Source organism: Caballeronia arvi (assembly GCF_001544695.2).
Lineage (GTDB): Bacteria > Pseudomonadota > Gammaproteobacteria > Burkholderiales > Burkholderiaceae > Caballeronia > Caballeronia arvi.
This window is the reverse complement of the sequence record NZ_FCOM02000019.1, coordinates 1-115,343: the sequence shown is the minus strand read 5'-3', so window position 1 is coordinate 115,343 and position 115,343 is coordinate 1. Positions and strand designations below refer to the sequence as shown.

The 115,343-nt window shown below is 61.3% G+C and carries 97 protein-coding genes, 1 tRNA gene and 5 pseudogenes (1 of these 103 running past the window's edge); 34 read left to right on the top strand and 69 right to left on the bottom strand.

What is annotated here, in order from left to right; translation table 11 throughout:
* The 5 genes from AWB74_RS21605 to AWB74_RS21585 all read right to left on the bottom strand — a co-directional run.
* A protein-coding gene (locus AWB74_RS21605) for an HAD family hydrolase (RefSeq protein WP_087039133.1) crosses the window boundary here: on the bottom strand, positions 1 to 159 show its 5' portion. It extends 555 nt beyond the left edge of the window; only the first 159 of its 714 coding nucleotides appear in the window; the start codon lies at positions 157 to 159; its stop codon lies beyond the left edge, outside the window.
* A 10-nt stretch (positions 160 to 169) separates the two neighbouring features.
* Positions 170 to 1,021, bottom strand: a complete 852-nt coding sequence (locus tag AWB74_RS21600) for a carbohydrate ABC transporter permease (protein WP_061148766.1) — start codon at positions 1,019 to 1,021, stop codon at positions 170 to 172.
* On the bottom strand, positions 1,018 to 1,956 hold the full coding sequence (locus AWB74_RS21595; protein ID WP_061148765.1) for a carbohydrate ABC transporter permease: 939 nt from the start codon (positions 1,954 to 1,956) through the stop codon (positions 1,018 to 1,020). The genes AWB74_RS21600 and AWB74_RS21595 overlap by 4 nt, the downstream gene beginning before the upstream one ends.
* A 75-nt stretch (positions 1,957 to 2,031) precedes the next feature.
* Positions 2,032 to 3,291 (bottom strand): ABC transporter substrate-binding protein, encoded by a 1,260-nt coding sequence (locus AWB74_RS21590; protein WP_235024649.1) that lies wholly within the window; start codon positions 3,289 to 3,291, stop codon positions 2,032 to 2,034.
* 335 nt (positions 3,292 to 3,626) lie between these two features.
* The gene (locus AWB74_RS21585; protein WP_061148764.1) at positions 3,627 to 4,400 is read right to left on the bottom strand and encodes an L-iditol 2-dehydrogenase; all 774 of its coding nucleotides are present in this window, start codon (positions 4,398 to 4,400) and stop codon (positions 3,627 to 3,629) included.
* Between the two features lie 311 nt (positions 4,401 to 4,711).
* Between AWB74_RS21585 and AWB74_RS21580 the strand changes: the two genes are divergently transcribed.
* From AWB74_RS21580 to AWB74_RS21565, 4 genes are read left to right on the top strand one after another with little or no spacing between them, the layout of a single operon-like run.
* Positions 4,712 to 5,170 carry a Fur family transcriptional regulator gene (locus AWB74_RS21580; RefSeq protein ID WP_061148763.1) on the top strand — a complete coding sequence of 153 codons (459 nt, stop codon included), beginning with the start codon at positions 4,712 to 4,714 and terminating at the stop codon, positions 5,168 to 5,170.
* 34 nt (positions 5,171 to 5,204) lie between these two features.
* Entirely contained in the window at positions 5,205 to 6,104 is a 900-nt protein-coding gene (locus AWB74_RS21575) for a metal ABC transporter solute-binding protein (RefSeq protein WP_096032027.1), read from the top strand.
* The gene (locus tag AWB74_RS21570) at positions 6,101 to 6,988 is read left to right on the top strand and encodes a metal ABC transporter ATP-binding protein (protein ID WP_061148783.1); all 888 of its coding nucleotides are present in this window, start codon (positions 6,101 to 6,103) and stop codon (positions 6,986 to 6,988) included. Before AWB74_RS21575 ends, AWB74_RS21570 begins: the two co-directional genes overlap by 4 nt.
* Before the next feature lie 8 nt (positions 6,989 to 6,996).
* A complete protein-coding gene (locus tag AWB74_RS21565) occupies positions 6,997 to 7,785 on the top strand; it encodes a metal ABC transporter permease (protein WP_061148762.1) in 789 nt (262 codons plus the stop codon).
* A gap of 727 nt (positions 7,786 to 8,512) precedes the next feature.
* On the opposite strand, the gene fghA is transcribed toward AWB74_RS21565, so the two are convergent.
* From fghA to AWB74_RS21545, 4 genes are all read right to left on the bottom strand, one after another.
* Entirely contained in the window at positions 8,513 to 9,361 is an 849-nt protein-coding gene (gene fghA / locus AWB74_RS21560; RefSeq protein ID WP_061148761.1) for an S-formylglutathione hydrolase, read from the bottom strand.
* A 14-nt stretch (positions 9,362 to 9,375) separates the two neighbouring features.
* Complete coding sequence (locus AWB74_RS21555; RefSeq protein WP_061148760.1) at positions 9,376 to 10,482, bottom strand: S-(hydroxymethyl)glutathione dehydrogenase/class III alcohol dehydrogenase; 1,107 nt, start codon at positions 10,480 to 10,482, stop codon at positions 9,376 to 9,378.
* A 36-nt stretch (positions 10,483 to 10,518) separates the two neighbouring features.
* The gene (locus tag AWB74_RS21550) at positions 10,519 to 11,748 is read right to left on the bottom strand and encodes an AGE family epimerase/isomerase (protein WP_061148759.1); all 1,230 of its coding nucleotides are present in this window, start codon (positions 11,746 to 11,748) and stop codon (positions 10,519 to 10,521) included.
* Positions 11,749 to 11,853: 105 nt separating this feature from the next.
* Positions 11,854 to 13,299 carry a xylulokinase gene (locus tag AWB74_RS21545; protein ID WP_061148758.1) on the bottom strand — a complete coding sequence of 482 codons (1,446 nt, stop codon included), beginning with the start codon at positions 13,297 to 13,299 and terminating at the stop codon, positions 11,854 to 11,856.
* Between the two features lie 335 nt (positions 13,300 to 13,634).
* On the opposite strand from AWB74_RS21545, the gene AWB74_RS21540 reads away from it, so the two are divergent.
* Positions 13,635 to 15,026 (top strand): nucleobase:cation symporter-2 family protein, encoded by a 1,392-nt coding sequence (locus AWB74_RS21540; protein WP_061148757.1) that lies wholly within the window; start codon positions 13,635 to 13,637, stop codon positions 15,024 to 15,026.
* 173 nt (positions 15,027 to 15,199) lie between these two features.
* Here AWB74_RS21540 and AWB74_RS21535 read toward each other — a convergent pair whose 3' ends face one another.
* The 7 genes from AWB74_RS21535 to AWB74_RS21505 all read right to left on the bottom strand — a co-directional run bounded on the left by AWB74_RS21535 (position 15,200) and on the right by AWB74_RS21505 (position 28,254).
* Positions 15,200 to 15,718: a MuF-C-terminal domain-containing protein gene (locus AWB74_RS21535; RefSeq protein WP_143749294.1), complete on the bottom strand. Its 519-nt coding sequence runs from the start codon at positions 15,716 to 15,718 to the stop codon at positions 15,200 to 15,202.
* Positions 15,719 to 15,776: 58 nt separating this feature from the next.
* The gene (locus AWB74_RS21530; protein WP_061148755.1) at positions 15,777 to 17,246 is read right to left on the bottom strand and encodes an efflux transporter outer membrane subunit; all 1,470 of its coding nucleotides are present in this window, start codon (positions 17,244 to 17,246) and stop codon (positions 15,777 to 15,779) included.
* Between the two features lies 1 nt (position 17,247).
* Positions 17,248 to 20,427, bottom strand: a complete 3,180-nt coding sequence (locus AWB74_RS21525) for an efflux RND transporter permease subunit (protein ID WP_061148754.1) — start codon at positions 20,425 to 20,427, stop codon at positions 17,248 to 17,250.
* Between the two features lie 17 nt (positions 20,428 to 20,444).
* Complete coding sequence (locus AWB74_RS21520; RefSeq protein ID WP_061148753.1) at positions 20,445 to 21,662, bottom strand: efflux RND transporter periplasmic adaptor subunit; 1,218 nt, start codon at positions 21,660 to 21,662, stop codon at positions 20,445 to 20,447.
* 594 nt (positions 21,663 to 22,256) lie between these two features.
* On the bottom strand, positions 22,257 to 23,783 hold the full coding sequence (locus tag AWB74_RS21515) for an efflux transporter outer membrane subunit (protein ID WP_061148752.1): 1,527 nt from the start codon (positions 23,781 to 23,783) through the stop codon (positions 22,257 to 22,259).
* A gap of 1 nt (position 23,784) precedes the next feature.
* Complete coding sequence (locus AWB74_RS21510) at positions 23,785 to 26,958, bottom strand: efflux RND transporter permease subunit (RefSeq protein ID WP_061148751.1); 3,174 nt, start codon at positions 26,956 to 26,958, stop codon at positions 23,785 to 23,787.
* A 15-nt stretch (positions 26,959 to 26,973) separates the two neighbouring features.
* The gene (locus tag AWB74_RS21505; RefSeq protein ID WP_061148750.1) at positions 26,974 to 28,254 is read right to left on the bottom strand and encodes an efflux RND transporter periplasmic adaptor subunit; all 1,281 of its coding nucleotides are present in this window, start codon (positions 28,252 to 28,254) and stop codon (positions 26,974 to 26,976) included.
* Between the two features lie 466 nt (positions 28,255 to 28,720).
* Between AWB74_RS21505 and AWB74_RS21500 the strand changes: the two genes are divergently transcribed.
* Positions 28,721 to 29,365, top strand: coding sequence for a TetR family transcriptional regulator (locus AWB74_RS21500; RefSeq protein ID WP_061148781.1), 645 nt, complete (start codon positions 28,721 to 28,723; stop codon positions 29,363 to 29,365).
* Here AWB74_RS21500 and AWB74_RS21495 read toward each other — a convergent pair.
* Positions 29,348 to 29,980, bottom strand: a complete 633-nt coding sequence (locus AWB74_RS21495) for a cysteine hydrolase family protein (RefSeq protein WP_061148749.1) — start codon at positions 29,978 to 29,980, stop codon at positions 29,348 to 29,350. The two genes, AWB74_RS21500 and AWB74_RS21495, sit on opposite strands and share 18 nt — an antisense overlap.
* Before the next feature lie 130 nt (positions 29,981 to 30,110).
* On the opposite strand from AWB74_RS21495, the gene AWB74_RS21490 reads away from it, so the two are divergent.
* Complete coding sequence (locus AWB74_RS21490) at positions 30,111 to 31,067, top strand: helix-turn-helix domain-containing protein (RefSeq protein WP_061148748.1); 957 nt, start codon at positions 30,111 to 30,113, stop codon at positions 31,065 to 31,067.
* On the opposite strand, the gene AWB74_RS21485 is transcribed toward AWB74_RS21490, so the two are convergent.
* The 8 genes and pseudogenes from AWB74_RS21485 to AWB74_RS21450 all read right to left on the bottom strand — a co-directional run bounded on the left by AWB74_RS21485 (position 31,064) and on the right by AWB74_RS21450 (position 38,711).
* On the bottom strand, positions 31,064 to 31,864 hold the full coding sequence (locus AWB74_RS21485) for a CoxG family protein (RefSeq protein ID WP_061148747.1): 801 nt from the start codon (positions 31,862 to 31,864) through the stop codon (positions 31,064 to 31,066). The two genes, AWB74_RS21490 and AWB74_RS21485, sit on opposite strands and share 4 nt — an antisense overlap.
* Positions 31,865 to 31,939: 75 nt before the next feature.
* On the bottom strand, positions 31,940 to 32,317 hold the full coding sequence (locus AWB74_RS21480) for a DUF427 domain-containing protein (protein ID WP_061148746.1): 378 nt from the start codon (positions 32,315 to 32,317) through the stop codon (positions 31,940 to 31,942).
* A 145-nt stretch (positions 32,318 to 32,462) separates the two neighbouring features.
* Positions 32,463 to 32,957 carry a peptidase associated/transthyretin-like domain-containing protein gene (locus AWB74_RS21475; RefSeq protein WP_061148780.1) on the bottom strand — a complete coding sequence of 165 codons (495 nt, stop codon included), beginning with the start codon at positions 32,955 to 32,957 and terminating at the stop codon, positions 32,463 to 32,465.
* A gap of 139 nt (positions 32,958 to 33,096) precedes the next feature.
* Positions 33,097 to 34,611 carry a DegQ family serine endoprotease gene (locus AWB74_RS21470; RefSeq protein ID WP_061148745.1) on the bottom strand — a complete coding sequence of 505 codons (1,515 nt, stop codon included), beginning with the start codon at positions 34,609 to 34,611 and terminating at the stop codon, positions 33,097 to 33,099.
* 657 nt (positions 34,612 to 35,268) lie between these two features.
* Positions 35,269 to 35,436 (bottom strand): annotated as a pseudogene (locus AWB74_RS49020) (YadA C-terminal domain-containing protein); the annotation flags it as partial.
* A 93-nt stretch (positions 35,437 to 35,529) separates the two neighbouring features.
* Positions 35,530 to 36,135, bottom strand: a pseudogene (locus tag AWB74_RS49015) (YadA family autotransporter adhesin); the annotation flags it as partial.
* A 612-nt stretch (positions 36,136 to 36,747) separates the two neighbouring features.
* The gene (locus AWB74_RS21455) at positions 36,748 to 38,049 is read right to left on the bottom strand and encodes an ATP-binding protein (RefSeq protein ID WP_061148743.1); all 1,302 of its coding nucleotides are present in this window, start codon (positions 38,047 to 38,049) and stop codon (positions 36,748 to 36,750) included.
* On the bottom strand, positions 38,049 to 38,711 hold the full coding sequence (locus AWB74_RS21450) for a response regulator (RefSeq protein WP_061148742.1): 663 nt from the start codon (positions 38,709 to 38,711) through the stop codon (positions 38,049 to 38,051). The genes AWB74_RS21455 and AWB74_RS21450 overlap by 1 nt, the downstream gene beginning before the upstream one ends.
* A 274-nt stretch (positions 38,712 to 38,985) precedes the next feature.
* On the opposite strand from AWB74_RS21450, the gene dacB reads away from it, so the two are divergent.
* A complete protein-coding gene (gene dacB, locus AWB74_RS21445; RefSeq protein ID WP_061148741.1) occupies positions 38,986 to 40,611 on the top strand; it encodes a D-alanyl-D-alanine carboxypeptidase/D-alanyl-D-alanine endopeptidase in 1,626 nt (541 codons plus the stop codon).
* A gap of 245 nt (positions 40,612 to 40,856) precedes the next feature.
* Positions 40,857 to 41,963 (top strand): SGNH/GDSL hydrolase family protein, encoded by a 1,107-nt coding sequence (locus tag AWB74_RS21440; RefSeq protein ID WP_061148740.1) that lies wholly within the window; start codon positions 40,857 to 40,859, stop codon positions 41,961 to 41,963.
* A 235-nt stretch (positions 41,964 to 42,198) separates the two neighbouring features.
* Here the strand turns inward: AWB74_RS21440 and AWB74_RS21435 are convergent, their stop codons facing one another.
* From AWB74_RS21435 to AWB74_RS21395, 9 genes are all read right to left on the bottom strand, one after another.
* A complete protein-coding gene (locus AWB74_RS21435; RefSeq protein ID WP_061148739.1) occupies positions 42,199 to 43,221 on the bottom strand; it encodes an L-threonylcarbamoyladenylate synthase in 1,023 nt (340 codons plus the stop codon).
* Positions 43,222 to 43,242: 21 nt separating this feature from the next.
* Positions 43,243 to 44,430, bottom strand: coding sequence for a 5-(carboxyamino)imidazole ribonucleotide synthase (locus tag AWB74_RS21430; RefSeq protein ID WP_061148738.1), 1,188 nt, complete (start codon positions 44,428 to 44,430; stop codon positions 43,243 to 43,245).
* 127 nt (positions 44,431 to 44,557) lie between these two features.
* On the bottom strand, positions 44,558 to 45,070 hold the full coding sequence (gene purE, locus AWB74_RS21425) for a 5-(carboxyamino)imidazole ribonucleotide mutase (RefSeq protein ID WP_061148737.1): 513 nt from the start codon (positions 45,068 to 45,070) through the stop codon (positions 44,558 to 44,560).
* Between the two features lie 11 nt (positions 45,071 to 45,081).
* Positions 45,082 to 45,972, bottom strand: coding sequence for a phosphoribosylaminoimidazolesuccinocarboxamide synthase (locus AWB74_RS21420; RefSeq protein WP_061148779.1), 891 nt, complete (start codon positions 45,970 to 45,972; stop codon positions 45,082 to 45,084).
* Between the two features lie 139 nt (positions 45,973 to 46,111).
* Positions 46,112 to 47,176: a class II fructose-bisphosphate aldolase gene (gene fba, locus AWB74_RS21415; RefSeq protein WP_035497826.1), complete on the bottom strand. Its 1,065-nt coding sequence runs from the start codon at positions 47,174 to 47,176 to the stop codon at positions 46,112 to 46,114.
* A 187-nt stretch (positions 47,177 to 47,363) separates the two neighbouring features.
* Positions 47,364 to 48,800: a pyruvate kinase gene (pyk, locus tag AWB74_RS21410; protein ID WP_061148778.1), complete on the bottom strand. Its 1,437-nt coding sequence runs from the start codon at positions 48,798 to 48,800 to the stop codon at positions 47,364 to 47,366.
* Positions 48,801 to 49,158: 358 nt separating this feature from the next.
* A complete protein-coding gene (locus AWB74_RS21405; RefSeq protein ID WP_061148736.1) occupies positions 49,159 to 50,355 on the bottom strand; it encodes a phosphoglycerate kinase in 1,197 nt (398 codons plus the stop codon).
* A 384-nt stretch (positions 50,356 to 50,739) separates the two neighbouring features.
* Positions 50,740 to 51,063 carry an AzlD domain-containing protein gene (locus tag AWB74_RS21400; RefSeq protein WP_061148735.1) on the bottom strand — a complete coding sequence of 108 codons (324 nt, stop codon included), beginning with the start codon at positions 51,061 to 51,063 and terminating at the stop codon, positions 50,740 to 50,742.
* Positions 51,060 to 51,803 (bottom strand): AzlC family ABC transporter permease, encoded by a 744-nt coding sequence (locus AWB74_RS21395; protein WP_061148777.1) that lies wholly within the window; start codon positions 51,801 to 51,803, stop codon positions 51,060 to 51,062. Before AWB74_RS21395 ends, AWB74_RS21400 begins: the two co-directional genes overlap by 4 nt.
* Positions 51,804 to 52,171: 368 nt before the next feature.
* Between AWB74_RS21395 and AWB74_RS21390 the strand changes: the two genes are divergently transcribed.
* The 6 genes from AWB74_RS21390 to AWB74_RS21365 all read left to right on the top strand — a co-directional run bounded on the left by AWB74_RS21390 (position 52,172) and on the right by AWB74_RS21365 (position 56,921).
* Positions 52,172 to 53,092, top strand: coding sequence for a branched-chain amino acid transaminase (locus tag AWB74_RS21390; RefSeq protein WP_061148734.1), 921 nt, complete (start codon positions 52,172 to 52,174; stop codon positions 53,090 to 53,092).
* 66 nt (positions 53,093 to 53,158) lie between these two features.
* A complete protein-coding gene (locus AWB74_RS21385) occupies positions 53,159 to 53,356 on the top strand; it encodes a zinc-finger domain-containing protein (protein WP_008351333.1) in 198 nt (65 codons plus the stop codon).
* A 129-nt stretch (positions 53,357 to 53,485) separates the two neighbouring features.
* Positions 53,486 to 54,559: a lipopolysaccharide heptosyltransferase II gene (gene waaF / locus AWB74_RS21380; protein ID WP_061148733.1), complete on the top strand. Its 1,074-nt coding sequence runs from the start codon at positions 53,486 to 53,488 to the stop codon at positions 54,557 to 54,559.
* 209 nt (positions 54,560 to 54,768) lie between these two features.
* Complete coding sequence (locus tag AWB74_RS21375) at positions 54,769 to 55,215, top strand: nuclear transport factor 2 family protein (protein WP_061148732.1); 447 nt, start codon at positions 54,769 to 54,771, stop codon at positions 55,213 to 55,215.
* Between the two features lie 41 nt (positions 55,216 to 55,256).
* Positions 55,257 to 56,330 (top strand): YheT family hydrolase, encoded by a 1,074-nt coding sequence (locus tag AWB74_RS21370; protein WP_061148731.1) that lies wholly within the window; start codon positions 55,257 to 55,259, stop codon positions 56,328 to 56,330.
* Positions 56,331 to 56,336: 6 nt separating this feature from the next.
* On the top strand, positions 56,337 to 56,921 hold the full coding sequence (locus tag AWB74_RS21365) for a DUF2946 family protein (RefSeq protein WP_061148730.1): 585 nt from the start codon (positions 56,337 to 56,339) through the stop codon (positions 56,919 to 56,921).
* Here the strand turns inward: AWB74_RS21365 and AWB74_RS21360 are convergent.
* Complete coding sequence (locus tag AWB74_RS21360; protein WP_061148729.1) at positions 56,918 to 58,903, bottom strand: M48 family metalloprotease; 1,986 nt, start codon at positions 58,901 to 58,903, stop codon at positions 56,918 to 56,920. The genes AWB74_RS21365 and AWB74_RS21360 overlap by 4 nt on opposite strands.
* Before the next feature lie 174 nt (positions 58,904 to 59,077).
* Here AWB74_RS21360 and moaC point away from each other — a divergent pair, with 174 nt between their 5' ends.
* Positions 59,078 to 59,566 (top strand): cyclic pyranopterin monophosphate synthase MoaC, encoded by a 489-nt coding sequence (gene moaC, locus AWB74_RS21355; RefSeq protein WP_061148728.1) that lies wholly within the window; start codon positions 59,078 to 59,080, stop codon positions 59,564 to 59,566.
* Between the two features lie 95 nt (positions 59,567 to 59,661).
* Here moaC and AWB74_RS21350 read toward each other — a convergent pair whose 3' ends face one another.
* The 11 genes from AWB74_RS21350 to AWB74_RS46470 all read right to left on the bottom strand — a co-directional run bounded on the left by AWB74_RS21350 (position 59,662) and on the right by AWB74_RS46470 (position 70,078).
* The gene (locus AWB74_RS21350) at positions 59,662 to 60,078 is read right to left on the bottom strand and encodes a hypothetical protein (RefSeq protein ID WP_143749293.1); all 417 of its coding nucleotides are present in this window, start codon (positions 60,076 to 60,078) and stop codon (positions 59,662 to 59,664) included.
* Between the two features lie 10 nt (positions 60,079 to 60,088).
* Complete coding sequence (locus AWB74_RS21345; RefSeq protein WP_061148726.1) at positions 60,089 to 61,027, bottom strand: ParA family protein; 939 nt, start codon at positions 61,025 to 61,027, stop codon at positions 60,089 to 60,091.
* Positions 61,028 to 61,250: 223 nt separating this feature from the next.
* Positions 61,251 to 63,056: a PglL family O-oligosaccharyltransferase gene (locus AWB74_RS21340; RefSeq protein ID WP_061148725.1), complete on the bottom strand. Its 1,806-nt coding sequence runs from the start codon at positions 63,054 to 63,056 to the stop codon at positions 61,251 to 61,253.
* A 168-nt stretch (positions 63,057 to 63,224) separates the two neighbouring features.
* Positions 63,225 to 63,815, bottom strand: a complete 591-nt coding sequence (locus AWB74_RS21335; protein ID WP_096032026.1) for a pilin — start codon at positions 63,813 to 63,815, stop codon at positions 63,225 to 63,227.
* Positions 63,816 to 63,923: 108 nt separating this feature from the next.
* Positions 63,924 to 64,634 carry a TerC family protein gene (locus tag AWB74_RS21330; protein ID WP_061148724.1) on the bottom strand — a complete coding sequence of 237 codons (711 nt, stop codon included), beginning with the start codon at positions 64,632 to 64,634 and terminating at the stop codon, positions 63,924 to 63,926.
* Positions 64,635 to 64,740: 106 nt separating this feature from the next.
* The gene (sucD, locus tag AWB74_RS21325; RefSeq protein WP_061148723.1) at positions 64,741 to 65,622 is read right to left on the bottom strand and encodes a succinate--CoA ligase subunit alpha; all 882 of its coding nucleotides are present in this window, start codon (positions 65,620 to 65,622) and stop codon (positions 64,741 to 64,743) included.
* 94 nt (positions 65,623 to 65,716) lie between these two features.
* Positions 65,717 to 66,898 carry an ADP-forming succinate--CoA ligase subunit beta gene (gene sucC / locus AWB74_RS21320; RefSeq protein WP_309243196.1) on the bottom strand — a complete coding sequence of 394 codons (1,182 nt, stop codon included), beginning with the start codon at positions 66,896 to 66,898 and terminating at the stop codon, positions 65,717 to 65,719.
* Positions 66,899 to 67,004: 106 nt separating this feature from the next.
* The gene (locus tag AWB74_RS21315; RefSeq protein WP_061148722.1) at positions 67,005 to 67,643 is read right to left on the bottom strand and encodes a DUF2889 domain-containing protein; all 639 of its coding nucleotides are present in this window, start codon (positions 67,641 to 67,643) and stop codon (positions 67,005 to 67,007) included.
* A 114-nt stretch (positions 67,644 to 67,757) separates the two neighbouring features.
* Complete coding sequence (gene recX, locus AWB74_RS21310; protein WP_407642455.1) at positions 67,758 to 68,450, bottom strand: recombination regulator RecX; 693 nt, start codon at positions 68,448 to 68,450, stop codon at positions 67,758 to 67,760.
* A gap of 307 nt (positions 68,451 to 68,757) precedes the next feature.
* Positions 68,758 to 69,828, bottom strand: coding sequence for a recombinase RecA (recA, locus tag AWB74_RS21305; RefSeq protein ID WP_061148720.1), 1,071 nt, complete (start codon positions 69,826 to 69,828; stop codon positions 68,758 to 68,760).
* A 91-nt stretch (positions 69,829 to 69,919) separates the two neighbouring features.
* Positions 69,920 to 70,078 (bottom strand): hypothetical protein, encoded by a 159-nt coding sequence (locus tag AWB74_RS46470; RefSeq protein WP_160110303.1) that lies wholly within the window; start codon positions 70,076 to 70,078, stop codon positions 69,920 to 69,922.
* 34 nt (positions 70,079 to 70,112) lie between these two features.
* Between AWB74_RS46470 and AWB74_RS21300 the strand changes: the two genes are divergently transcribed.
* The 5 genes from AWB74_RS21300 (at position 70,113) to AWB74_RS21280 (ending at position 76,348) form a co-directional block, all read left to right on the top strand.
* The gene (locus tag AWB74_RS21300) at positions 70,113 to 70,844 is read left to right on the top strand and encodes a response regulator transcription factor (protein WP_061148775.1); all 732 of its coding nucleotides are present in this window, start codon (positions 70,113 to 70,115) and stop codon (positions 70,842 to 70,844) included.
* Between the two features lie 10 nt (positions 70,845 to 70,854).
* Positions 70,855 to 72,426 (top strand): sensor histidine kinase, encoded by a 1,572-nt coding sequence (locus AWB74_RS21295; RefSeq protein WP_061148719.1) that lies wholly within the window; start codon positions 70,855 to 70,857, stop codon positions 72,424 to 72,426.
* Between the two features lie 231 nt (positions 72,427 to 72,657).
* Entirely contained in the window at positions 72,658 to 74,316 is a 1,659-nt protein-coding gene (locus AWB74_RS21290; protein WP_061148718.1) for an MFS transporter, read from the top strand.
* 88 nt (positions 74,317 to 74,404) lie between these two features.
* Positions 74,405 to 74,481, top strand: a tRNA-Met gene (locus tag AWB74_RS21285).
* 166 nt (positions 74,482 to 74,647) lie between these two features.
* Positions 74,648 to 76,348 carry a site-specific integrase gene (locus AWB74_RS21280; protein WP_061148717.1) on the top strand — a complete coding sequence of 567 codons (1,701 nt, stop codon included), beginning with the start codon at positions 74,648 to 74,650 and terminating at the stop codon, positions 76,346 to 76,348.
* A 1,127-nt stretch (positions 76,349 to 77,475) separates the two neighbouring features.
* On the opposite strand, the gene AWB74_RS21270 is transcribed toward AWB74_RS21280, so the two are convergent.
* The 8 genes from AWB74_RS21270 to AWB74_RS21235 form a co-directional block, all read right to left on the bottom strand.
* Complete coding sequence (locus AWB74_RS21270; protein ID WP_061148715.1) at positions 77,476 to 78,189, bottom strand: M15 family metallopeptidase; 714 nt, start codon at positions 78,187 to 78,189, stop codon at positions 77,476 to 77,478.
* A gap of 401 nt (positions 78,190 to 78,590) precedes the next feature.
* Complete coding sequence (locus AWB74_RS21265) at positions 78,591 to 80,183, bottom strand: gamma-glutamyltransferase family protein (RefSeq protein WP_061148714.1); 1,593 nt, start codon at positions 80,181 to 80,183, stop codon at positions 78,591 to 78,593.
* A 3-nt stretch (positions 80,184 to 80,186) separates the two neighbouring features.
* A complete protein-coding gene (locus AWB74_RS21260) occupies positions 80,187 to 81,506 on the bottom strand; it encodes an aspartate aminotransferase family protein (protein ID WP_087039135.1) in 1,320 nt (439 codons plus the stop codon).
* Between the two features lie 66 nt (positions 81,507 to 81,572).
* A complete protein-coding gene (locus tag AWB74_RS21255; protein WP_200822009.1) occupies positions 81,573 to 82,628 on the bottom strand; it encodes a phosphotransferase in 1,056 nt (351 codons plus the stop codon).
* Positions 82,629 to 82,717: 89 nt separating this feature from the next.
* The gene (locus AWB74_RS21250; RefSeq protein ID WP_061148712.1) at positions 82,718 to 83,221 is read right to left on the bottom strand and encodes a VOC family protein; all 504 of its coding nucleotides are present in this window, start codon (positions 83,219 to 83,221) and stop codon (positions 82,718 to 82,720) included.
* Between the two features lie 31 nt (positions 83,222 to 83,252).
* Positions 83,253 to 83,669 (bottom strand): GlcG/HbpS family heme-binding protein, encoded by a 417-nt coding sequence (locus AWB74_RS21245; RefSeq protein ID WP_061148711.1) that lies wholly within the window; start codon positions 83,667 to 83,669, stop codon positions 83,253 to 83,255.
* Between the two features lie 9 nt (positions 83,670 to 83,678).
* Positions 83,679 to 85,493 carry a TRAP transporter large permease gene (locus tag AWB74_RS21240; protein ID WP_235024646.1) on the bottom strand — a complete coding sequence of 605 codons (1,815 nt, stop codon included), beginning with the start codon at positions 85,491 to 85,493 and terminating at the stop codon, positions 83,679 to 83,681.
* A 103-nt stretch (positions 85,494 to 85,596) separates the two neighbouring features.
* Entirely contained in the window at positions 85,597 to 86,577 is a 981-nt protein-coding gene (locus AWB74_RS21235; protein WP_160110301.1) for a TRAP transporter substrate-binding protein, read from the bottom strand.
* A gap of 374 nt (positions 86,578 to 86,951) precedes the next feature.
* Between AWB74_RS21235 and AWB74_RS21230 the strand changes: the two genes are divergently transcribed.
* The 3 genes from AWB74_RS21230 to AWB74_RS21220 all read left to right on the top strand — a co-directional run bounded on the left by AWB74_RS21230 (position 86,952) and on the right by AWB74_RS21220 (position 89,986).
* Positions 86,952 to 87,950 carry a Gfo/Idh/MocA family protein gene (locus tag AWB74_RS21230; protein WP_061148709.1) on the top strand — a complete coding sequence of 333 codons (999 nt, stop codon included), beginning with the start codon at positions 86,952 to 86,954 and terminating at the stop codon, positions 87,948 to 87,950.
* A gap of 55 nt (positions 87,951 to 88,005) precedes the next feature.
* Positions 88,006 to 88,710 (top strand): GntR family transcriptional regulator, encoded by a 705-nt coding sequence (locus tag AWB74_RS21225; protein ID WP_061148708.1) that lies wholly within the window; start codon positions 88,006 to 88,008, stop codon positions 88,708 to 88,710.
* Positions 88,711 to 88,984: 274 nt separating this feature from the next.
* Complete coding sequence (locus tag AWB74_RS21220) at positions 88,985 to 89,986, top strand: bile acid:sodium symporter family protein (protein ID WP_061148707.1); 1,002 nt, start codon at positions 88,985 to 88,987, stop codon at positions 89,984 to 89,986.
* A 399-nt stretch (positions 89,987 to 90,385) separates the two neighbouring features.
* On the opposite strand, the gene AWB74_RS21215 is transcribed toward AWB74_RS21220, so the two are convergent.
* A complete protein-coding gene (locus AWB74_RS21215) occupies positions 90,386 to 91,426 on the bottom strand; it encodes a LysR family transcriptional regulator (protein WP_061148706.1) in 1,041 nt (346 codons plus the stop codon).
* Between the two features lie 1,055 nt (positions 91,427 to 92,481).
* Between AWB74_RS21215 and AWB74_RS48625 the strand changes: the two are divergent.
* A pseudogene (locus AWB74_RS48625) lies at positions 92,482 to 92,730 on the top strand (helix-turn-helix domain-containing protein); the annotation flags it as partial.
* Positions 92,731 to 92,960: 230 nt separating this feature from the next.
* Here the strand turns inward: AWB74_RS48625 and AWB74_RS21200 are convergent.
* The 3 genes from AWB74_RS21200 to AWB74_RS21190 all read right to left on the bottom strand — a co-directional run bounded on the left by AWB74_RS21200 (position 92,961) and on the right by AWB74_RS21190 (position 98,022).
* Entirely contained in the window at positions 92,961 to 95,261 is a 2,301-nt protein-coding gene (locus AWB74_RS21200) for an NADP-dependent malic enzyme (protein ID WP_061148704.1), read from the bottom strand.
* Positions 95,262 to 95,332: 71 nt separating this feature from the next.
* On the bottom strand, positions 95,333 to 96,691 hold the full coding sequence (dctA, locus tag AWB74_RS21195) for a C4-dicarboxylate transporter DctA (RefSeq protein ID WP_061148703.1): 1,359 nt from the start codon (positions 96,689 to 96,691) through the stop codon (positions 95,333 to 95,335).
* 164 nt (positions 96,692 to 96,855) lie between these two features.
* Positions 96,856 to 98,022, bottom strand: a complete 1,167-nt coding sequence (locus AWB74_RS21190; RefSeq protein WP_061148702.1) for a mandelate racemase/muconate lactonizing enzyme family protein — start codon at positions 98,020 to 98,022, stop codon at positions 96,856 to 96,858.
* Between the two features lie 119 nt (positions 98,023 to 98,141).
* Between AWB74_RS21190 and AWB74_RS21185 the strand changes: the two genes are divergently transcribed.
* Positions 98,142 to 99,119 (top strand): LysR family transcriptional regulator, encoded by a 978-nt coding sequence (locus AWB74_RS21185; RefSeq protein WP_061148701.1) that lies wholly within the window; start codon positions 98,142 to 98,144, stop codon positions 99,117 to 99,119.
* A 425-nt stretch (positions 99,120 to 99,544) separates the two neighbouring features.
* Here AWB74_RS21185 and AWB74_RS21180 read toward each other — a convergent pair whose 3' ends face one another.
* The 3 genes from AWB74_RS21180 to AWB74_RS21170 all read right to left on the bottom strand — a co-directional run bounded on the left by AWB74_RS21180 (position 99,545) and on the right by AWB74_RS21170 (position 101,325).
* A complete protein-coding gene (locus tag AWB74_RS21180; protein WP_061148700.1) occupies positions 99,545 to 100,108 on the bottom strand; it encodes a sugar O-acetyltransferase in 564 nt (187 codons plus the stop codon).
* 80 nt (positions 100,109 to 100,188) lie between these two features.
* Positions 100,189 to 100,779 carry a sugar O-acetyltransferase gene (locus tag AWB74_RS21175; RefSeq protein ID WP_235024645.1) on the bottom strand — a complete coding sequence of 197 codons (591 nt, stop codon included), beginning with the start codon at positions 100,777 to 100,779 and terminating at the stop codon, positions 100,189 to 100,191.
* Between the two features lie 351 nt (positions 100,780 to 101,130).
* Entirely contained in the window at positions 101,131 to 101,325 is a 195-nt protein-coding gene (locus tag AWB74_RS21170; RefSeq protein ID WP_061148698.1) for a hypothetical protein, read from the bottom strand.
* 239 nt (positions 101,326 to 101,564) lie between these two features.
* Between AWB74_RS21170 and AWB74_RS46465 the strand changes: the two genes are divergently transcribed.
* Positions 101,565 to 101,714 (top strand): hypothetical protein, encoded by a 150-nt coding sequence (locus AWB74_RS46465; protein WP_160110299.1) that lies wholly within the window; start codon positions 101,565 to 101,567, stop codon positions 101,712 to 101,714.
* Positions 101,715 to 101,893: 179 nt separating this feature from the next.
* A pseudogene (locus tag AWB74_RS21165) lies at positions 101,894 to 102,396 on the top strand (manganese transporter); the annotation flags it as partial.
* A gap of 220 nt (positions 102,397 to 102,616) precedes the next feature.
* Here AWB74_RS21165 and AWB74_RS21160 read toward each other — a convergent pair.
* From AWB74_RS21160 to AWB74_RS46460, 3 genes are all read right to left on the bottom strand, one after another.
* The gene (locus AWB74_RS21160) at positions 102,617 to 102,931 is read right to left on the bottom strand and encodes a hypothetical protein (protein ID WP_200822008.1); all 315 of its coding nucleotides are present in this window, start codon (positions 102,929 to 102,931) and stop codon (positions 102,617 to 102,619) included.
* A gap of 1,777 nt (positions 102,932 to 104,708) precedes the next feature.
* Positions 104,709 to 105,107, bottom strand: a complete 399-nt coding sequence (locus AWB74_RS45720) for a hypothetical protein (RefSeq protein WP_143749291.1) — start codon at positions 105,105 to 105,107, stop codon at positions 104,709 to 104,711.
* A gap of 2 nt (positions 105,108 to 105,109) precedes the next feature.
* A complete protein-coding gene (locus tag AWB74_RS46460; protein WP_160110297.1) occupies positions 105,110 to 105,262 on the bottom strand; it encodes a hypothetical protein in 153 nt (50 codons plus the stop codon).
* 85 nt (positions 105,263 to 105,347) lie between these two features.
* On the opposite strand from AWB74_RS46460, the gene AWB74_RS21150 reads away from it, so the two are divergent.
* Positions 105,348 to 105,749, top strand: coding sequence for a response regulator (locus tag AWB74_RS21150; RefSeq protein ID WP_061148695.1), 402 nt, complete (start codon positions 105,348 to 105,350; stop codon positions 105,747 to 105,749).
* 61 nt (positions 105,750 to 105,810) lie between these two features.
* Here AWB74_RS21150 and AWB74_RS21145 read toward each other — a convergent pair whose 3' ends face one another.
* A complete protein-coding gene (locus tag AWB74_RS21145; RefSeq protein WP_061148694.1) occupies positions 105,811 to 106,155 on the bottom strand; it encodes a hypothetical protein in 345 nt (114 codons plus the stop codon).
* 913 nt (positions 106,156 to 107,068) lie between these two features.
* On the opposite strand from AWB74_RS21145, the gene AWB74_RS21140 reads away from it, so the two are divergent.
* Together AWB74_RS21140 and AWB74_RS48405 are read left to right on the top strand one after the other, a co-directional pair.
* Positions 107,069 to 107,398 carry a hypothetical protein gene (locus AWB74_RS21140; protein ID WP_061148693.1) on the top strand — a complete coding sequence of 110 codons (330 nt, stop codon included), beginning with the start codon at positions 107,069 to 107,071 and terminating at the stop codon, positions 107,396 to 107,398.
* Between the two features lie 265 nt (positions 107,399 to 107,663).
* On the top strand, positions 107,664 to 108,464 hold the full coding sequence (locus tag AWB74_RS48405) for an H-NS family nucleoid-associated regulatory protein (RefSeq protein ID WP_061148772.1): 801 nt from the start codon (positions 107,664 to 107,666) through the stop codon (positions 108,462 to 108,464).
* Between the two features lie 898 nt (positions 108,465 to 109,362).
* Here the strand turns inward: AWB74_RS48405 and AWB74_RS21125 are convergent.
* Both AWB74_RS21125 and AWB74_RS21120 read right to left on the bottom strand, forming a co-directional pair.
* A complete protein-coding gene (locus AWB74_RS21125; protein ID WP_087039129.1) occupies positions 109,363 to 110,388 on the bottom strand; it encodes an H-NS family nucleoid-associated regulatory protein in 1,026 nt (341 codons plus the stop codon).
* A 195-nt stretch (positions 110,389 to 110,583) separates the two neighbouring features.
* Complete coding sequence (locus AWB74_RS21120; protein ID WP_061148692.1) at positions 110,584 to 112,359, bottom strand: SWIM zinc finger family protein; 1,776 nt, start codon at positions 112,357 to 112,359, stop codon at positions 110,584 to 110,586.
* Positions 112,360 to 112,673: 314 nt separating this feature from the next.
* Between AWB74_RS21120 and AWB74_RS21115 the strand changes: the two genes are divergently transcribed.
* A complete protein-coding gene (locus AWB74_RS21115) occupies positions 112,674 to 112,913 on the top strand; it encodes a hypothetical protein (RefSeq protein ID WP_143749290.1) in 240 nt (79 codons plus the stop codon).
* 240 nt (positions 112,914 to 113,153) lie between these two features.
* Here the strand turns inward: AWB74_RS21115 and AWB74_RS21110 are convergent, their stop codons facing one another.
* Positions 113,154 to 113,444 carry a hypothetical protein gene (locus AWB74_RS21110; protein ID WP_061148690.1) on the bottom strand — a complete coding sequence of 97 codons (291 nt, stop codon included), beginning with the start codon at positions 113,442 to 113,444 and terminating at the stop codon, positions 113,154 to 113,156.
* A gap of 340 nt (positions 113,445 to 113,784) precedes the next feature.
* Here AWB74_RS21110 and AWB74_RS21105 point away from each other — a divergent pair, with 340 nt between their 5' ends.
* Together AWB74_RS21105 and AWB74_RS45715 are read left to right on the top strand one after the other, a co-directional pair.
* A complete protein-coding gene (locus tag AWB74_RS21105; RefSeq protein WP_143749289.1) occupies positions 113,785 to 114,144 on the top strand; it encodes a hypothetical protein in 360 nt (119 codons plus the stop codon).
* Positions 114,145 to 114,261: 117 nt separating this feature from the next.
* Positions 114,262 to 114,708 carry a hypothetical protein gene (locus tag AWB74_RS45715; protein WP_143749288.1) on the top strand — a complete coding sequence of 149 codons (447 nt, stop codon included), beginning with the start codon at positions 114,262 to 114,264 and terminating at the stop codon, positions 114,706 to 114,708.
* Positions 114,709 to 114,803: 95 nt separating this feature from the next.
* On the opposite strand, the pseudogene AWB74_RS21100 reads toward AWB74_RS45715, so the two are convergent.
* Positions 114,804 to 115,262: pseudogene (locus AWB74_RS21100) on the bottom strand (SIR2 family NAD-dependent protein deacylase).
* Positions 115,263 to 115,343 lie beyond the last annotated feature (81 nt).

Here is a 115,343-nt window from a genome sequence, read left to right as displayed (position 1 = left end):
CATCACGACCGGCTCGACATCGACGCCCGGCCACACCGCCTGCAACTCGGCGACGAGCATGCGCGCCGCCACCGCTTCGCTGTCGATGAGCACGCCGTCGCAATCGCAGATCAGCAGACGATCTTCGAGATTGGCCCGTTCCAGTGGAGTGAGATTCACGCTCGCACCCTCACTTCACCGCGCCAAACGTAAGACCGCGCACGAGCTGCTTCTGCGAGACCCAGCCGACGATCAGAATCGGCGCGACCGCGAGCAGCGAAGCCGCCGAGAGCTTCGCCCAGAACAGGCCTTCCGGACTCGAATACGACGCGATGAACACAGTGAGCGGCGCCGCGTTCGAACTCGACAGGTTGATGCTCCAGAACGCCTCGTTCCACGACAGGATGATGAGCAGCAGGCCCGTCGATGCAAGGCCGGGGAGTGCCATCGGCATCAGCAGATAGACGATCTCCTGCCACGTCGTCGCGCCGTCGATGCGCCCTGCTTCGAGAATGTCCTTCGGCACTTCGTTGAAGTACGTGTAGGCCATCCACACGGCGATCGGCAAATTGATCAACGTGTACACGATGATGAGACCCGAAACCGTATCGAGCAGGCCCGTGTTCTTCCACAGCAGGTAGATCGGCACGAGCACGCCGACCGACGGCATCATCTTCGTGGAGAGCATCCACAGCAGCACCGACTGCGTTTTCTTGGTCGGGAAAAAGGCCATCGCGTAGGCGCATGGCACCGCTAGAATCAGGCAGAGCAACGTGACGCCCACTGAAATCAGCACTGAATTCCACGCGAAGCCGAAGTAATTGCTGCGCGCGAACACTTCGCGAAAGCTATCGAGCGTCGGCGTGAAGAACAGCGACGACGAATACGCCTGTTGCTCGGTCTTGAATGCGGTGATCGTCATCCAGAAGATCGGGAAGAACAGCAGGATCGACACGATCCACGCGACGATGCCGGGCACGATGTTCTTGACGTGATCGAGCGCGGAGGCTCGCGGCGGTGCAGAAACCGATTGCGTGCTCATGCTTCGTACTCCCCTTTGAGGTTCTTCGCGAGCATTCTCACGAGGAAGAACGCGACGATGTTGGCGAGAATCACCGCGAGAATGCCGCCCGCCGATGCGAGACCGACGTCGAACTGTTGCAGGCCCAGCGCGTAGATCAGGTACGACAGGTTGGTCGTCGCGGTGCCGGGGCCGCCGCCGGTGGTCGTATAGATTTCCGCGAAGATCGACAGCAGGAAGATGGTTTCCATCATCACGACGACTGCGATCGCGCGTTTCAGATGCGGCAGCGTAATAAAGAAGAACATCGCGAACGGACCCGCGCCATCGATGCGCGCCGCTTCCTTCTGCTCCTGATCGAGCGATTGAATCGCGGTGAAAAGAATCAGGAACGCGAACGGCAGCCATTGCCACGCGACGATCACGATCACCGCGAAGAGCGGATATTCGGCGAACCAGTCGATCGGCTGCATGCCCATCGAGCGCATGAGTCCCGCGATCAGGCCGTACACCGGATGCAGGATCATGTTCTTCCAGATGAGCGCGGAGACCGTCGGCATCACGAAGAACGGCGCGATCACGAGCAGACGTGCGATGCCCTGCCCGATGAACTTGCGATCGAACAGCACGGCGAGCAGCGTGCCGCCGACGACCGTTATCACGAGCACTGAGATGATCAGCGTCAACGTATGGCCGATGGACGGCCCGAACGCCGGATCGGTGACGAGGAACTCGAAGTTATCGAAGCCCGCGAAACCTTTGACATCGGGATTCAGCAGGTTGTAGCGCGAGAACGAAAACCAGATCGTCATCGCGAGCGGAATGGCCATCCACAGGAACAGCAGTCCCGTCGATGGCGAAATCAGCCAGCGCACCGACTTCGCGCGCCGCTTGTCGCGCTCGGCGGCGGACTCCTCCAGATGATGATCGGTGATGGGGGGATTCAGTTGACTCATCGTGACACCTCTCGATGATGATGCTGGCGAGCCGCATCGGCAGACGCGGCCCGCGTACTGACGTTGTGTCTGAAGTTACTTCTGGTAACCGGCCTGCTTGACCGCGCGATCCGCCGCCGCATTGGCTGCCTTCAGCGCGTTGTCGACGCTCGTCTGGCCCGCGACGACGCCCGCGATCGACTGACCGACGACCGTGCCGAACGACTGGAACTCCGGAATGCCGACGAACTGGACGCCGGAGTACGGCACCTTCTTGAGCGTCGCGTCGTTCGGGTCGGCGGTTTCGATCGCCTTCAGCACGAAGTCGCCGAACGGCGCGGCCTGTTTGTACTCGGGGCGCGCGTAGGTCGACTTGCGCGTGCCAGGCGGCACGGACGCCCAGCCTTCATCCTTGCCGACCATCTCGATGTATTCCTTCGATGTCGCCCACGCGGCGAACTTCTTCGCCGCTTCCTGCTGTTTCGACGTCTTCGGGATCGCGAGCGACCACGACCACAGCCAGTGCGAGCCCTTCGGCGTGACGGCGACAGGCGCGGCCGCGAAGCCGATCTTGTCCGACACCTGCGATTGCGCCTTGTTGTAGAGGATGCCGGCGGCCACGGTCGCGTCGATCCACATCGCGCACTTTCCGGACGACATCAGCGTCAGATTCTCGTTGAAGCCGTTCGAGCTCGCTCCCGGCGGGCCATCGTTCTTCAGCAGATCCGCGTAGAAGCCGACCGCCTTCTTCCATTCGGGCGTATCGAGCTGCGCCTGCCACTTCTCGTTGAACCACTCGCCGCCGAACGTGTTCACGACCGTCGTGACGAACGCCATGTTCTCGCCCCAGCCCGCCTTGCCGCGCAAGCAGATGCCGTACTGGCCTTTCGATTTGTCGGTGAGCTTGTCGGCGAACTGCTTGATCTGATCGTAGGTCGGCTGATCCGGCATCTTCAGGCCCGCCGCCTGGAACAGATCCTTGCGGTAATACGTCATCGAGCTTTCGACGTAGAACGGCAGCGCGAACAGCGTGCCGTTGTACGAGAGGCCATCGCGCGCGGTCTTCACGACATCGTCGAGATCGTAGTTGGCGGGCAGGCCTGTCATCGGCGAGAGCCAGCCGCGCTTGCCCCATTGCGGCGCCTCGTACGTGCCGATCGTGATCACGTCGAACTGGCCGCTGTTGGTGGTGATGTCGGTGGTCGCGCGCTGGCGCAACACGTTCTCTTCGAGAATCACCCATTTCAACTGGATGTCCGGATTCGCCTTCTCGAAAGCCGGCGCGAGCTTTTTCAGCTCGATCATGTCCGGGTTGTTCAACGTAGCGATGGTGATGGTCGCGGCATGCGCCGACATCGGCACGAGCGCGGCAGCGGCCAGCGCGGCGGAAAGCGCGGTGGCGGCGCGACGTGTCCGCGGTAGTGCCCGAACGATGCGTTGAGTGCGCTTTTGAGTCGGTTTCATGATGGTTCGTCTCCGTTTTTGTTGGCACGGGCGCGAGCGGTGTCTCTCGTGACATGACCGCGCGTGCCGTGTATGCCGCTGGTTGCCGTGTTTATCCTTGTGCAGCGCCTGCCATCACCGTTGTGGACCTTTTGTCTTTCGCAGCATCGCCGCATTCGACGCGACGCCGTTTCACTATAGACGGTGCTTTCCGCGCTTCAAGCCGCATGCAGCGCGCAAGCGGTGCATCAACTCATCCAGTTGCCGCCGTCGACGTTGATCGTCTGCGCGGTGATGTAGTCCGCATCCGATGACGCCAGAAAGAGCGCCGCGCCCGTCAGATCGGCGGGCGAGCCCATGCGCCCGAGCGGCACTTCCTCGCCGACGAGCCGTTTCTTCTCGCCAAGCGGACGATTCTCGTAGCGCGCAAAGAGCGCATCGACCTCGTTCCACATGGGTGTATCGACGACGCCCGGCGCGATGCCGTTCACGTTGATGCGCTCTTTCGCGAGCGCGAGCGCCGCCGATTGCGTGTAGCTGATCACCGCCGCCTTGGTCGCGCAGTAATGCGACACGAGCGCTTCGCCGCGCCGCCCGGCCTGCGATGACATATTGATGACCTTACCGCCGCGCCCTTGCTCGACCATGCGCTTCGCGACGGCCTGCATCAGAAAGAACATGCCTTTGACGTTGACCGCGAAGAGGCGGTCGTAGACGTCCCAGGATTCGTCGAGGATCGGGCGCATGTCGAAAAGCGCCGCGTTGTTGAAGAGAATGTCGATGCCGCCGAAACGCTCGACGGTGCGCGCAACGATGCGCTCGATGTCGTCGCGGCGCGTGACGTCGGCCTTCAGCGCGAGCACGTGCGCCGAGACGTCGGCGAAGCGCTGCGCCATGTCCTGCTCGTCCTTCACGTCGACGACGACGACCCGCGCACCTTCCTCCAGATAGCGCCGCGCGACAGCCTCGCCGATGCCGCTCGCGGCGCCCGTGATGATGGCGACCTTCTCTTTCAGTCTCACCGATGTCTCCGAGTTTTTGCCTCGCCCTCTCGCAGTGAGCGAACGCTCCGCGAATGAACAATTGCTCGCTGTTTGATCGAATGATCGGCGCTGTGCGTGATCGTGTCAAGGCATCGGCAAAGGTTTCGATGCTGCATCGCGCAATCGTCCGGAACCTCGGGAAAACCCGTCTGGCAAGGCTTCGCAGAGCAAGCGACGTTCCGCGTCGATGAAGAAAGAAGCACCCCGGGGTGTGCATGATGGTGTGATACGTTATATCATCGCCAAATCGTCCTACCTTGCCGAGGCCGCGTCACCGTGGCCGTCATGACATGACCGCATCCGTCGAAACCATGCTGGCCCGCGCCGAAGCCCTCTCCGCCGAACGCGGCGTCGCGCTCACTCCGCTGCGCCGCCAGGTGTACGAACTCGTGCTGAAGGCGCACAAGCCGATCGGCGCCTACGACCTCATCGACGCGATGGAGCCGCAACGCGGCGCGCGCGTGCCGCCGACTACCGTGTATCGCGCGCTGGACTTTCTGGTCGAGAACGGCTTCGTGCATCGCATCGAATCGAAGAACGCGTTCATCGCGTGCTGCGACGCGGGCAAGCCGCACGAGAGCCAGTTCCTCATCTGCGACGAATGCGGCAACACGCTCGAAATCCAGGGCCGCGAGCTTGCTTCGTCGCTGTCCGCGAGCCCGCCCGCGCACGGCTTTCAGGTGCATCACCAGGTCGTCGAGTTGAGCGGGCTGTGCGCCGACTGTCAGAAGAAGCATCGCGATGTCTGAGCACGTGACCCATCACCATAACAAGAGGAACTCGATGAAATTCGCGCACGTCCTGACCTGCTTCGCCATCGCGCTCGGCTTCTGCAATGTGGCTTCGGCGCAATCGTCGCCATCGGTGCAGTCGGCGCGTGTGCCGGTCGTCGCCGCAGAGAATTTTTACGGCGATGTCATCCGTCAGCTCGGCGGCGATCACGTGCAGGTGACGAGCATCCTCAACAATCCGGACCAGGACCCGCATCTCTTCGAAGCAAGCCCGAAGACCGCGCGTTTATTGCAGCACGCGGCGCTCGTCGTCTATAACGGCGCGGACTACGATCCGTGGATGGAGAAGCTGCTCGCGGTATCGCGAAGCAGCGACAAGCGCACGGTGATTGTCGCGGCGCAGCTCGTCGGCAAGAAGGCCGGCGACAATCCGCATCTCTGGTACGACCCGTCGACGATGCCTGCCGTCGCAAAAGCGGTGAGCGCGTATTTGTCGAGCGCGGACCCGTCGCACAAGAGCGATTACGACGCGCGCCTCGCGGCCTTTCTCGACACGCTGAAGCCCATCGACGCGAGCGTCGCGCAGATGAAGGCGCACTACAAAGGCGTGCCGGTCACCGCGACCGAGCCGGTGTTCGGCTACATGGCCGATGCGATCGGCTTCGAGATGCGCAATCAGCGCTTCCAGATGGCGGAGATGAACGAGACCGAGCCGAGCGCCGCCGATATCGCCGCGTTCGAAAAAGACCTGCGCGAGCGTCGCGTGCACGTGCTCATCTACAACAGCCAGGCGACGGGCGCGCTGACGAAGCGGCTGCTCGACGTCGCGAAGGACGCGCATGTGCCGAGCGTCAGCGTGACGGAAACCTTGCCCGCGAAGAAGACATATCAGCAATGGATGCAGTCGCAGCTCGACGCGCTCGCGGGCGCGCTGCAAGGATGGCAACGATGAACGCCGCAACAACGACGCAAGCCGCGCTCGAAGTCGACCGCGTGACGCTCGCGCTCGGCGGCCGCGAGATTCTCAACGACACCAGCTTCACCGTGCGCAACGGCGAGTTCATCGGCGTGCTCGGACCGAACGGCGCGGGCAAGACCACGCTGATGCGCGCGCTGCTCGGGCTCGTGCCACTCAAGAGCGGATCGATCCGCGTGAACGGCGAGGCGGTCGTGCGTGGCAATGCGTCGATCGGCTATATGCCGCAGATCCGCACCGGCCTTGCCAACCGCCGCGTGCTCGGCCGCGATTTCGTCGCGATGGCGGCGGACGGGCATCACTGGGGGCTGCCGCATCGCAATGCGCGCATCCGTGCGGATGTCGAGCGCGTGCTCGAGCTGGTCGGTGCACATCAACTGGCATCGCGTCCGCTGTCGGAACTGTCGGGCGGAGAGCGCCAGCGGCTTCTTCTCGCGCAATGTCTGCTCGGCAATCCGCGGCTGCTGCTGCTCGATGAACCGCTCATCAGTCTCGATCCGCGGCATCAGACGGGCGTCGTCGAACTCGTGCGGCGCGTGCAGCGCGAACTGAACATCACCGTGCTGTTCTCCGCGCACGAGCTCAATCCGTTATTGAATTCGCTCGACCGCGTGCTCTATCTCGGCAGCGGGCGGGCGGCGCTCGGCACCGTCGACGAGGTCATTTCGAAGCCGGTGCTCTCGCGGCTGTACGGCTCGCCCATCGACGTGATGCGCGTGAATGGGCGCATCTTCGTGATGTCGGGCGATGTCGAGATCGACAAGCTCGATCATGCGCACGAAGAAGGCGACGAACACGAGCACGAGCATGACCACGGTCATGAGCACGATCACGGTCACAGTCACAGTCACGCCAAGTAGAAAGCGCAATGTTCGAATACGACTTCATGGTGAACGCCTTCGCGGCGTCGGGGATCGTCGCGGTGCTGGCGGGGATCGTCGGATACTTTCTCGTGCTGCGCGGGCAGACGTTCGCGGGGCACGCGTTATCGCACGTCGGCTTCACGGGCGCGACAGGCGCGGTGCTGCTCGGCATGCCGCCGCTCTGGGGCATGGTCGGCTTCACGCTCGCGGCGGGTGTCGGCATGGGCGCGCTCGGCGAGCGTCTGTCGGGCCGCGATGTCGCGATCGGCGTGATTCTTTCGCTTTCGCTCGGGTTTGGGTTGCTCTTTCTGCATTTCTTCACCGCGTATGCGACGCAGGCCACGGCGCTTTTATTTGGCAACGTGCTTGGCGTGAGCCATGAAACGCTGGTCGTGCTGGCGGGGCTTGCCGTCGTGAGCCTCGGGGCGTTGGCGTTCATCATGCGGCCGCTGTTGTTTGCGTCGTTGCAGCCGGAGCTTGCGGAAGCAAAGGGTGTGTCGCTGCGGCTCGTATCGGTGCTGTTTCTCGCGATCACTGCGCTCGCGGTTGCGGCTTGTACGCAGATCGTTGGGGTGTTGCTGGTTTTTGCGTTGATGGTCGGACCGGCGGCGGCGGCGCAGAACGTGACGACACGTTTATCGTCGGGGTTGATGCTTGCGGCGATGTTCGCGCTCGGGCAAGCCTGGGTCGGGCTCACACTCGCCTATTACACCGACTGGCCGACGAGTTTCTGGATCACCATGCTTGCGGCGCTTGTGTATGGCGCGAGTTTGCTCGGGCGGCGGGGGCATTGAGGGGTTTTTTGTTTTGTTTTCGCCGGATCCCGTTTTGGTGTTGGTTTATTAGCTTCGCCCCTATGCGGGGCGGCAGTCACTTTCTTTGCTCGGGACCAGAGTAAGCGCTAAAGCGCCAACTCTGGTCGACGCAAAGAAAGTAACCAAAGAAACAGCTATCCCCAGCCTGAGCACTTCACACCGGCCGCGGCACAGGCGATTGGCTGAATGGAACCCGGAGTAGCGAGTGTTCTCGAAGGTCTAACGCGGCGTGGATCGCGCACGGTCTGCCGCCCGATAACGTTAAGCATGCTGGTTCAGCAGAAATAGCTCCGGCACAGCGCTGCGCGCTGCCGAAGGGCATGCAAGGGAAACCAACAGTTCACGACTGCGGTGAGATGGACGCATTAGCGCAGAAGCGCACGCAAACCCGATTGACCCGTCGGCCGCGAAGCGGGCCGGAGCTATAAGGTGCTGAACCAGTCAGTAATGCGGTGCGATGTGTCAGACCGTGCGCGATCCAAGCCCGGCGAGTTTTGTGAGAAAACTCGCTACTCTGGGTGCCATTCAGCCAATCGCCTGTGCCGCGGCCGGCGTGAAGTGCTTAGGATGGGGAGAGCTGCTTTCTTTGCCTACTTTCTTTGCAGCAGCAAAGAAAGTAGGTGCCGCCCCGCACAGGGGCAACGCTAATAAACCACCGCGAAATCAGGATTCCACGCCAAAGAAAGCAACAACAAAAACCAAAAAATCACCCACACAAAACCCGCGCATGATGCGCGACATGCTCCCCGACGAACGTCGAAATAAAGAAGTACCCGTGGTCATAACCTTCATGCCGCCGCACGGTCACCTTATGCCCCGCAGCTAGCGCATTGCGCTCGAACACCTCGGGATAAAGCTGCTCCGCGAGAAACTGATCAGCCAGTCCCTGATCGATGAGAATACCGCCTTCGAACCGCGCCGCCGCATCGCTCTTAATCAACTCACTGGCATCGTATTGCGCCCAAGCCGCGCGATCATCGCCAAGATAGCCCGTGAAAGCCTTCACGCCCCAAGGACACAACGAAGGCGCCGCAATCGGCGCAAACGCCGACACACTGCGATAAAGACCCGGATTGCGCAAGGCAAGAACGAGCGCACCATGCCCGCCCATCGAATGCCCGAAGATACCGATGCGATCCTCCCGCACCGGCAACTCCGCAAGCACCACGTCCCGCAACTCCTGCGTCACATACGAATACATCCGATAACGCTGCGCCCAAGGCTCGCGCGTCGCATCGACATAGAACCCCGCACCGACGCCGAAATCCCACGCATCTTTCTCGCCGGGAATATCCGCGCCGCGCGGGCTCGTGTCCGGCGCGATCAGTGCGATGCCATGCTCGGCGGCGTAACGCTGCGCGCCCGCCTTGATCGGAAACGTCTCTTCGGTGCACGTGAGACCGGCGAGATAAAACAGCGCCGGCACCTTTCCCGACGCCGCCCGCGCAGGCAGAAAAACGGAGAACCGCATCGGCAGGCCGATCGTCCGCGAATCGTGACGATAGACGCGCTGCACGCCATCGAAGCAACGATGTTCTTCCACGAGTTCCAGCATCGATTTCTCCTCGCTCAATAAATGACGACCGAGCGGATCGACTCGCCCTTTTTCATCAGGTCGAAGCCGTCGTTGATCTGCTCCAGCTTCAGATGGTGCGTAATCAGATCATCGATGTTGATCTTGCCTTCCATGTACCAGTCGACGATCTTCGGCACGTCCGTGCGGCCGCGCGCGCCGCCGAACGCCGAGCCCTTCCACTCGCGGCCGGTGACGAGCTGAAACGGACGCGTGCTGATTTCCTGACCCGCCGCCGCCACGCCGATGATGAACGACTGACCCCAGCCCTTGTGCGTGCATTCCAGCGCCTGACGCATGAGCGTGGTGTTGCCGACACACTCGAACGAGTAATCCGCGCCGCCATCGGTCAACTGCACGATATGGTCGACGACGTTCTCGACTTCCTTCGGGTTGATGAAGTGCGTCATGCCGAACTTCTTCGCCAGTTCCACACGCCCCGGATTGATATCGACACCGATGATCTTGTCCGCGCCGACCATCTTCGCGCCCTGAATCACGTTCAGGCCGATGCCGCCGAGACCGAACACGACGACATTCGCGCCCGCCTCGACCTTCGCCGAATACACGACAGCGCCGACGCCCGTCGTCACGCCGCAGCCGATGTAGCAGATCTTGTCGAACGGCGCGTCTTCACGCACTTTCGCCACCGCGATCTCAGGCACGACGATGTAGTTCGAAAACGTCGACGTCCCCATGTAATGGAACAACGGCTTGCCATCGAGGGAGAAGCGCGATGTCGCATCGGGCATCAGGCCCTTGCCCTGCGTCGAACGAATCGCCTGACAGAGATTCGTCTTGCGCGACAGGCAGAACTTGCACTGCCGGCATTCCGGCGTGTAGAGCGGAATGACGTGATCGCCCTTCCTCAACGTGCCGACGCCCGGCCCCACGTCCACGATCACGCCCGCGCCTTCATGCCCGAGAATCGCAGGGAAAATGCCTTCCGGATCGGCGCCGGAAAGCGTGTAGTAATCGGTGTGGCAGATGCCCGTCGCTTTCACTTCGATCAGCACTTCACCCGCGCGCGGACCTTCGAGATCGACTTCCTCGATCGTCAACGGCTTGCCGGCTTCCCATGCGATTGCTGCTTTCGTCTTCATCGTTGAACTCCCAGGTTATGAATGTGTTGAATGTCTTCAGCGCACGACGTTCAGGACTTCGTAACATGCGCCCATCGTGTGATAGTCGGTCTTGCCAGCCGGGCTTTTCTCGTCGCTGTACTGGCGGTTGTCGCGCGTGAGTATGCGATACCAGGCGCCCCACTTGTGATCGACGAAATGCTTCCAGCTATAGGTCCACAGACGGTCGTAGTCGTTCCAGTAGCGTGCGGCCTGCGCGGCATCGCCGTCGCGTTGCACACGATCCGCGAGCAAGGCCGCCGCTGCAAACGATTCCGCCTGAACCCAGAAGTATTTGTCCTCGTCGTAGAACTTGCCGTCGGGATCGAAACCGTACACCATGCCGCCGTGCTCGTGATCCCATGAAAGCGCCAGCGCGCGGTCGAACAGTTCGCGCGCCCGCACGGCATGCCACTCATTTGGCCGATGACGATCGAGGATCAGCAGCAGCTTCGCCCATTCCGTCTGATGTCCCGGCTGAAAGCCCCACGGCCTGAAGATGTTGCTGCGATCGCCCTTGTTGTAGTCCCAGTCGATCGACCAGTCTGGCCTGTAATGCTCCCACACGAGCCCGCCCGCAAGCGACGCCTGACGGTTCACCATGTTATCGGCGAGCAAGGCCGCGCGATCGAGATAACGCGCTTCGCCCGTCGCTTCGAACGCGGCGAGCAGCGCCTCGCAAGTGTGCATGTTCGCGTTCTGGCCGCGATAGTCCGACACCCGCCAGTCCGCGCTTGCTTCGTCCTTGTAGAGGCCGTGCTGCGCGTCCCAGAAGCGCGTCTCCATCACGTTCCAGGTTTCGTCGAGATACGCGCGCGCTTCGTCGAAACCGGCTTCGACCGCCTTCGCATACGCGAGCATGACGAAAGCGAGGCCGTAGCAATGATTCGTCGCATCGGTGACGTCGCGGCCGTTCAGCGTCCACGCATAGCCGCCCGTGTGCGGATTGCGATGGAACTCGCGCAGGTATTCGACGCCATGCGCCACGCCACCGCGATATTCATCGAGCCCGAAATGCTTGTACGCCATCGCGTAGTTGAAGACGAAGCGCGTGCTCGACACCAGATGACGCGACGCGCGGTCGTAGACCGTGCCGTCGTTCTTGTAGTAGTGGTAGAAGCCGCCCGCCGGGTCCATGCAGTGCGGGTGATAGAAGGTCATCGTGCGCAATGCGTGATCGAGCAGAAACTCACGCGAACGGAAATCGGGTGGCGAAGCGTCCGGATGCGACGGTGAGGATGTGGGCATGGCAGATGTCGATGTTGTCGTGATGAAGCAAACATCATGGCCCGCTCATATGAAGCCGCGCTTCATGAGCGGGAATGGCGACGCGATACGGCAGAGCGCCCAAGTTTAAGCGGACTTGCGCTTCGGCGTGAACCAGTCTTCGGCACGCTTGTACAGATCGATGAACCGCGCGAACCGTTCATCGAGCGATGCATCCGCGCGCGGCGTCGCGGCGAGCGTGGCGCCAGGCGCGAGCGCTGCGAGATCATCCACGCGCCAGTGGCCCGCCGCGATGCCGCCGAGGATCGCCGCGCCGCGCGTCGCGGCGTTCGGGCAATCGACGGCATGCAGCTCGACGCGCAGGGCATCGGCGAGCAACTGCCGCCAGCGCGGATCGACCGAGCCGCCGCCCGCGAGCAGCATCGAATCGAGTGGTGTGCCGTTGTGGCGGATCGCATCGAGTCCCGCACCCAATGCGAATGCCACGCCTTCGAACGCGGCGCGCATCATCGTGCCGCCCGTGTCGTCGAGGCCGAGACCGAGCCAGCCGCCGCGCGCGTCCGGGTTCATCCACGGGGAGCGTTCGCCGCTCAGGTACGGCAGGAAGCTCACGGATGCGCTCGCGTTCGCGGCGAACGCGTCGTCGTAGGCTTCGGGCCACGACGCATAGCCGAGCCAGCCGCGCACCGCTTCCAGCGCGACGCCGACGTTCTGCATCGCCGCCATGCGATACCACGCGCCAGTCGCCGCGCGATAGGTATGCAGGCCGTGAACGGGCATTGGCGCTTCGTCGCACATCACGACGATCTGGCCGCCGGTGCCGGTGGTGAGCAGCGCATCGCCGTCGGATGACAGGCCGCTGCCGAGCGCGGCGCACGGTGTATCGCCCGCGCCGACGGCCAGCGGAATGCCGCCGCGCAAGCCGAGTTCCGACGCTGCTTCGTCCGACAACGCGCCGCCGCTTTCATGCGATGCCGCGAGCGGCGCGAACCACGCGCGCGGCAAGCCGAGCCGCTCGATGAGCGCATCGTCCCATGCGCCGGAGGGCATCGCGAGCGCGGTGGCGCAGGCATCGGATGCATCGGTGACGAAGCCGCCGGAAGCGGCGGCGCCGAGCTTCGCGCGCAGCCAGTCTTTCGGCTGCAAGGCCCAGCGCGTTTCGGCGGCGACCTGCGGTTCGTTCTGCACGAGCCAGCGCAACAACGGCCCCGCCATGCCGGGCGCAACCGGATTCGGTTGCGGCAGACTCCAGGCGTCGAGTAGATCGCGGGCGCGCGTGTCGGGCCAGAGCATCGCGGCGCGCAACGCTCGGCCATCGGCTGCGGCCGGTACGACGCCGTGCATCTGCCCGGAAAAGCCGATCGCGCGCACCGCGTCGCGCTCGTTCGCGGGCAGGCGCGCGGCGGCATTGACGAGCGCCGAATACCACGCATCGACGGTGGTTTCTGCCCAGCCGGGACGCGCGCTCGTCACCGCGTACGACGCGCTCGCGAACGCGGTTTCGCGCCCGTCTTCGTCGATGATGGCGAGTTTCAGAGAGCCCGTACCGAGATCGATGCCTAAAAAACGCATGGAATGTCGAGACTGAAAAGACGTTAGGGAAAACGCGTAAATCGCGGGTATACCCCGCCATCGCGCGATGAAGGCGAAAAACGGACTATACGCGCGGCGTGATGAACATCATAACGAGCACCCGAAGATGGCGGCCTTCCGTCACGCGACGAAATTCCTTGCACATGCGTCAAACCCCTTGCGGCAAAGGCTCGCGCTGGTTTGCGCCACCGGTGGCGCGCAAAACCCATATCGCCCCGCGAACGCGACGTATAGCGCCCTGCGGTCTTGTTTGTGCTTTTTGATGCACTTAACTTGGAGGCCATTCAAATGGATTGGCAAACAAGGAGAGAGACATGGCGTTGGGTTCGACAGATTCAAGGGTGCATCCCGTCGACGAACGGTTGCCGACCGGCCAGTTATTGACGCTCGGCATCCAGCACGTTCTCGTGATGTACGCGGGCGCGGTCGCTGTGCCGCTGATTCTCGGCGCCGCGATGAACCTGCCGAAAGATCAGGTCGCGTTCCTCATCAGCGCGGACCTGTTTTCGTGCGGCATCGCCACCCTGATCCAGACGCTCGGGCTGTGGATCTTCGGCATCCGCCTGCCTGTCATCATGGGCTGCACGTTCGCCGCCGTCGGCCCGATGGTCGCGATCGGCACGAATCCCTCGCTCGGCATTCTCGACGTGTTCGGGGCGACGATCGCGGCGGGCGTGATCGGCATCGTGCTCGCGCCGATGATCGGCAAGCTGCTGCGCTTCTTTCCGCCGGTCGTGGTCGGCACGGTGATCGCGGTGATCGGGCTCTCGCTGATGGGCGTGGGCATCAACTGGGCGGCGGGCGGCATCGGCAATCCCGATTACGGCAATCCGGTGTTTCTGCTGCTGTCGCTCGTCGTGCTGTCGCTGATTTTGCTCATCAACAAGTTCGCGCGCGGCTTCATCGCGAATATTTCGGTGCTGCTCGGGATCGTCGTGGGTTTCGGCATCGCCGCGATGCTCGGCCGCGTGAACATGGATGGCGTCGCGCACGCGCCGTGGGTCGGCATCGTGCTGCCGTTTCACTTCGGCCTGCCGCATTTCGATGCGCTTTCCGTCGCGACGATGGTCATCGTCATGTTCGTGACGTTCATCGAATCGACGGGCATGTTTCTCGCGGTCGGCGATCTGGTCGAGCGTCCCGTCGATCAGAAATCGCTCGTGCGCGGTCTGCGTGTCGATGGGCTCGGCACGCTGATCGGCGGCATCTTCAACTCGTTTCCGCATACGTCGTTTTCGCAGAATGTCGGTCTGATCGGCGTGACGGGCGTGAAAAGCCGCTTCGTCTGCGCGACGGGCGGCGTGATTCTCGTCGTGCTCGGCCTCTTCCCGAAGATGGCGCAGGTCGTCGCTTCGGTGCCGCCGTTCGTGCTCGGCGGTGCGGGCATCGTGATGTTCGGCATGGTCGCGGCGAACGGCATCAAGACGCTGTCGCGCGTGGACTTTTCGAAGAACCAGCACAACCTGTTCATCGTCGCGGTGAGCGTGGGGATGGGGATGGTGCCGGTCGTCGCGCCGAAGTTCTTCACGCAACTGCCGCACGCGCTCGAACCGATTCTGCATAGCGGGATCTTGCTGGCTTCGGTGACGGCGGTGGTGCTGAACATCGTGTTCAACGGCGTGCGCAAGGAACGTGAGGCGCGACGCGATGCGATCGAGGCCGCGCACGAGTTCGAAGGCGCGGCTCATGCGGGCGACGCGCACTAAGGAGTTGGTCGCTGGAAAGTGCTTGCTGGCTGTTTGCGTTATGCGCCGCGGTGGGAGCCGCGGCGTTTTTTTTGAATAATGCTCGCCTGAAGGAAGCGGGTTTCTGTCACAGACAGTGCGATCGCTGGCTCGGAAGTTAGCTTTTTGCTAAACTGAGTTCGCCTCGCTAAGCTTCAAGGCGTCGTCCCACACTTGGCAATCAGAGCCTCTGTTGTCGTGACGCCAGCGGGGCATTTTCTTTTCAGCTCCCAAAGCAACAATCCGCGCTTCTTCCATACTTCTTCGATTCCCGCGAAATCCTTCGCGTAGATGCTCGCGATGACGTTGCATGCTTTGCGCCCGAGTTGCTTTCCCGGATGCAACGCAACGATCACCGGTAACGACACGGGACGGACCTCGAACGTAACGACCACTGCCCCGCCTGCGGTTTCCGATCGATAAATCGCCTTCGGCCGGGCAATCGTGTCGTACAGACGCTCCAGCACCGGTCGAGTGATGCCATGATCGAAATGCACCTTGTCGATCACCTTTCCTGTAATCACGAGCGGCAGTTGGCTGATGGCTAACCCCGGCAATGCGAGCAGCACTGGCGGGGTTTTCCCGACAACGATGATGCGGCTGTGCTCCGCAATTCCCGCCATATTGGCCTGCATGACCAGGCCGAGCAACTCTCGGTAGTTGGGGTCTTCCATCGGCATAACGAAAAACGCCTCGGAAGTGGTTGTTCCACCTCCGAGGTGTTGTTCGATCTCACGAGTTCGTAGCCACAGCATCCACCGCCCGCGGCTGATCCCCCGTCCGCTCGATCCATCCGCCACCCAGCGCCTGATACAAGGTCACGAGATTCGACAGCCGCTGCGTGCGAGCCGTAATCAGCGTCTGCTGCACCGAATACAGATCCTGCTGCGCCGTCAACACGCCGAGATAACTATCGACGCCCTGCCGGTATCGCAGCGTCGACAGATCCAGCCGCCGCTGCTGCGCCGCCGTGTCGCGCTCGAGCGCGGCGATCTCCTGGTCGTAGGTGCCGCGCGCGGCGAGCCCATCGGCCACGTCACGGAACGCCGACTGAATGGCCTTCTCGTACTGCGCGACCTCGATCCTCTTCTGGATGTGCGCGAGATCGAGATTCGCGAGGTTCTGCCCGCCCTCGAAGATCGGCAACGTGATGGTCGGCGCAAAACCCCACGCCGCGGAGCCCGCCTTGAACAGCCCGCCCAGCGTCGGGCTCAGCGTGCCGAAGTTGCCCGTCAGCGAGATGCTCGGGAAGAACGCAGCGCGCGCCGCGCCGATGTTCGCGTTGGCGGCCAGCAGATTCTGCTCCGCCTCCATGATGTCCGGACGGCGCAACAGCAGATCCGAGGGCAGGCCTGCCGGAATGTCCGTGAGCAGGTTCTGACCGCCGAGCGGCAGGCCGCCCGGCAGATCTGCCGGCATCGGCTCGCCCAGCAGCAGCACGAGCGCATTCACCGCCTGCGCGCGCGCACGCTCCTGCGACTGCAGATTCGCCGCCGCGCTTTCCATCACCGTCTGTGCCTGGCTCAGGTCCAGGTCGGACGCCGTGCCGTTGTCGAACTGGAGCTTCACGATGCCGTACGAATCGCTGGCGCTTTTGAGCGTCTGCCGCGTGACGGCGAGCAGGTCATCGGCTTGCAGCACTTGCAGATACTGCGTCGCCACCTGCGACACCAGCGAGATCTCCGCTGCCTTGCGCGCATACGCGGTCGCGAAGTACTTCGCCAGCGCCTGATCCTTCAGGCTCTGCACGCGGCCGAACAGGTCGATTTCCCACGACGCGTTCAGCCCGACCGAATACTGGTTCGAGATCGTCTGGTTGAAGAACGACATATCCCGCGGCGTGCGCTGCTTGTTCTGCCCGGCTTGCGCCGCGAGCGTCGGGAACAGCTCCGAGCGCACGATGCGGTATTGCGCCTGGGCGGCCTGCACGTTGAGCATGGCAACGCGAAGATCGCGGTTGTTCTTCAGCGCGATGTCGATGACCTGCTGCAGCCGCGCATCGACGAAGAAATCGCGCCAGCCGATATCGGCCGCCGCCACGCCGCCGGCGCTGCGCGCGCCCGCAGCGCCCGGCTGCGTCGCGTACACACCGTCCGTCGGAAAATTTGCCGTCACGGGCGCGGCAGGGCGCTCGTACTTCGGCGCCATCGTGCAGCCGCTCGCCAGTACGGCCGCCATTGCGATCAGGGTAAGTCTACGCATGTCAATGTCCTTCCTTGCCTTGTTGCGCGCGCCGTTGCTCCTCGTACCGCGCGAGCGCCGTCGCAGCGTCTTCCTTGTCGCCGCCGAAGTGCGCGCGCACGACGACGAAGAACATCGGCACCATGAAGATCGCGAGGAAGGTCGCGGTCACCATGCCGCCGATCACGCCGGTGCCGATTGCATGCTGGCTCGCCGAGCCCGCGCCGTTGCTGATCGCGAGCGGCATCGTGCCGAGAATGAACGCGAGCGAGGTCATCAGGATCGGGCGCAGGCGCAGGCGCGCCGCTTCCATCGCCGCCTCGATCGGCCCCATCTTTTGCGATATCTGGAGGTCGCGCGCGAACTCGACGATCAGAATCGCGTTCTTCGCGGACAGGCCAACCGTCGTCAGCAGGCCGACCTGGAAGAACACGTCGTTCTCCAGACCGCGTAACGACACCGCGAGCAGCGCGCCGAGCACGCCGAGCGGCACGACCATGATCACGGAGAACGGAATCGACCAGCTCTCATACAGCGCCGCGAGACACAGGAACACGACGAGAATCGAGATGCCGTAGAGAATCGGCGCCTGCGAGCCGGACTGGATCTGCTGATACGACAGCCCTGTCCATTCGTAGCCGATACCCTGCGGCAGCTTCGCCGCAAGCGCTTCCATCGCGGTCATCGCTTGGCCGGTCGATTTGCCCGGCGCCGCGACACCCTGGATTTCGATCGCCGAAAGACCGTTGTAGCGCTCAAGCTTCGGCGAACCGTAGCTCCATTCGCCGGTCGCGAACGACGAGAACGGCACCATCGATCCCGATGTATTGCGCACGTACCAGTTGTTGATGTTTTCCGGCGACATGCGGAATGGTGCGTCGCTCTGCATGTACACCTTCTTGATCCGGCTGTCCGTATCGAGGAAGTTGTTCACGTATTTCGACGCCCAAGCGATCGAGAACGTCTGGTCGATCGTCGACGGGTCCACACCCTGCGCCTGCGCTTTCTCCCGGTCGATGTTCACCTTGAACTGCGCGGTGTCGTTCAGGCCGTTCGGACGCACCTGTGCAAGCGACGGGTCCTTCGCGGCCATGCCGAGCAGCATCGCGCGCGCTTCCATGAGCTTCTCGTGACCCAGGCCCGCACGGTCCTGAAGTTCGAAGTCGAAGCCCGCGGCGGTGCCCAGTTCGGGAATGGAAGGCGGGTTGACCGGAAACACGAGCGCGTTCTTGTAGCCCGCGAAGTGACCGTAGGTGCGGCCCACCAGTGCTCCCACCTTCTCGTCCGCCTTCGAGCGCTTGTCGAAGTCCTTCATCCGCACGAACACGAGGCCCGAGTTCTGGCCGCGTCCCGCGAAGCTATAGCCGTTCACCGTGAAGACGGAATCGACGACGGTGCTTTCCTTCTTCAGCAGGTAATCCGACACATCGTCCAGCGCGCGCTGCGTCATTTCCTGCGTGGAGCCGGCGGGTGTCGACACGAGCACGAACATCGTGCCCTGATCCTCGTCAGGCAGGAACGCCTTCGGCAAGCGGTTGAACAGCATGCCGACGCCGACGATGATCACCAGATAGACGATCAGGAAGCGTCCCGAACGTCTGAGCACATGCGCGACGCCGCTGTGATACTTCTCCTGGCTCTTCGCGAAAGTGCGGTTGAACCAGCCGAAGAAGCCCGTCTTCTTTTCCTCGTGGCCCTTCGGCAGCGGCTTGAGCAAGGTCGCGCAGAGCGCCGGTGTCAGGACCATCGCGGTGAAGACCGACAGGCCCATCGCGGAGACGATGGTGAGCGAGAACTGCCGGTAGATCGCGCCGACCGAGCCGCCCGTGAACGCGACCGGCACGAACACCGCCGCGAGCACGAGCGCAACGCCGATGAGCGCGCCGGTGATCTGCCCCATCGCCTTTCGAGTCGCCTCTTTCGGTGACAGGCCCTCCTCGGTCATCACCCGCTCGACGTTCTCCACGACCACGATCGCGTCGTCCACGAGCAGGCCGATTGCGAGCACAAGGCCGAACATCGACAGCGTGTTGATCGAGAAGCCAACCGCCCCCATGATCGCGAACGTGCCGAGCAGCACGACCGGCACGGCGATGGTCGGAATCAGCGTCGCCCGCAGGTTCTGCAGGAACAGATACATCACGAGGAACACGAGCACGATCGCTTCGAACAGCGTCACCGCCACGTCGGAGATGGACTGCTTGACGAAGGGCGTCGTGTCGTACGGATACTTCACGACGAGACCGTGCGGGAAGTACTTCGAGAGCTCATTGATCTTCGCGCGCACCGCATTGGACGTCGCGAGCGCGTTCGCGCCGGTCGCGAGCTGGATGCCGAAGCCGGCGGCAGGCTTGCCGTTGTACTGCGTCTCGAAGTTGAAGTTCTCGCCGGCGAGATCGACGCGCGCCACATCCTTGATGCGCACCCGCGAGCCGTCCTGGTTCACCTTCAGCAGCACGTTGCCGAACTGCTCCGGCGTGCGCAGCAGGGTCGCCTCGGTGATGGTCGCCTGCATCGACTGGCCCGGTACCGCGGGCGTGCCGCCCAACTGGCCGGCCGCAACCTGCACGTTCTGCTGTTGCAGCGCGTTCTGCACGTCGATCGGCGTGAGGCTGAACTTGTTGAGCTTGTTCGGATCGAGCCAGACGCGCATCGCGTATTGCGAGCCGAACAGCGTCACCGTGCCGACGCCGTTGAGGCGGCTGATCGGGTCCTGGACGTTCGAGGCCACGTAGTTGGCGAGGTCGTCGCGGCTCATGCTGCCGTCTTCGGACACGAACGCCAGCACGAGCAGGAAGCTGCTGCTCGACTTGGCCACGGTGATGCCCAGTTGCTGCACCACCTGCGGCAGGTTCGGCGTCGCCAGCTGCAGCTTGTTCTGCACCTGCACCTGCGCGATATCCGCGTTGGTGCCGGCCGCGAACGTCAGCGTGACGGTCGCGGTGCCGGTGTCATCGGACGTGGAGGACAGGTACAGCAAGTGGTCGAGACCGCTCATCTGCTGCTCGATCACCTGCGTGACGGTGTTTTCCACCGTTTGCGCCGAAGCGCCCGGATAGACGGCGGTGATCTGGATCGCAGGCGGCGCGATGGTCGGATACTGCGCGACCGGCAGCGACGTCACCGACGCCAGGCCCGCCAGCATCATGATGATGGCGATCACCCACGCGAAAATGGGGCGATCGATAAAAAATTTGGCCATGAGGCGTACTCCCCTCCTTACGCGCCGGCGGCGCCGGAGGCGGCCTGCGCGCCCGACGCCTGAGCGGCTGCGGCGGTTGCGGGAGCGGTGGGCGCCGCGGGCAGATGCGCGGGCACCGCCTTCACTGGCATGCCCGGCCGCACCTTGTCGATGCCCTCGACGATCACGCGGTCACCCGGATTCAGGCCGCTGTCGACGACCCAGTTCTGGCCATAGGTGCCCGAGGTCACGAGCGGCCGCATCGCCACCTTGCCGTCCTTGCCGACGACCATCGCGAGCGCCGTGCCCTTCTGGTCGTGCGTCACGCCCTGTACGGGCACGACGAGCGCCTCCGGATTCACCCCTTCCTCGATATGCGCGCGCACGAACATGCCCGGCAGGAGGACGCGGTCCGCGTTGCGGAAGACCGCTCGAACGGTGACGGAACCGGTGGACTTGTCCACGGTCACATCGCTAAATTGCAGCTTGCCCTGCTCGGAATAGACGCGGCCGTCTTCGAGGATCAGCGTGACCTTCGCGGCGTTCGGGCCGTTCGTCGACAGACGCCCTTCCTGCATCTGACGCCGCAGCTTCAGACCGTCGAGGCTCGATTGCGTGAGATCGACATACATCGGATCGAGCTGCTGCACGGTGACCATCAGCGTGGCCTGCGCACCCTGCACGTAAGCGCCCGGCGTGACCTGCGAGATGCCTGCCTGGCCCGTGACGGGCGATGTCACGTCGGTGTAGCCGAGATTGATCTGCGCGGTGTCGATCGCGGCCTTTGCCGATGCGACGTCCGCTTCGGCCTGGCCCATCGCCGCGACCGCGTTGTCGTAGTCCTGCTTGCTGACCGCGTTCGACGCGACCAGCACCTTGTAACGCTCGGCCTGCGCGGTCGTCGAAAGCAGATTCGCGTGCGCCTTCGCGTACGACGCCTTTGCGTTGTTCAACTGCGCGATGAACGGCGCGGGGTCGATCTTGTACAGACGCTGGCCTGCCTTGACGACGCTGCCCTCGGTGAACTCGCGGCGCAGCACGATGCCGTCGACGCGCGCGCGCACCTGCGCATCGAGGAACGCGCTCGTGCGGCCCGTCAGTTCCGCGGTGACCGGCACGGCGGACGGTTGAAGTGTGACGACGCCGACTTCCGGCGTGTGTTGCGCCATCGGGGGATGCTTCTCCCCGCAGCCAGCCACCAACAGGGCGGCCGCCGTGACGCCGATGAGGCGGTATGGAATCCGTTTGAGATACATGGGACGCAGACCTCCGTGATTACTGAAAATGAAAGGCGTGCGGGTCCTCGCGCTCATGGCGGGCCGCGCACGCGACGTGTTTTCGTGCGATGCGGGGAAACAGATGGCGCTGTCCGAGCCGATGGCCCGGACGCACTCGTAAGTAGCTGATCGCCGCGTCGCATGGCAAAGTGCCGCCGGGCCATCCGGCGGCGTCATCCCTTTTCCGGGAATGACAGCCGTATTATTGGGATAACTAAATTTAGGATTCGCCCTAGAGCAAAATCATCGAGCCGGATATAGCGACGGCGAAATCGGTCTCCGGTCGATGCCTTGACCGGGGCTTCGTGACAAAGTGTCGCTAAAGGACCGCTGAAACGGGTCGCGCGAAAACGGCTGACGATGATGGCCGAGACAAGCAGCCGATTATAGATACCACCCGCGATGAGGATGCCTAATCGACAGGCATATGTGTGAAGATTTGATGGAGATTAGAAGAAATCCAGCACAGGCGCGCGCGATCGGGAACCGCGCCGCGAATTCACGTGCGAATGGAGCGCACGCGCAAAAAAAGCCCGGCGCGCAGCCGGGCTTTTTACATCGAGTGGAAGCGGATCAACTCGCCGCAGGCGCCGAGGCGGGCTGCGGCGCGCCTTGCGAGCCGTAGTCGACGGGAGCATCCGCCGGGCGCGGGGCATCGCCGGAACGCTCGATCCATCCGCCGCCGAGAAACTGATACAGATCGACCAGGTTGGTCAGCCGGTTCAGGCGCGCCGTGATAAGCAACTGCTGCGCCTCGTACAGCGCCGTCTGCGCGGTCAGCACCGAGAGATAGCTGTCCACGCCGTTGCGATAGCGCAGGTCAGACAGCTCCAGACGACGGCTCTGCGAATTCACGAAACGTTCGAGCGACTTGATCTGCTCGTCGAAGGTGCCGCGCGCGGCGAGACCATCGGCGACTTCGCGGAACGCGGTCTGGATCGCTTTCTCATAGTTGGCGATCTCGATGCGCTTCTGCACGTTCGCCAGATCGAGGTTGGCCTTGTTCTGGCCGCCCTCGAAGATCGGCACCGTGATCTGCGGCGCGAACGACCACGCAGCCGACCCCGGCTTGAAGAGGCCGCCGAGCGTCGGCGACAGCGTGCCGAAGCTGCCCGTCAGCGACACGCGCGGGAAAAACGCCGCCCGCGCCGCGCCGATGTTCGCATTCGCCGCGAGCAGCGACTGCTCCGCCGCCGCGATGTCGGGACGGCGCGTCAGCAGCTCGGACGGCAAGCCCGCCGGAATGTCCGACAGCACGTTCTGCGTGTCGAGCGGCATGCCCGTGGGCAGATCGGCCGGCAGCGGCTCGCCGACGAGCAGCACCAGCGCGTTCTCCGCCTGCGCGCGCAGACGCGACTGCGTTTGCAGATTCGCCTGCGCCTCTTCGACCACGCCTTCCGACTGACGCAGGTCCAGCTCGGTGCCGGTGCCGTTCTCGAATTGCAGCTTCGTGATACGGAACGACTCCTGCGCGGTCTTGAGCGTGTTCTCCGTGACGACCAGCTGATCGTCGAAGGCGATCATCGTCAGATACTGATCCGCCACCGACGACACCAGCGCGATTTCCGCCGCCTTGCGCGATTCCGCCGTCGACAGATATTGCGCGAGCGCCTGATCCTTCAGGCTGCGGATGCGCCCGAAGAAGTCGATTTCCCACGACGCGTTCAACCCGACCGAATACTGATTCGAGATCGTCTGGTTGAGGAACGAGAGGTTCTTCGGCGTGCGCTGCTTGCTCTGCGACGCAGACGCATCGAGCGTCGGGAACAGGCCCGCGCGCGTGATCTGATACTGCGCGCGGGCCGCCTCGACGTTGAGCACCGAGACGCGCAGATCGCGGTTGTTCTTCAGCGCGAGCTCGACGATTCTCTGCAGGCGCGCATCGGCGAAAAAGTCACGCCAGCCGATGTCCGGCGCGCTCTGCCCGTTCGCGGTGCGGCCATTGCTCGCCGTCGACGACGCGTCCGGCTGGTGCGCATACACGCCGCCCTCCGGAAACGTCTGCGTGACGGGCGCCGCCGGCTGCTCGTACTTCGGCTGCAGCGTGCAGCCGGCGGCGAGCAGGGCCACGGCGGCCATGATCAAAGAGTGTTTAAGCATCTCAGTGTCCTTCCTTGTCCGAGCCGCCATGCGGACCTTCGAAATCGCCCGACGTACCCGGCGACGGCACATCCTTGCTCTTGCTGAACTTCGAGATCACGACGAAGAACATCGGAATCAGGAAGATGGCGAGGAAGGTCGCGGTCAACATGCCGCCGATCACGCCGGTGCCGATCGCGTGCTGACTCGCCGAGCCCGCGCCATTACTGATCGCGAGCGGCAGCACGCCGAGAATGAACGCGAGCGAGGTCATCAGGATCGGGCGCAACCGCAGACGCGACGCTTCCATCGCCGCCTCGACCGTTGACATGCCCTGCATGCGCAGCTCGCGGGCGAACTCCACGATCAGAATCGCGTTCTTCGCCGACAGACCCACCGTCGTCAACAGGCCGACCTGGAAGAACACGTCGTTCTCCAGACCGCGCAGCGTGGCAGCGAGCAGCGCGCCCAGCACGCCGAGCGGCACGACCATGATCACCGAGAACGGAATCGACCAGCTTTCATACAGCGCCGCGAGACACAGGAACACGACGAGGATCGAGATGCCGTACAGGATCGGCGCCTGCGAACCGGACTGGCGCTCCTGATACGACAAGCCCGTCCATTCGTAGCCGATGCCCGCCGGCAGCTTCGCCGCGATCGCTTCCATCGCAGTCATCGCCTGACCGGTCGACTTGCCGGGAGCGGCCGCGCCCTGGATTTCCACCGCCGAGATGCCGTTGTAGCGCTCGAGCTTCGGCGAGCCGTAGATCCAGTTGCCGGTCGCGAAGGCGCCGAACGGCACCATCGTTCCCGCGCCGTTGCGCACGTACCACTTCTCCAGGTCTTCCGGATTCATGCGGAACCGTGCGTCGCCCTGCACGTAGACCTTCTTGATCCGGTTGTCGACGTCGAGGAAGTTGTTCACGTACTGCGACGCCCATGCGATCGAGAACGTCTGGTCGATGTCCGACACCGACACGCCGAGCGCATTCGCCTTCTCGCGATCGATGTTCACCTTGAACTGCGGCGTGTCGTTCAGGCCGTTCGGACGCACCTGCGCGAGCGTCGGGTCCTTCGCGGCCATGCCGAGCAGCATGTTGCGCGCTTCCATCAGCTTCGCGTGTCCGACGCCCGAGCGGTCCTGCAACTCGAAGTCGAAGCCCGCGGCGGTGCCGAGTTCCGGAATCGACGGCGGATTGACCGGGAAGATCAGCGCGTCCTTGTACGGCGCGAAGTGCATGAACATCCGGCCGACGAGCGCCTGCACCTTCTGGTCGCTGTGCTGGCGCTCCGCGTAGTCCTTCATCCGCACGAACACGAGACCGGAGTTCTGGCCGCGTCCCGCGAACGAGAAGCCGTTCACCGTGAACACCGATTCGACGATCGATTTCTGGTCGGTCAGCAGCCAGTCCTGCACGTCCTTGAGCACGTGCGCCGTGTATTCCTGCGTCGAGCCGGGCGGCGCCTGCACGAGCACGAACATCGTGCCCTGGTCTTCATCGGGCAGGAAGGACTTCGGCAGACGCAGGAACAGCATGCCCACCGCGACGATCACGACGATATAGATGATGAGCCATCGTCCCGAGCGCCGGATCACGTGCTGCACGCCCTTGTGATACTTGTCCTGGCTCTTGTTGAAGTTGCGGTTGAACCAGCCGAAGAAGCCCTTCTTCTCCGGTTCGTGCCCTTCCGGATGCGGTTTCAGGATCGTCGCGCACAGCGCCGGCGTGAGTATCAGCGCGACCATCACGGACAGCACCATCGCGGCGACGATCGTCAGCGAGAACTGCCGGTAGATCGCACCCACCGAGCCGCCCGAGAACGCCACCGGCACGAACACCGCCGACAGCACGAGCGCCACGCCCACCAGCGCGCCGGTGATCTGGCCCATCGCCTTGCGTGTCGCTTCGCGCGGCGATAAATGCTCTTCCGACATCACCCGCTCGACGTTCTCGACCACCACGATCGCGTCATCGACGAGCAGGCCGATTGCCAGCACGAGGCCGAACATCGACAGCACGTTGATCGAGAAGCCCACCGCCGACATGATCGCGAACGTGCCGAGCAACACGACCGGCACCGCGATCGTCGGGATGATCGTCGCCCGCAGGTTCTGCAGGAACAGATACATCACGAGGAACACGAGCACGATACCTTCGATCAGCGTCTTGACCACTTCCTCGATCGACAGGCGCACGAACGGCGTCGTGTCGTACGGGTACTTCACGACGAGACCGTTCGGGAAGTACTTCGACAACTCGTCGATCTTGGCGCGGACCGCCTTCGCCGTGGCGAGCGCGTTCGCGCCCGTCGCGAGCTGGATACCGAAGCCTGCCGTCGGCTGGCCGTTGTACTTCGTGTCGAAGTTGTAGTTTTCGCCGCCGAGCTCGATTCTCGCGACATCCTTCAGGCGCACTTGCGAGCCGTCCTGATTCACCTTCAGCAGGATGTTGCCGAACTGCTCCGGCGTCTGCAGCAGCGTCGCCTCGGTAATGGTCGCCTGGAGCATCTGCCCCGGCACCGACGGTGTGCCGCCGAGCGAGCCCGCCGCCACCTGCACGTTCTGATTGCTGATCGCCGTCTTCACGTCGACGGGCGTGAGCGCGTAGTTCGTGAGCTTGGTCGCGTCGAGCCAGATGCGCATCGCGTACTGCGAGCCGAACAGCGTCGTGGTGCCGACACCGTCGAGACGCGAGAGCGGGTCCGCGACCTTCGACGCCACGTAGTTCGCGAGGTCGTACTTGCTCATGCTGCCGTCTTCGGACACGAACGCGAGCACGAGCAGGAAGCTCGAGCTCGACTTCGTGACCTTGGTGCCGAGCTGCTGCACGACCTGCGGCAGAAGCGGCGTGGCGAGCTGCAGCTTGTTCTGCACCTGCACCTGCGCGATGTCCGGGTTCGTGCCGGCCGCGAACGTCAGCGTGACGGTGGCCGTGCCCGAGTCATCGGAGGTCGACGAGAGATACAGCAAGTGATCGAGACCGGTCATCTGCTGCTCGATCACCTGCGTCACCGTGTTTTCGACGGTGCTCGCCGAAGCGCCCGGATAATTCGCGCTGATCTGGATCGCAGGCGGCGCGATCGTCGGATACTGCGAGACCGGCAGCGTGAAGATCGACGCCATCCCCGCGAGCATCAGGATGATCGCGATCACCCACGCGAAGATCGGTCGATCGATAAAAAACTTTGCCATGTAACAGGCTCCCTTTTATTGCGCGCCTGAAGCGGCCGATGCGGGTTGTGCGCCGCTCGTGCCGCTTGCACCGCTTCCATTCGCCGGAGCCGCCGCCGCGCCCTGAGCGCCCGATGCGGCGCCCGGCGCCTGCGCAGCCTGCGCGTCCGAGGCGGGATACGGGAACTTCGCGGCGACCGGCTTCACCTGCATGCCGGGCTTCGCCTTGTCGACGCCGTTCACGATGACGCGGTCGCCCGGGTTCAGGCCGCTGTCGACCACCCAGTTGTTGCCGAAGGTGCCGCCCGTGACGAGCTGACGCATCTCGACCTTGTCGTCCTTGCCCACGACGAGCGCCGTCGGCTGGCCCTTCTGATCGTGCGTGACGCCGATCTGCGGCACGACGAGTGCGCGGTCATTCACGCCTTCCTGGATGCGCGCGCGCACGAACATGCCCGGCAGGAGCACGCGGTCCTTGTTCTGGAAGATTGCGCGGACCGTGACGGAGCCGGTGCTCTGGTCGACGCTGACGTCGGAGAACTGCAGCTTGCCCTGCTCGGTGTAGGTGCGGCCGTCTTCCAGCACGAGCGAGACTTTGGCGGCGTGGATGCCTTCAGTCTGCAGACGCCCTTCCTGAATCTGGCGGCGCAGCTTGAGGCCTTCAACGCTCGATTGCGTCAGATCGACGTAAATCGGATCGAGCTGCTGCACGGTAGTGAGCAAGGTCGCCGCGCTCGCCTGCACGTAGGCGCCCGGCGTGACCTGCGACAGACCGGTGCGGCCGGTGATCGGCGAGACGACGTCGGTGTAGCCGAGATTGATCTGCGCGGTGTCGACGGCAGCCTTGCCGGCGGCGATATCGGCGACAGCCTGGCCTTGCGCGGCCACGGCGTTGTCGTAGTCCTGCTTCGACACGGCGTTCGCCGCGACGAGGATCTTGTAGCGCGACACGAGCGCGTTCTGCGACGCGACGTTCGCCTGCGCCTTCGCCAGCGACGCCTTCGCGTTGTTCAGCTGCGCGATGTACGGCGCCGGATCGATCTTGTAGAGCCGCTGACCGGCCTTGACCTCGGCACCTTCGGTGAACTCGCGGCGCTGCACGATGCCGTCTACCCGTGCGCGCACTTGCGCGACGAGATACGCGCTGGTGCGGCCCGGCAAGTCGACGACGACCGGCACGCTCGTCGGCTGTACGGTGACGATGCCCACTTCGGGCGTTTGCGGCGGAGGTGCTGATTGTTTTTGCCCGCACGCTGCCAGAAACACGGCAGCCGTCGCGGCGGTGATTAAGCGGAGTGGAACCCGTTCGACGCGCATGGAGCGACCTCTGTCTAAGACTGAGAGTGAATTAAGTGCGCGGCCGCCTTCCCCGGGCGATGCCGCGCACAGAGCGCCGTAAAGACGCTGACCAAAAGCAGTGAGACCAGTGGCGCCAAGGCCGGCTTGCAACGGGCGCTTCCTTGTTTTTCACGCGACGCTTTCGAGCGCCGCCGAAGACTGAAAACAGCCAGGGACATCGAAGAGCGGCCAGGACGGCCATCTCAAAAATAAGGCGCGCTGCACGCCACGTCACCCTTACAACTTGGGCCTACTGGTCGGTGGGTGGTATTGTATATACATTCGCGAATGAATGTAAAAAACGAGCGCATCTCGATCTTACAGCGGGTTAGGCGAAATTCGCTTGAACATCCAATCAATTAGACAGAATCTCGACGAACGGAACGCCGTTTCGCGCGTCGTCGGGGCGAGACAGGCAGGAGAAGACGGCCACCGGCCGCACGATATGGTCAGACGAACCAAGGAAGAAGCGCAGGCAACGCGCAACCGCGTACTCGACGCGGCCGAACGCGTGTTTTATGAAAAGGGCGTGTCGCGGACGACGCTCGCGGATATCGCGCAGGCCGCGGGCGTGACGCGCGGCGCGATTTACTGGCACTTCGCCAATAAGGGCGATCTCTTCAACGCGATGTTCGACCGCAGCCTGCTGCCGCTCGACGAACTTGTCGAAGCCACGCTGGACGGGAAGGAAGAAGACCCGCTCGCGCGTCTGCGTGAGCTTTTCGTCTGGTGCATGCGCAACATCACGAGCGACGCGCAGCGCCGCCGCGTGTTCGACATTCTTTTCATGAAGTGCGAGTTCGTCGAGGAAATGGGGCCGGTGCGCGAGCGGCATCAGAACAACATGCGCGACGGCATGGAGCGCATCGAGCGCGCGCTGCGCAACGCCGTCGAAAAGAAGCAGTTGCCCGCGACGCTCGACACGTCGCGCGCGACCGTCATGCTGCACTGCCTGTTCACCGGCATCCTGCACGATTCGCTGATGTTGCCCGACCTCGTGCATCCGGAACGCGACGCCGAAGCGCTCATCGACGCGTGCTTCGACGCCCTGCGTTGCAGCCCCGCCCTGCTGTCACCGGCTGGCGGCTGAATTCGCCGCACGCGCCCGCTGGTTCGACGCGTAGATGTTGTCGCGCGCGGGCGGCTCGCCGCTTTCGAGCGCGCCGATCCACTCGTGCGTGTCGAGCACGGCAGCGAAGCGCGACTGCATCACCACCGTGAACACGCGGTGAATCTCCTCCGCGCTCGCCTTGCCCGCACGGTTTTCGTAGGGTACGGCGCCCGTCGCATCCGCGAGAAATTCGACCGACAGTCCGGCGTGCACCGCGTGCTTCACGGTGGAATCGTCGCAATTGTGGGTCATGTAACCGGCGATCACGATCGTATCGATGTCGTGGGCCGCGAGCCAGTCGGCGAGATCGGTGCCCGCGAACGCGCTTGGCAGCGATTTCTCAACGTAGTGCGCGCGCGGCCGCGATGCCACCGTTTCGTGCAGTTCCGCCATCGCCGAGCCGCGCGCGAAGATCGGCGCGGTCGCGGGCGCGAAATTCTGCACGACGACGACCGGCACGCCGTGCTTTTCGGCGGCGTCCATCGCCCGGCCGATATTGGCGAGCGACACGTTCACATCGGGATATTCGATCAGCAGGTTGCCTTCGACGTACTCGTTCTGCACATCGATGACGATCAGGGCGCGGCGCGGCATGGTTCATCTCCTTCGTAAGTGTCGCTGCATTGTCGCCGCGTGCGTGCGAACACCATAAGTGGCCCGATCGCCATCTTTCGCCGGATTCGGGCCAAAATACCCGAATCCATCGTTTCGGAAGGGCCTAGCCATGAAGCGCCACTCGATCGCCGTCGTCGCGTTCGACCGCATCAGCCCGTTTCATCTCGCTGTGCCGTGCATCGTGTTCGGTGAGGAGCGCGGTGCGATCGGCGTGCCATCGTTCGATTTCCGCGTCTGCGCCGCCGAGCCGCAGGCACTGTCGACATCGGCGGGATTCACGATCGCGGCCCGCCATTCGCTCGATGCGCTCGATTCCGCCGACGTGATCATCGTCCCTTCCTGGCGTGATCCCGCCGAAACGCCGCCCGACGCGCTGCTCGCTTCGCTGCGCGCGGCGCACGCACGCGGCGCGTGGGTCGTCGGCCTGTGTCTCGGCTCGTATGTACTCGCGGCGGCGGGCCTGCTCGACGGCCGCGCGGCCACGACGCACTGGGCGTGGGCCGACGATTTCGCGCGCCGCTATCCGCGGGTGCGCCTCGACCCGAACGTGCTGTATATCGACGACGAGAACATCACGACTTCCGCCGGCACCGCGGCGGGGCTCGATTGCTGCCTGCACGTGCTGCGCAAACTGGCCGGCTCGCACGCGGCGAACCAGGTTGCGCGGCGGCTCGTGGTGCCGCCGCATCGGCAGGGCTCGCAGGCGCAGTTCATCGATGAACCGCTACCCGAGCGCGCGAACGGCGAAAAGCTCGCCGGACTGCTCGACTGGCTGCGCGCCAATCTGCAAACGGATCATTCTCTCGATGCGCTCGCCGCGCGCATGGCGATGAGCCGCCGCAACTTTACGCGGCGCTTTCGGCAGACGACGGGAACGACGGTCGGCGCGTGGCTCGTCGGGCAACGCGTCGCGCTGGCGCAACGGCTGCTCGAAGACACGGATTTGCCGGTCGATCGCATCGCGGAAACGAGCGGCTTTCGCACCGGCGCGACGCTGCGCCAACAGTTCGCGCAGACGCTGAAGACGTCGCCCTCGGCTTATCGACGCGCTTTTCGCGGCGTTTAATGCAGCCCGACGTGCTGCGCGAGATACGCGAACAGCGCGATGCACACGAGCATCGCGGCCCACGCCCACGCTGGAAGCCCGAGCGGATGCGGATCGTGTGAATGATCGCGGTCGTGATGCACGAAGCCATGCCCGTGCAGACGATGCCGCAGCACGCCGCTCGCGTGCGCATCGGCGGATGGCGTGCGCATCGCGCCCGGGCGACGCGAGAACGCCGCCGACATCGAACTCGGCCGCAAAAACACATGCCGGCGCGCCGCGCTTTCGCCCGCCGCGCGCATCGACGGCAAGCCGTGCTTCGCACGCACCACTTCGCAGAATTCGGCGAAGAAATCGTCGGCGCCTTCGCGCAGCGCGTTCTCGATCTGCCGTGACGGCAAGCCGGCGAGCGGGCCCGACACCGTCGCCCAGACCGTGTATTCGATCCAAGTCGAATCGCTGTCGTCTTCGTCGGGATTGAGCGCGACCGCGATCTGCCCGCGCAGCGAGCCCACGCCCTCGCCGCGCGCCTTGAAGCTCAGCGTGCGCGCGTAGGCGACATCGGCATCGGCGGGTTCCGTGGTGTCGCCTTCGGCATGCGCCGCCTGGCGCGTGCGCCCCGCGGCATGGGCGCGAATGTCGTAGCGCGCCCGCAGCGCGCCGAGCGGCACGATCAGCGTGAGGACATACTCGCCGCCAGGCGTGCGCGTGAATGATTCACAGTTGTCCAGACTCGCCCGCAGCAGCGCGAGGTCGCCCAGCGCGTCCCGGACATGCGCCGGGTCGAGCGGAACGCGCAATGCATCGGTGACTTCCATTCGAGCCTCCGCTGGCAGGGATCGCATGCGTTCGTTATGGCTGAGCGGTGTGTCAAAGTCTGTTCGAAGGCACGCCTAAGAAGTCTCGTCGATCCGATCGACACGCGCCCGGTGGAACGCGAGATAACCCTTGATCTTCGCGGCGGCGTCGGGCGGCGACTCGTAACTCCACGCGGCGTTCTCGACCGGGCCGTCTTCCGTCAGCAGATGATAGTGCGTGGCCTGGCCCTTCATCGGGCAATGCGTGATGTGAATCGAGCGTTCGAGGCGCGCCATGTTGACGTCGGCACGCGGGAAGTAGTGCACTTTTTCGGCGCCCGTCTCGACGAGCGTGAGCGCGGCGTGGGTATCGGCGTAGGTGACGCCCTGATGGATCACGCGGCAGCGCCGGCCGTTCGGCGTGACCTCGATCCCATGCGCCGCTTCGTGCCCGTCGTTGAGTTCCGTGCCCATCCTGATGCGCCTCCCGCGTCCGAACCGAAATGCCCAAGAAAAAGCCACGTGGCATCGAGATACCCGTGGCTTAATTATGAGACAAACTTCGGATGCTGGGTGAGCGCTTTCGATGCCTCGCGCGTTCCCTCTTGGACGCCCGCGCCTACTGAATGTTCCAGTGGAACGCGGCCTTGGCCTTGCCCGGACCGGCGACGCTCACCGCCTGCTTTTTCTCCTGATCCTTGTACTTCGCGTAGACCGTATAGCTGCCCGGCGGCAGCTTGACGAGCATGTACGGGCCCATCGATTCGGTGGAGAGCACTTCGCCGCCCTTCCCGCCGACGATGCGCACGGTCACGCCCGAGAGGTATTCGGTGGTCGGGCCCGTGAAGCGCAGCGACAGCGGCCAATGCGCCTGTTCGCGCAACAATGCGCGCGATTCGTCGAGTCCGACGCCGCCCGACGTGTACGAAACGTCGCCTTGCTGCTGGACTTGCGGCAGGCCGCCGCCGTTGGTGTTGCCGGCGCTCGAGGTATCGCTCGTGGTGCCGCCCGTCGTCGCGCCCGACGCCTGCGCCCAGGCGCCGCCCGCCATGCCCGCGCTCATCGCCGCAACGACCAGCGCGGCCGCCAGCCTGCCCGTGGTTCTGCTCGTCATGTTCGTGCTCCTTTTTCCGATGCCGCCGCGCCTCGAAAAGCGCGCCAGCGGCGTCACGCCCGATGCGCCGATATCACGCGATGGGGCACCAGGGAACCGTGGAGCACGGTTCGTGCCCGCATCGCGCCGACCGTCGCGCTCAGCCGAGATCGACCGGAACGAAGATCTGCGCGTCGTCGCGCTGGATCAAGAGCGCGATGCTGTCGCCCGCGCGCTGAACCATCGACTTCAACTGCTGCACGGACGTGACCGGCTGGCCGTTGACCGCGAGAATCACATCGCCCGGCTGGATGCCGGCGTTCGCCGCTGCGCCGTCGGCCTGCTGCACGAGCAGTCCGCGCGAGAGCGAATCGTTCTGCTTCTCTTCCGGCGTGAGCGGCCGCACCGCGACGCCGAGCCGCGCGTCCTGCGCCGACCCTCCGTCGTCGCCGCCGTTCGCTTTCGCGCTCGCAGTCTTCGCGTCCTTGAGCGCGCCGATCGTCACGCTCAGGTCCTTCGCGCTCTTGTCGCGCCACACCGTCACCTTCGCCGACGTGCCCGGCGAGAGGCCCGCGACCTGCGACGGCAGCGAGGTCGAATCCGTCACCGGCGCGCCGTTCAGCGCGGTGATGACGTCGCCCGGCTGCAGGCCCGCCTTCGCCGCCGGCCCGCCCGGCTCGACCGAGCTCACGAGCGCGCCTTGCGGCGATTTCATGCCGAATGAATTGGCGAGCGTCTGGTTCATGCCCTGCACCGTCACGCCGAGACGGCCGCGATCCACGTGACCCGTCTTGATGAGCGCATCCTTCACCTTGATTGCTTCATTGATCGGGATAGCGAACGAAAGACCCTGGAAGCCGCCGGTCTGCGAATAGATCATCGAGTTGATGCCGATGACTTCGCCTTGCAGATTGAAAAGCGGGCCGCCCGAGTTGCCGGGGTTCACGGGCACGTCGGTCTGGATGAACGGCGTGTAGTTCTCGTTGGGCAGCGCGCGCGATTTCGCGCTGATGATGCCCGAGGTCACGGTGTTGTCGAAGCCGTACGGCGAGCCGATCGCGACGACCCACTGCCCGACCTTGCTGCCGTTGGGATCGCCGATCTTCACGGTCGGCAGGTCCTTCGCGTCGATCTTCAGCACGGCGACGTCCGACTGCTTGTCCGCGCCGATGACCTTTGCGCGGTACTCACGCTTGTCCGTGAGCTTCACGGTGACGACATTGGCGTTATCGACGACGTGCGCATTCGTGAGGATATAGCCGTCGCTGCTCACGATGAAGCCGGAGCCGAGGCCTTCGCTCGGGCGATCCGCGGCGGGGCCGCCAGGACCGCCGGGGCCGCCGAAGCCCGGAATGCCGCCGAAGCGCTTGAAGAATTGATAGAACGGATCGTCGGGATCCATCGGCACCTGATTGCGGCTGCTGCGCGCCGACGTCTCCTTGACGACATGCTTCGCGCTGATGTTCACCACCGCCGGACCATAGGTTTCGACGAGGCCGGAGAAATCGGGTATGCCCGTCTTGGCTGCGGCTTCGGCGGGCATCAGCGCTGCCGCGGTCGCGGGCGAGATGACCTGCGGCGCAGGCACGTTGTTGTGACCGGCCACGTAGCCCGCCGACAGAGCAACGGCAACGGCCGCCGCGACGGCGCTACGGGTGAGGATCTTTGCTTTCATCGTGTGCTCCTGACGAGGGATGCGCTCCGGAAGAGCGCGCTATATCGATGAAAGGAGCTTACGGGGCGTCGCTTAAACCTTTCTTAAAAATCGAAGTTCGGTGGGAACTCTGAACAAAAAGGGCGCCTGTTCCGATGAACAGGCGCCCTTGGCACTACGACTTGCTTCTTCTGCGATTTACTGCGGGTACTGCTTTGCTTCACTGCTTCACTGCTTCACTGCTTCACTGCTTCACTGCTTCACTGCTTCACTGCTTCACTGCTTCACTGCTTCACTGCTTCACTGCTTCACTGCTTCACTGCTTCACTGCTTCACTGCTTCACTGCTTCACTGCTTCACTGCTTCACTGCTTCACTGCTGCGTTAATGCTACTGCCAACTGCCAACTTCCTTACTACGGACTGCTACGACAACTGCCTTCTACTGCTTACTTCAACTTCTTCCTGCACGACTACGCACTTCAACTTCTTCACTGCTACTACTGCCTGCTGCCTCAGAACACTCAACCAACAAGAGAGATATTAGCGATTCGGAAGTCTTGCTCGAAGCAGACGAATCCGAAAGAGTTCAATCCGATTGCGGCGCGTTCGCGGCCCCAGAAATGAACGGGGCGACTGCCCTTTCGGAAAGTCGCCCCGCATGCCGATTACGGCTGTCCTCAGAACTCGTAGCCGACCTGACCGCGCACGCCCGTGTCGCCGTGCGGCGTGAACGAAGCGGCTGCGTTCACGAGCCAGCGGTTGTTCATCGAACGATACGTGCCACCGATACCGACCGCGCTATAGCCCTTGTAGTTGGCAACGCCCGCGGCGACCACCGTCTTGCCCGGCTGGCTCGGCGTGAGGTTCGGCATGGCCATCGCGGCGGCGATGCCGGCAAACGCCTGACGCGCAACCGTATTGACGTTGCTCTGAACCGCGTTCAGCTGGTTCATGTTGACGGCGTCAGTCCCCTTCACGCCCGCGGCGACGTTCGTCACCCGGCGTTCGTTGCCTGCCGAGCCGACCGACACGGTGTTGTCTTCGTCGGCGACCGAACCATTGCCCAGTGCGACGGAGTTCGCGCCCGTAGCCTTCGCGCCATCGCCAATGGCGATCGCGCCGTTGCCGGTTGCCATTGCCGCCGGTTGCGCAGCCTGCGACGCCATGAAGGCACTGCCCGTCGCTTCGACGTTGTTCACGCGCTGCGTGAGGTCCGTGACGTTCGCGTTGGTCTGATAAAGCTGCGAGCCGTTCACTGCGTCGGTGCTGGTCGCGGTGAGCGCGCCAGCCGACACGCCCGTGACCGTGCGCGTGCCTTGCGTGCCCGTCATGTCGACGACGGTGCCGTCGGTGTCCTTCGCGACGGTGATGTTGCGCGTCGTCGCGTCCTGCCTGACGAGGCCGACATTACCACTCGACAGTTGCGTGTTGATGTTGCTGATGTCGGCGGTGTTCTGCGTCACTTGCTGATTGATCGCGTACAGTTGCGAGCCGTTCACCGCGTCGGTGCTCGTGGCAGAGATGTCGCCGTTGGCGACGTTGGTCACCTTATTGCCCGTCATGTCCAGATACTGATCCATCTGAATCTTCGAGGTGGCCGACATGTCGAGCACGCCGTCGCCGGCTGTGCCCATCGTAATACTCGACGTCGAGTTGCGCAGATCCACTGTATTGGCAGCACCGCAGCCGCTCAGGTTCGACTGCTTGCTATTGGAGTCGATCTTGTAGCCATCGTCCTTATTGCACATTTCGAGATAGGCTGCCGATGCAGGCGCGCTATATGCGACGACCAGTGCAGCCGCGCTCGCTCCGAGAAGGAGAACGCCGGCAGAAGCCGCCTTGTTGCTTTTGATTCCGGTACTGAATTTCATCTTGAGTCTACTGTCGGTCGCACGCGACCGTTCATTTCGAGGTGGTTTAAAAATTGCGCGAAAAGGAAACCCTCGATTCGAACGAACGCGAGATCTCCTCGGGCTCTGAAACCTAGGTGAGTCCTAGCATCGATTAACAATCGATCGCGGAAATTACCTTTGATCCATGCCTAACAACAGAATATGTCAATAATTTCACGCCTCTAAGCAGACAGTTCTTAAAGTGTCGCAATGTGGTATCACGGCACCGAGGCATTTCCCGTCGCAAAGAAGCAAATCGTCGCGTCAGAATTTCACGTGTACGGTCAGTCCGCCGCCTTTCGCCTCGAGAAGCGCCACGCGCGCGGCGTGCTGGTCTGCGATCCTGCGCACGATCGCCAGTCCCAGGCCGCTGCCCGAGACATCCGTGCGCGCCCGGTTCGCGCCCTCTCCCACGCGATAAAACCGGTCGAACACCCTTTCTCGTTCTTCTTGAGGAATGCCCGGCCCGGTATCGGCGATTTCGACGACGGGATGCCCGTCATTCAGCTTCAGGCAGACGTCGACGCGCCCGCCGCGCGGTGTGTACTTCGTCGCGTTGTCGATGAGGTTGTTGAACATCACGCGCAGTGCGTCGGGATCGCCGGTCACGGTCGCAGGCTCGCTCGCCTCGATGCCGAGATCGACGCCGCGCGCCTGTGCGACGAGCACATAGTTGCGTACGCAATCCTCGAGCAGCGCAGAAAGATTCACCGATGTACGCGCCGCCTTCGCATCCGGCTCCGCTCGCGCCAGTGCGAGCAGCTGCTCGGCGAGCCGCGTCGCGCGCGCGATGCCTGCGTTCAGGTCCGCGAGCGCCTCACGCCGCGTCACGTCGTCCTGTGCGCGGCCGACGAGTTGCGCCTGAATCTGCACGGCGGCGAGCGGCGTACGCAGTTCGTGCGCGGCATCGGCGACGAAGGCCTTCTGCGTATCGAGCGCCGCGGACAGGCGCGACAGCAGCGCATTCAACGCCCGCACCACGGGCCGCACTTCCTGCGGCAGACGTTGGTCGGAGAGCGGATCGAGCGCCTCGGGATGACGTGTATCGAGCGCGCGCGTCACGCGCTGCAAAGGCGCGAGCCCGCGTCCGACGATCACCCAGATCGCGACGCCGAGCAGCGGCAGCAACAGCACCAGCGGCCACAAGGTGCGCCAGGCGACGCCCGCCGCGACGCGATTGCGGATAGACAGCGGCTGCGCGAGCTGCACGACGTTGTCGCCGACGATCGCGCTATACACGCGCCATTCGCCGCGCGGCGTCATTTCGGTGGAGAAGCCGAGCTCCGCATGCGGCGCGAGCGGCACGCGCGGATGCGAGTAGTACATCAGCACGCCATTGCGATTCCAGATCTGGATGACGACGCCTTCGTCGCTTTCACTGCGCGACGAAAGCACCGACGAAAACGGCTCCGACGGCAACGCCGCCGCGATCTGCTGCAGTTGATAATCGAAGAGTTCGTTGGCTTCGGCGAGCGCCTGCCGATAGATGAGCCACCCGGCAAAGCCCACGCCGACGATCACGAGCGCGAGCAGCCAGATCAGCAATTGCCGGCGGATCGACCGCATCAGGCGTCCTTCGCGACCATGTAGCCGAGGCCACGCACGTTGCGGATGAGATCGGCGCCGAGCTTCTTTCTCAGCGAGTGGATATACACCTCGACGGTATTGCTGCCGATTTCCTCGCCCCAGCCGTAGATCTTCTCTTCGAGCTGGCTCTTCGACAGCACCGCGCCAGGCCGCGCCATCAGCGCTTCGAGCAACGCGAACTCGCGCGCGGACAACGCGACGGGATTGCCCGCGAGCGTCACTTGATGGCCGACCGGATCGAGCGTCAGTTCACCGTGCCGCACGAGCGATTCGCCGCGCCCGACGTGACGGCGGATCAGCGCACGCATGCGCGCGCCGAGCTCGTCGAGATCGAAGGGCTTCACGAGGTAATCATCGGCGCCGGCATCGAGTCCTTTCACGCGATCCGCGATGGCGTCGCGCGCGGTGACGATCAGCACCGGCAACGCGTTGGCCCGCGCGCGCAGCGTCTTCAGCACATCGAGGCCATCGCGCCTCGGCAGGCCGAGATCGAGCAGCATCAGGTCGTAGGACTCGCCGGCCACCGCCGTGAGCGCGGCCTCGCCGTCCTGCACCCAGTCGACTGCGAAGCCGTCGGCGCGCAGCGCACGGCGCACGCCTTCGGCGATCATCCGGTCATCTTCGACAAGCAGGATTCGCATGGCACATGTCTTTTCGTGATTACGGTTTATGTGAGGCAGGCAGCCCTGGGACCGCGATTCATTGTAGCCGCGAGGCCGCGCCACAGGCTTAAACGGGACTTAACCGCGCGCTTTGTCCATTTGCAGTATCGATGGACGACGACGATTTCCTGCCCGTACGATTTCCGCAAGCCAGCTTGTCTACAATAGCCGCTTCCCGCTGCGCGACGCCTGCCCGTGCGCCCGCCGCAGCCAGACATAAGCCCAAGAATCAGCCCAAGAACAACGCTCGTCCATGCCGCTCGCTTCCCGCTCCTCGTCCTTGCACAGCCGTCTTTCTTCGTTCGCGCTCGCCGCAGTCCTCGCCTGCGCGGCGCTCGGCCATGTGCCCGATGCCTTCGCGCGCGGCGGCACGAAAGCCGAATCGCAGGCGCAGTCGCCGGAACGCGCGGCGAAGGGCAAGCGCGCCGCCAAAAACGAGTCGAAAAGCGAAGCCAAGAGCAAGAAAGCCGGACACATCGCGAAAGCGAGCGTGCCGGCCGGCCCGCTGCCCGCATCGGTGATGACGGCGCTCGCGCGCGCCCACGTGCCGCTCTCGTCGATGAGCGTGGTCGTGCAGCGCATCGGCGCGCCGGTGCCGCTCGTCTCGGTCAACGCGAACGAGCCGATGCTGCCCGCCTCCACGATGAAGCTCGTCACCACGTACGCGGGCCTCTCGATACTCGGACCGGACTACCGCTGGAAGACGACCGCGTACGCCGACGGCGAGCCCGACGCGCAAGGCGTGCTGCACGGCAACCTCTACATTCAGGGCACGGGCGATCCGAAGCTCGTGCCGGAAGAGCTGATCGATCTCGTCGAGCAGATCCGCAAGAACGGCATCACCGGCATCGACGGCGCGCTCGTGCTCGACAAGCGCTATTTCGACGCCTCCACGCGCGATCTGCCCGCCTTCGACAACGACGACACCGCGCCCTACAACGTCGGCCCCGATCCGCTGCTGTATGCGTTCAAATCGCTGTCCTTCACCTTGACGCCGAGCGCGGACGGTCAAGTGGCCATCGACGTATTGCCGCAGCTCGCGCAACTGCAGATCGACAACGAACTGCGCGTCACGCGTGGCGCGTGCACGGGATCTTTGCAAGCGGCGTCGCCGAGCGTCGCGCAGACGCAGGGCGGCTTCGTGCAGGCGTCGTTCATCGGCGACTATCCGCTGCGCTGCGGCTCGCGCACGGTCAACGTCGCGGCGCTCGATCATTCGACCTTCTTCGCGGGCGGTTTTCTGGCGCTGTGGAAGCAGGCGGGCGGCACGTTCCAGGGCACGACGCGCGAAGGCCCGACGCCGTCGAACGCGCGGCTCGTCGGCACGCATCGCAGCCCGGTGCTGTCGGATGTCGTGCGCGACATCAACAAGTTCAGCAACAACGTGATGGCGCGCAACCTGTTCCTCACGATCGGCGCAGCGCAATCGAAGCCGCCCGCGACGACGGCGAAATCCGCCGCGGCGATTCAGTCGTTCCTGAAGCGCAGCGCCCTGCCGATGAACGGCCTCGCGCTCGACAACGGCTCGGGCCTTTCGCGCGATGAGCACATCACCGCGACTTCGCTCGCCGATCTCCTGCAGGCCGCGAACGCGAGCCCGGTCGCTCAGGTGTTCGTCGAATCGCTGCCGATCGCGGGCGTCGACGGCACGATGCGCAACCGTCTCACCAACGCGGGCGCGCTCGGCAACGCGCACATCAAGACCGGCACGCTGCGCGACGTGCGTGCGATCGCGGGCTATGTCGGCGCGGCGAACGGCGAGAGCTACGTGGTCGTGAGCTTCATCAACGATCCGCGCGCCGAAGCTGCGCGCGCCGCGCACGATGCGCTGCTCGAATGGGTCTACGAGGGCGCGCGCCGCGCGGATGTGGCGGAGTAGGCCCTGCTTTGCGATGTGCCGTGCGGGCACAATCGCCCGGCGCGACCGAAGATTTCTTCTACGAACTCGCGTTCGTTAAGGCGCGCGCGGCGTGTAAGGTGTCGGGCACGGCGCACGGCCGGGGTGCATCGCGCTTCAGGAGGGCGTGCGGCATCGCTTAATATGCAGCTATGCGGCGTGAAGACCGCAAGACGGTCAGGCGCCGCAACCGAACTAGAAAACATCGAAGAAGGGAGACGAGGTCCATGAAGAAGCAACGCTCGATGCGCGCCGCTCTGGTGCGCTTTGCTCAAGTCGCGACGGCCAGCGCGGCCTTTACCCTGCTCGCCGCGTGCGGCGGCGGCAGTGACGACAACAATTCCACGCCGGCGGGCGGCGTCAAGCTGCAGATCGTGTCCTTCGGCGACAGTCTTTCCGATGTCGGCACGTACTCGCCCGTCGCGGCGGCGAATTTCGGCGGCGGGCGATTCACGACGAATCCGGGTCAGGTCTGGGTGCAGAACGTCGCGCAGTATTACGGCGATACGCTGACGCCCGCGATGACGGGCGGGTTTGGGGTCGCGCCACAGACGCAGGCGGGTTTGGGGTATGCGCAGGGTGGCGCGCTGGTGACGAATCCGATCGGTATCAACCACGTGTCGAACGATCCTGCGAATTACACCGGCGCGTTGACGGTGCCGATCGTGCAGCAGGTGACGAACTATCTCAGCGCGCACGGCAGCTTCAATTCGAACCAGCTCGTGATCGTCAATGGCGGCGGCAACGACATCCTCTATAACTTCCAAGCGGCCCAGACGGGCGCGATCACGCCTGCTCAGGCTAGCGCGGCGATCGGCAAGGCGGCTATCGATCTCGCGGGCGTGATCGGCAAGGTCTTGCAGAGCGGCGCGACGCACGTGCTGGTGTCGAATGTGCCGGACATCGGCACGACGCCGCAGGGCGTGATGAGTTCGGCGGCGAATCGCGCGTTGCTCACGCAGGCATCGCTCGGGTTCAACCAGGCGCTCGCAGCGGCGTTGACGCAAGGGGGGCTGATGTCGAAGGTGATTTATCTCGACATCGTGCCGGTCCTTGCCAATGTCACGGCGAATTTTTCGCAGTTCGGATTCACGGTGTCGAATACGGGCACGGCCTGTAATCTGCAGGCGATGGCGGCGGCGGCGCAAAAGTTCGGCGAACCGAACCCGGCTGCTTTCGCTACTTCGCTGTTTTGCTCGCCGGAGACTTTGACCGTAGCTGGCGCGGATCAGACGTACATGTACGCCGACACCGTGCATCCGACGACGCATCTGGGCGCGTTGTATGCGCAAGCAGCGGAGCAGGCGGTTGCGAAGTCGGGGTTGGGGAAGTAAGGGATTTCTTCCAAGGATGGAAAAAACCGCTCGGGCGAGGGATCGTCCGGGCGGTTTTTGTTTTGATGATTCAGTGGTCTCCGCGGGGGCAGAGGAATGGCGCTGCCTGCGGCCATGCGGATGCGCTTGCCGGTCTATCTCCGCTAACGCGGTGGAACCCCCAGATCATAACCATCTGATCCAAAAGCGAAATCCCTACAACGCATCTTCGCAGTTGAGTCAGACGCGCAGCGAATCACTCTTCCGCCTCAAACGCCGCCGCCGCCCTTCCCAACCGATCGTTGACCGCAATCCACTCAACCGTCTCCGGCAGCTTCTCGATCAGAATCCGTTCCACATTCGCCCGATCGAGCGCGCGCAGCAAACCATATAGCCCGCGCGCATACGACTGCGGATCTTCCGGCGCCGCCACGAAGTGAACATGGGCGGCATGCGCCCATTCCCCCGCGCTCGACGGCCGCGCCACCAGCGCAATCTTCCTGTCGCCACCACGACGAAGCATCGCCTCGATCGACGAAAACGGCAGCAGCAAAAGCGGTGTCCTCGGCGCGTAATGCGCCTTCAACGTCCCCGAAGCCCTCGGCGCCGTCGCATCCGACCCATCGGGCAACTTCGGCGCAACGCCGATCACATCCGCGATCTCCCGCGGACTCACATGCCCCGGCCTCAACAACGCCGGAAACCCCCGCGACAAATCCAGAATCGTCGATTCGATGCCGACATCCGCCGCGCCGCCATCGAGCACATGCACCACGCCGCCGAACTCATCGCGCACATGCTGCGCCGTCGTCGGGCTTACGTGCCCGAAGCGATTCGCCGACGGCCCCGCCACCCCGCCCTGCTTCCCGCTACCAAGACGCCGCGCGTGAAACGCCGACAACAACTGCTGCGCCACCGGATGCGACGGACACCGCACGCCCACCGAATCCTGACCGCCGCTCACGGCCGCCGGAATATGCGCGGCGCGCTTGAGAATCAGCGTCAACGGGCCGGGCCAGAACGCATCGATGAGCTTTTGCGCATCGGCGGGCAGCTCGCGCACCCAATAGCCCGGATCGGCCTCGGGCGCGAGATGCACGATCACCGGATGATTGGCCGGCCGCCCTTTCGCCGCATAGATGCGCGCGATGGCGTCGGGATTCTCGGCGTCGCCGCCGAGCCCGTACACCGTCTCGGTCGGGAACGCGACGAGTTCGCCGGCATCGAGCAAGGCTGCGGCTTCATCGATCTGCGCCGCACTCGGATAAATGATGGTCATTGCTTCGACAACAAAAGAAACTCAATCGAGCACGATATGCAGCATGCGCGCGCAGTCACGCGCCGCCGTGCGCGCCTCCTCGAGCGTCGCCGCCGTGAAATTGATGTGGCCCATCTTGCGGCCGCGGCGCGCGTCTTCCTTGCCGTACAGATGCAGCCGCGCCGATGGCATCGCGGCAACTTCGGCCCACGCGGGTGCGCGTGCCTTGTCAGCGTCGAACCAGATATCGCCGAGCAGATTCAGCATCGCGGCAGGCGAGTGCTGGCGCGTGTCGCCGAGCGGCATGCCGGTCATCGCGCGCACTTGCTGCTCGAACTGGCTCGTTGCGCAGGCATCGACCGTATAGTGGCCGGAATTGTGCGGACGCGGCGCCATCTCGTTGGCGATCAGCGAACCGTCTTCCAGCACGAAGAATTCGACGCACAGCACGCCGACATAACCCAGCTTCGCCGCGATGGTCAGCGCCGCGTCCTGCGCCTGAGCGACAAGCGCATCGGAGGCATCGGGCGCGGGCACGACCGTCTTCGCGAGAATGCCGCTCACGTGCACGTTCTGCGCTAGCGGAAACACGGCGGACTTGCCGTCGCCCCCGCGCGCGATCAGCACGGACACTTCGTACTTGAGCGGCATGCGCTTTTCCAGCACACACGGCACGCCAGAAAGCGATGCATGCGCGTTGCGCACTTCAGCGACATTGCGCACGCTGACCTGGCCCTTGCCGTCGTAGCCGAGACGGGCGGTCTTCAGAATGCCCGGCAGCACGGCAGCGATCTTGTCGTCGGGAATCGCGGCGAGCGCCTGCGCCGATTCGATCACGACATGCGGCGCGACCGGCACGCCCGATTCCGCGATGAAGCGCTTCTCCGCGACGCGATCCTGCGCAATCGCCACGCAGCTCGCCGCGGGACTGACGAACGTGCACGACGCGAGGAATTCGAGGCTCGCGGACGGCACGTTCTCGAATTCCGTCGATACCGCCGCGCACAGCCGGCCGAGCTCGGTGAGCGCGGCGCGGTCGTCGTAGGCCGCGCGGATGTGGCGGTCCGCGACAGCGCCCGCGGGGCTCGTCTCGTCCGGATCGAGGACGGCGACGCGATAGCCCATCGATTGTGCGGCGAAGCAGAACATGCGGCCGAGCTGGCCGCCGCCGACCATGCCGAGCCACGCGCCCGGCAGAATCGGAGAAATTGGGGAGTTTTGTGGGTTCATCGTGGGGCTGAACGTGGGCTACGTTGCGTTTCGTGTGCGACGCGCACTGCCAGTTGCTGCTTTCACAGAAAACGATGCGGCGAAGTGGGACTAGCAACTCCGCCGCGTACTTGCATCACCGATCGAATCAAAGCGGCGGCAACGCCATGTCGCGCGCGGCCTGATTCTGTTTCACGCGGAAAGCGGCGAGCGCATCGGCGTACTTCGAATCCGTCGCGCTCAGAATCGATACCGCGAACAGCGCCGCGTTCGCCGCGCCCGCCTCGCCGATGGCGAACGTCGCGACCGGCACGCCCTTGGGCATCTGCACGATCGAATGCAGCGAATCGACGCCCTTCAGATACCGGCTCGCGACCGGCACGCCGAGCACTGGCAGCGTCGTCTTCGCAGCGAGCATGCCCGGCAGATGCGCCGCGCCGCCCGCACCCGCGATGATCGCGACGATGCCACGCCCGCGCGCGCTTTCGGCATAAGCAAACATCTCGTCCGGCATGCGATGCGCCGACACGACCTTCGCCTCGTACGGCACGCCGAATTCCTGAAGAATCGCGACGGCGTTCTTCATCACGTCCCAGTCGGAGCTGGAGCCCATCAACACGCCGATGACCGGCTTGTCATGCGTATGAACTTCGTTCGTCATCTTCTTTCAACTCAATCGAGCGTCTTGCCGGTCAATCGCTGCAGCGCTTCCTGATACTTCTCCGACGTCTTCGCGATCACGTCATCCGGCAGCTTCGGCGCGGGCGGCTCCTTCTTCCACGTCTGCGTTTCGAGCCAGTCGCGCACGAACTGCTTGTCGAACGACGGCGGATTCGTGCCGACCTGATAGCCATCGGCGGGCCAGAAACGCGACGAATCGGCGGTCAGCACTTCGTCCATCAGAAAGAGCTCGCCCTTGTCGTCGAGGCCGAACTCGAACTTCGTATCCGCAATGATGATGCCGCGGGTCGCCGCGTACTCGGCTGCTTCCTTGTACAACTGGATGGAAATGCGCTTGATCGTCGCGGAAAGCTCCGTTCCGATGCGGCGTTCCATCTCATCGTAGGTGATGTTTTCGTCGTGATGGCCCATTTCGGCCTTGGCTGCGGGCGTGAAGATCGGCTCGGGCAGTTTTTGCGCGTTCTGCAAACCCGGCGGCAGTTCGACGCCGCACACGGAACCGCTCGCCTGATAGTCCTTCCAGCCGCTGCCCGCGAGATAGCCGCGCACGACCGCTTCGACGAGGATCGGCTCCAGCCGCTTCACGACGACCGCGCGGCCTTTCACCTGTTCGGCTTCATCGGCTGAAACGACCGTCGACGGATCGATGCCCGTGTTGTGGTTCGGCACGATATGACCGAGCTTCTCGAACCAGAAATCGGCCATCGTGTTCAGCACGCGGCCCTTGTTCGGAATCGGCTCACCCATGACGACGTCGAATGCGGAAAGGCGGTCGGTCGTCACGATCAGGAGCTTGTCCTGACCGACTGCGTAGTTGTCGCGGACCTTGCCGCGGCCGAGCAGCGGCAGCGATTTGATCGTGGATTCGTATAGCGTGGACATCGTCATGTACCGGAAAAAAGTGATTCGCCGCTTTCCAGCTGCAAAGCGGCGACGAGTTGACCCAACCAAAAGACGAACGGGCTCCGAACCCGGAACCCGTTGATTTTACTTTACAAAACCCGCCAGTCTCAGATGATGCTTATTTTACGATCTGCGCGAGCGCGCCGGACTTGTACTTCTCGGCGATCTTGTCGAGGGAAACCGGCTTGATCTTGCCCGCCATGCCCTCGCAGCCGAACTGCATGTAGCGCTGACGGCAAATTTCCTTCGCCGCCTCGCGCGCGGGCTTCAGATAGTCGCGCGGATCGAACTTCGACGGATTCTCGAACAAATAGCGGCGGATCGCGCCGGTGATCGCGAGGCGCAAGTCGGTATCGATGTTCACCTTGCGCACGCCGTGCTTGATGCCTTCCTGAATCTCTTCGACGGGCACGCCGTACGTTTCCTTCATGTCGCCGCCGAATTCGCGGATTTCGGCCAGCAATTCCTGCGGCACCGACGACGAACCGTGCATCACCAGATGCGTGTTGGGAATGCGCTGGTGAATTTCGCGGATGCGGTCGATCGCGAGGATATCGCCCGTGGGCTTCTTCGAGAACTTGTACGCGCCGTGCGACGTGCCGATCGCAATCGCGAGTGCATCGCACTGCGTCTGCTTCACGAAGTCGGCGGCCTGCTCGACGTCGGTGAGAAGCTGCTCGCGCGTCATCGTGCCTTCGGCGCCGTGGCCGTCTTCCTTGTCGCCCTTCATGGTTTCGAGCGAACCAAGCACGCCCAGTTCGGCTTCGACGGTCACGCCGATCGAATGCGAGAACTCCACGACCTGCTTCGACACCGCGACGTTGTACTCGTAGGACGCGACGGTCTTGCCGTCGGCTTCGAGCGAGCCGTCCATCATCACGCTGGTGAAGCCCGAGCGGATCGCGGCCATGCACACGGCGGGCGACTGGCCGTGATCCTGGTGCATCACGACCGGAATATGCGGATACGACTCGACGGCCGCTTCGATCAGATGACGCAGGAACGCTTCGCCCGCGTACTTACGCGCACCGGCGGACGCCTGCATGATCACGGGCGCGTTCACTTCGTTCGCGGCCGACATGATCGCCTGCACTTGTTCCAGATTGTTGACGTTGAACGCCGGGAGACCGTAACCGTGTTCCGCAGCGTGATCCAGCAGTTGACGCATTGATACGAGAGGCATTGTGGTGAGACTCCATGATGTGAAACGAATTCTTCAGCGCACTTAATTCCGCTCTCGGGCGGTTTCCGGCTTTTTCGCCGTCTTGCGCGCTTGATCGAGGCGCGCGCCGCTGCTGGTAGTACGGCGCGCGCCTCGGAACCTGCGACAACATGCGCGGCCATTGACCGCGCATCTTTCTCGATAAAGCTCAGAAGTGATCGCCCACGCGCACGATCTTCAGCGTGTTGGTGCCGCCCGCCTGACCCATCGGCTCGCCGACCGTCAGCACGACCATGTCGCCGCGCGCCGCGTACCCCTTCGACACGACCACTTCCAGCGCCGAGTTCAGCGCGGCGTCGCGGTCCATGTTGGTGTCGACGTGCAGCGGCGTGACATTGCGGTACAGCGACATCGTGCGCTCGCTCGCCACGCGCGGCGTCAAGGCGAAGATCGGCACGTGCGTCCAGTGACGCGACATCCACAGCGCGGTCGACCCGGATTCCGTCAACGCAACGACAGCCTTTGCGCCGAGGTGATACGCGGTGAAAAGCGCGCCCATCGCGATCGACTGATCGATGCGCGTGAACGTGCGGTCGAGGAAATCGCGATCGAGCTGCGACTCTTCCGACTTCTCCGCTTCCACGCACACGGCGGCCATCGTTTCGATGGTCGTCACCGGGTATTTGCCGGCGGCGGTTTCGGCGGAGAGCATCACGGCGTCGGTGCCGTCGAGCACGGCGTTCGCCACGTCGGACACTTCGGCGCGCGTCGGCACGGGCGCGTGGATCATCGATTCCATCATCTGCGTGGCGGTGATCACGAGCTTGTTCGACTCGCGCGCCATGCGGATCATGCGCTTTTGCAACGCAGGCACCGCCGCGTTGCCGACTTCCACCGCGAGATCGCCGCGCGCGACCATGATGCCGTCGGATGCGTCGAGAATGCCCTGCAGCGCCGGAATGGCTTCCGCACGCTCGATCTTCGCGATCATCTTCGGCTTGATGCCGTACGGCGCGCCCGCGATATTCGCCAGTTGCCGCGCCATTTCCATGTCGGTCGCGTTCTTCGGGAACGACACCGCGACGAAATCCGCGCCGAGCGACATCGCCGTCTTGATGTCCTCCATGTCCTTCTCGGTCAGCGCGGGCGCAGTGAGGCCACCGCCCTGACGGTTGATGCCCTTGTTGTTCGACAGCTCGCCGCCGACCTTCACGGTCGTGTGGATCTCTTCGCCGATCACACGCGTGACGTCGAGCACGATGAGGCCGTCGTTGAGCAGCAGCACGTCGCCCGCGCGCAGATCGCGCGGCAGATCCTTGTAGTCGAGGCCGACGCGCTCGCTGTTGCCGAGCTCGCAACCCGCGTCGAGGATGAACGGGTTGCCCGCGACCAGCATGGTCTTGTTGTTCTCGAACTTGCCGACACGGATCTTCGGACCTTGCAGGTCCGCCATGATCGCGACTTCGCGGCCCACCTGGCGCGCCGCCTCGCGGACGATTTCGGCGCGCTGGCGATGATCGTCGGCGGTGCCGTGCGAGAAGTTGAAGCGAACGACGTCGAGACCCGCCTGCAGCATTTGCAGCAGGATGTCCGGGCTCGTCGAAGCCGGACCGATGGTGGCAACAATCTTTGTAGCGCGATGCATGGAATTCCTCGTCTCAGTAGGATTGCCCGTAGGTGCGCTGCGAGCACGTTGCGCTTGCAGTGAGGTGTTGCTCACCGGTTGCGCGCGCGCGCCGGTTCGTGCCGGCGTCGCTTTGTCGATATCTTTCAAGGCATGGGCGGGCACGCCGCCGATGATGACCGGAGGCGTTTGCGTCGGCGGAAGTCCTGCTTCGCCGTCCGGCGCCTGATCCGGTTTCGCTGCTTCTGCAATGATGGCAGCCGCTTCGGCGGCCGCGTCGAATTGATTACCGTTGTCGAGTACGTCGTCTTGCGCGCCGCCGGCCGCTGGCGCGCCCTTCTTTTCTGCTTTCGCCGGATTCTGTCGGGCGGCCAAGGCCTCAGGCCCCCGCGCGCGATTCGAGCACTTCGACCGCGGGCAGCTTCTTGCCTTCCAGGAATTCGAGGAACGCGCCGCCGCCGGTCGAGATGTAGCTCACCTTGTCGGCGATGTCGTACTTCGCGATGGCCGCGAGCGTGTCGCCGCCGCCCGCGATCGAAAACGCCGACGAATTCGCGATTGCTTGCGCAAGCGTCTTCGTGCCGTTGCCGAACTGGTCGAACTCGAACACGCCTACGGGTCCGTTCCACACGATCGTGCCGGCCGTTTCGAGTTGCGCGGCGAGCGCCTTCGCGGTGTCCGGGCCGATGTCGAGGATCATGTCGTCGTCGGCGACATCCGCGACGGGCTTGGTTTGCGCCTTCGCAGTCGCGGCGAATTCCTTCGCGGTGACGACATCGCTCGGAATCGGCACCGATGCGCCGCGCGTGCGCGCCTGCTCGATGATCTCCTTCGCTTCGTTCAAGAGATCACCTTCGGCCAGCGATTTGCCGATCTTGAGTCCCGACGCGAGCATGAACGTATTGGCGATGCCACCGCCGACGATCAGCTGATCCACCTTCTCGGCGAGCGACTTGAGAATCGTGAGCTTGGTCGACACCTTCGAGCCCGCGACGATCGCGACCAGCGGACGCTTCGGGTTGCCGAGCGCCTTGCTGAGCGCGTCGAGTTCGGCGGAGAGCAGCGGGCCCGCACACGCGACGGGCGCGTACTTCGCAATGCCGTGCGTCGTGGCTTCCGCGCGGTGCGCCGTGCCGAACGCGTCGTTGACGTAGATATCGCACAGCTTCGCGAGCTTCTGCGCGAGGGCGTCGTCGTTCTTCTTTTCGCCCTTGTTCACGCGGCAGTTTTCCAGCAGCACGACATTGCCCGGCTGCACGTTCACGCCATCGACCCAGTCGGCGGCGAGCGGCACGTCGCGGCCGAGCAGCTCGGACAGGCGCTTCGCGACCGGCGCGAGCGAGTCTTCCGGCTTGAACTGGCCTTCGGTCGGACGGCCGAGGTGCGACGTGACCATCACGGCCGCGCCGGCTTCGAGGGCGGCCTTGATCGCCGGGACCGAGGCGCGCACGCGCGTGTCTTCGGTGATGTTGCCGTCATCGTCTTGCGGCACGTTGAGATCCGCGCGGATGAACACACGCTTGCCGGAGACTTTGCCTTCGGCGATCAGATCGGTGAAACGCAGTACTTTCGTCATGGGAGTCAACGTAGATAGAGAAGCGGTTCGGGCGGGAACGGCCGCGGGGCTTGGCCGGTTCGGGGAGTCGCCGCGCGCGGGCCGCCGGGCAGGACGGCACGCGCGCGGATCAAGCTGGAGGCGATGACCGCGCGGTGAAAGCGGACGCGCGTGCGGAAAGCGGAGGAAAGGGATCGTGCGGACGCGGCGATGCAGCCGGGAGCGGCGGCGCGAGGTACAGCGCGTTGTACAGCGATGACAACCGTAGCGCGGTGACTGCCGGACTCACTTTCGACCTCGCTCACTCGGGAAAGACCGCCATTTTAACCGATCAACCTGACCGCTTTTAGCGTGCAATCGATGATGACGCGTATTTGCCGCGGCGCGTGGCGCTCGAATCGCGTGTCACGCGGCGAGCCGCAGCAAGGTGAACACGATCATGCCGACGGCGATGGTGCCCATCATGCCGCGCCGCTTGAGGTAATAGGCCAGCCCGGCCAGCGACGCCCACAGCGCGTGATTGCCCAACCCAATCGAAATGCCCGATGGCGTCACGAGCAGATCCGGCACGACGACGCCCGCGAGCGCCGCCGCGGGCGCATAGCGCAGCACGCGCTGCACGCGCGGCGGCAGCACCATGCGCTCGCCGCCGATCAGAAAAAGCGCGCGCGTCACCGCCGTGACGAGCCCCATGCCGATGATCGCGAGCCAGATTTGCAGCGTGCTCATCGCGTGGTCCTCGTGGCGTGCCCATCCTGCTTGCCGCGCCTTTCGGCGATGACGTCCGCGAGCGTGCCGGCGATGAGCGCCGCGAACACCGCGAGCGGCAAGCCGAAGCGATACGGCAGATCGAACGTCAGCAGCGCGACGACGCTCGCCACGGCGACGGCTGCGAGCGTCGAGCGCGTCGCGATCGCCGAGACGATGAGCGGAAGCAGCGCGAGCGTGCCGGCGAGCTCGAGGCCCCAGTTATCGGGAATCATGCTCGCGAGCAGAATCCCGATCACGGACGAACTCTGCCAGGAAAGCCAACTCGACACCGCGAGCCCCCAGAAGAACGCTTCCTTGCCGGGCTGCCAGCCTGTCGGGAAATTCCGCTTCGAGAACATCAGATAGATGATGTCGCCGTTGAAATAGCCGAGCAGCAAACGCCGCCGCAGCGACAGATACGCAAAGTGCGGCGCGAGCCCCGCGCTGAAGATCACGAAGCGCAGATTGACCATCGCGGCGGTCAGGAGCACGGTCCAGAGCGGCAGCTTCGCGGCGAAGAGCGGCAGCACGGCCAGTTGCGACGATCCGGCGTACACCAGAAACGACATGCCGAGCGCCTGCGGCACGCTGAGCACGGACTTCGTCATCGCGACGCCGGTCACGAGCCCCCACGAGAACGTCGCGAGGACGGCGGGGGAGAAAGTGCGCACGCCCTCGAAAAATGCGCGGCGATTCGTGTGGGACAGCCAGTCGGGCATCGGCGGATTCGGGGCCAGTGCGAGGCGAAATAGAGAGCCCGTGATGTCATCGCGCGGCCTCGATCGATTGCGCGATGGATCGGGAAAAACCGGGAAAATCGGAAATGGCGAGCTTCGCCGTTTCATCCCACCAATTAAGCGGGCGGCGAAAGGGAAATTATAGCGTCGTGAAAGGCGCTCCAAGATCGGTTTCGTCGCGAAAAGACGCTAAAATGACGGTCTTCCACCGCCTTTGCGCGTTTGATGCACGCGTTCCCCGGCAGCAATGCCCACGGGGAAGCACGCGAAAACGCGGCGCACGCGCCGCCGCCCGCCCCCGCCGGGCGGCCCAGCCCGAATCACTTGAACGAGACAGCTAGGAGAACCGTATGTCAATGGCCGACCGCGACGGCAAGATCTGGATGGATGGCAAGCTGATCGACTGGCGTGACGCCAAGATCCACGTTCTGACCCACACGTTGCACTACGGCATGGGCGTTTTCGAAGGCGTGCGCGCGTACAAGACCGCGCAGGGCACGGCGATCTTCCGTCTGAAGGAGCACACGAAGCGCCTCCTGAACTCGGCGAAGATCTTCCAGATGGACGTCCCGTTCGATGCCGCCACGCTCGAAGCCGCGCAACTGGAAGTCGTGAAAGCGAACGAGCTGGAAAGCTGCTATATCCGTCCGATCATCTGGGTCGGCTCCGAGAAGCTCGGCGTTTCGGCCAAGGGCAACACCATTCACGTCGCCATCGCGGCGTGGCCGTGGGGCGCGTATCTCGGTGACGACGGCCTGGCGAAGGGCATCCGCGTGAAGACGTCGTCGTTCACGCGCCATCACGTCAACGTGTCGATGGTGCGCGCGAAGGCATCCGGCTGGTACGTGAACTCGATTCTCGCGAACCAGGAAGCCGTCGCCGACGGCTACGACGAAGCCCTCCTGCTCGATGTCGACGGCTACGTCTCCGAAGGCTCCGGCGAAAACTTCTTCCTCGTGAACAACGGCAAGATCTACACGCCGGACCTCGCTTCGTGCCTCGACGGCATCACGCGCGACACCGTCATCACGCTGGCGCGCGATTTCGGCATCCCGGTGATCGAGAAGCGCATCACCCGCGACGAGGTCTACACCTGCGACGAAGCGTTCTTCACCGGCACCGCCGCCGAAGTCACGCCGATCCGCGAGCTCGACAACCGCACGATCGGCTCGGGCGCGCGCGGCCCGGTCACGGAAAAGCTGCAAAGCGCGTTCTTCGACGTCGTCGGCGGCAAGAACGAGAAGTACGCGAGCTGGCTCGCGAAGGTTTAATCGATCTCATGCGACGCGGCGAGCCGTCGGCTCGCCGTCCGCTGGACATCAGGAAAAGAGAGTGCAATGAGCGACCTGAAGGAAATGCCGCTGGTGGAATTGTCGGCGAAGGACCTGCCCGCCTTCTGCCCGAACCCGAAGATGCAGCGCTGGAGCACGCATCCGCGCGTGTTCATCGACGTGACGCACGGCGAGGCGCGCTGCCCGTATTGCGGCACGCGCTACAAGCTGAAAGACGGCGAAGTGCTCAAGGGCGGTCACTGAAAACCCTATGGGCGCCGGCCGCGCCCTACCCGTTTGCGCCGCAAGCCAGGGCGCAGATCACACCCACGACAATCGACGGCTCGCCCCAAGGCGGCGGGCCGCGTTCATTTTGAGATCGGATAACAAAAGATGCGCCGCGCGCTGGTTATAGCACCGAACTGGATCGGTGACGCATTGATGGCGCAGCCGCTCTTCACGCTTTTGCGCAAGCTCCATCCGCGTATTGCGATCGACGCCGTCGCTCCCACCTGGGTCGCGCCCGTGCTCGAGCGCATGCCGGAAATCCGCGACGTGTACGCCACCGACCTCGCCCACGGCAAGCTGCAACTGCTGCGCCGCTGGCAACTCGCGAGCGATTTGCGCGATGTCGGCTACGACGCCGCCTACGTGCTGCCCAACTCCGTGAAATCCGCGCTGATCCCGTGGATGGCGGGTATCAACCTGCGCATCGGGTACAAGGGCGAGAGCCGCTACGGGCTGCTCAACGTGCGGCACGCGAATCCGCCGAAGACCGAGCGTCCGCCGATGACCGCGCACTACGCCGCGCTCGCCTATGCGCCGGGCGCGAAGCTGCCTTTCGTCGACCGGTTCGCGCAGCCCGAAGCCGCCGCGCAGCCTGACGCGCAGACGCTCCCGGTGCCGCGCCTCGAATCCGATCCGAACGAAGCCGCGCGAGTATCGGCGCGCTTCGATCTCGATACGCGCACGCCGCTCGTCGTGTTCTGCCCCGGCGCCGAGTACGGCCCGGCCAAGCGCTGGCCGCCGGAGCACTTCGCGTCGCTCGCGCAGTTCATCGCGCAGTCGTTCCCGTATGCGCGCATCATCGCGCTCGGCTCGAACAAGGATGCGCCGATCGCGCAGGCCATCGCCGACCGCGCGCCGATGGTGCGCAACCTTTGCGGCCAGACCTCGCTCGGCGAGGCGTGTGCGCTGATTTCGCGGGCGAGCGCGGTCGTCACGAACGATTCGGGCCTGATGCACGTCGCGGCCGCGTCGCGCCGGCCGCTCGTCGCGGTCTACGGCTCGACCGATCCGCGCCACACGCCGCCCTTGTCCGATCTCGCAAAGGTACAATGGCTGCATCTTGAATGCAGTCCGTGCTTTGCCCGCGAGTGTCCGCTCGGTCATCTGAACTGCCTTCGCGAACTCTCGGCGGAACAGGTTTTCGGCGATCTGCGCGGGATGCTGCTCGCACATCGTTGATGTTGCGTTTGCGCGTCGAATCGCGCGTCCGCATCGTCCTTCGAGCGGCGTTTTCAGGCGGTTTCCAGCCGTGTGTGCGGGTGCGGACACGCGAATGTCTCCGAACGGAGGCATGCTTTGACCAATGACCGATGCAGCGCGCCGTTTCGTCACGCCGCCACGAGCGGCTTCGTCCGGCGCGCGCACCGAATGCCAGAGACCCACGAGCCATGCCACGTTTCGCCCGCCTCTTCGAAGCCGCCGCCGATACTCTCAATGCTTACTATCAGGCAGTCGCGGACAACAGCATCGACAGTGTGATGTCGTTGTGGATCGACGAGGAGTTCGCCACCTGCATCTGCGCGGACGGCATCCATCTGCATGGGCTGGAGAGCATCCGCGCCGGTCTCGGCAAGCAATTCGAAACGCAGCCCGTGACCATCGAGCCGCTCGATATCCGCGTGTATGACAGCCTCGGCACGGTCGTGTATGCGATCGCGGAGGCGCATCAGCCGGCGCAATCCACGAGCACGCCGCGCATGATCTACACGACCTACGTGATGGTCCACGAGCGCGGTGAGTGGCGCATCGCGCATATTCACGCGAGCGAAATGCCGCTCGAAACGGCGGGCCAGCTCGCCGCCAGAATGCGTCACGGTCAGGGACCGCTGCACTGAAGATCAGAAGCATTGAAGAAGACGTTTGTCGGGGAGGGGCCATGAAGCGCGATCCGTTGTTGAAACACGATTCGTCGTTCGTGGACAGAGCGCCCGCCGTGGCGCTGAAAGAAGCCGCGCGCGTGCTCGCGCTTGCGGACGCCGAGTGGCTCTACAGCGCGCCGCGCTGGCTGCCGACGAGCCACGCGCAGACCATCGTTCCCGCGCTGTTCGGGCGCAAGCCCGCCGTGCGTTATCGACGCGAGCGCTGGAATACGCCCGACGGCGATTTCATCGACCTCGACTTCCTAGCGCACGATTCCGCCGACGCGCCCGCCGACACCGCCCCGCTCTTCGTGCTCTTCCACGGCCTCGAAGGCAACTCCGATTCGCACTACGCCCGCACGATGATGGCCGCCGCGAAAGCGCGCGGCTGGCACGGCGTCGTGCCGCATTTCCGCAGCTGCAGCGGCCCGCTCAACCTGCTGCCGCGCTTCTACCATCTCGCGGACAGCGCCGAAGCCGACTGGATTCTGCGGCGGCTGAGGCAAGCGCATCGCGGGCCGATCGTCGCGGCGGGCGTCTCGCTCGGCGGCAACGTGCTGCTGCACTGGTTGTGCGAGCGCGGCAAGGACGCATCGATCATCAGCGCGGCCGCGGCCATTTCCGCGCCGCTCGATGTCCACGCGGGCGGCATGGCGATCTCGCAGGGCTTCGGCATGGTCTATACGCGCAGCTTCCTGAAGTCGCTCAAGACGAAGGCGCTTGCGAAGCTCGGCCAGTATCCCGGGCTCTACGATCGCGACGCGGTGCTCGCCGCGCGCACGCTGTACGAATTCGACAACGTCGTCACCGCGCCGCTGCACGGCTTTCGCGATACGAACCATTACTGGTCGACCGCGACGACACGCGCGCATCTGAAGCACATCGAGGTGCCGGCGTTGCTGCTGAACGCCCGCAACGATCCGTTCCTGCCCGAGTTCGCGCTGCCGTCGATGGCGGAAGTGTCGGCGCGCGTGACGCTCGATCAGCCGAACCACGGCGGGCACGTCGGCTTCATGACCGGGCCGTTTCCGGGGCGGATCGACTGGCTGTCGCTGCGCGTGTTCGGTTATCTGGAGAACTTCGTTTCGTGAACGATCATGGATGAAATCGTCAGGCAGGCGCTCGCCAAATGGCCCAACGTTCCGCATTGCACGGGCTGGCTTCTGCTCGACAGGCGCGGCCAATGGCGCCTGCGCGACGACGACGCGCAGGCCGCCAGCGAACTCGGCGAGCCGATCCGGCATGAAGCGCTGCTGGGCTTCATCAATCGCAATTACGAGTGCGATGCGCAGGGACAATGGTTCTTTCAGAACGGGCCGCAGCGCGTGTATGTGGAGCTGGTGTACACGCCGTGGATCGTGCGCCTGCATGCGGCGGCGGACGGCCCGTTGCGCCTGACCGATCAGGCCGGCGCGCCGTTCGAGCCGGCGCACGCCTGGATCGACGATGAAGGCGGCATCCTCTTTTCCGACGGCGCTTCGCCCGCGCGCGTGGCCGCGCTGCATGATCACGATCTCGAACCGTTCGCGGATCACGCATCGCTCGACGATGCCGGCACCGGCGGCGTCTTTCACTGGCGCGATGGCGTCGATCTGCCCGTGCAGCCGATCGCCCGCGCTCGCGTTGCCGAGCGCTTCGGCTTCGTCGCGAGTCCCGCCACACGCGCGGCATCGGAAAGCTAGCCGTTTTTCTCCTGGTCGCGCTCTTCCTTGTAGCGCGACTCGAAATCGCGCAGGCGCGCAGCGATCGCCGACAGATCGTAAAAGCTCGCGTTCTTCACGTCGCGCGCTTCCTTCAGTTGGCGGATCGCGGACGGCCACGCGCCGTCGAGCGCGAATTTCTCGGCCATCGCCTGATGTTGCTGCAAGGGATCGTTGAGCCCCTTGCTCGCCTGCGCGAGATACAGCCACCAGTCCGGCCGCGCCGGTTCTGCGCGCGTTTCGCGGCGTGCGAGCGTCTGCGCTTCGGCGTAGCGATGCGCGGAAAGCAGCGCCTGCAGACGCACGTCGATGGCCGCGTGCGACTCCGGCCAGCGCTTCTGTGCGATCTCGGCGAGACGGATCGCGTCGTCGTTGCGGCCCGCGCGGCGCGCGATCTCGGCCGCGAGCACGTCGAGGCTCGGCGTGCTGCGCAGCGGCTGCGGCGTGGCTACGGACGGCGCGGACCGCGCGGGCACCGGTTTGCTCTGCGGCGTCGCGCGCCCGTAGACGTGAATAGGCGGAAGCGTGATGTCGCTCGTGGCCGCCGCGCCGCCGATGTCGAGCGTCGCGCGCGCGTTGTTGAGCGGCGTCGCGGTCATCGATGCGTCGAGACTGCGCGGTGCCGGCGCGGCCGGTTTCGTCGTGGCGACCTCCTTCGGCGATCGCGCGCGATCTTCCTGCTGAATCTGCGCCGATGCCGCCGCCGCGCTCGCCTCCTCGCCTTCGAACAAGCGGCGCGCTTTAGCGAGGGCATCGCTGGCGGCGTCGTAGTTGCCCATCAGCGATTGCGCGAGCGCAATGCCATACCAGTTCGATGCGGGATTGAGCGCCGTCTGATCCTCGATTTCCGTCTTGAGCCGGCTCGCGACGTCGCGATAATCGCTCGCGTAGCTCACCTGAAGCACGCGCGCGCGGGCGCGCACGAACGCATATTCCGCCGACTGACGCGGCTGCCGGTACGGCACGCGCCGCGCGCGGCCTTCCATGTCGGCGATGCGGTCGGTCGTCAGCGGGTGCGTACGCACGTAGGGCGGCACGCCGTTATCGCCCATCGTCGAGCGGTCGAGTCGTTCGAAGAACGTGGTCATTGCGTACGGATCGTAGCCGGCGGCCGCGAGCATCTGGAAACCGACGCGATCAGCCTCGTGCTCGGCCGCGCGCGAGAAGCGCAGTCGATTGTCGACGGCGAACGCCTGGCCGCCCATCGCGATGCCCATGCCGAGATCGCCGCTGTGCGCCAGGAGCCCCGCGAGCATACCGGCGAGCATGCCGGCGAGCGCGGCATAGCCGCTCTTTTCCTGCGTGCCGAGCATCCGCGCGATATGGCGCTGAAGCACGTGACCCATTTCGTGGCCGATCACCGACGCCAGTTCGGATTCAGTCTGCGTCGCCGCGATCAGGCCGGTATTCACGCCGATGAAGCCGCCCGGCATCGAAAACGCGTTGATCTGGGAATCGCGCACCGCGAAGAGATCGAAGTCCGGTTGATAGCCGCCGAGATACTGCGTGGCCGCCGCCGCGGACAGCTTCGATGAGATCGAATCGAGATAGTCACGCAGCAGCCAGTCGTCGAGATAGTCGGGATCGACGCGTACTTCGCGCATCATCCGCTCGCCGAGTTTGCGCTCGGCTTGCGGCGTGAGCGAGCCGCCGGAGCCATCGCCCAGATCGGGCAGCTGCACGGATGCGAGCGGTGCGCGCAGACCGGACATCGTGCCGGGACGATTCGCGAAGCGGCTTTCCGCGCCGCCGTAGACGCCGAACACACCTTCCGCGACATTGCCGGGCACGTCGCTTTTCTCTTGCGATGCGCGCAGTTGCGAGGCCGCGAGCGTGCCCGCTCCGCTCATGGCGTTCGATCCGCTCGCGGCGGCCGTGCCTGTCTGCGCCAGCGCGGCGGGCGGCATGGCGAGGACGACGCACAGGAAGGAAACGAGCACGCGGCTCGGACGTGTCGGATGCATGGCGCGGAACTTTCGAGGCGCCGATCGTCGGCTCGAAAATGGAAACGAGCTTATCGTATCAAGTGTTGCGCACGGGGCGTCCCGTCTGCGGCGTGCGTTGGGCGAGACCGTGAGGTTTTGCTAAAAACCGCGCGAATTCACGCTGGTATGATAGGCGCCCACTAAGGAGACGCTATGTCCGGACTCACTCATTTCGATGCCGCCGGCGAGGCGCACATGGTCGATGTCGGCGCGAAGAGCGAAACGCGGCGGGTTGCCGTGGCGCGCGGCTCGATCGCGATGCTCGAAGGCACGCTCGCGCTGATCCGCGAAGGCCGCGCGAAAAAGGGCGACGTGCTCGGGGTCGCACGCATCGCGGCGATTCAGGGCGCGAAACGCACCGCCGATCTGATTCCGCTTTGTCATCCGCTGGCGCTCACGCGCGTCGCGGTGGATTTTTCCGTCGATGAAGCCCTGCCCGGTGTGCATTGCGAAGTGCGCGTGGAAACGGTCGGGCGAACGGGTGTCGAGATGGAAGCGCTGACTGCGGTGCAGGTCGGGCTGCTGACCATTTACGACATGTGCAAGGCGGTCGATCGGGGGATGGTCATCACCGATGTGAAGGTGATGGAGAAGCACGGGGGGAAATCGGGGGATTGGGTGGCGGGGGATCACGCGAAATGACGACCAAGGATTCAAGATAAATCAGACCGTGCGCAATATGCAGAGAGAGGCTTAGGAAGAGCCTCTCTGTCTTGTCCCCGAAAGCATGGAGACTTCTAAGCTTTCAGCCTCTTTTGATCTGTCCCAACAAGCTTCTCTCGGCCATCCGCACCTTGAATTGCTCGTGATCTGAGTCTCGCACCCACGGTAGTCTCGACTATTCGGTCAACGAGATTTTCAATCTTGTCTCGTTTCGAAATGACCATTTCGAAATGGCGAGCGATTTGCTCGAGATCCTTTTTTGTCTTGGCCACCGACTTGAGGTACGACTGGGCCTCATCCCGACTATCAAATGTGCTTAATTTTGTCGCCACAACATCTAGAGGAATCTCGCAAGTTTTGCGCGAGCTTGCAATGCGCCGGCGACTCAATTTGATCTGCATTTCGAATGCCGGATCGCCAAGTTTTTCCCGATCGCTTTCACTCAGCCTGTCCAATGCGACACGAATTTTACTCAGGATGGCTGTGTCCAAGTTTATTTCGTCACTCATCTTCGACAGCTCCCACAATCGCTTCAAATTCGTTGACGAAGTCTTTTATTTCACCGACGACTTGACTATGAGCCGGAGAATTATATTGATTCAAGACTACAGGGATTGAATGTTCGGGCGCTTCCGAGAACAAAGTTTTGTTTTCACGGAAGAAAGACTCAAAAACCGGTGTTCCACTGCGCTTTACGGTCGCCATATATTGGCGCTGAGCAGTAATCGGCTGGCCACCCATGAGTTGAATCATCGTAAAAACAACGCCAATGATGTCTGGCGCGATCGCCTCTTCATCGCCATCCATCTCAGAATACTCGTTGTATGCTCTTACCAATCCTCCGACGCTTCGCTGCAGGTAATCGATACCCAAGGTTGAGAGATAATCTGGCTTGGCTGGAATCAGTATTTTCTCAGCAGCGATAATTGCATTTTTTGTTACGATATTGAAGTTCGGCGGACAATCCAGCAAAACCACATCGTAATCCGACTCTTCCGCAAGTTCTTTCATTGCCCGGCGAAGCTGCCCGTGGATTTTCAGGTAGTTATTTTTTGATTGCTGGAGACTGGCTCCGCTTAGCAAAATTGCCAGTTCCAGATCGACATTCAATAGTCCAAGATGCGAGCATATGATGTCCAGCTTGCCGCCCTCTTTGCTCACCCACTTATTCACAGGCATTGGGGAGTACACAAAGTTTCTCAGCGAAGGAGGTTCTTTCCCATTGCTGATTGCGTCAAACCAAGACTTGATTGTGCAGTTCTTTTCGAGTACGTTATCCCAGAAATCTGGAGTGACGAACGAGAATGTCAAACTCGCCTGTGCGTCCATATCTAATACCAAAACCTTCTTTCCACGGAAAGCGAGTTCTGCTGCCAGATTGGAAGTTACTGTCGTCTTCCCGACGCCGCCTTTATAGTTGATAACTGCGACTATCTCCATTTCGCACCCCTGAGTTCCTTGATTATTGTTTAGGTCGCCTACGCCTCACCGCTCCCGATCAATGGTCTGATCATGGAGCGAGAGATACTATTGAGCCTTACGGGGTGATGTCAATCTTGTTTTTAGGCAGCAAATCGGGAAACTGGGTGTGACTTCACTACGGGCGAAATAAGCGGGATTGGGTGGCGGCGATCACATACCGCCCGCACCCTGACCGTTTCCCTCACTCCTCGTCATCCTCCGCGGCAGGCGTCTCGGTTTCCGCCGGCACGCCATACAGCTTCGCCAGATCCGCTTTGAACGACTCGAGCGGTTTGCCCGCCTCATCGATCAACTGATAGACGGCCGCAAGCTGCTTCGGCCAGTCATGCAACTGCATCGCGAAAATCTTGAGCCGCGCCATCGTGTCGAGCGCCTCGGCCTTCTGCCCGGCGAGCGCCTGCAGCACGGCATAGCGACGCAACACGGTCTCGCCCGGCAACAATGCAATCGCCTTCCGATGCGCCTCTAGCTTCTCCTCGACGTTCTGCGCGTTGATCGGCAAAAGCGTCGCCGCGCCGTACTCGCCCCACGCCGTGAACAGGAACGAAGGATTCTCGCGATACTGCTCTGCCGGCCGCGCGCCGTAATAAAGCACTTCGGCGCGGTTGTAATCGCGCATCGTCGGATAAAGAGCCGCGAGCCCGCCGAACACGAGCGCGACATAGACGCCATACGAAACCGGCCGCGCGACGAGCCGCAAAGGCCGCGTCTCCAACAGACCGATGATGAACATCGCTGGCATCAAGAAAAACATGTATTGCTGCGGATACTCGACGAGTGCGTGCATCATCAGCACGCCGAGCAGCGACAGCGCGAAAATGCGCGCCGGCGTCTGCGGTGCGCGCAGCACGCGAATCAGCCAGAACACGACACCCGCGACCAGAATCGCCACGCCGAGTGCGCCCGTCTTGGCGAGCAGGTCGATGAAAATGTCGTGTGCGTTATTCGCAATCTCCACGCCGCCAAGATCGCGCACGAGATCGAACTGATAGCGCGGAAACTCGCCCCAGCCGACGCCCAGCAGCGGATGAGTCTTGAACATCGTCCAGCCGTACTTCCACAGCGCGAGACGCGGCGCGATCTGGTTGGCGTCCTGCATGCGCTCCGCCGCCGATTGCGCGAGACCGAAGTCGTAGCGCACATTCGCCCAGCGCACGGCAGCATTCACGGCGAAAAACAGGATCGCAAGCAGGATCGGGACGATCCACGCTCGCACATCGCGCCGGCCCGGCCCGTCGAAGCCTTCCGATGCGATCGGGCGACCCAGAACGAAGGCCATCCAGAATCCGGCGACGACGATCACCGCCGTTTGCAGCCACGGCCCGCGCGACACCGTGAGCGCGAGCCCGAGCGAATACAGCGCCGACAGAATCAGCCACAGCACGACCGGCAGCCGCCGCGTCTGGACGAAATACAGCGCCGCCGCCAGCGCGAACGCGATGACGGTCGCGAGATGGTTCGCCTGCGCCATGTTGCCGAAGGGCCGCCTTTCGATCATCACGTTGTACGCGACCACGAAAGGCGTGAACTTCACTTCGAGATGCAGCAACTGCACGATCTGACAGAAGACCGCGAACAGGCCGCCGACCATCAGCGCGGCAGCGCCGACACGCAGCGTCTTCTCCGCAAGGCCCGCGCGCACGAATCCGAAGCCCGTATGCACCGCGACGAACGACGCAAGCAGAAAGGCGCCGCCGAGCCAGTTCATGGAAGGCTGCGCGACCGGCAACAGCACCGTCTGCGCGACGAGCAGCACGCCGAACGCGAGTGGCATCAGCGCGACGACCGGCGATGCGAACGGCACTTTCGGTTCGGATACGCGCACGAGCAGCGCGACCGTCGCGCCGAGCGCCAGATAGAGCGCAAGCGCGCTGTACTCGGCGTAGAAGGTCGGAATCGGATACGTGTGGTTGACGACCGCGAAAGGGAACGTCAACGCAAGGCATAGGACGGCAAAGCAGAGAAAGCGCGCGTATTGGGAGGGCATGAGGGACTGGGAACGTCGGCAACCGGCGCACTATACAAAACTTTGCCCCGGCTGTCCGGCGAACGGCCGTAATTGCTACGAAATCGCTGCCTTTCGTGCAAAAACGACGCGCGCGAAGGCGCGGCGGCGACGTAATTCCTGCCGCCGCGCTTCGCGCACTCTGCCCGCTTACGCACGGCACTCCGGCGGAGCCAGATTGGCGGGCAACGTCGGCACCTGCGCCGGCAGCGGCCCCGCGCCCGGCGCGGGCAGCGACGATGCAGTCTTCGCGCCCGCGAAGCACTCCCATGTCACCGACCCCGCCTGCACCGCGCCGCGACTGAGCGCGATGCGCGCGGTCGGCGTATCCGCGTTATCGGGTGTCGACGGCACGAGCACGAGCGTGTTCGATCCGGCCGCCGCTACGCGCGTCGAGTAGGCGATCGTGATTTGTCCCGTGTCGCTGTCGACGTGAATGGACTCCACGTTGCGCGTGCCCGGCGGCGATGCATAGCCGCCCGCGAGATCCGCGCCGCTCGCCGCATTCTCCGCCACCGCGAGCCGCGCCGACGCCGCGAGCGCCATGCCCTCGCCCACGCGGCTGCGCGCCAGATAATCCTGATACGCGGGTATCGCATACGCCGCGATCACGCCGACGATCGCAAGCACGATCATCAGTTCGATCAAGGTGAAGCCTCGCGAAAGCACTGCCTGCGCGCGCCCGGACCACCATGCACACCGCTTGCGCGGCACGCTCACATCACACACCATCGTCGTCATTGCTGCTCCCAGAAAGTCGAAAAGCCCCCGCCGCGCAATGCGGACAGACGCTTCGATCGTATTCAGAGAGGGAGACGACGGGCAGTCGGCCAAACGGCCTAGGAGAATTCAGCCCGCCGCACGATTGACATCGGCGAGTGCGCGGCGTCTGAGCAGCCAGCCCACCGCGATGACGAACAACGCGCCGGCAACGCGCGCCGCATAACCCACGGTCTCGGTATTGAGCGCGGGCCAGCGGTCGACGAACGGATCGTCGATGATGAGTCCGCCCGCGATCCATCCGAGCAAGCCCGCGCCGAGCAGCACGACGACAGGAAAGCGGTCGAGCAGCTTGAGCACCAGCGTGCTGCCCCACACGATCAGCGGAATGCTGACGATCAGGCCGAAGATCACCAGCGCAAGACGATGCCGCGGGTCCGCAGCCTCGGCCGCGCCCGCGATCGCGATCACGTTGTCGAGGCTCATCACCGCGTCGGCGATGATGATCGTCTTCACCGCCGCCCACAGCCGGTCCGATGCACTGATGTGATGCTCGTCGTGGTCCGGCTGCATCAGCTTCACGCCGATCCACAGGAGCAGCACGCCGCCGACGAACTTGAGGAACGGCACGTCGAGCAGCATGACCGCGAAGGCGATCAGCACGACGCGCAACAGGATCGCGCCGAGCGTACCGAGCACAATGCCGCGCGTGCGCTGCTGATCAGGCAGATTGCGGCACGCGAGCGCGATCACGACAGCGTTGTCGCCGCCGAGCAGGATGTCGATCACGATGATCTGAACGACCGCGCCCCAATGGAGCGTCGAAAAGAATTCAAGCATGAGGCAAAAAGAAAAAAGCGAGGAAGCAGCGCTCCCTCGCTTTGATTTACTTATACGAAAGGAATCAGTAAGAGTACCAAACCCTCGCGTATCTTGCCCGCATCGATCAGAGAACCGACTTCAGCAGACGAGCCATTTCCGACGGGTTCTTCGTGACCTTGATGCCGCACGCGTCCATGATTTCGAGCTTGGCGTCAGCCGTGTCCGCGCCGCCCGAGATCAGCGCGCCAGCGTGGCCCATGCGCTTGCCCGGAGGCGCCGTCACGCCCGCGATGAAGCCGACGACCGGCTTCTTCATGTTGTCCTTGATCCAGTAAGCGGCGTTCGCTTCGTCCGGACCGCCGATCTCGCCGATCATGATGACGGCGTCCGTGTCCGGATCGTCGTTGAACATCTTCATCACGTCGATGTGCTTGAGACCGTTGATCGGATCGCCGCCGATGCCCACCGCCGACGACTGGCCGAGGCCGAGCGCCGACAACTGGCCGACCGCTTCGTACGTCAGCGTGCCCGAACGCGACACGACACCGATGCGGCCTTTCTTGTGGATGTGGCCCGGCATGATGCCGATCTTCAGCTCGTCCGGCGTGATCGTGCCGGGGCAGTTCGGTCCGAGCAGCAGCGTCTTGCGGTTTTCGCGGCGCATGCGGTCCTTGATTTCCAGCATGTCGCGAACGGGAATACCTTCCGTGATGCAGATCGCGAGATCGAGATCGGCTTCGACGGCTTCCCAGATCGCGGCCGCGGCGCCTGCCGGCGGCACGTAGATCACGGAAACGGTCGCGCCGGTTTCAGCCTTCGCTTCCTTCACCGATGCGTAGATGGGAATGCCTTCGAAGTCTTCGCCGGCCTTCTTCGGGTTCACGCCCGCGACGTACGCTTCGCGGCCGTTCGCATACTCGCGGCACGCGCGCGTGTGGAACTGGCCGGTCTTGCCGGTAATGCCCTGCGTGATGACCTTCGTGTCTTTGTTGATCAGAATCGACATGTAGTGACCTCTGTTCGTTTGGCGTCGCTATATGAGCACAGCGCCGCCATTCGTATCTGGTGGAACGCTCTCTTAGGCAGGCAAGCGAATGCGCTTACTTGCCTTCGGCTGCCGCGACGACCTTCTGAGCGGCTTCTTCCATGCTGTCGGCCGAAATGATCGGCAAGCCCGAGTCCGCCAGCATCTTCTTGCCGAGGTCTTCGTTCGTGCCCTTCATGCGCACGACGAGCGGCACCTTCAGGTCCACTGCCTTCGACGCCACGATCACGCCTTCCGCGATCACGTCGCAGCGCATGATGCCGCCGAAGATGTTCACCAGAATCGCCTTCAGGTTCGGATTCTTGAGCATCAGCTTGAACGCTTCGGTCACCTTCTCCGTCGTGGCGCCGCCGCCGACGTCGAGGAAGTTGGCCGGCTCGCCGCCGAACAGCTTGATGGTGTCCATCGTCGCCATTGCGAGGCCTGCGCCGTTCACGAGACAGCCGATGTTGCCGTCCAGCGAGATGTACGCGAGGTCGAACTTCGACGCTTCGACTTCAGCCGGATCTTCTTCGTCCAGATCGCGATACGCGACGATTTCCGGATGACGGAACAGCGCGTTCGAATCGAAGTTGAACTTGGCGTCGAGCGCGATGACCTTGCCGTCGCCGGTCACGATCAGCGGGTTGATTTCCGCGAGCGATGCGTCGGTTTCGAAGAACGCCTTGTAGAGACCCTGAAGGATCGCGCGCGCCTGCGGGATCGATGCATCGGGGATGCCGATCTTGCGTGCGAGGTCATCGGCGTCCTTGTCCTGCAGACCCGTCGACGGCTCGACGGCGAACTTGTGCAGCAGTTCCGGCGTCTTTTCCGCGACTTCCTCGATATCCATGCCGCCTTCGCTCGACGCCATCACGACGATCTTCTGCGAAACGCGGTCGAGCACGAGACCGACGTACAGTTCCTTCTTGATGTCCGCGCCTTCTTCGATCAGCAGGCGATTCACCTTCTGGCCTTCCGGGCCGGTCTGGTGCGTGACGAGCTGCATGCCGAGGATCTGGTTCGCGTATTCGCGGACCTGCTCGATCGACTTCGCGACCTTCACGCCGCCGCCCTTACCGCGGCCGCCGGCGTGAATCTGCGCCTTGACGACCCAGACCGGGCCGCCAAGCTCTTCCGCGGCCTTGACCGCATCGTCCACCGAGAACACGGGCTTGCCGCGCGGGACCGCGACGCCGAACTTCCGCAGGATTTCCTTACCCTGGTACTCGTGAATCTTCATGCGTGATTCCTTCAGTCTGAGAGTTGGAGTGAACTTCTGTTTGCTTGAACCGCTGATTCTTCGATTCTTTATTGGAATGCCGTGCGTGCGCGCAAGCGGTGCTTACACGCATCGAAGCGGATCATGTCTCCGGCCTGTCTTGTGCCTTTGTGCCGGTTTCCGTCTGTGTGGTCTGTTCTGCAGGTGTGTAGCCGAACCAGCGCGGATAAAACTCCTGGACCGCGGGCCCGTCGAAACGCAATGCGTGGCAACGGCCGAGCTGAAACGGCGGCTCGTCCTGCGGTGCGTTTGCTTCGTTGGCTTGCTTGAAAGGATTGCCGTCTTCGATCTTCCAGACGTCGCCGGCGAATGCCTGGACGGCAGCGGTCGGAAGGACGCCGCACAATTCGGTGAGATGCGTGCAGCCGGCCGTCCCGCGCAGCACCTTGTTGGCTTCGCGGCGAAAACTCTGGAGCAGATTGAGGCCGATGAGCTTGCGATACGCGGAATTGGACTCGGCGCACAGACCGCCATACGGCGACCAGTCGGACGCCGCCTCGACGTCGACGATGGTGAGCTTGCGGTCGATGGTGATGCGCAGCCAGAGTTCATGGATCGGCAGGCCGTGTAGCCGGACACCCGTCGTGAGCGGGAAGTCGCGCGGCTTCTCATCGGTTAGACAGGCTTCGATATCCCAGAGGCCGTCATCACGCTCGAACGCTTCCAGCCGAATCGCGCGACGGTGGCGCAACTGTCGGGGAGCGGGAGGCGAGAGAGGCATGCTGGAAGTGAGCCGGTACGGGAAAACCGTGGAATTTTAGCATATTGGGTATTTCGAGCCGGGCATGCGCTTGCCGAATGGCACGCGCGTGCGGGAATGGCGGAAATTCTGCGATCAGTCGCCGACGAATTCGTCGTTGAAGTCTTCGTCGCCACCCTTGAGGATTTTGCCGATGGTGCCGCCGGAGAAACCGCGCGCGGCCAGAAAGCGCGCCTGCTTGGCCCGCTCAGCGGGCGTTTCGGGCAGCACGCCGTATTTCTTCTCCCAGACCGCCTGGGCACGCGCGGTTTCGGATTGCGCGAGCTTGTCGGCGGTTTCGCCGATGAGTTCGTCGCCGACGGCATGGCGCTTCAGTTCGCTGATGATCCTGCTGCCGCCCATGCGCGAGGCCCGCCGATGCACGACGCTTTCGACGAAACGCTGGTTCGAGAGCCAGCCATCGCGCTCGAGGCTGTCGAGCAGGTTTTCGAGCGAATCCGCTTCTTCGACGTATGGCCGCAGCTTCCTGGACAGCTCCGCGCGGCTGTATTCGCGACGCGAGAGAAACGCAAGCGCACGCCCTTTGAGCGAGCGTTGCGGGCGTTTGGGGTTGTTGGCTTCGTTTGCCGGCGTCTTGCGCTTGCGCTGGCTGGAACGGCTGTAGACCGATTCGTCCGATGCGCTCGGCGCGGCCGCAACGGGCGCGCATTGTTCGAAGGGCTCGAAGGGATCGGCGTCTTCGAACGGGTCTGAGAAGGAAGCGGAGTCTGGCTGGATGGCACTGTTCGAAGCACGCTCGGCCTTCGGCTGCTCGGCTGCCTGTTTCATCAAGGCGCGCGCCTGCTCGAGGCGCGCCGTTCGATCGCTCGCGTTGCCCTGCTCGTCGATACGGCGGGCGCTCGAATCGACATCCGCATCGGCAGACTCAAAAACGCGACGCGCCGACGCAAAAGGCTTCGCGTCGGCGCGTTTCTTACTACTGCGCGCGAATCCGCCCTGCTTCGACGATGCACCACGCCGTTCGCTGCTTCGTTCGTAGCGATCGGCAGATTCGGAACTGTCGCCAGTTCCTTCATCCGCCGTATCAGCCTTCGATCGGGACCGGCGCGTCTGCATCGTCCTTCAGGCTCAGCGTTTACTCGCCGTCGGCCGTTGCGGCGCCCGCGACGACCGCCTCGCCCAATGCGGCCACACCCAGCGATTCGCGAATCTTGTTCTCGATCTCGCGCGCGATGTCCGGATTCTCGCGCAGGAATTCGCGCGCATTGTCCTTGCCCTGACCGATGCGATCGCCGTTATAGCTGTACCAGGCGCCCGCTTTGTCGACCAGCTTGGCCTGCACGCCGAGATCGATGATTTCGCCCTGACGCGAGATGCCTTCGCCGTAAAGGATGTCGAAGATGGCTTCGCGGAACGGCGGCGACACCTTGTTCTTCACGACCTTCACGCGCGTCTCGTTGCCGATGACTTCATCGTTCTTCTTGATCGAACCGATGCGGCGGATATCCAGACGCACCGACGAGTAGAACTTCAGCGCGTTGCCGCCCGTGGTGGTTTCCGGGTTGCCGAACATCACACCGATCTTCATGCGGATCTGGTTGATGAAGATGACGAGACAGTTCGTGCGCTTGATCGAGCCGGTGAGCTTGCGCAGCGCCTGCGACATCAGACGCGCTTGCAGACCCGGCAGCGAGTCGCCCATTTCGCCTTCGATTTCGGCCTTCGGCACAAGCGCCGCGACCGAGTCGATGACGATCATGTCGATGGAGCCCGAGCGCACCAGCGCGTCCACGATTTCGAGCGCCTGCTCGCCCGTGTCCGGCTGCGAGATCAGCAGTTCCGGCACGTTCACGCCGAGCTTGCCCGCGTATTGCACGTCGAGCGCGTGTTCCGCGTCGATGAACGCCGCCGTGCCGCCGAGCTTCTGCATCTCCGCGACCACTTGCAGCGTGAGCGTGGTCTTGCCCGACGACTCCGGACCGTAGATTTCCACGACCCGGCCACGCGGCAAGCCGCCGACGCCGAGCGCGATGTCCAGTCCGAGCGAGCCGGTGGAGACCACCTGAATGTCTTCGACTGCCTCACCTGCGCCGAGCCGCATGATCGACCCTTTGCCGAATTGCTTTTCGATCTGCGAGAGCGCGGCGGCCAGGGCCTTGCTCTTGTCCGCAGTCATTCCAGCCGGGCCTTTCTTGCTTTCTTCCATGAATCGTCCTTTGCTATGATGAACGGCGTCTGAGGCAGTGTTCACGGGCTTTTCGACTGCTCTTTGAGCTTCTCGAAAGCCGCCGTTACACTCACGCAGACACTGTATAAAAAAACAGTAGTTTTTGCAAGCTGTGTATGGCGTGGCGCTGCTTTTTTTCCACGTCGCGCAAGCCGCGCAAAAACCACGAAACACCTGGAGACCGCCGCGCCGGGCGACGAATCGTGCCGGCAATGCCGATGCGCTTCATCGCGCATGCATGGCGTACAAAGGCGCACACGACGATGCGAATCCTCATTGCCGAAGACGACAGCATACTCGCGGACGGTCTCGTCCGATCACTCCGCCAATCGGGATACGCCGTTGACCATGTGAAGCATGGCGTCGAGGCGGACACCGCCCTTTCCTTGCAGACGTTCGACCTGCTGATCCTCGATCTCGGCCTGCCGCTCATGCCCGGACTCGAAGTCTTGCGACGTCTGCGCGCACGCAATTCGCAGATGCCCGTGCTGATCCTCACTGCCGCCGACAGCGTCGACGAACGCGTGAAAGGCCTCGATCTCGGCGCCGACGACTACATGGCCAAGCCCTTCGCGCTCAACGAGCTCGAAGCGCGCGTGCGGGCGCTGACGCGGCGTGGCGCGGGCGGCGGGCCGACCGTCGTGAAGCACGGCTCGCTCTCCTTCGATCAGGTAGGGCGGATAGCTACGATCGGCGATCAGGTCATCGATCTCTCCGCGCGCGAGCTCGGCGTGCTCGAAGTGCTGCTGCAGAGAACCGGCCGGCTCGTGTCGAAGGAACAGCTCGTCAATCATCTGTGCGAGTGGGGCGAGGAAGTCAGCAACAACGCGATCGAAGTCTACGTGCATCGGCTGAGGAAGAAGATCGAGCCGAGCGGCGCGAAGATCATCACGGTACGCGGTCTCGGTTACACGCTGGAGAAGGCCGTGGCGCCGTCCAACGGCACAAACGGTACGGGTACGCACCCGTCCGGCGAAACCGCCAGCCATCATTAAGTGAAGCCGCATGGCGTCGCACGCAACCACGGAACCTCATCGCAAGACGGAAGCGAACGCCGATTCCGACGCCGAACGCGACGCCCGCTACGCCAATCCCTTCGCGCCGCCCGACGAGCTCGAGCCCGACGACGAAGCGCATCCGCGCTCGCTCTTCGGCGAGATTCTCGACTGGATGCTCGCGCCGCTCCTGCTTCTCTGGCCGATGAGCATCGCGGTCACCTATCTGGTCGCGAAGTCCATCGCGAACGGCCCGTTCGACCGCGCGCTCGAAGCCGATGCCTACGTGCTCGCGCGCCAGATCCAGCCGGTCAACGGCGTAGCCGAGCTGCGCCTGCCCGACGCGACGCGCGATTTTCTGCGCGCCGATAACGTCGATCGCGTGTTCTTTCAGGTGCTCGGCACGCGCGGCGAGCTCGTCGGCGGGGACCGCGACATGCCGCTGCCGCACGACGACGACCGGCCTCAGCCGGGCATCGTCGAATTTCGCGACGATGTGCTGCGCGGTAACGATATCCGCGTCGCGTACACGACCGTCGATGTGCCCGGCCTCGCGCCCGGACGCGATCCCGACATTACGCAGCCGGTGCTCGTGCAGGTCGCCGAGACGCTCGACAAGCGCAGCCAGCTCGCCAACGACATCATCAAGGGCGTGATCCTGCCGCAGTTCGTGATCCTGCCGCTCGCGATCATCCTCGTGTGGTTCGGGCTGTCGCGCGGGCTCGCGCCGCTGCATGCGCTGCAGTCGAACATCCGCGCGCGCCGTCCCGACGATCTCTCGCCGCTCGAAGCGGGACGCGCGCCGCCGGAGATCGCGCCGCTCGTCGCGTCGTTCAACGATCTGCTGACGCGCCTCGAACAGAACATGGAGTTCCAGAAGCGCTTCATCGCCGATGCCGCACATCAGATGAAGACGCCGCTCGCGGGCCTGCGCATGCAGGCGGAACTGGCGATGCGCCAGGATGTATCGACGGAAGTGCAGCGCTCGCTCGAACAGATCGCAACGAGTTCCGAGCACGCGGCGCGGCTCGTGACGCAATTGCTCGCGCTCGCGCGCGCGGAGAACCGTGCGACGGGGCAGATCTTTTCGCGCATCGAACTGACGACGCTCGCGCGGCTCGCCGTGCGCGACTGGGTGCAGGCCGCGCTCGCGAAGCGCATGGACCTGGGCTATGAAGAGCCGCCGTTTCCGGTCGATGTGGAAGGCAACGTCGTGATGCTGCGCGAGATGCTGTCGAACCTGATCGACAACGCGATCCGCTACACGCCCGCCGGCGGGCGCATCACCGTGCGCGTGCGGACCGACGACGACGATCTCGACCTCGTTCACCTCGAAGTGGAAGACACCGGTCCCGGCATTCCGGCGGCGGAGCGCGGGCGCGTGGTCGAGCGTTTCTATCGCATTCTCGGGCGCGAGGGCGACGGTAGCGGCCTCGGACTTGCGATCGTCAAGGAGATCGCGGCGATGCACGGCGGCGCGCTCGTGATCGAGGACCATGTATATCAGGAGAGTCCGCGGCTGACCGGAACCCTTGTCCGCGTAAGCTTGCAGCGGGTTTTTCCTGCCCGGGACAAACCCTGAGCGCAAGCGTCGCGCGTTTTTCGTCAGCGTGCGCGAAGAGCGAACTTAGACGAATTTAAGCGATCGTTCGAATCAGCTTTACCGCAATATCGCGCAGTTCAGGTTTTTCGACGTGTCAATGTCCGACGCGCTACGCGTCAGAACGCCGTAAGTTTTCGTTCCAATAATCCATGCACCGGAGCCGCGTTGCCGCGGACCGTCGTATTCGAAAATCAAATCAGGAGACGATACATGGCTACGGTTGAGGGGCGCGTTTCGCACGCACCGATGACGTCGGAGGAGAAGAAAGTCATCTTCGCTTCGTCGCTCGGCACGGTGTTCGAATGGTATGACTTCTATCTGGCGGGCTCGCTCGCCGTCTATATCAGCAAGACGTTTTTCTCCGGCGTCAATCCGACGGCCGGCTTCATCTTCACCTTGCTCGGCTTCGCGGCGGGCTTCGCGGTGCGTCCGTTCGGTGCGATCGTGTTCGGGCGGCTCGGCGACATGGTCGGGCGCAAGTACACGTTCCTCGTGACGATCGTGATCATGGGTCTGTCGACGTTCCTGATCGGCTTCTTGCCGGGCTACGCGACGATAGGCATCGCGGCGCCGGTCATCTTCATCGCGATGCGACTCCTGCAAGGCCTCGCGCTCGGCGGCGAGTATGGCGGCGCGGCGACGTACGTTGCGGAGCATGCGCCTTCGAACAAGCGCGGCGCGTGGACCGCATGGATTCAGACGACGGCGACGCTCGGCCTCTTCATCTCGCTGATCGTGATTCTCGCGGTGCGCACGATCATGGGCGAAGAACAGTTCGGCGCGTGGGGCTGGCGCATTCCGTTCCTGGTGTCGATCCTGCTGCTCGCGATCTCCGTGTGGATCCGGATGAAGCTGCACGAATCGCCGGTGTTCGAGCGCATCAAGGCTGAGGGCAAGACGTCGAAGGCGCCGTTGACGGAAGCGTTCGGCGAGTGGAAGAACCTGAAGATCGTGCTGCTCGCGCTCTTCGGCCTGACGGCAGGCCAGGCGGTCGTGTGGTACACGGGCCAGTTCTATTCGCTCTTCTTCCTCACGCAGACGCTCAAGGTCGATGGCACCAGCGCGAACATCATGGTCGCCGTGGCGCTCTTGATCGGCACGCCGTTCTTCGTGTTCTTCGGGTCGCTGTCGGATCGTATCGGCCGCAAGCCGATCATCATGGCGGGCTGTCTGATCGCCGCGTTGAGCTTCTTCCCGCTCTTCAAGGCGCTCGCGCACTACACGAACCCGACGCTCGAAGCCGCGACGCAGAAGTCGCCGATCGTCGTCATCGCCAATCCCGACGAATGCTCGTTCCAGTTCAATCCGGTAGGCACGTCGAAGTTCACGTCGTCGTGTGATATCGCGAAGAGCGCGTTGTCGAAGGCCGGTCTGAACTATGAGAACGTGGCGGCGCCCGCGGGCACGCTCGCGCAGATCAAGGTGGGCGAGACGGTGGTCAACACGTATGACGGCAAGGCCGCCGATGCGAAGGCGCAAGGCGCGGCGTTCGACAAGACGCTGTCTGGAACGCTGAAGAGCGCGGGCTATCCGCCAAAGGCTGACCCGGCGCTGATCAACTGGCCGATGGCGATCGTGATCCTGACGATACTCGTGATCTTCGTGACGATGGTGTACGGCCCGATCGCGGCGATGCTCGTCGAGATGTTCCCGGCGCGGATCCGCTATACGTCGATGTCGCTGCCGTATCACATCGGCAACGGCTGGTTCGGCGGCTTCCTGCCGGCGACGGCGTTCGCGATCGTCGCAGCCAAGGGCGATATCTACTCGGGCTTGTGGTATCCGATCGTGATTGCGCTCGCGACTTTTGTGATCGGCATGTTGTTCGTGAAGGACACGAGGAAATCGAATGTCTATCACGAGGATTGATTCAGGGCGGGGTTGGCGGCGCTTTTAACAAATCGCGTAGAAGGGGTTGACAGCCCGTTCGACGCTCGCCATAATCTCGTCTTCTTTCGGCGAATTAGCTCAGTCGGTTAGAGCGACGGAATCATAATCCGCAGGTCCGGGGTTCGAGTCCCTGATTCGCCACCAGCTTCAAGAAAAAGCCGCTGTTCCAAAAGGACAGCGGCTTTTTTGTCGTCGAATGCCGGTAATGCGCCTGGAATGGTGCGTTACGCGCCTAAATTTTAGATGCGGCCGGTTTTCGCAAGTCGGGTGCTACACGCCACTGTTACCTTATCAAGTGGAGCACACCCCAATGAAGCACCCCTACCTCACCACCCGCGCCGATTCATCGAACTATTACTTCCGTCGCAAAATTCCGGTTCCGCTGCGTGCGCATCTGAAGCGAAGCGACTTCTGGCTGAGTCTCGAAACGCCTATCAAGGAGCTGGCCGTCGCCCGGCTCACGGCAGCGGCGCTGGAATACGAGTGCTTGGTGGCACCGGCGCGTGCTGCCGCCGTCGCGGCAGCAGAAGAAGAGACTTGGCTGCCACACGGCCTGCGGGCTGCCAGCGAACACGAGCCGCATCCGTATCACCCGACTGTCCAGCCGCTCGGCACGACCCGCGTCGTCGCGTTGCACATTCCGCGTCTGGTTGAGCTCTACAAAGCGAATGCGTTGAGCAACGACGAGGAGTTCCGCCCGACCCTGTTTGACGATGCACCCGCCGTTGAGCACGATGGGACCCGCTATGACGACGAGGCCCATGAGGCTGTTCTGCAAGCGGCGCGCAAACAGCTGCGGCGTGCCCGGGCGGCCAACGACCTGTCGTCGGTGCGCGAATCGGTCGAGGAGCACCTCACGTGGGAACGGGCTTGGGCGCCGGCCGACTCCCCTGTCTTCACCGAACTGCTGCTGGCGATTGCCGACGCGCAACTCGCAGTCGTCGAAGAGGAACTTCGGCGTCTTGAGGGCGAGGTCAAGCCGACGCCGGAGTTCATCCCACTCGTCGACCAGGACGACACTTGGGACGCCGCACTGGCCGGCTGGAAGGTCGCTCGGCAACCGGCGCAGAAGACCGTCGACGACGTCGAACGACAAATTGAGCGCTTCAAAGCTCATGTGGGCGACGTACCCTTGTCTGTCCTGACCGCCGACCATATCGAGAACTTCAAAGTGCTCTGCCTGACGAGCGACAAGCTCGAGCACAGCCGCGTCAACACGATTCTGTCGCTGCTCTCCCCGCTTGTCAGTCACGCCATTGCCAAGAAGCTGACTGCCCTGGTGGTGAATCCCTTCAAGGGCATGAAATACGCCGACAAGGTCGTGCAGACGCACCGAAAAACCGTGCGCACGGCTTTCACGGTGGACGAGCTCCAGAAGATTTTCAGCTCGCCGGTCTACACGCGCGGACACCGCCCCAAAAAAGGCGGCGGCGATGCCGCCTACTGGGTTCCCCTGATTGGGCTGCATGCTGGCGCGCGCGTCGAGGACGTGTGCCGGCTCACCGCCGCTGATATTGTGCAACGTGATGGCGTGTGGTGCTTTCACCTGCATGACAGTAAGCGCGAGAGTCGCACCGGCACGCGCAATGTGATGCGCTACGTCCCAGTTCACCGCAATCTGCTCGAACTGGGCTGGCTCGACTACGTTGAGGGTTGCCGCGCGGCCGGTCACGCGGAATGGCTCTTCCCTGACCTTTCCGTCAATCAGTACGACAAGCGCGGCGCGGTGTTTTCGAATTGGTTCAACGAATACCTCCGGACAACCGTCGGCATCATGGACCCCGCCCTGGTGTTTCACAGCTTCCGCCACACGTTCCAGGCCTATGGCGAGCTGTCCGGCATCAGCGCTCAGGTCATTGACGAGCTCATCGGGCATGCGCCGGACAGCCGGTACGGGCGAAAAGAAGCCGGTGTCAAACGCTTGCCTTTCGAGCTTCTCACGCCGGCGATGGAACGTCTCGACTTCCCGAACTTGCAACTGGGACACCTGCCTTACGCAGGCCGTGCGTAGTACCTGCCCATGCCTAAGCCCAAAAGAGTCCGTTTACAGATTGCAGCGGCCGGCCGCTCACGTGGCCGGCTTTACCACAATGTACGAACTTGCGATTTTGTATAAACTGGCTCGCTGCAGGTTTTAAAAAGAGTTTCTTCGAATTTAAGAGAGTTCTCTAAAAACCAAGAAAAAAGAGTCTTCTTACAGAGGAGGGACTTTCCTCCTTTGGCATCTAGGAGGAAGATGCGAAGTGACACAGCAACCACAAGCAATTTCTTTCTCACAATGGCAGGGCTGGAGCCACTAGCCAGGTTTCCAACCATGCGTATCTGGCCGATGTCGAGAGACACACTTTATCTCTAGTGAGAGACGCATCAGTCGGTCAGGACCGCGACGTCAGGCTTGGTAGCAGTTGGACCACGAGACTGTCATACACAAATTTGGAACCCACCAACTATGGGTCAATCACTTGAAAAACCGGCAAATGAAGACCTCAACGGACGGAGCCACAAGTAGCCTCCAGCTTCGCCCTAGCGCACAGCCTTGACACTCCCCGCTCAGAATCGGGATGCCTATTGGCAGTCCGTTGTTGTCTGGCTGCCGTATCGGTACGAATTGCAGTGCACTACCGGACTCGGAGCTACCACTGCGGCCCGTTGCGCAGCGGCCGCTTGCGCTTGCAACGCTTGCGCTTGCTGCAACTGTGCTGTTGCAGCAAGCGCCCCGAGAACTTGGGAGCGGGTCTCCTGTGCTGCTTGTCCTCCATTCGCAAGACTCGCAATCAAATCCTGCCGAATCTCCTCGGCATTTCCTGGCTGTGCCTGCATGGCAGCGCAATAGCGGTCGACGCGCCCACTCACATCACTCATTCGTTGAAAGTGAGGCTCTATCGCATCGCACCAGCCTGCGTACCATCGAGCATCCCTCGCGCCCCGATTCAGTGCGGCGAACTCCCGGCCATCCGCGGCCGCGTTTCGATATGCATTCACGCGACCGTCGAAGCCGACGCCTTCAATTGCGCACGCGGCTAGAGTCGTAGACGCAGCGACTGCCGCAATCCAGCGAAGATACTTCATTACCGTAGTCGTCATGGTTCAAGTCATCGTTGTACCCACCCGAAAATAACGACCCCGCGACGCAATTCTTTAGAAATTCAGGTTGCGAGCACTCGTAGCAGCATCATGGACCGCATCACGGAGGAAGGCAGTCTCCTCCACTGGTCCGTACAAAGCAAAGGGCATGTTGTTGACCACGGCCCGGTAACGGTCACCATAAGACCAGTGCCACCATTCAGACGGGTAATTCACAAAGCCTGCTGCCGACATCGCCGTGAACAAGACGGTGCGGTTCTTCGCAGCCTCTCGAGTGATGAACGAGCTATCGGTGTAGCAGGCGCCAGAAGACTCCGCATCGTTAGCGTTGACCACACTGCCCATCTCCACGTGCCTGCCGTCGGCGAATTGCAACGTCAGGTCCAGCGCTGCCCCGGCAGGGTGTCCGCCAACATCAGGAGGGGCGACCCATTTGCTCACCATCTCATAGAGTGCCGCCTCATCTACATAAGCATGGGCCTCTCGGAGAGTTGCGGTGTAATCGTCGAAGTACTTACGTTGAACCTCTAGCGGTCGATAACCTTCGACTACGAGCAGTTGGTACTCACGCGGAAGAAGTCGCGCGGCCGCCACTAGACGCTGGGCAACATCGGCTCTTACCCAAGAAAAATAGCCACTGCGGCTTGTAATCAGTTGCCGGCTCGAATCGACCGCAATCCTGCCATCAAGCCCCGAAATATTCACGAACGGCTCGTCGCCATCGATGCAGTTCATTTTCTTTATCGTGGGGTGCGAGAGGGTCAGCATTCAGACTCCTTGGTTATGGCTGGCAAGCGGCACGCGTTTGAGGAGTATGAAGGATTGCATTAGGCACAGGTCGAGTCAATCAACGCTAGGATAGGGCTGCATTTGATGACAAGCATCCGGACGTGTATCACCGCACTCATCTGCGACAAGAGAAGCTCTCGACAGGAAAGCGAGCCCAATCAAATTGTTCCAAACAGAGCGGGGGGTCGGTCGTGGAATGTCTGTGTCACGATGCGTAGCGCGTGGGTGAGTTCCTCGCAGGACGAAGCGCATGCCAGGTTGACACGTGACTTTGGCGAAAATATCTGTTCAGATGACTGAGGCACTCATCGTTTGAGATGAGTGCCTCAGCATTAGCTTTTAGTAGCTATTCTCTACTGCAACGCTGGTCCCGAAACCATTCAACTTGCGATGGCTTGACCGTCGCGTCGATGGTCGGAGCCAGCGACGTACGCCGACAGCCCACCCTCCGTCGGCAACCTCTCAATCAATTGCGCTGACCCGAAGTCAAGACTGTTGAAGTCAAGCATGGTAGGCGTATGCCCCATCGCTCTGAGTTCATCCGCAACGGACGGAGCTACAGTCGGCTCGAGGGTAAGGTCAGCGTTGTCGTTGATACGCCAACGCGGCGCATCGGAGCATGCCTGGGGGTTGTCGCCCTCGAGCACCCGGCGCATCACCATCTGCGTATGACCTTGAGCCTGCATGTTGCCGCCCATGACGCCAAATGCCATCACCGGCGCCCCGCCCTTGGTCATGAAGGCTGGGATGATGCTGTGCAAAGGCTTCTTGTTCCCATCGACCTGATTTGCATGACCCGGCGTCGTGACGAAACCAGACCCGCGGTTGTGGAGAGAAATCCCCGTGTTGGGAACCACCACGCCCGAGCCGAAGCCGCGATAGTTCGATTGAATGAAGGACACCATCATTCCGTTCTTGTCAGCAGTGCACAGATACACGGTGCCACCGCTGCCGGGCTTGCCGGGACCATGATTGCCCGCGCGACGGAAGTCGATTTCTTTCGCACGCAACTTCAGATAGTCCGGGTCGAGCAGGTCCGAAGCCCGGACAGTCATATGCGCTGGGTCTGCGACGTATGCCTGCAGGTCAGCGAAGGCGAGGCGCATTGCCTCAATTTCCAAATGCATCCGTTGCGCAGAGCCCTTCTTGAACTCTTCAAGCGGAAGCTGCTCGAGAAGTCCGATTGCTATCAGGGCCGCCAAGCCTTGGCCGTTCGGCGGAATCTCATGAATCTCGTGGCCTCGGAACTGTGTGGAGATGGGGGTCACCCACTCCGCTTCGTGATTGGCGAGGTCGGCCGTGTTGAGCGCGGCCCCATGCTCCCTCGCGAAATCGGCGATGGCCTGCGCCAATCGCCCTTTGTAGAAGGACTCGCCTCTGCTTCGAGCAATCTCTTCGAGCGTTTGCGCCTGAGCCCCGAAGCTCCAGATTTCACCGGCCTTCGGCGCTCGACCGCCTGGCATGAAATCGGTGAAGCCTGGATAGGTATGCAAGTCCTTGACCGATTGCTCCCATTGCCGCGAGATGACCGGACTGACCGGGAAGCCGTCACGCGCATGGCGGATGGCGTCGACGAAAAGGTCCTCGAAGGGCAATGAGCCGAATCGCTCCGAAAGTGCGACCCATCCGGCGACCTGGCCCGGAACGGTTACGCTCTCCCAGCCCCGCATCGGCATTGCTTCCAGACCTTTGAAGCGCTCGGGCGTCCAGGCCGCCGGCGAACGGCCCGAACTGTTCAGGCCGTTAAGGCGTTGACCGTCCCAGACCAGGGCGAATGCATCGCCGCCGATTCCATTCATTACCGGCTCGACAACCGTCAGCGTGATGGCTGCCGCCAAAGCGGCATCGACCGCGTTTCCGCCGCGCAAGAACGCGGCCGCGCCAGCTTGAGCTGCGAGGGGTTGGGATGTCGACACCACGTTTCGACCGAGGACCGGCTGCCGACCTGATGTGTAAGGAAGTTCGATGTTCATGGCTTAGACCGTCTTGAGAACAGAACGGATGACTTCGAGGAAGCGCTCGGCATCTGCCGCGGAGAACACGAGCGGCGGACGAATTTTCAGCACGTTGCCATTGAAGCCGGTCGCGGATATGAGCACGCGGCGATTTCGCATCTCGCCGACAATAGCCGCGGCGCGAGCCTTGTCCGCCTCTTTCGACGCCTTGTCCCTCACGATTTCGACGCCGATGTAGAGACCCGCACCGCGAACGTCGCCGACGATGGCGCTTTCCTTCGCGATGCTGTTGAGACCGTCGAGCAGCACCTTACCGACGCGGGCTGCATTCTCTTGAAGCCCTTCTTCCTTGATGACAGACAGCACAGCCCGCGCTGCAGCCATCGCAACGGTGTTGCCGCCGAAGGTGTTGAAGTAACGCATGTCGCGGCCGAACTCGTCGACCACATCGTGGCGTACGCCGATGCCCGCCACGGGATACCCGTTGCCCATCGGCTTGCCCATCGTAATGATGTCCGGGTCGATGCCATGACGCTGGTAGCCCCACATCTTGTCGCCCGTGCGCGCGAAGCCGCTCTGCACTTCATCTGCCACGAAGAGTCCGCCAGCCTTGTGAACGACATCGATGACGGGCTTCAGTACATCGACGGGATGCGAATAGATACCGTCCGACGTGAACAGCGAGTCAACGACGAACGCGGCCAGACCGTCGCCGTGCCGCTCGAGGTCGTCGATTTTCGCCTGTACGTGGTCAGCGAGCCACTGGCCCAGGTTCGCAGGGTCGATGCGGTACGAGTCCGGCGCCGGCACGCGGCGCACCCATGTGCCAAGCGGTGAGTATTCGCCAAGCGACGGCGAGAAGGCGGCCGTCGCATCGGAATTGCCGTGGTAAGCCTCGGACGTGACGATGACACCTTGCTTGCCGGTGTGGTGCTTGGCAATGCGCAGCGCCAGGTCGTTTGCTTCCGAACCCGTGCAGGTGAAGATGGTGTGGCCCGTATCGCCAATCGTGCCGCCAAAGGTCGGGCGAAGCGCTTCCGCGTACTCCAGGATGTTCGGGTGGAGGTAGCGGGTGTGCGTGCACAACGTCTTCATCTGCTCGGAAATCGCTTCGACCACCTTCGGATGCCCGTGACCGACTGACACGACATTGTTGTACGCGTCGAGATATTCGTTTCCGTGGCTGTCCCAGAGCTTAACCCCTTCGCCTCGTACAAAGTCGACAGGCTCGGAATAGAACAAACGGTAGGACGGTCCGAGCAGTCGCGCGCGCTGCTCTACCATCTTGCGCGTGACCGGTTCCAGCTTTTCTGCCGACTGCGGGTCGAACGAGTTGTTCATTTTCCCGCGTGCTTTGATGACTTCACTCATACCGTCCTCTACGAAGAATGGGTTCAATTTTGGTGATTAGGGCAGAAGCGTCGCGGACACTTCATCGACGGTCCGTGACAGGAACCAGTCGAGCTGACCCCAGCCCTGCTCGGTGTTGCGCATGATGTAGGCGGCGTTCTCAGGAAACTGCTTTACCCGCCATAGGGTGATGAGCGCTCTCGCCACCACGCGCGACATAGTGAGATGCGGAATCAAAAGCAGTTCTTGCTCAGTGAGCTCAGCGATGCTGAGGTAGCCGCGTAGTACATCTCGACCATGTGCAAAGACGTCATCGACCGGATTCTCTCGGGCGTCCCGCGGCAACTGATTCAGAAGTGCCGTCGACACGTCAATCGCAACCGCGGTGCGTACCGAGTCGCCGAAATCGATGATGCCGGTCACGAACTCCGAAAGTTCGTGATCCACCACGATGTTCGACTTGCTGAAGTCGTTGTGCAGTACCTGCCGGCGCAGCTTCGCAATCTGGGGAGCCAAGGCTTCGTATCGCCCCATGCCCTGCTCAAGCTGCCGACGCTGCTCGGGGTTCTCGACGCCCTCGAGCAGCGGTGCCAGATTGAGAAGGTGCTGAACATCCCACGCAAGCACTCGCGACTCACCGGGATGCGTAAAGTCTTCGAGCGCATATCGCATGCGAGCCAGAATTTCGCCGACCTTCTCCCGCTCTTGGGCGTTTGAGCCAGTGCTGTCGAGCGGTGTGCCTTCCGCATACGTCATCAGTCGCGCAATGCGGCGTTGACCTGCCTGGTCTTCGATGTAGCGATGAAGGCGTCCTTGACCGTCTGCGATAACTCGAGGGACCGGGACCTCCGGGTCACGGTCTTCGATGTGCACCATCATCGCGACTTGAAAGTCGATTTCGGACTCGTCTTCGCTCGGATTTGCGACCTTCAGAATGAACTTGCGCCCGTCATCAACGTTGATTCGGAACGTGTCGTCCTTCTCGGTCGCAAACTTCGTTGCCGTACCGCGAATGCCATAGACCTCTGCAGCAAGCGAAGATGCCTCATTCGGCTCCATCGATATATATGCTGCGGCCAGACCACCCTCACTAGAAACGTCGAGTACAGACATATCTTTTTATCCGTTAAGCATGGCAAGTAACCGATTGTCGATTGGCAACAATCGAGCAGCACGCCCGGAAGCCGGGCGCAAGCACACAGTTACTTGCTGTAGGCCGCCGTCAAGGAGTTGTAGCTCTCGGGGTTAAAGAAGGACTCACCTGCGTTGTAGGCGCGGCCAGGACTCATATCCGGTTTTTCGCCTTGCTCGCGCGTGCCGTCAAACGTGAATTCGAGCAGCACGCCGTTCGGGTCGTAGATGAAGAACTGCCAGATGGCGCCGCCGGGGACTTCGTTCTCACGCCAGTCCACTCCGTACTTTTTCACGTTGGCGAGCACGTCGTGATAGCCGACAGCGCTGAGCGAAACGTGGTCGATGGCGGCTGTTCCAACAGCCACACTGTCGCCGCCCGCAAGCGCGGGCTCACCGGCGTAGATGTGGATGATGGGCTTGCCCGTCGGACCCGGCACGCCGAGCCATGCGCCCGGGAATTTGAATTTCGGGCGGTCGAACTCCTTGAGGCCCACCACCTTGGTGTAGAAGTTGACGGTAGCCTCGAGGTCGGCGGTCTTGATGGCAATATGGAAAAGCTCGAAAACAATCATGTCTGCTCCTAGCAAGTATTCGGTCGGGCGTTCAGGCCCAAGTTTGGTAAGCAGTGACGCCAGCGGTCGCGATAGCAGCCGACTGCTCTGGCTTGCAACCAGCGACGCCAACAGAAGCAATGACCTGCCCTTCAACTATCAGCGGGACGCCGCCTTCGAGCGCGCCCTTAACGGGTGCGGATAGGAAGGCAGTCCGTCCACTGTTGATTTCAGCTTCGAAAAGCTTGGTCTCGCGACGTGCAATTGCTGCTGTGCGAGCCTTCTCTTCCGCGATATACGAACTCACGGGCGCCGCGCCATCCATGCGCACTGTCAGGAGCGGATGGCCGCCGTCGTCCATGACTGCAATTGCGACAGCGAGGCCTGACTTTTCCGCTTTCTCGATGGACGCTTCCATCATGACGCGAGCCAGAGCAAGACTTGCCACGCGTTTGGTGAGTAAGGTCATAGTCGAGACTTAGTGAAGGAAGCCAGTCGAGAACCACGGCACGAATGCAATCAGAATGACCGCGCAAACGAACACGCTCATGTAGAGGAAGATGTCCTTCATCGCCTTTTGCGGCTCGACTTGACCGATTGCGCAAGCTGAGTAGAAGCCAACGCCGAATGGCGGGGCAAACAGGCCGATGGAAAGCGAGAGCACCACGACGATGGCGTAATGCACGCCGTGAATGCCGTAGCTCGTCGCAATCGGGAACATCAGCGGCGAGAAGAGCACGATGGCTGGGAAACCTTCGAGCACGCTGCCGAGAATCGCGAAGAAAGCGATAGACACGAGCAGAAAGACAGTGGCTCCGCCAGGTAGGCCCTGCATCATTGTCGACAGGTCGTCCGAGAAGCCGCTTTGAGTAAGAGACCATGCGACGCTGCCCGCCAAGCCGGTGACCAGAAGAATGGCGCCGGTCAATGACACAGTGGCAATCAGCGACTCGCATACCCGCTTAATCGGGAACTGCCGATAGACCAGAATTCCGCAGATAACCGAATACAGGACGCCGATGGTTGCAACTTCAGTTGCAGTCGCGACGCCCTCGACCACGGCCGCGCGAATCAGAAACGGAAGCGGAATGGCCGGCAAGGCGATGAACATGGCCTTCCGGATTTCAGCTCCTGTGGCTTTCGGACAGTCAGGCGCTGCGCGACCACGGTTTCGGACATATACGACCACGGCGAGCGCAAGCAGCCCTACGATTGCAGGCACAAATCCACCAATGAAGAGCGACGAGATGGACACGCCTGACGCAACTCCGACTGCAATCAGGATGATGCTAGGTGGGATGGTTTCCGCCATCGCACCGGAGACCGAGAGCAGCGCAACGAGCTCGCCCTCCTTTTCTCCCCGTTTCTTCATTTCCGGCAGGATGATGGGCGCGATGGCTGCCATGTCCGCGGACTTCGACCCCGAGATGCCGGACACTAGGTACATACCACCGAGCAGCACGTAATGGAGACCACCCCGTGTATGACCAAGCAACGCAACCATCAGATTGATAATGGCCTTAGCGAGACCGGTCACATCCAGCAGGACGCCGACCAAAATGAACATCGGAATCGAAAGCAGCGTGATGTCTGAGATGGCCGCGTCGAGGCGATTCATGATGATGGACGTGGGTGCATTCGTCATCAGGCTGAGATACGCCATCGCGGCCAAAGCAAATGCAAACGCTATTTCGACACCCATCCCGATACATGCAAGCACCAGCACTACGAAAAAGAAAATCAGGTTGTAGTTGCCGATGTCTTGAAGCGAATTCTGCGCGAAATGGAGCGCTGTTCCAATCGCAATCAAGAGCAGCAAGGAAACGACAAACGACCGAAGGGAGGCAATCTGAACGAGCTTGGTGGCTGCGGTTACGGTCATGATGCCAAACCCGACCACCATTGACGCAGTTCTCACCGAAAGGTGCCACTGCAGTGCTGGCGTCAGTTCGTTCCACGAATGGAGGGTGAACGTCAACGCAGCATGCAGCAGCGCAACCATGAGACCCAGGAGCAAGGTCCACGCGAAGGTCGACACGCGCGCCTGAGTTGCGGGCCGCAGCTTCTCGACGATGAAGCCCAGACGCATGTGCGCGCCGCGACGCAACGCAACTGCGGCACCAAGCATCGATAGCCAAGCGAAGAGAATGAGAGCGAACTCGTCGGTCCAGAAAATCGGACGATGGAGCACGTATCGCGAGAATACGCCCACCCCCAGTATTACCGACTCCATAATTAGGATGACCGAGGCCACGGCGCCAGCCCAGCTTCCCAGCACCTGCTCGAGTCGCACGAGGAGGCTCGGGCCCGTTTGGACTGTTGTTGAATGTACTGACTCTGAACTCATTGAGATTGCCTTCATTTCAGGTCCTCGCTTGTCTGAGTGCCCAGATACTTCAGATGGGGGCTACAGTTTTTTCGTACAGGGCCCATGCCTCCGGACCGACCGCGTCACGCCATGTCTTGTAGAAGCCCGCGTCCAGGAGCTTCTTGCGGAAAGGCGCAGGGTCGACATTGTTGATTTGCAGACCCTTCGATGCGAGGCTTGTCTTGAGGTCCGTGTTGAGCTTGACCATATCGGCACGTTGAAGAAGCGCCGCTTCGTTAAAGGTGGTAAAGAAGGCCTCGTGCAGGTCCGGAGGAAGCGACTTGAGCTTTTCGCTGTTGACGACGACGGTCAGGCCGTCCCACATGTGATTCGTCAGCGAGCAGAACTTCTGGACTTCGTAAAACTTCCAGAACTCCACATGGGTCAGCGCGTTTTCCTGGCCGTCGGCGATATGTGTCTTCAGCGCCGAGTAGGTTTCCTTTATGCTCAGTGCAGTCGGTGCCGCGCCTAGCGATACGAAAAGCGACTGCTGGATACGCACCGTCGGAACGCGAATCTTCAGTCCCTGCAAGTCCTGGACGGACTGAATCGAGCGAACGTCATTGGTGATTTGCCGGAAGCCGTTGTCGTACACCTTGTCTAGCGGCGTCACGCCGAGCGTCGACAGTTTTCCGCGGACGTAATTTCCGAGCTCTCCGTCCCACGCTTTCCATACTTCGTCGTAGTTTTTGTAGCCAAATCCCAAGCCTGCGATGTTGGCCGACGGAACCATCGACTCAAAGAACAGCAGCGAGGTACAGACCGAGTCCAAGGCACCCGAGCGGACTTGGCTCATCATGTCGCTGTCGCCGCCAAGCGCGCTGTCCGGGAAAATGCGCACCTGCAACCTGCCACCGGTTTTCTCCTGGACCTTCTGAGCCGCCGCCTTGAGTCGGATGTTCAGCGGATGCGCTGCGGGAAACGAGTTCCCAATCTTGATGGTGGCTTCCGCCGCCTCCGCAAATCTGAACTGTGCTGCCAGCGGAAGCGCGGCTGAACCTGCTGCCATGCGCATAAAACTTCTACGAGTAATGCCCATCAGCGACTCCGAATAGGTTGCAATTTACAAAAGTGTCGATTGGCGACAATCGTCAACAACGGTATTGCAGAATGCGGGCCAAGCGGCGGATGAAGGGCAGTCTAGTAAGCTAAAGACCTGTCACACATAGGTTTTTACCCGTAAACGTCGCTTAATCTACGGTGCGTCGCAACATCACCAACGAGCTTTTCCGGTGCAACAGCGTCAGAAATGATGCGTTTCGGCACAAATCCGGGACATCGTTTTGATCGATTGACAACAATCGACAATGGACTTAGATTGTCGCCAATGCAGCACCGTCTACCAACTTTCGAAGTTCGAACGAGATTTTGGGAGCTTTAGCGATGGAACTTGACGTCCCTGTTGGAACCGCAGTCGTTGGCTGTGGCCGAGTGTCTGACGCGCACATCGGCGCAATCAAATCTCAGCCGAGCGCTGGGACACTTGTCGCAGTCGTCGACCAAAATCTCGACCTGGCGCGCGCAACGGCTGAAAGGTACGGCGCGAAACACGCCTTCAGCAGTATCGAGGAGGCGCTGCGGGTTCCTGAAATCGAAGCGTTCGACCTGTGCTTGCCCAACCATCTGCACGGCACGGCCTCGATTCAATGCTTGAATGCAGGGCGTCACGTGTTGGTCGAGAAGCCGATGGCGGACGACTACGAGACAGCTGTGGCGATGGGCGCCGCCGCTGACGCTGCCGGAAAGATTCTGGCCATCGGTCAATCGCGCCGTCACGGCTCAGCAATTCGCTACGTGCAAGACCATATGTCCGAGTTCGGCACGCTGCGAGCGATTCAGGCGTCGTTCTGCATGTACTGGGATGGCCCGCAGGCGCCGTGGTGGGCGGAGCGCACCCCGGAGGAAGGTCTGGTGTTTTCCCTCCTGGGCTCGCACACCATCGATTTCGTTCAGATGGTGCTTGGCCCGAACCCGATTCGAGTGCATGCGGAGGCTGCGCGACTGCGTGACTGCTGGAAGGCCGAAGACGAGGCGTTGATTCTTCTGCGCTACCCCGAAAACAAGATGGCGACGGTTCACCTCTCCTATAATCAGCAGCCGTTCTTCGAGCGTTACTACCTTCTCTTCGACAAGTCCATCGTCGAAGTTCGCGACGTGAACACGGTTCTGGTGAACGATGAGGTCGTTTTCAGGCCTGTTGAGGGAGCAACGCTTCTGGTCGCCAACGAACTTTTCAAGAACCAGTTCGCCGAGTTCGCCGCTGCCTGCCGGGGGCTTCCGAACCGCAGTGCCTTGCACCCGCATGGAATCGCTCTGATGCGAGTCATCGACGCGGCGCTGGAGTCGTCTCTGAAGAATCAAACGGTTAATCTAAACTGGTAGTCAGCAGCCGGTGCGACTGGCAAACCTTGCAAAGTAGTATGGGAGTAGCGTTCAAATGCCTGCAAAGAATCGAATTGCCCCTGTTTCCAAGCTTTCGGTGGAAGCCCAAGCAACGGAAAACCTTCGCCAGTACGTTCTCTCCGGCGCTGTCAAGCCAGGGGAGAAGCTGACTGAGGTCGCTTTGGCGGACGAGATGGGTGTAGCCCGCGCAACGCTCCGATTCGGACTGAACCGTCTGGCTGCGGAAGGCCTGCTTGTAAAAACCCCCTACACTAGCTGGGAAGTTCGGACGCTGACTGCTGACGACGCCTGGGAACTCTGGACGCTGCGCGCGGGGCTGGAAGGCCTCGCGGTTCGTCTCGCGGCGGACAACATGGGGCCCCGCCTCAAGGAAAAATTCCAGTACGCCTTCGACGAACTCGTCGAGGCCTGTAACAGTGGTTCGTCCATAGAGGCGTCCGAAAAGGACTTGGGTCTGCATCGGACAATTGTGAACTCCCTCGGTCATTCCCGGTTGGCCGACCAATACAAACTCGTCGAGCAACAGGTTCGCCTCTATATCAACATCTGCAACGTCCTGATGGGTTCCGACCTTCCGGCCGTCGTTGACCAGCATGTCCCTATGATGGAGGCGCTGTTCCGCGGTGACGGAATCAAGGCAGCCCATGAGGCATGGGTGCATAACGAGAGTGAAGGCGGGAAGCTCGTCGCTTACCTCCAGCAGCGCGCCAAAATGGAGGCGGCCGGCGCCACTCAGTGAGTAGAAAGACGTAAAACAATTTAACGAAGCGCCGGGCATAGACTATTCGCTCGGCGTTCCAGCTGTTCTATCGGTTTAGCGAAACACAACTCGCGACCGCTTAATTTAGTCATACTTATTTATAAGAACTCCTCTTGTACCCGCTCCTCCATTAGCGGGAGGGTATCCAACGCTCGTAGCTTTGTCGCGATGAACCGTCGTGGTCGGCGCAGGCTTTCGCAGGAGCCTGCATAAGGACTGTCCAGATTTCCAACAACCTCTCGGTCTCGAAACCATGGCTCCAAAAAAGCTCCTCCCAGATGCCTTCACGCTCTCACTGCTTGGCACCGTGGCGCTAGCTTCGATTCTTCCCGTACACGGGCCGTTCGTGGCGAGCTTCAATCTCCTCACCAACATCGCAGTTGGCTTACTCTTCTTTCTGCATGGCGCCAAGTTGTCGCGCGAAGCCATCGTGGCTGGTGCAACGCATTGGCGACTGCACATCACGGTGTTGCTGAGCACCTTCGCTGTATTCCCACTGGTCGGCTTGCTGCTGAAGCCCATCATGTCACCGCTCGTGACTGCGCAGTTGTACACCGGTGTGCTCTTTCTCTGCACCCTGCCCTCAACGGTTCCGTCATCAATCGCCTTCACTTCAATAGCCCGCGGCAATGTATCTGCGGCAGTCTGCAGCGCATCAGCGTCGAGCCTGCTCGGAATTTTCATTACCCCGGCCCTGGTAGGATTGCTTTTGACGAACAATTCGGGCAGCGGCGTGTCGCCTTGGCATACCGTTTGGAATATTGTTCTGCAATTGCTTGTGCCCTTCATCGCAGGTCAACTTCTGAGACCGGTTATCGGAACATGGGTTGACCGCAACAAGTCGACGCTGAAGTTTGTCGACCAAGGTTCAATTCTTCTTGTCGTGTACGGCGCTTTCAGCGAAGCACTGATGGAAGGACTTTGGCATCGGATTCCTCTTGCAGCGCTGGCTGGGGTCCTTGTGGTCTGCACGGTAATTCTCTGCACTAGCCTTCTCATCACGATACTCGCTAGTCGTTGCCTCCGATTCAATCGCGAAGACCAAATCACGATTGTGTTTTGTGGGAGCAAGAAGAGCCTCGCGGCTGGAATTCCAATGGCCAATGTGATTTTCTCTGCGTCTTCTGTCGGGGCTGTGGTGCTCCCGCTGATGCTCTTCCATCAGATTCAGCTAATGGTGTGCTCTGCGCTGGCTCAACGCTGGGCAAGTCGTTGGAAGGACAACGAGCGACAAAGTCTTCGGGAAGTCGTGTGACCTTTGGAGCTCGTGTGGAGTTCTTCACGCCACACGCAAGCTCGCCGCGACTTGCACGAACAAGATTCTGGTAACGCGCGATTTGCAGTGTGCGCGTCGCATGAGAACTCACATCGCTTCGGCGGACAGTGACGTTATTGTTAAAGACTGGCCGTCTACGGAAGATTCCTCATTCGTTCATCCGTATCATCGATTGGCAAGCGATTGTATGCGTTGGTCAACGCTACCGCCCGCGCGCGCTGTAATCAATTCAGGAGCCAGGTCATTTAGACCTGCCCAGACAGCATCCGAGCTCGGTAGTCTTCCAGTCTCACTCCTTAGACCTCTTCCATGGAAGCATGGGTTTGAGCTCTGCTTTTGCATTTAGTCTTGCGGCTAGCGTAACGAGAGTACGCCTTCTCACGACAAATCTACTAGAACGGACACGGAGCGGGAGCCAATTTTGCGGGCGTGCGACGGTTCATGCCAACTGGACAACATCGTCTCAACCTCCGCCTCCAGCCACTCTCGGAATACAGCGTATTCCGTCCGCTCCAGTGCGCTCCTATGCGTGACGAGATGATGGTGCCTGTCATGAAAAACCAGAGACTCTTCCGCCGGCCTTACAAGCAGCCCGCTTTCAACCTGGCGATGTACTAAATGATGCCATCCCAGCAAAACTCCTTCACCGGCTTCGGCCTGCGAAACCAAAAGCCGATAGTCGTTACTTTCGAGGTTTTCTCCTGCCACCGACCGCTCGTCGACGTCGCCTTCCTGAAACCAATTGCGCCACACGCGCCAATCGACATGTTCACCGAGGTGTGTGCGACCAAGCGGAGACAGGCTCAGCATTGGGTGTCTCAACAATTCGAGCGCCGAAGGACGTTTTCCGCGGAACTTATCCTCAAAGAACTGCTTGCTGCACACCGGATACACGATGTCATGGAAAATACCCTTGACGGCGTATTCCGCTGCTTCGCGTGGCGGGTTTTTTGTAATTATCACATCGGGCTCAATGAGCCCGTCAAATTCTCTGTAGTGGTCAGTGACTACGACATGAAGCCGCACTTGTGGACATTGCCTTCGGAACGCCGCAAGCCGAGGCGCCAGCCACAACGCGGAGAATGCAAGAGACACGCACACGATGAGTACGCGTCTCTCCTGTCGACGGAGCGCCTCGACAGACTCAGCGATGTTCATGATGGAAAGGTAAGACGCGTTGTACAAAATCTTACCCGCTTCGGTGAGCGCAATATGCCTACCGGTGCGCTCAAAAAGAGCAATGTCCAACGAATCCTCGAGCTCTTTTATTTGACGGCTTACCGCCGCCTGGGTCACACAAAGAACGTCAGCGGCCTGCGTGAAGCTCTCATAACGCTCGGCCGTCACGAAGCACCGCAGCGCTCTAAGGGGAGGCATCTGTGCCAGCAAACGGTCAGCGAAAGGCTGAATTCTTGGCATGGTGAGCATTTTTCGTGGCCGCATTAGGCACGACAAACTGACGGTGCAGCCGCCACAGATGAGGCGATGGGAGCTGAAGCATTCGCTTTACGCTATTGGCGACAGCACCGCCGAAGCTGCGCCGAGTCCAAACGTCGAAACGCTCGATTGCGAAACCATTGAGCGTTTCTCGAGGTACGACGTCCGCGTCAGGCTGCGTTACCGATAACGGCAACCAGGTCACCAATAATTTCCATTTTCGGCGAAACGCCAAGAGAGATTTTCGTGATTTTCAAGATGGCGCCTCCGTGCCGTTTGAATCTCGATGCGAAGAACTATAATTGTCCGGCGCTGAAAAAAATTGTACGTTTCGGACAATTGACGGGACGAAACAGAAGCAGCATAAGCGGAGCAATTATTCTTCCTCGCGGACAGGCAAACCGCTCGCCGAGACTGGGGCTGCGCTCAAAATAGGCATTGCACCAATTCGCGATTTCACCCTCGGTCGCTCTTCTGCTTCGTCAAGTTTCTGCGCTTGTTAGCAGGCGATGAAGACTTCAGCACGCAAATCTACTGCTCGCGGGAGCTTCTATCTCGCGCCCCCTCGCCCACCCAAGTGAGCAGCGGGTTTTCCATTCCGCCGACCAAATTGCTCGGCGACCCTTCCGATTTCGGCTAGGCAGTGATACACCGTGGGCTGCAGCGGTGCTACCTCCGTTGGGGACGACCTTTACCTATTTGTACAATCCTGTGTTGGGCCGCGCGTTCCGTTCGTTGGGAAGCACGGGCCAATTCGTCCTTGCCCAAGTGGGATACCTGACCGGAAAGCGCTGCGCCGTTCCGTCTCGGTCGCACAGACAATGCGACCCAAATTCGATGGCGGATTCATCACCTAGCTCTCTGGATTAAACCCGGCGATGTATTGGGTAGAAGCCACCAGCAGCAATACTCGCTCGCACAAGGCGCTACGCTACCTAATGGCAGACCGAGGGTTCGAAGAGATGCAGGCGGTAAATAACGATTTGAAAATCGGCCGCCATTTCTCGGACTAGCGCGTCGTGAATGCCCTCGGCCTCATGAGGCAACCAACGTTTGAGCCAGGTCGATTGCAGGCATCGCAAAGGCAATTGCGACGACCGAACGAAAACTCAACGCGACGTTTTCGGAAGCACCCACGTATTGCGCCCCATCAATACTGGCGCGGCGTGCGCCTAAGTGCAGCGAAGTGGATGGTGGTCAATAGTGACCGGTCCATCACGCAGATAGTCTATGAGTGTGGATTTACAGATAGTTCCCACCGTAGCCGCTGGTCCAAACGGGAACGCAGCGTCACGCCCCTCGGCTGCGTGGGCCTCAGGGCAGACATTAGCTCCATTGAGCCCGCACTGTGCGTGCTTGCGAAGACACAGCCGCCGCTCACATTACTAACGCGTTACTTCGTATGCCGGCATCAACGGTCCCATATCGAATCAAACCTTCGCCGTGAGATTCCTTGTGTCCCACCGTCGGCCTACCGCCGGCGGGGCGAAGTGCGGGTGCCGCGGCTCATCTCGATTCAAGTTTGTAGTGCGCCTGCGTCCGCCACAAGCAGCGCCGTCATATTCACGATACGACGGACCGTAGCAGAGGCTGTGAGGATATGCACCGGTCTTGCTGCGCCAAGCAGTATGGGGCCGATGGCGATGTTGTTCCCTGCGGCTGCCTTCAGCAGGTTGTACGAGATATTCGCAGCGTCAATGTTGGGAAGAACCAGCAAATTCGCATCGCCAACCAACGTTGATTCCGGAAGCACCTCATTGCGAAGTCTCGCATCCAGTGCTACGTCGCCATGCATCTCACCATCTACCTCGAGGTCAGGAGCTCGCTCCTTGAGCATTGCGAGAACGTTGCGCATTTTCTGCGCGGAGGGAGCATGGCTAGTACCGAAGTTCGAATGAGACAGAAGCGCAACCTTCGGCACGATACCAAAGCGCTTCACTTCTTCCGCCGCCAGAAGCGTGATTTCTGCAAGCTGCTCCGCAGTCGGGTCCACGTTCACGTGAGAATCGACAATAAAAACCTGCCGACCAGGTAAAACCAGCGCGTTCATTGCTGCATAGACATTCGCCCCGTCCCTCTTACCAATAACCTGGTCAATGAAGTGCAGATGCCTGTGTGTCGTACTCACGGTGCCGCAAATCATCCCATCTGCTGAGCCCTTTCGGACCATCATCGCGCCGATGAGCGTTGTCCGGCGCCGCATTTCGAGCTTCGCCATCTGCTCGCTGATGCCTTTCCTCGCCATTAGTTTGGCGTAGGTCTGCCAAAAATCCCGATAACGCTCGTCGTGGTCGGTATCAACGACTGTGAAGTGTTTGCCTGGCAAAAGGCGCAAACCGAACTTCTCAATTCGCTGCTGGATGACTGCTGGGCGTCCGATAAGAATCGGTGTCGCTAGCTTCTCGTCGACGGCTATTTGCACCGCACGGAGCACGCGCTCTTCTTCACCTTCCGCGAAAACTATGCGTTTTTTCTCCGGCTCGACGCTTCGCGCGAGCTGAAATACCGGCTTCATCGTCGTACCGCTGTGGTAGACGAACTGTTGCAGGTGCTGCACGTACGCATCCATGTCCTCAATGGGGCGTGTCGCAACACCACAGTCCATTGCGGCCTTCGCAACCGCCGGGGCAATCTTCACTATGAGACGCGGGTCGAACGGTTTCGGAATAAGGTATTCCGGACCGAACGAAAGGTCCTGGACGCCGTAGGCGGTGGCCACAATGTCGCTCTGCTCCTGACGCGCGAGTTCCGCGATGGCGTTGACTGCGGCGATTTCCATCTCCTTCGTGATGACGGTCGCTCCGCAGTCGAGAGCGCCGCGAAAGATGAAGGGAAAGCACAAGACGTTGTTGACTTGATTCGGATAATCCGCGCGGCCCGTCGCTAGCACCGCATCTGGCCGCACTTCGAGCGCAATTTCTGGCAGGATTTCTGGCGTCGGATTTGCCAGCGCCAGAATCAGCGGCGTCGCAGCCATTTGCTTGACCATCTCCGGCTTGAGCACGCCTCCCGCCGACAGTCCAAGGAAAATGTCTGCACCTTCGATTACGTCTGACAGCGTGCGCGCGCTCGTGTCGCGAGCGTACCGCTCTTTATCGCGGTCCATGAGTTCTCGGCGGCCTTTGTAGACCACTCCAGCCAAATCTGTGACGTAGATATTTTCGAGCGGAAGCCCAAGGTCCACCAGGAGATTCAAGCAAGCGAGCGCGGCGGCGCCAGCACCGGACGCGACTAGCGTAACCTTTTTGATGTCCTTGCCTATCGCCTTGAGCCCATTTTGGATGGCCGCAGCCACGACGATTGCAGTGCCGTGCTGGTCATCATGAAAAACAGGAATTTTCATGCGTTTGCGGCACTCCCGCTCGACGATGAAGCAGTCAGGCGCTTTGATGTCTTCCAAGTTGATGCCGCCAAACGTCGGTTCAAGCGCCGCAATCACGTCGACGAGCTTGTGAGGGTCACGCTCATTGAGTTCAATGTCGAAAACGTCAATGCCGGCGAACTTTTTGAACAGAACCGCCTTTCCCTCCATGACTGGTTTCGACGCCAGCGGCCCGATGTCGCCGAGACCGAGCACAGCCGTACCGTTCGAAACGACACCGACAAGATTCGCACGTGCAGTGAAGCGCGCAGCATTGAGCGGATTGGCTACGATTTCCTCACACGCGAAGGCGACACCTGGTGAATATGCCAGCGACAGGTCCCGCTGGTTAATCATTTGCTTGGTCGGTGCGACTGCTACCTTTCCCGGCGAAGGAAATTCGTGGTAGTCGAGCGCTGCTTCGCGAAACGCGGCTTTGTCGGATTGCTTGTTCATTTCTAAACTCGTCGGAAAGTTTGGCGATACATCGAGTTGGCGGCGGTCTCAAGCCGAGCGGCCGCCAGCCATCAGTGGGCGTTCGGGCGAACTGCGGTCTGCGCGGTCATTGCAGGCGCCGCTTCTGGATGGTCGAGCGGCGCGAAGCCGTCGTCGTCGCCACCGCCTCGACGGTCCAGGACTGCACGTGCAGTATCCATATCGAGTTGGCCTTCCCATCGCGCCACAACGACCGTCGCCACACCATTTCCAATAAGGTTCGTAACAGCCCGTGCCTCGTTCAGGAAGCGGTCGACGCCAAGCAGGAGGACGAGTCCTTCTACCGGAATCTTGTGCATCGAGGCGAGCGTGGCTGCAAGCGCCACAAAGCCTGCGCCTGCAACACCAGCGGAGCCTTTCGACGTGAGCAGCAGGACGCCGAGAACAAGGAGTTGGTCCCAGATAGTCAGATTGACGTTCATCGCTTGAGCGATGAACAGCGCGGCCATAGTCAGGTAGATTGCTGTTCCATCCGCATTGAACGTGTAGCCGGTAGGCAGCACCATGCCGACGACCGGGCGCGAACAGCCCATCCGCTCCATCTTGATGAGCATCTGCGGCAGCACGGCCTCCGTAGACGCCGTTCCGAGCGTGATAAGGATTTCGTCCTTGATGTAGCGGAGATATTTAAAGAGCGACAGTCCGCACATCCTCATGACGAAGCCGAGCACCACGACGACGAAGAAGATTGACGTCAGATACAGGCACAGCATCAATTGACCAAAAGATGCCAGCGTGCCAATGCCGTACTTTGCAATAGTGAAAGCCATCCCGCCGAATGCACCAATCGGAGCGACGTACATCACAATTCGCACGATGCCGAACATTCCCTGCAGGAACATGTCGAGCATGTCGACGAACGGCGCCGTTCGAGGACCAAGCTTAGCGAGCGAAATTGCGAGCAGCAGCGAAAAGAAGATGATGGGCAGTATCTCCCCGTTGGCGAAGGCGCCGACGATACTGTTCGGAACGATGCTCATAAAGAAGTCGAGCATCCCGTGCTGCTTGGCCGCAGTCGTATAGGTCGAGATGGCCGACCCGTCGATATGTGCGGGGTCGATGTTCATGCCGCTTCCGGGCTTGAACACGTTCACGACGACCATACCGACAAGCAGCGCAATGGTAGAGGCCACTTCAAAGTACAGGACTGCTTTGACACCCACGCGGCCTGCTTCGTGAAGATTGTTCATCCGGGCGATGCCTACGACTACCGACGCAAAGATAATCGGTGCGAGCAGCATGCGAATAAGTTTGATGAACAAGTCGCCCAGCGGCTTAAGTTGCGAGCCGATGTCCGGATAGAAATGTCCGAGAAGGATACCGGCAATGATGCCGATGAGAACTTGAACGTAGAGCTTCGAGAGGGATTTCCTGACTCGTGATACCAGCATGTCTGTCTCCTATGCCTGGCGTCTTTTTCGTTGAATAAAGGCGAGCGCGGCCACAGCGGACCAGGTCCACTGTGGTGAGCACGGCCTCTTTTTCGCTTGCGTTGCTTTATTTTTGTAGTCGAAGCATCGGCGAGAACCGCCGATGCTTTTTGCCTCCGCCGAGCTTATGCGGACAGCTTTTTCATCTCGACGATGAGGTCGGATTTACCTTCGAAGCCGATGCCCGGAAGGTCCGGCATGGTGATGTAGCCGTTGTCGACCTTAACGCCGTCAGGGAAACCGCCGTATGGCTGGAACAAGTCCGGATAAGACTCATTGCCGCCAAGGCCCAGGCCCGCCGCGATGTTCAGCGACATCTGGTGACCGCCGTGGGGAATGCATCGGCTCGGCGACCAGCCGTGTTCGCGGAGCATGTCGAGCGTGCGCAGATATTCCACGAGACCGTAGCTCAACGCGCAGTCGAACTGAAGCCAGTCGCGGTCGGCACGCATCCCGCCGTAACGGATGAGGTTGCGAGCGTCCTGCATCGAGAACAGGTCCTCACCTGTTGCCATCGGCTTGTCGTAGTAGTTGCGCAGCGTGGCTTGCAGTTCGAAATCGAGCGGGTCGCCCGGTTCCTCGTACCAGAACAGGTCGTACTGCGAGAGAGCCTTCGCATATTGGATGGCGGTGTCGAGGTCGAAACGGCCGTTCGCATCGACGGCGAGTTTCTGCCCGTCTTGCAGCACGCTCAGGATGGAATCGATACGACGCAGGTCTTCGTCGAGCGAAGCGCCGCCAATCTTCTTCTTCACGACCGTGTAGCCACGGTCGATGTAACTGCGCATCTCGTCTTTCAGCTTCTCGTGGTCCTGGCCCGGATAGTAGTACCCACCCGCCGCATACACGAAAATCTTTCGGTCTGGCTCGCCATTTCCATAACGGTCAGCAAGCAGTTGGAAGAGCGGCTTGCCTTCAATCTTGGCGACTGCGTCCCAGATGGCCATGTCAATGGTGCCGATGGCAACCGAACGCTCTCCGTGACCACCGGGTTTTTCGTTCGTGAACATCGTCGCCCAGATTTTGTGCGGGTCGAGATTGTCACCTGCATCGTTCACCAAGGAAGCGGGGTCGGCTTCCAGGATGCGCGGAATGAAGCGCTCCCGCATCAACTTGCCTTGACCGTAGCGACCGTTCGAGTTGAAGCCATAGCCGACGACTGGCTTGCCGTCTCGTATGACATCAGTAATTACGGCCACAAGGCTCAACGTCATCTTGCTGAAGTCGATGTAGGCGTTACGAATGGGGGAACTGATGGGGATAGTCTTCTCGCGGATTTCGACGATTTTCACGGCAATGTCTCCAGGGTTTTTGGCGGGTGTTGCAGCCCAACCGCTACAACATGAGACGCAGCTTAACCTCGAAAAACACTGCTAAACTGCACTTTCATTCACATCATTTTTCACATCCGGTGAATACTGAAACTCAGACGGCGACGGATTTTGAATTCTTCATACTTCTGGCTAAACTCAGGAGTCTGTCCGGCGCTGCGCGTGCACTTGACCTTTCACCTCCCGCGGCAACCAAGCGACTCGGGGTCATCGAGCAGCGGCTGGGAGTGCGCTTGGTCAACCGGACGACTCGCAGCGTCAGCCTCACGCCAGAGGGCGAGACATATCTACAATACGCTTCACAGATAGTTGGCCAGGTGCGTGAGATGGAAGAGGCAATCTCAGGTGCGAAACGCGACCCGCAAGGCCTGCTGCGCATCAACGCTACGCTTGGCTTCGGCCGGACAACGATTGCTCCTCTCGTCTCGGAATTTGCAAAGCGCTTCCCCAGCGTCGAGGTTCAGTTTGAGGTGACGGACCGCCCTGTCGACCTCATCGAGGGTGCATTCGATATGGCCATCAGATTCGGCGAGTTGCCCGACAGTCGCCTAAGCGCACGGCGCATCATGAGCAATCGTCGGTTCCTCTGTGCCTCTCCAAAGTATCTTGAAAAATACGGCACGCCCGAGCGTGTCGAGGATTTAGCCGACCATCGCTGCATCATCCACAGACAAAATGACGATGCTTATGGTGTATGGCGCTACATCGTGAATGACCATACTGAGGCCATCAAGGTCAAAGGGGCGCTATCGAGCAACGATGGAGACATCGTGCTGCGCTGGGCACTCGAGGGGCACGGAATCTTGATTCGCTCTGAGTGGGATTTGGCGAAATACGTGCAGAGCGGGCGTCTGAGCCTCGTGCTGCCGAACACCGTTTTGCCGTCCGCGGATTTATTCGTCTACTATCCTCGGCAGAAAAATCAGACTGCTCGGGCTCGCGCTTTCATCGACTTCTTGGTCAGCCGTTTCCAGGCGCCGTTCACGCCGGTCAAGGCCGCTTCGGAGCCTCGCGAAAAGAAGCGACGAACGCCCCGCCAAGCAGCTAGTTCGGAATAAAGGGTATCCTCGAAGTGAAGACCCTCAATGAGAAGGTTGATGGAATGCACCTCTCGAGGCTCTACCGTGCGGTAAGAGCTCCTTTTTGTTTTTGGTTTTTAGAAAGGACCTGCACTTGAGAAGGAGCTTTTTAGAGTCTCATAGAGAGACGGGTTTAAATGCGCATGCACGGAGAGCCGCGCTAAGCGCGGCTTTTCGTAAGCAACATCTGGCTCGTCCTGGGGTACTCGTGACCTCGTCAGGGTCGATGTCGTTCTTGCTTAGGTTCGAAGAGTTCTCAATAAGGCCCTTGCTGCTTGCTGAGCGGGCCGGAAGTCTCGCCGAACGACCGCACAGAAGTGCAATCCAGTTGGCTGCTATGTGCGTGTCCCTCGAGGACCGCTAAGGCCTGTCTTGTTTTGGGCTTGCGAGACGATGCGCGGCCATCAATCAATGGGGGCTGAGCGGACACGCGCCGGGTTTCCAACCGCCGTCGCTCCCGACGGAACATCTCGAGTCACAATGCTTCCGGCACCAATCAGGGCGTCGTCGCCGATAGTGACGCCCGGTAAGATGATTGCGCCCGCGCCTATCCACACATTACGACCTATCCGAACGGGACGACCCAACTCTAGGCCACGCGCTCGCACCGCTGGGTCCCGCGGATGGTCAGCGGTCAAAATCTGAACGCCGGTTGCGATTTGCGTCATATCACCGATTTCGACCGCAACAACATCGAGAATGATGCAGCCGAAATTCAGGAAGACACCGGTACCCAGACTTATGTTGAAGCCGTAGTCGCAGTGAAATGGTGGTCGAATCATTGCGTCCGACCCGACGGCCGCGAACCTATCTTTCAGGAGTTGATAGCGCTCTGCAAGAGGCATGTCGACCCGTTCGTTGAAGCGTTGCATCCACGTTCGCGCCGCGGCTTGGTCTGCCTGTATTTCCGGCGCACTGGCCGTGTAGAGTTCGCCGGCCAGCATTTTCTCCTTCTCGGTTCGACTCATCTTTCCTCCACTCCCTCTGTTATGACGGATGCAAGCAATTGGCCGCCGAGATGCGAACATGGCAATTGTTGTTCGCGGGTTCAGGCCTGAAATCCGAGCTTGTCCCGCAGAGTGATTTCCCGAATCACTCTGCACGGTACTCCCGCCGCAAGAGTGTTCGATGGCAAGTTACGAGTAACCACGCTCCCTGCCCCGACAACGACGCCATCGCCAATCTCAACGCCCGGCGTTACATGGACGCCACCTCCAAGCCAGACGGCGCTTCCAATCTTCACGGGCTTCGCGATACATGCGCCGTTGCGTCGTTCTGTCGGGTCAAGAGAGTGGTTTGTTGTGAAGACGCTGACACGCGGACCGAAGAGGACGTCGTCCCCTATTTCGATTCCACCACCATCGAGCAACACGCAATCGAAGTTCGCGTAAAAGCGCTCCCCTACTTTGACGTGGAAACCAAACTCGCAGCGCAGCGTGGGCTCAAAGAAGGCTGATTCGCCGACAGATGCGAGCAAGCTACGAAGAATCTTCATTCGCCCTGCCGCGTCGTCTGTGGGGAGGCGATTGTAGTCATCTGTCAGCGCGACGGTTCGGGCGCGCGCTGCAATCAACTCAGGGTCCAAGTCGTTGTAGACCTTTCCTGACAGCATCAGGGTCCGAAGCTCCTCAAGGTTCACGTTGTTCGACTCCGTAGTCAGCGCTTGCTCGGCAGCACAAGGTGCTCGCTTGAGACCATGTAACGTCAGAACTCAGACAGACGCTTCCGGAGCAGAGTTCAAGCGGAGCTGGCACGCCGCGCAGTGCGACTGCCAGGGGGTGCGATGACGCGACAAGCTCAACTGAGGGCACGTTCGCGCCTGTTTCAAATATCGTGACTCTCAAGCTCGGGGCAACGCCCGTCGTTTGTAGCCACCAACGACGCGTTCTGGCATTCGAAATGCAAGAACATAAGGGCTGAGAATCCAGCCCTTATGGCAAACCCTCAGTGAGTAGACCTTGCCTTAAGCCTGCCCTTCAAGGGTCGATAATCACAACTTCATCCCGACGTGTGCGGGCGCAGGGTCCGGCGTATTCTCTAAAGTATTTATCGAGTTGATAACACCGTAAAGCTCAACGAGTGCTTTTTCTTTCTCTACATCATGCCCGCCGACGACACGAGCCATCTCGGTGCGCGACAGTTCTTTCTCCGGGCAGCGGAGGTCAACAATGGTCAGTGTGCTCATCTTGATTCACCTTTACGAAGTGGTGGCGCCAGGGGCCGGGACTGTGATTGAGCGCTTCTAAGCAACGCTCGCTACACCTTAGTCACGTTCTGTGCCAAGTGCGACACCGTCACTCGCCGCGGCGTAACAGTTTGTTTACAAGGGGAAAAAAACAAGCCGCCAAGGTTTGGCCCGCTTGGCGCGATATAGATGTGTTGGGGTGCGTCCGACACATGACTGGGATTTGTTCCGAGTTGATGATGAAGAACGACGACAAAACGCGCGCATTTGCTCGCAATACTGAACTCGGCCAAGCTGAAATCAAGGACGGAAGGTTTTGCGACGTCGACGAGTTCCTAGCTGAACTCGAGCAAGAGGATGATTGCCGGGGCGAAAGCTCCAGAATCTGATTTCGACCGCCGACTTACCGGAAGGGTGGACACATCGCCACATTGCAACCGCCCTGTGTTGGGCAAATGTAAAAAGCGTTCCGGTTGGTCTATTGAAAGACCTCTCGGAACTCTTCACGGCCGAATTCGGGCTCACGCTGGAAAGCAATCGCTGAACCTATCCGTACAACGCGCTTAGTAGCCCGCTCGGTCTTCTGACTGAGGCAGTGCAAACCTTGGCGGGCGTTCTGCTACCAGTGCGACTGTTTTCCTCTTGCTTCTCTGCAACGACAAGGCAGTGCTCGGTCCCTGGGTCACTTCGAAGGCTTTGAATGCCTTCACTGGCGCGTTTGTATGGGTGATTGTTATGTTGTCCATCATTCTGACCGCGTCGGTCATGTATCCCGACATATCAAGCAGAACTATCGTCGGAATACATGTCGGCGGGACCGTGCTGGCTGCAATGGGCTATTCAGCCACCGCGTATTTGCGCCGGACTTGCACCGGGTCGTCAACCTTCTCCGCCGAGCTCTCGTCGGCAACTCGTGCGAACCGAGAAGCTTGGCGTATGCCACCGCTCGAAGATTTGCCAGAGGCACGGTTGACCCTCTCCAATCGTATTTGGATGGGCGTTCTGCGGTTGTACCTGGTGACTGCAGTCGGCCTTGTCATCATCAAGGTCGTGCAAGTAGTACTGCAATAAAGCAACCTCGACGAGGTTCAATCGCGCATCATGCGGAGGCTCTCACCCGGGCTGCCGAACTTCCGTGCTTTCCGCCACCTTCTCGTCGAGGTCTGTTTGCTTAAGGAAGCGCAGGGCTTCGCCTTTGCGCCTCGCTTTTCGCGAGTCGCCGCTCGAGTGTTCTCAGTCGCTCATTTAGCGATTCATTCGTGCGTTGGCTTCCATCAACTCTGACGCGCCCTCAAGCCGGTGGTGTCTCGTGACCAGCCTCCTCCGCATGATGAAGCAAGGGAGCAACGGCGGCCCATCCTATCGAATGGCTAACTGCGCCTCGCGGATTCAAACGCAGAACTCGAGAGCCATCGTCAAAGGTCAAGCACTCGATTTCAACCCCGTCGATGAACTCGTCTGATGTATCGGGTGACACGCCGAAATAATGCTTGAATGCAAGACCGCCCTCGCGGAGAAGGTCCACAGCCTGTTGTACTGCGCCCCCCGGCCCGTCGTTTCGCTGCCATCTGTTCAGCAGTTTTGCCGCGATTTCGGCATCGTGCATGTGATGCTCCGAGTTCACACCGCATACGGCGCTTAAATCTAGATGTAAAGAAAGTAGCAAAATTTGTGCGATGCAACAGGAGGCACTGATTTGGTTTCAACGAAAAGCATTTCGTATGAAGGAACTGCCGCCGGAATGGCGCGCATCTTTGGCCTGTGACCGCCGCAAACCCTGACAGCAATGATTAGTATGAGGATTGCCGAAAGTCGTAATAACCTGGTTACAGGAAAACGGACCTCCGCCGCGTCGCGAGGACGCAGAGTGCGGGTGGTCGCTTTTACCGGTGATGAAAAAAATATGTGCCAGCCATGCTCTTTTGCCTTGTCGACAATGCTTCGACAGCGTATCTTGCGCGTCAGGGTAATTACTTAGTGAGCGCTCTTCGATGCTTGAAGCTTCTTTGAGGTCGAACGGACGAATTGGGCTTCGCATCTATGCAGACATGGTCGCTAAGCCGGCAATTGCTATTTCGATTGTCTACTGTGCATTGTCGAACATCAGCTTTCAAACCGCAGCGGACGGTTCGTTCTCAATGAGCCGTGCGAGCGAGGTCGGCTTGGTCAGCGTGCACTACGCGGAGCAGCACGCCACGGACGCAGTTCTCTTCAAACGCGTAGGCCCGACGCTCTTCGAATATCGCGTCAGGCGTCCCTTGGTAGGTTACGCGGGCATTCCATGGCTCGTTGCGCGCCGAACAGAGATTGACCTAGCGCGTCATTGCGAAGACCTGAGCCATGAGGGGTGCACGCTGGATGCGAACTAGCCGATGTCAGTAGTCCCGTGCGAGCAACGAAGCAAGAACGCCTCTCTCGGTCGCAGGTCGTTCAAGAAGAAGCGTCATTGTTGAAGCGCAGAATATTCCGCCAGCGGCCGTGACTTTGGTCGGTGAACCGACTGCTTGCTGTTGACAGCCGCCCTAGCACTTGAACGTGGACGAGGTTTGGCGAACGTCCCGGGACGCCAAACCACCGCGAGCTTCTGCTTGGCGCCGACTGATTCCCGGTGAATCGATAGCCCCGCGCCGAAACTTCAGTCGATTACTTATCAAAATGAAAAATAAAACCGGCCTGCGCAAACCACAGAGAAAGTCAATCCCTCCGCTGCTTGGTTCACTTCTTCGGACTGGTCACCCTAGCGATACAAACCCTCTCTCTTTGAAAAGTTGAATTGCCCTAGACGCGTTACATCGCGGCCGGGGAACGAGTAGCCTGCTTACCTTACTGTGTCAGCAGCTGTTGATATCTGAGGAGCTATGCTTAGCGGGATATCAAGAGGCAAGAACGGCTTGCGTCCGTGAGGCTCACGCTGCGCTCGTGCGGCTCGACTGGGACGCGAGGTCAAGCATCGATTGGAAAGCGGCTGGCACCGGCTATGAGGCATTGCGTGATGCGCTGGTGGTCTATGACGCACAGTTGCGCAGTGCTCAGCTCGCAACGGCGAGCCGCCTTATAGACCATCTACGCCGAAATGACCAACGGTAGTACGTTGAAGAAACTTCGCATCAAAGGCGAGGTCATGCGCGTTTGAGGCCTACACGTGTCACCAAATGAATGCCTCGGCGTCGGGTGGCGATTTCACAACTGGTCAGACGGTTCGCCCTTTCGCTGAATTGCGCAGACCGACATTCGCGCATTCAGCATCCGCTCATCGACAGCTGACTGCTGCTTACGACGCCTAGCATCGGAGCCCTTCCCGCCGAATGCGGCCCCAACGGCCGTTGAGCGCGTATCTTTCGCGTCGCCAGAGGCCCTCGTCAGTCGGACAAACGCAGCGTGGCTTATGTCTTAGCTCCCGCCCGAGCTTGTGCTGCACACCGCACGCAAAGCGTTCTCAACCACCCTTCGCGGTACCGACTCAGCTCTCCTAGCGCGCCGCACAGCTCGCACGTGACGCGGCTTCTTTCGATTGCCATGTCAACGAAGCCTATTGCTGCTTCCGGAGCCGGCCGGTCGAAATAAACGCGAAGCGCAGACAATTTCTCTTTTACCTGCACGATGTTCAAACGATTCGAGCCGCCTGCTCTCGCAATTGTCTCGAGTTCCGCTGAGAGTTCTTCGACAATGCCATACCAACCATCGCCGCATTCGAAGCGTTCGCCGCCAGGGAAACGTGGTTCAAGAGTTTGATAGATTGTCGGAAACGCGCCAATCAAGTATTCCTCGTAGGCAGGTTTCATAATTAGGTCCGGTTAGTTGTGCTGGACAGCTTTAGCATGCGGCCACGACGAACCGCCTTGTCGGCCCCGCTGTCCGGAACGGGTGCCGCATGAACGATGCCTGCGATGAACACCGCATAGGACAACAGCATTTCCGATACGTTTGCCAGCGCCACCGCGCATCCTTACCAAGGCCTCCGTGCGCTTCTCTAAGATGCCCGAGACTGCACGTTAGCGGTACGGTCATTGCGCAGCGTTTAGATGAGCAGTAGCCTTGTGAATGACCGAATGCACTCCGTCCTCCTCGTCGACGACGACCTCGACTCTCTTACAGCACTTCGCTTCGTATTCGAAGTCCACGACTTCCACGTCCTGGTAGCCGAGCACGGTGGCGCGGCGCTCGTCCAGTTAGCGAAGCACTTACCGGACTTAATCGTGACGGATATGGAGATGCCAGAGGTCGACGGCGTCGAGCTCTGCAAGCGGCTGAAGTGGCATCCGACGTACGCGGCCGTTCCGGTCATCCTCGTTTCAGGCGGCCTGCCGCCGGCAAGCGCGCCAATGGTTTGGGATGCATTCCTAGCGAAGCCCGTCGACTTTTACCAGCTCCTTGCAGTCATTGAGCAGTTGCCGGTCCTCCGGTTGCACGCAGGAATGCGGTAGCACGTATCCCTTCGGTCTTATCTCCTTCCAAGTGCCGGCTTCGCATCGAACTGGCACGAAGCTACAGAGTGCCCTTTTTTATTCGTTCAATGGCGTCGAGTAGATGCCTTCGATACGCTAGCATAGCCTCATGAGCTTCCTGCAAAGTGGACAGCAGAGGGAGCGTGACCGCGACGTCGGGGCCGGCCCTCTCGAGTTCGCGCATATGTCTTTCTCGCTCTCGGCCGAGCAGTTCTCTGGTCCAGCCATTTTTAGCATCGCACAACTGCAACATTTCTTTTTGCAAGTCCATCTTCGGCTTCGGTGGAAGGTTGTTTTCCCAGTTCATTCCTTCTTCGCGCCGCAACGAGATTTCGGCTCGGTATTGAAATAGTCCGACACCGAGCCGCATTTCTGCACGCGACATACGCGACTCGGAACAATAGCGCCTTGCCCTGAAATTGATTAGCCACGGTTTGCGGGGAGAGCGGCCCCTCATTACGAGGGGTTCGGCGCCGCGTCCATGCCGAAAGTTGGTCGTTGGACATGCTCGTTCTATCGCTGATGTGGTTCTCACCAACCCGGCCAGGGCGCCATTCAATCGGCGCGGCAGTGCGAAGAAGCCCTCACCAGCACGAGCTCCTTTTAACAACAAAGATAGACGGGATTATACTCACCGCTCCTTGAAATGCTTGTCGCGAGCAAACCGCCATCAGTTGCAACCATAGCCCGAACGGCGATTCCACCAGCATATCGCCTGGCCATCCGTGCACACGAACATGCTGCCAACAGCGTCGCATTGAACAGTTGCTTGCCGACGTCCGCTCGCGGCCGCAGTGTCCTTCGTCAACTCTGAGTCCGATGACGCGACTGCGGTTTCAATCTCTGCGCGAACTTTCGCGCTTCCCTCCGGCGACTTTTTTGTCCCAACGACAGGCGCGACGCTGCACGCAGATATGAAAGCAGTCAGACAAATCAATATAAGCGTCCGGCTTTCCGTCGTCGAAATCATGGTCTTTTCCCTAACCTTGGCGGGAGCACGTTGTGCCTCCCGAGCAAAACAGCAGCTGCCGCAGCGCACATAGACCAATTCTACGCCAGCGTTCGCGAGGGCCTTCCGTTGGGCCACTCTAGAGAGGTAGGAAAACTTCCTACCTCTACGGAGCGGCATTTGAGCTGCCGCCCGTTGAGTGCGGAATCTTGTTGAGGCTATGAGTGAGCCGACGACAGTGCTTCCGATACGGCGCTGCACCAACGATTCCCGACAACTAACGTCAACGGCAGAGCTTCTCGCCCGTTAGTTCAAACAAGGCGCTCGGCCATATTTCCGGAGAATACTTATGAACAAGCCTTTCGCAGTCGCTGTGGCAGCATTCTTCTCGGTCGGAATCGCCTGCGCCCAAACGGCCACTCCGGCTGCGGCGTCGGCCGTTAAACCTGCGCCAACTGCAGCAGCGGCTTCGAGTTGCGACGCCCAGGCAATCGATAAAAATGGCAAACCGCTGTCCGGCGCGGCTAAGACCTCGTTCATCAAGAAGTGCGAGGCCGGCAACAAGGGCAATGCCTCCGCCGCGTGCGCGAGCAAGGCGGTAGGAAAAGATGGAAAACCGCTCGCTGGCGCTGCGAAAACGTCATTCATGAAAAAGTGCGAGGCTGATGCCACGAAATAATCGCGAACGAAAGCAAGGCCGGTCTGGTGCCTGCTTGCGCTGGTTGGTCTCGAGGAGGCCAACCTTTCTACAGCGCCAGCGATTCACCATTGTCGATGTCTAACTGCCCTCTTCGGCCGTAACCTTCGACCAAAGTTAGTTTCCTGAACGACTTGTCCTGGTGTCCTGGACGTTGTTATCGAGCATCTATTCCCGAAAGCCCGCTTGCCGTACAACTTCAATAGTGGTATGCCGTAGTTCGATGAGTCATCAGATGGAGGAGAACATGACTACCCTCGAACGAATTCAGGCACGTGTGAAGAAACTGCAAGCACAAGCCGAAACTCTTATCGCTAAGCAAGTGCAAGCTGCGGTCGACCAGATACGCGAATTGATGTTGAAACACGGACTCACTACTGCAGACATCGAAGCCAAAGCGAAAGCAAAAGGAGATGCGAAGACAATTGGCACCGCTGTCGTCGGTCGAAGTGTGAAGGCGTCGCCCGCCAAAGGAAAGTTGCCAGCAAAGTACTTGAATCCCAAAACAGGCGAGACATGGAGCGGCCATGCGCGACCGCCCGCTTGGATTAAAGACGTGAAGGACCGCACGAAGTTTCTCATCGATGACTCCGCTGTCGCCACTCTGGCAGAGAAGGTCGCTGCGTCCAGCGGAAAAACTCCCGCTCGCAAAGTGCAATCAAAGGGCGCGCAGCCTGCAAAATATCGAGACCCTAAGTCCGGAGCTACCTGGAGCGGTCGCGGCCGGGCCCCCAAGTGGCTCGCTTCCGCAAGAGACCGAAGCAAGTTTTTGATTGAACAAGCTCCTGCCACCACATCGGATGTGTCGACGACTGCCTCGGCACCCAAGTCGAAAGCTGCGCGGAAGGTCAGCGCTGTGAGCAAGAAGGTTGCCGCTAAAAAGATGGCTACCGCTGCAAAGAAGCCTGCGGTCGCGAAGAAGGCCGCAACGAAGGCGTCGGCAAAAACATCGGCAAAGACAGCAGGCACTGCAAAAAAGTCGTCTGCTCGCAAAACGGTTGCGCGCAAGGTCTCGCCTACGACACCAGCGGAACCCTCAAACGCCTGAAGCGGTGAACGCTAAATCGGTGGGAGATTGGCGCTGCATGTCGTGCCCGTCACGGCGCGGCAAGAATGGGCGGACCAGTGAGAAGAAGGCCCACCGGAAATCGGCGGGCCCGAAAAGATGAACGCACTCACGCAAGGGCGCGAAAGTAATCTAGGTAACGGCCGAGCCGGATTCAAGGCATGAGGCGAAACAATCATTTTCGTCGATGCGCAGCGTTCCACTAAGGTGTACTGCACGTGCTCTGCAATTCCGGTGGGTACCGTGTCGACCAAAGCGGTTAATCGTCGTCATCGCCGTGATGACGGCGCTCCCATCCTCGGTGTCTACCATTATCGCGTCGCCAGTGTCGTTCACGGTATCCCTCACCGTCACCATACCCATAGTAGACGGGAGCTGGTGCGTAGACCATTGGAGGAGGCGCTTGGTAGACGACGGCAGGTTGCTCGACATACAAAGGTGCCGGTGTGCCAAGGTATAGTCCGACGTCCACGTGTGCAAGCGCTGCACTTGATGCGCATGCGCCGCCGACAATTACGGCTGCTAGAACGGTGCTGCGCTTGATAACGTTCCTACTCATTGCGAACTCCAACTGGATGTGTCCGCAATAACGCTACCGCAATCGGGTTGGTGCACGTCGATAGAGCACTTCTTTGTAAGAATCTGTAGCGCATCCCTCAAGCCGCGTACGCGAGCTCACCTTCTCGCTTTTATTCTTCCTCGCTCTTCAGTGCGCAAGCTTGGATTGTTGAACCAAATGCACAGCGATTGTCGTAGTCGCTATTGCGTCGTTACTTTCGAAGCGCTGTGCTTGCCATATGAGCATTTGGGTTGCAGCGGTAATGCGGCGGACAGTCCGCGACGTCCCCGCGAACTGCCATCGTATGCGTCGAGTCCAGCTTCAAGAAACCGAAATCACGGCACTCGCATCGCTCGAGCTACCTGGTAGCGACGTCGCTGCGTCCGGAGCATTCTCTGCCGCCACTTTGCCAGCAGCCCCCTTCGTTCCGACCTTCTTAGCGGCAGCTTTCTTGCTCCCAACCCGCGCTCCCTTCTTCGCTGCGGATATCGACTTCTTCGCAGCAGCGCCCTTGCCGCCAGGAGTCTTCGCGGAGGTCGGCGAAGCCCTCTTCGCCGCGCCCTTCTTTGCTGACACCGTCGCAGTCGCCTTCTTCGCCGCCGCTTTCTTTGCCGTCACCGCCTTCGGCGTGCTTTCCGTCGCACCCGCCTTGGCCGCAGCAACGTCAATCAGGAACTTGGTCCGGTCTCTCGCGCCTGCAAGCCAAGCCGGCGCTTTCCCGCGACCGCTCCATTCTGCGCCGCTCTTCGGGTCGCGATACATCGCGGGCTGCTTCCCCCTAACATAGTTGCCTGGCTTCGCCGAGCTTCTGTCAGCAATGGGTGCTGTCGTTGCATTACCACCAATTAGGAACCGGTCGCGATTCTTTGCGCTCGCGAGCCATGCCGGAGCTCTGCCGCGTCCACTCCATTCCGCGCCGGACTTGGGGTCACGATAAAGCGCGGGCTGCGGACCGCGTAGGTAATTGCCGGGCTTCGCGGCGTTCTTCGCGGCTGGATTCGTGGCAGGCGGAGTGCTCGTCGAGCTGCCATCAATCAGAAACTTATCCCGGTTCCTTGCGCCCGCTATCCATCCGGGCGCGCGTCCATGGCCACTCCAAGTAGCCCCCGACTTCGGGTCTTGATACCGAGCGTTCGAAGCCCCTTCGACCGAAGATGACTTGCTCGCCATTTTGGTGCCACGGTTCTTGCCGCCAAATTCCGAGCTAAGGTCCTCCATCGAAATCCCGTGCTTTGACATCAACGAATGAATTTGCGCGATGACGCCTGCCGACTGTTTCTTCGTAATTGTCTCAGCTTGTGCCTGCAGTTTCGCAATCTTTGCTTGAATGCTTTCGAGCGTAGCCATGATTTCCCCTCTTGCGTGGTTGCAATCAACGCACTATGCCATATGAGAAGTAAGCAATGCGAGCTTCCATGTCTAGAGCAATGCTCTAATCATGCGGGGAGTATTTTTTGAGAGGGCAAACTCAAGGAGAGCACTGCAAGTCCAACAGAAAGATTCAGAGGCTTGCCTTCATTCGGACGCTACTAACGTATCGCATCACGCCAACGTTGTTAGCAACTTCATGAAGTTCCTCTTGGCGCCATACGTATCTCGAATGACGTCGAGTTCCTTCTCGAACTCAAGCTGCTCGCCCAACTCTGTTCTCAGACTTCGAATTTTGCGAACAATGCTGAAAGCTTCGTCGTAGCGCGCTTTCCTTGTTCCATGGTCCGCCGCGATTGGCAGCAGACGATGATAAAGCGCAATCGCGTCACGAGGATGGGTCCTCGCTCGGATTGACGCCATAGTTGCCCACAGATTCGTCGCGACTGCACCGGCGGCGAATGCCTGCCAAGCGTTTTCGTAGTCTTTAGAAGCAAGGAAGATTTCCACGATTGTGCTGCGCGACCTCGGGTGGTACCACATAGACTTTTTGGCGGCAGCCTCCGCTTCCTCCTTCTTCACCAGCGCCCAGAGAAGGGCAAACGCTCTCTCGCCCGCGTGGTCAATACTGTCCGTAGACTGTGCCACTTCCATCAGCGCCGCAAATCCCTCTGCGTCAGGTCGCTGCTCGAAGCGCACCCACGCATACATGTTCGCTTCCACGGAGTCGCCACGACGTAGATACTCCTGCACGCAGAAGTCCAGCAAGCGTTGGTCAGCGTCCTTAAAGGCACCAAGGCCTTGCCGAGCCCACTCAAGGCCCTCATCGTACCGACCGTCCTGCACGCAAGTTTCCGCAATTAGCAGATAACGATACGGCGCCGAGAGGTCCTTCTGTCGGATAGCAATCTGTTCGTCGATGTCGCCGTCAAGCTCGGCAAGCCTAATAGCTGCATGCTCGAGCCGGGTTCGATTGCCATCAAACGACCGGCGCATACCGTCTTCTGGCGAAAGTCTCGGAAATTGGCGCCATCCTTCTTCGACAAGCTGTCGATAGCGCCGCAGCCCATCTTCCCCCAACGGCTCGACGTACGCCGGTATCAGCTCATAGAAAGTGTCCCACATGCCCTCGACCTGAAACCGATAAAGGCGCTCAGCTAGCTTGACCGGGTCCGGCGAGGTTAGTCGACATGCTTCGAGATGGACTGCTGCCAATTCGAGGATGCCTGGCATCACATCGCCATTCGAATCATCAATCTGCTCGAGGCTCTTTTCTGCGCCAGCAATGGCCAACTCGGCGAGTGCCACAACTTGCTCGGCCGATGGACCCAAAAGCCGCTGACGAAGCGAATCAGCAAGTGAAAACAGCCCGTCGCCGTAGCCACCTGCTTCACGCCAGTCAAGCGGTCGGCCGATTCTTGTCGCCTCCCTTACCGCCGCCCTCATGTTGGTTAGGTCGTCAGCGCTGGCTGCTCGCGCTGCAAACAAAAGCTTGTCGCGCAGCACCATATCGCGTTCTACCGCATCGAGCAGCAGTTCGCGCATGGCGTCGTCGTTCAGCGTCGCCACGTACTCGCTGATAAGTTCTTCAGATGTCTTGCGCTTCTTTCTGGTTTTCGTAGGCTCCGACTCGTCTGAATGAAAGACCCCCGCACCGGAGTTCTCGAGCCAAGAGAGCGCGACGGCGACAAGATGTTTGCAGAAAGTGCCTGACTGTCCGACCGGACAATCGCATGCGTAAGCAAGTTCCTCGTCAAGTCCGACCTTGAGTTCGACGCTGTAAGAGCTTGTGCCGTTGACGCTTGCGCGCAAAATCCCACGGCGCTCCTCAAGTCGCGATACAGCTCCATCATGGAAGTACGCTCTCCCGCGAGCGAACGTCTTCGCGTCGGCAAGAGACTCCACTTCGTCCAGTGTCAACACGTCGCCGAGCTTAGTTTTGCTAGTCATACATGCGGGTCCCCGTGCGTCGGATTCCCATTGTAGTCACTGCAGGTCGCGCTTCCGCGGATGAGTACCGTCGGCCTCGTTGTCACCGCACCATAGGAACAACACAGGCGCGCATCCGGATGGCGGCAACGTACTGACGGCTCCTTCCATTTGATGGGTCACGGCAACGGAAACGCCATGGTGTCGCCGTGAACACATCGCAGAGGACGCATTCCGACGATACAGTAGGCATCTAAAACAAATCGTCCCATAAGAAACAGGTCGAGATGCGATGCTACTATTTCCTCCCTCTGCGTCTTCTCTCACTATCCGACATGGACAATACCGACGTCTTCGAAAGAATGAGAGAAAGGGTCGAGCGTCAAATCGAACAACGTCAGGCTGAGTTGCTTCCTTTTCACGAGTATGTTTTTTCGCTGGAGAAGGCAGGCTACGACAGCGCGGCGGCTAGATACGTCTTGGAGTGTATGAAACAAGAGTTGATTAAGTGGCAGGACGTAGAGGCCGGAATCAATGCGTTCGCTCCGGATGTGCGCAACCGCGCGCGTGCTTGAAGAGAGCGGCTTAACTGAGATGCCGGGTTGTCGCGCTGCAAGACCGCATGTGCAAAACCTTCAAGACCTGCGCTAACTGGGAACTTAAGAACCGCCGGGAGCTGACACCGCGGACCGGTCCCGTGCCCTGCTGCCTTGCCGGATAACGGCTTTTTAGTAGCGACGGCCAATGCGCAGCGCCTTCTCGCTCTAACCTAACTCCCACCTAAGCCCTCACCTCAATTGAGCCGTTCTGGCTCGTCACTCGTCGAAATCACTAGGCAAAGGAGCGACGGCCGCCCATCCAATCGAATTACCGACCGCGCCCCGCGGGTTCAGACGCAGAACTCGCGAGCCATCGTCAAAGGTGAGGCATTCGATTTCTACCCCATTCATGAACTCATCTGACGTATCGGGGGATACGCCAAAGTAATGCTTACAGGAAAGCCCGCCCTCGCGGAGAAGGTCAACGGCATGTCGCATAGAGCCTTTCGAGCGGTCGTTTCGCTGCCATCTGTTCAATAGGGTTGCAGCAATTTCGGCCTCGTGCATGTGATGCTCCACTCCACGCCGCAGAACGGCGCCTGAATCTAGATGCGAGAAAAATAGCAAAATTTGTGCAACGCAACAAGAACATCTCGGGCTCTTTGTCGACTGGCGCAGAAGCATTGAATCTTCTGATGAAAGTGCGATTAACTTGGAGGGGGACTTTTTTAAGACGGGCGGCCGCGTCCGACCGTATCGCAGTCTCACACGCACTTGGGAGTGCGCAGCAGTTTACCGAATGCGGAAAATATGCGGCCGACGTGCCTTTTTCCTTGTCGTCAGCGCTCGAACATAGTATCTTCCGCGTCAGGGTAAATACTTACTGACACCTATGCTCGAAGCTTCTGTGAAGTGGAAAGTACGAACGGACGGACTTCTGGCCTATGCTGGCATGGTCGCGAAGCCAGTAATTGCCATTTCGATTGCCTATTGCGTGTTGTCGAACATCAGTTTTCAGTTCGCTGCGGATGGCTCGTTCTCAATGCGCCGCGCGGAAGAGGTAGGCCTTGTCACATTGGACTACGCGCAGCAGCATGCAACCGACGCAGTGCTTTTCAAGCGAGTAGGACCGGAACTCTTCGAATATCGAATCAAGCGTCCCTTGTTGGGCTACGCGGGCATCCCATGGCTTGTCGCGCGTCGTACAGATATCGACCTTGCGCACCGTTGCGAAAACCGTCCGGGGTGCAAGCTAGAGGAGGATTAGCCAGCGTGCACGGCACCGTGCCGGCCGACGAAAACACATGTGTCCACATTCGGCCATCGCAATCACACTCGAAGTTGCGACCGACCTTGAGAAGGTCTGCTTCAGCCGCATATCAATATGAGCAATAAATCAGGGCTGCGCAAACCACTAAGAAGGTCTATCCCTCCGCTGCTTGGTTCACTCCTTCGGGCCGGCGCCTCCAGCAAAGCAAACCCTCTCTCTTTGAAAAGCTGGATTGCTCTCGACGCTTTACATCGCGGCTGTGGAACGAGCAGCCTGCTCACCTTACTGTGTCAACAGCTCTTGATATCCGAAGAGCTATGCTTTGCCGGTTATCAAACAGCGCGACTGGCTTCCGTCCGCGAGGCGCGCGCAGCACTTGTGCGCCTGGACTGGGACGCGAAGTCACGCATCGATTGGAAAGCGGCGGGAAGCGACTACGAGGCATTGCGCGACGCATTGCTGGTGTATGACGCACAACTGCAAAGTGCTCCTGGCGTTCAAGTGCGCGATGCCCAACTCGCAACGGTCACTCGGCTTCAGGACCATCTTGGTCGAAAATGAACAACGGTAGCTCATTGGCGACATACCAGCTTCCGAAACTCTCGTGGCCAACCGATGGAGGCGGGAGGAAGCACTCCCACCAGTGATAACTCATGCTAATCCATCAGCGCCGCGATTCGTTCCTCGAGGCGGTGCAGACCTATCGTCGCGGGCTGCGCCTCCACGACGCCGAATATCTCGCTTCGACTAGGTGATGGGTCTACCAGGAAGTTTCTCGGGAACTTGTCTTGTCGGTCCCAAGGAAGCATCGCCTCTGGTGGTACGACCTCGAATGCACTGCCAACGGCCACAAAGAGGTCGCAAGCACGCATCTCAACTCGGAGTCGATGCAGATTCATATATTCAGGTGCAGCTTCCCCAAAGAAAACAACTCCTGGTTTGACGCCTTCATAATTTCCGCAAATCGGTCAAACGACTGCTGGGTCGAAGTACAGCCCCTCTTTCGGGAACGCGAGGTCACACGCAGTGCATAGTAACGAGTTCAGGTCGCCATGCAGATGAATGACAGAGGTGGCGCCGGCTCTCTCAAGCAGGTCATCGACGTTCTGAGTCAACAGTCCCCGGCGGGCAGTTCAACTTCCCCTACTTATGGGCGCGTAAATTCCCCCACCCCGTGAAGCAGGACGAGATCGTTA

Bases quoted from the DNA above. Each gene is read 5' to 3' on its own strand.
- AWB74_RS21225 (WP_061148708.1), top strand. From the start codon at position 88,006: ATGCCTGCAAAGAATCGAATTGCCCCTGTTTCCAAGCTTTCGGTGGAA.
- AWB74_RS21515 (WP_061148752.1), bottom strand. From the start codon at position 23,783: ATGCTTAAACACTCTTTGATCATGGCCGCCGTGGCCCTGCTCGCCGCC.
- AWB74_RS21475 (WP_061148780.1), bottom strand. From the start codon at position 32,957: ATGACGAGCAGAACCACGGGCAGGCTGGCGGCCGCGCTGGTCGTTGCG.
- pyk (WP_061148778.1), bottom strand. From the start codon at position 48,800: ATGCATCGCGCTACAAAGATTGTTGCCACCATCGGTCCGGCTTCGACG.
- AWB74_RS21365 (WP_061148730.1), top strand. From the start codon at position 56,337: ATGGATGAAATCGTCAGGCAGGCGCTCGCCAAATGGCCCAACGTTCCG.
- dctA (WP_061148703.1), bottom strand. From the start codon at position 96,691: ATGCTGGTATCACGAGTCAGGAAATCCCTCTCGAAGCTCTACGTTCAA.
- AWB74_RS21360 (WP_061148729.1), bottom strand. From the start codon at position 58,903: ATGCATCCGACACGTCCGAGCCGCGTGCTCGTTTCCTTCCTGTGCGTC.
- AWB74_RS45715 (WP_143749288.1), top strand. From the start codon at position 114,262: ATGAGCAATAAATCAGGGCTGCGCAAACCACTAAGAAGGTCTATCCCT.
- fghA (WP_061148761.1), bottom strand. From the start codon at position 9,361: ATGCTGGAACTCGTGGAAGAACATCGTTGCTTCGATGGCGTGCAGCGC.
- AWB74_RS21420 (WP_061148779.1), bottom strand. From the start codon at position 45,972: ATGTCCACGCTATACGAATCCACGATCAAATCGCTGCCGCTGCTCGGC.
- AWB74_RS21375 (WP_061148732.1), top strand. From the start codon at position 54,769: ATGCCACGTTTCGCCCGCCTCTTCGAAGCCGCCGCCGATACTCTCAAT.
- AWB74_RS21455 (WP_061148743.1), bottom strand. From the start codon at position 38,049: ATGCGGTCGATCCGCCGGCAATTGCTGATCTGGCTGCTCGCGCTCGTG.
- AWB74_RS21535 (WP_143749294.1), bottom strand. From the start codon at position 15,718: ATGGAAGACCCCAACTACCGAGAGTTGCTCGGCCTGGTCATGCAGGCC.
- dacB (WP_061148741.1), top strand. From the start codon at position 38,986: ATGCCGCTCGCTTCCCGCTCCTCGTCCTTGCACAGCCGTCTTTCTTCG.
- AWB74_RS21545 (WP_061148758.1), bottom strand. From the start codon at position 13,299: ATGCGTTTTTTAGGCATCGATCTCGGTACGGGCTCTCTGAAACTCGCC.
- AWB74_RS21345 (WP_061148726.1), bottom strand. From the start codon at position 61,027: ATGGAGATAGTCGCAGTTATCAACTATAAAGGCGGCGTCGGGAAGACG.
- AWB74_RS21590 (WP_235024649.1), bottom strand. From the start codon at position 3,291: ATGTCGGCGCATGCCGCGACCATCACCATCGCTACGTTGAACAACCCG.
- AWB74_RS21340 (WP_061148725.1), bottom strand. From the start codon at position 63,056: ATGCCCTCCCAATACGCGCGCTTTCTCTGCTTTGCCGTCCTATGCCTT.
- AWB74_RS21440 (WP_061148740.1), top strand. From the start codon at position 40,857: ATGAAGAAGCAACGCTCGATGCGCGCCGCTCTGGTGCGCTTTGCTCAA.
- AWB74_RS45720 (WP_143749291.1), bottom strand. From the start codon at position 105,107: ATGAAACCTGCCTACGAGGAATACTTGATTGGCGCGTTTCCGACAATC.
- AWB74_RS21265 (WP_061148714.1), bottom strand. From the start codon at position 80,183: ATGAACATCGAACTTCCTTACACATCAGGTCGGCAGCCGGTCCTCGGT.
- AWB74_RS21565 (WP_061148762.1), top strand. From the start codon at position 6,997: ATGTTCGAATACGACTTCATGGTGAACGCCTTCGCGGCGTCGGGGATC.
- AWB74_RS21575 (WP_096032027.1), top strand. From the start codon at position 5,205: ATGAAATTCGCGCACGTCCTGACCTGCTTCGCCATCGCGCTCGGCTTC.
- AWB74_RS21150 (WP_061148695.1), top strand. From the start codon at position 105,348: ATGAGCAGTAGCCTTGTGAATGACCGAATGCACTCCGTCCTCCTCGTC.
- AWB74_RS21435 (WP_061148739.1), bottom strand. From the start codon at position 43,221: ATGACCATCATTTATCCGAGTGCGGCGCAGATCGATGAAGCCGCAGCC.
- AWB74_RS21530 (WP_061148755.1), bottom strand. From the start codon at position 17,246: ATGCGTAGACTTACCCTGATCGCAATGGCGGCCGTACTGGCGAGCGGC.
- AWB74_RS21255 (WP_200822009.1), bottom strand. From the start codon at position 82,628: ATGTCTGTACTCGACGTTTCTAGTGAGGGTGGTCTGGCCGCAGCATAT.
- AWB74_RS21490 (WP_061148748.1), top strand. From the start codon at position 30,111: ATGAAGCGCCACTCGATCGCCGTCGTCGCGTTCGACCGCATCAGCCCG.
- AWB74_RS21295 (WP_061148719.1), top strand. From the start codon at position 70,855: ATGGCGTCGCACGCAACCACGGAACCTCATCGCAAGACGGAAGCGAAC.
- AWB74_RS21500 (WP_061148781.1), top strand. From the start codon at position 28,721: ATGGTCAGACGAACCAAGGAAGAAGCGCAGGCAACGCGCAACCGCGTA.
- AWB74_RS21525 (WP_061148754.1), bottom strand. From the start codon at position 20,427: ATGGCCAAATTTTTTATCGATCGCCCCATTTTCGCGTGGGTGATCGCC.
- AWB74_RS21235 (WP_160110301.1), bottom strand. From the start codon at position 86,577: ATGGCAGCAGGTTCAGCCGCGCTTCCGCTGGCAGCACAGTTCAGATTT.
- AWB74_RS21250 (WP_061148712.1), bottom strand. From the start codon at position 83,221: ATGATTGTTTTCGAGCTTTTCCATATTGCCATCAAGACCGCCGACCTC.
- AWB74_RS21180 (WP_061148700.1), bottom strand. From the start codon at position 100,108: ATGAGTCGAACCGAGAAGGAGAAAATGCTGGCCGGCGAACTCTACACG.
- AWB74_RS21115 (WP_143749290.1), top strand. From the start codon at position 112,674: ATGGACAATACCGACGTCTTCGAAAGAATGAGAGAAAGGGTCGAGCGT.
- AWB74_RS21385 (WP_008351333.1), top strand. From the start codon at position 53,159: ATGAGCGACCTGAAGGAAATGCCGCTGGTGGAATTGTCGGCGAAGGAC.
- AWB74_RS21230 (WP_061148709.1), top strand. From the start codon at position 86,952: ATGGAACTTGACGTCCCTGTTGGAACCGCAGTCGTTGGCTGTGGCCGA.
- AWB74_RS21580 (WP_061148763.1), top strand. From the start codon at position 4,712: ATGACCGCATCCGTCGAAACCATGCTGGCCCGCGCCGAAGCCCTCTCC.
- AWB74_RS21520 (WP_061148753.1), bottom strand. From the start codon at position 21,662: ATGTATCTCAAACGGATTCCATACCGCCTCATCGGCGTCACGGCGGCC.
- AWB74_RS21335 (WP_096032026.1), bottom strand. From the start codon at position 63,815: ATGACGACGATGGTGTGTGATGTGAGCGTGCCGCGCAAGCGGTGTGCA.
- AWB74_RS21270 (WP_061148715.1), bottom strand. From the start codon at position 78,189: ATGCTGACCCTCTCGCACCCCACGATAAAGAAAATGAACTGCATCGAT.
- AWB74_RS21290 (WP_061148718.1), top strand. From the start codon at position 72,658: ATGGCTACGGTTGAGGGGCGCGTTTCGCACGCACCGATGACGTCGGAG.
- recX (WP_407642455.1), bottom strand. From the start codon at position 68,450: ATGAAACAGGCAGCCGAGCAGCCGAAGGCCGAGCGTGCTTCGAACAGT.
- AWB74_RS21145 (WP_061148694.1), bottom strand. From the start codon at position 106,155: ATGTCGCGTGCAGAAATGCGGCTCGGTGTCGGACTATTTCAATACCGA.
- AWB74_RS21470 (WP_061148745.1), bottom strand. From the start codon at position 34,611: ATGAAAGCAAAGATCCTCACCCGTAGCGCCGTCGCGGCGGCCGTTGCC.
- AWB74_RS21390 (WP_061148734.1), top strand. From the start codon at position 52,172: ATGTCAATGGCCGACCGCGACGGCAAGATCTGGATGGATGGCAAGCTG.
- AWB74_RS21600 (WP_061148766.1), bottom strand. From the start codon at position 1,021: ATGAGCACGCAATCGGTTTCTGCACCGCCGCGAGCCTCCGCGCTCGAT.
- sucD (WP_061148723.1), bottom strand. From the start codon at position 65,622: ATGTCGATTCTGATCAACAAAGACACGAAGGTCATCACGCAGGGCATT.
- AWB74_RS21300 (WP_061148775.1), top strand. From the start codon at position 70,113: ATGCGAATCCTCATTGCCGAAGACGACAGCATACTCGCGGACGGTCTC.
- AWB74_RS21595 (WP_061148765.1), bottom strand. From the start codon at position 1,956: ATGAGTCAACTGAATCCCCCCATCACCGATCATCATCTGGAGGAGTCC.
- AWB74_RS21550 (WP_061148759.1), bottom strand. From the start codon at position 11,748: ATGCCCACATCCTCACCGTCGCATCCGGACGCTTCGCCACCCGATTTC.
- AWB74_RS21160 (WP_200822008.1), bottom strand. From the start codon at position 102,931: ATGCACGATGCCGAAATCGCGGCAAAACTGCTGAACAGATGGCAGCGA.
- AWB74_RS21245 (WP_061148711.1), bottom strand. From the start codon at position 83,669: ATGACCTTACTCACCAAACGCGTGGCAAGTCTTGCTCTGGCTCGCGTC.
- waaF (WP_061148733.1), top strand. From the start codon at position 53,486: ATGCGCCGCGCGCTGGTTATAGCACCGAACTGGATCGGTGACGCATTG.
- AWB74_RS21540 (WP_061148757.1), top strand. From the start codon at position 13,635: ATGGCGTTGGGTTCGACAGATTCAAGGGTGCATCCCGTCGACGAACGG.
- AWB74_RS21120 (WP_061148692.1), bottom strand. From the start codon at position 112,359: ATGACTAGCAAAACTAAGCTCGGCGACGTGTTGACACTGGACGAAGTG.
- AWB74_RS21215 (WP_061148706.1), bottom strand. From the start codon at position 91,426: ATGCCAAGAATTCAGCCTTTCGCTGACCGTTTGCTGGCACAGATGCCT.
- AWB74_RS21495 (WP_061148749.1), bottom strand. From the start codon at position 29,980: ATGCCGCGCCGCGCCCTGATCGTCATCGATGTGCAGAACGAGTACGTC.
- fba (WP_035497826.1), bottom strand. From the start codon at position 47,176: ATGCCTCTCGTATCAATGCGTCAACTGCTGGATCACGCTGCGGAACAC.
- AWB74_RS48405 (WP_061148772.1), top strand. From the start codon at position 107,664: ATGACTACCCTCGAACGAATTCAGGCACGTGTGAAGAAACTGCAAGCA.
- AWB74_RS21170 (WP_061148698.1), bottom strand. From the start codon at position 101,325: ATGAGCACACTGACCATTGTTGACCTCCGCTGCCCGGAGAAAGAACTG.
- AWB74_RS21395 (WP_061148777.1), bottom strand. From the start codon at position 51,803: ATGCCCGACTGGCTGTCCCACACGAATCGCCGCGCATTTTTCGAGGGC.
- AWB74_RS21315 (WP_061148722.1), bottom strand. From the start codon at position 67,643: ATGCCTCTCTCGCCTCCCGCTCCCCGACAGTTGCGCCACCGTCGCGCG.
- moaC (WP_061148728.1), top strand. From the start codon at position 59,078: ATGTCCGGACTCACTCATTTCGATGCCGCCGGCGAGGCGCACATGGTC.
- AWB74_RS21200 (WP_061148704.1), bottom strand. From the start codon at position 95,261: ATGAACAAGCAATCCGACAAAGCCGCGTTTCGCGAAGCAGCGCTCGAC.
- AWB74_RS21140 (WP_061148693.1), top strand. From the start codon at position 107,069: ATGAACAAGCCTTTCGCAGTCGCTGTGGCAGCATTCTTCTCGGTCGGA.
- AWB74_RS21485 (WP_061148747.1), bottom strand. From the start codon at position 31,864: ATGGAAGTCACCGATGCATTGCGCGTTCCGCTCGACCCGGCGCATGTC.
- AWB74_RS21330 (WP_061148724.1), bottom strand. From the start codon at position 64,634: ATGCTTGAATTCTTTTCGACGCTCCATTGGGGCGCGGTCGTTCAGATC.
- AWB74_RS21400 (WP_061148735.1), bottom strand. From the start codon at position 51,063: ATGAGCACGCTGCAAATCTGGCTCGCGATCATCGGCATGGGGCTCGTC.
- AWB74_RS21505 (WP_061148750.1), bottom strand. From the start codon at position 28,254: ATGCGCGTCGAACGGGTTCCACTCCGCTTAATCACCGCCGCGACGGCT.
- AWB74_RS21510 (WP_061148751.1), bottom strand. From the start codon at position 26,958: ATGGCAAAGTTTTTTATCGATCGACCGATCTTCGCGTGGGTGATCGCG.
- AWB74_RS21110 (WP_061148690.1), bottom strand. From the start codon at position 113,444: ATGCACGAGGCCGAAATTGCTGCAACCCTATTGAACAGATGGCAGCGA.
- AWB74_RS21260 (WP_087039135.1), bottom strand. From the start codon at position 81,506: ATGAACAACTCGTTCGACCCGCAGTCGGCAGAAAAGCTGGAACCGGTC.
- AWB74_RS21220 (WP_061148707.1), top strand. From the start codon at position 88,985: ATGGCTCCAAAAAAGCTCCTCCCAGATGCCTTCACGCTCTCACTGCTT.
- AWB74_RS21480 (WP_061148746.1), bottom strand. From the start codon at position 32,317: ATGGGCACGGAACTCAACGACGGGCACGAAGCGGCGCATGGGATCGAG.
- AWB74_RS21125 (WP_087039129.1), bottom strand. From the start codon at position 110,388: ATGGCTACGCTCGAAAGCATTCAAGCAAAGATTGCGAAACTGCAGGCA.
- AWB74_RS21280 (WP_061148717.1), top strand. From the start codon at position 74,648: ATGAAGCACCCCTACCTCACCACCCGCGCCGATTCATCGAACTATTAC.
- AWB74_RS21570 (WP_061148783.1), top strand. From the start codon at position 6,101: ATGAACGCCGCAACAACGACGCAAGCCGCGCTCGAAGTCGACCGCGTG.
- AWB74_RS21450 (WP_061148742.1), bottom strand. From the start codon at position 38,711: ATGCGAATCCTGCTTGTCGAAGATGACCGGATGATCGCCGAAGGCGTG.
- AWB74_RS21405 (WP_061148736.1), bottom strand. From the start codon at position 50,355: ATGACGAAAGTACTGCGTTTCACCGATCTGATCGCCGAAGGCAAAGTC.
- AWB74_RS46470 (WP_160110303.1), bottom strand. From the start codon at position 70,078: ATGAAGCGCATCGGCATTGCCGGCACGATTCGTCGCCCGGCGCGGCGG.
- recA (WP_061148720.1), bottom strand. From the start codon at position 69,828: ATGGAAGAAAGCAAGAAAGGCCCGGCTGGAATGACTGCGGACAAGAGC.
- purE (WP_061148737.1), bottom strand. From the start codon at position 45,070: ATGACGAACGAAGTTCATACGCATGACAAGCCGGTCATCGGCGTGTTG.
- AWB74_RS46465 (WP_160110299.1), top strand. From the start codon at position 101,565: ATGAAGAACGACGACAAAACGCGCGCATTTGCTCGCAATACTGAACTC.
- AWB74_RS21430 (WP_061148738.1), bottom strand. From the start codon at position 44,430: ATGAACCCACAAAACTCCCCAATTTCTCCGATTCTGCCGGGCGCGTGG.
- AWB74_RS21555 (WP_061148760.1), bottom strand. From the start codon at position 10,482: ATGAAGACGAAAGCAGCAATCGCATGGGAAGCCGGCAAGCCGTTGACG.
- AWB74_RS21370 (WP_061148731.1), top strand. From the start codon at position 55,257: ATGAAGCGCGATCCGTTGTTGAAACACGATTCGTCGTTCGTGGACAGA.